At 33.4% G+C, this 115,343-nt stretch carries 93 protein-coding genes, 3 tRNA genes and 1 other RNA gene (1 of these 97 running past the window's edge); 50 read left to right on the top strand and 47 right to left on the bottom strand.

Going from position 1 to position 115,343, the window contains the following annotated elements; genetic code table 11:
* Window positions 1-2,511, bottom strand: the 5' portion of a protein-coding gene (locus tag EJA19_RS11180) for a M16 family metallopeptidase (protein WP_125468458.1). Its footprint begins 324 nt before the window's first position; 2,511 of the gene's 2,835 nt are visible here — the first part of the coding sequence; it begins with the start codon at window positions 2,509-2,511; its stop codon lies off the left edge, out of view.
* A gap of 133 nt (window positions 2,512-2,644) precedes the next feature.
* On the opposite strand from EJA19_RS11180, the gene EJA19_RS11175 reads away from it, so the two are divergent.
* On the top strand, window positions 2,645-2,938 hold the full coding sequence (locus EJA19_RS11175; protein ID WP_125468457.1) for a DUF3817 domain-containing protein: 294 nt from the start codon (window positions 2,645-2,647) through the stop codon (window positions 2,936-2,938).
* Window positions 2,939-4,183 carry a mechanosensitive ion channel family protein gene (locus EJA19_RS11170; protein ID WP_125468456.1) on the top strand — a complete coding sequence of 415 codons (1,245 nt, stop codon included), beginning with the start codon at window positions 2,939-2,941 and terminating at the stop codon, window positions 4,181-4,183.
* A 54-nt stretch (window positions 4,184-4,237) separates the two neighbouring features.
* On the opposite strand, the gene EJA19_RS11165 is transcribed toward EJA19_RS11170, so the two are convergent.
* From EJA19_RS11165 to EJA19_RS11150, 4 genes are all read right to left on the bottom strand, one after another.
* On the bottom strand, window positions 4,238-4,939 hold the full coding sequence (locus EJA19_RS11165; RefSeq protein WP_125468455.1) for an OmpA family protein: 702 nt from the start codon (window positions 4,937-4,939) through the stop codon (window positions 4,238-4,240).
* A 1-nt stretch (window position 4,940) separates the two neighbouring features.
* Window positions 4,941-5,417 (bottom strand): lipocalin family protein, encoded by a 477-nt coding sequence (locus tag EJA19_RS11160; protein WP_125468454.1) that lies wholly within the window; start codon window positions 5,415-5,417, stop codon window positions 4,941-4,943.
* 97 nt (window positions 5,418-5,514) lie between these two features.
* Entirely contained in the window at window positions 5,515-5,901 is a 387-nt protein-coding gene (locus tag EJA19_RS11155) for an acyl-CoA thioesterase (RefSeq protein ID WP_125468453.1), read from the bottom strand.
* Window positions 5,902-5,904: 3 nt separating this feature from the next.
* Window positions 5,905-6,792 carry a DUF72 domain-containing protein gene (locus EJA19_RS11150; protein WP_125468452.1) on the bottom strand — a complete coding sequence of 296 codons (888 nt, stop codon included), beginning with the start codon at window positions 6,790-6,792 and terminating at the stop codon, window positions 5,905-5,907.
* Between the two features lie 176 nt (window positions 6,793-6,968).
* Between EJA19_RS11150 and EJA19_RS11145 the strand changes: the two genes are divergently transcribed.
* Window positions 6,969-7,385 carry a glyoxalase gene (locus EJA19_RS11145; RefSeq protein WP_125468451.1) on the top strand — a complete coding sequence of 139 codons (417 nt, stop codon included), beginning with the start codon at window positions 6,969-6,971 and terminating at the stop codon, window positions 7,383-7,385.
* Here the strand turns inward: EJA19_RS11145 and EJA19_RS11140 are convergent.
* From EJA19_RS11140 to EJA19_RS11120, 5 genes are all read right to left on the bottom strand, one after another.
* A complete protein-coding gene (locus EJA19_RS11140; RefSeq protein ID WP_125468450.1) occupies window positions 7,378-8,055 on the bottom strand; it encodes a DUF2461 domain-containing protein in 678 nt (225 codons plus the stop codon). The genes EJA19_RS11145 and EJA19_RS11140 overlap by 8 nt on opposite strands.
* A 78-nt stretch (window positions 8,056-8,133) precedes the next feature.
* The gene (locus EJA19_RS11135) at window positions 8,134-8,472 is read right to left on the bottom strand and encodes a DUF2853 family protein (RefSeq protein WP_125468449.1); all 339 of its coding nucleotides are present in this window, start codon (window positions 8,470-8,472) and stop codon (window positions 8,134-8,136) included.
* Between the two features lie 87 nt (window positions 8,473-8,559).
* Window positions 8,560-10,320, bottom strand: coding sequence for a 2-succinyl-5-enolpyruvyl-6-hydroxy-3-cyclohexene-1-carboxylate synthase (gene menD / locus EJA19_RS11130; protein WP_125468448.1), 1,761 nt, complete (start codon window positions 10,318-10,320; stop codon window positions 8,560-8,562).
* 133 nt (window positions 10,321-10,453) lie between these two features.
* Entirely contained in the window at window positions 10,454-11,242 is a 789-nt protein-coding gene (locus tag EJA19_RS11125) for a glucose 1-dehydrogenase (RefSeq protein WP_125468447.1), read from the bottom strand.
* A 131-nt stretch (window positions 11,243-11,373) separates the two neighbouring features.
* Window positions 11,374-12,246 carry an SDR family oxidoreductase gene (locus EJA19_RS11120; RefSeq protein WP_125468446.1) on the bottom strand — a complete coding sequence of 291 codons (873 nt, stop codon included), beginning with the start codon at window positions 12,244-12,246 and terminating at the stop codon, window positions 11,374-11,376.
* A gap of 145 nt (window positions 12,247-12,391) precedes the next feature.
* Here EJA19_RS11120 and EJA19_RS11115 point away from each other — a divergent pair, with 145 nt between their 5' ends.
* Window positions 12,392-12,763, top strand: coding sequence for a winged helix-turn-helix transcriptional regulator (locus tag EJA19_RS11115; RefSeq protein ID WP_125468445.1), 372 nt, complete (start codon window positions 12,392-12,394; stop codon window positions 12,761-12,763).
* Here the strand turns inward: EJA19_RS11115 and EJA19_RS11110 are convergent.
* Genes EJA19_RS11110 through EJA19_RS11100 form a run of 3 tightly spaced genes read right to left on the bottom strand, consistent with a single transcriptional unit; the run spans window position 12,758 to window position 14,760 of the window.
* Window positions 12,758-13,876 (bottom strand): chorismate-binding protein, encoded by a 1,119-nt coding sequence (locus EJA19_RS11110; RefSeq protein WP_125468444.1) that lies wholly within the window; start codon window positions 13,874-13,876, stop codon window positions 12,758-12,760. The two genes, EJA19_RS11115 and EJA19_RS11110, sit on opposite strands and share 6 nt — an antisense overlap.
* Window positions 13,876-14,301 (bottom strand): PaaI family thioesterase, encoded by a 426-nt coding sequence (locus tag EJA19_RS11105; RefSeq protein ID WP_125468443.1) that lies wholly within the window; start codon window positions 14,299-14,301, stop codon window positions 13,876-13,878. The genes EJA19_RS11110 and EJA19_RS11105 overlap by 1 nt, the downstream gene beginning before the upstream one ends.
* A 12-nt stretch (window positions 14,302-14,313) precedes the next feature.
* Window positions 14,314-14,760, bottom strand: coding sequence for an SRPBCC family protein (locus EJA19_RS11100; protein ID WP_125468442.1), 447 nt, complete (start codon window positions 14,758-14,760; stop codon window positions 14,314-14,316).
* A gap of 87 nt (window positions 14,761-14,847) precedes the next feature.
* Here EJA19_RS11100 and EJA19_RS11095 point away from each other — a divergent pair, with 87 nt between their 5' ends.
* The 3 genes from EJA19_RS11095 (at window position 14,848) to hutI (ending at window position 18,303) form a co-directional block, all read left to right on the top strand.
* On the top strand, window positions 14,848-15,489 hold the full coding sequence (locus EJA19_RS11095; protein ID WP_125468441.1) for an alpha/beta hydrolase: 642 nt from the start codon (window positions 14,848-14,850) through the stop codon (window positions 15,487-15,489).
* An 88-nt stretch (window positions 15,490-15,577) separates the two neighbouring features.
* Window positions 15,578-16,975, top strand: a complete 1,398-nt coding sequence (gene fumC, locus EJA19_RS11090; RefSeq protein WP_125468440.1) for a class II fumarate hydratase — start codon at window positions 15,578-15,580, stop codon at window positions 16,973-16,975.
* 92 nt (window positions 16,976-17,067) lie between these two features.
* Window positions 17,068-18,303 carry an imidazolonepropionase gene (hutI, locus tag EJA19_RS11085; protein WP_125468439.1) on the top strand — a complete coding sequence of 412 codons (1,236 nt, stop codon included), beginning with the start codon at window positions 17,068-17,070 and terminating at the stop codon, window positions 18,301-18,303.
* 90 nt (window positions 18,304-18,393) lie between these two features.
* On the opposite strand, the gene EJA19_RS11080 is transcribed toward hutI, so the two are convergent.
* Window positions 18,394-19,278, bottom strand: coding sequence for a coiled-coil domain-containing protein (locus EJA19_RS11080; RefSeq protein WP_125468438.1), 885 nt, complete (start codon window positions 19,276-19,278; stop codon window positions 18,394-18,396).
* A 105-nt stretch (window positions 19,279-19,383) separates the two neighbouring features.
* Between EJA19_RS11080 and EJA19_RS11075 the strand changes: the two genes are divergently transcribed.
* Together EJA19_RS11075 and EJA19_RS11070 are read left to right on the top strand one after the other, a co-directional pair.
* Window positions 19,384-20,403 carry a formimidoylglutamase gene (locus EJA19_RS11075; RefSeq protein WP_125468437.1) on the top strand — a complete coding sequence of 340 codons (1,020 nt, stop codon included), beginning with the start codon at window positions 19,384-19,386 and terminating at the stop codon, window positions 20,401-20,403.
* 25 nt (window positions 20,404-20,428) lie between these two features.
* Window positions 20,429-21,184, top strand: a complete 756-nt coding sequence (locus tag EJA19_RS11070) for an MBL fold metallo-hydrolase (protein ID WP_125468436.1) — start codon at window positions 20,429-20,431, stop codon at window positions 21,182-21,184.
* Between the two features lie 381 nt (window positions 21,185-21,565).
* Here EJA19_RS11070 and EJA19_RS11060 read toward each other — a convergent pair whose 3' ends face one another.
* A complete protein-coding gene (locus EJA19_RS11060) occupies window positions 21,566-22,045 on the bottom strand; it encodes an Lrp/AsnC family transcriptional regulator (protein WP_125468434.1) in 480 nt (159 codons plus the stop codon).
* A gap of 64 nt (window positions 22,046-22,109) precedes the next feature.
* Window positions 22,110-23,264 carry a M14 family metallopeptidase gene (locus EJA19_RS11055; protein WP_125468433.1) on the bottom strand — a complete coding sequence of 385 codons (1,155 nt, stop codon included), beginning with the start codon at window positions 23,262-23,264 and terminating at the stop codon, window positions 22,110-22,112.
* 296 nt (window positions 23,265-23,560) lie between these two features.
* Between EJA19_RS11055 and EJA19_RS11050 the strand changes: the two genes are divergently transcribed.
* Window positions 23,561-23,959, top strand: a complete 399-nt coding sequence (locus EJA19_RS11050; protein WP_125468432.1) for a helix-turn-helix domain-containing protein — start codon at window positions 23,561-23,563, stop codon at window positions 23,957-23,959.
* 3 nt (window positions 23,960-23,962) lie between these two features.
* On the opposite strand, the gene EJA19_RS11045 is transcribed toward EJA19_RS11050, so the two are convergent.
* From EJA19_RS11045 to EJA19_RS11020, 6 genes are all read right to left on the bottom strand, one after another.
* On the bottom strand, window positions 23,963-24,448 hold the full coding sequence (locus tag EJA19_RS11045; RefSeq protein WP_125468431.1) for an ABC transporter ATPase: 486 nt from the start codon (window positions 24,446-24,448) through the stop codon (window positions 23,963-23,965).
* 209 nt (window positions 24,449-24,657) lie between these two features.
* The gene (locus EJA19_RS11040) at window positions 24,658-25,452 is read right to left on the bottom strand and encodes a (Fe-S)-binding protein (protein ID WP_125468430.1); all 795 of its coding nucleotides are present in this window, start codon (window positions 25,450-25,452) and stop codon (window positions 24,658-24,660) included.
* A 54-nt stretch (window positions 25,453-25,506) separates the two neighbouring features.
* Window positions 25,507-25,953 (bottom strand): LNS2 domain-containing protein, encoded by a 447-nt coding sequence (locus tag EJA19_RS11035; protein WP_125468429.1) that lies wholly within the window; start codon window positions 25,951-25,953, stop codon window positions 25,507-25,509.
* 159 nt (window positions 25,954-26,112) lie between these two features.
* Window positions 26,113-27,420: a (Fe-S)-binding protein gene (locus EJA19_RS11030; protein ID WP_125468428.1), complete on the bottom strand. Its 1,308-nt coding sequence runs from the start codon at window positions 27,418-27,420 to the stop codon at window positions 26,113-26,115.
* A 13-nt stretch (window positions 27,421-27,433) separates the two neighbouring features.
* Complete coding sequence (locus EJA19_RS11025) at window positions 27,434-28,384, bottom strand: MlaD family protein (protein WP_125468427.1); 951 nt, start codon at window positions 28,382-28,384, stop codon at window positions 27,434-27,436.
* Between the two features lie 52 nt (window positions 28,385-28,436).
* Window positions 28,437-29,549 (bottom strand): N-acetylmuramoyl-L-alanine amidase family protein, encoded by a 1,113-nt coding sequence (locus EJA19_RS11020; RefSeq protein ID WP_125468426.1) that lies wholly within the window; start codon window positions 29,547-29,549, stop codon window positions 28,437-28,439.
* Window positions 29,550-29,635: 86 nt separating this feature from the next.
* Between EJA19_RS11020 and EJA19_RS11015 the strand changes: the two genes are divergently transcribed.
* The 3 genes from EJA19_RS11015 to EJA19_RS11005 all read left to right on the top strand — a co-directional run bounded on the left by EJA19_RS11015 (window position 29,636) and on the right by EJA19_RS11005 (window position 33,920).
* The gene (locus EJA19_RS11015; protein ID WP_125468425.1) at window positions 29,636-32,395 is read left to right on the top strand and encodes a putative LPS assembly protein LptD; all 2,760 of its coding nucleotides are present in this window, start codon (window positions 29,636-29,638) and stop codon (window positions 32,393-32,395) included.
* 6 nt (window positions 32,396-32,401) lie between these two features.
* A complete protein-coding gene (locus EJA19_RS11010; RefSeq protein WP_125468424.1) occupies window positions 32,402-32,785 on the top strand; it encodes a Rid family detoxifying hydrolase in 384 nt (127 codons plus the stop codon).
* 97 nt (window positions 32,786-32,882) lie between these two features.
* Window positions 32,883-33,920, top strand: a complete 1,038-nt coding sequence (locus EJA19_RS11005) for a GMP reductase (RefSeq protein ID WP_125468423.1) — start codon at window positions 32,883-32,885, stop codon at window positions 33,918-33,920.
* Window positions 33,921-33,927: 7 nt separating this feature from the next.
* On the opposite strand, the gene EJA19_RS11000 is transcribed toward EJA19_RS11005, so the two are convergent.
* The 4 genes from EJA19_RS11000 to EJA19_RS10985 all read right to left on the bottom strand — a co-directional run bounded on the left by EJA19_RS11000 (window position 33,928) and on the right by EJA19_RS10985 (window position 41,396).
* Window positions 33,928-34,788 carry an N-acetylglucosamine kinase gene (locus EJA19_RS11000; RefSeq protein ID WP_125468422.1) on the bottom strand — a complete coding sequence of 287 codons (861 nt, stop codon included), beginning with the start codon at window positions 34,786-34,788 and terminating at the stop codon, window positions 33,928-33,930.
* A 56-nt stretch (window positions 34,789-34,844) separates the two neighbouring features.
* On the bottom strand, window positions 34,845-35,846 hold the full coding sequence (gene gap, locus EJA19_RS10995; protein ID WP_125468421.1) for a type I glyceraldehyde-3-phosphate dehydrogenase: 1,002 nt from the start codon (window positions 35,844-35,846) through the stop codon (window positions 34,845-34,847).
* Between the two features lie 19 nt (window positions 35,847-35,865).
* On the bottom strand, window positions 35,866-36,852 hold the full coding sequence (gene pfkA / locus EJA19_RS10990; RefSeq protein ID WP_125468420.1) for a 6-phosphofructokinase: 987 nt from the start codon (window positions 36,850-36,852) through the stop codon (window positions 35,866-35,868).
* 155 nt (window positions 36,853-37,007) lie between these two features.
* On the bottom strand, window positions 37,008-41,396 hold the full coding sequence (locus EJA19_RS10985; protein WP_240640279.1) for a translocation/assembly module TamB domain-containing protein: 4,389 nt from the start codon (window positions 41,394-41,396) through the stop codon (window positions 37,008-37,010).
* Window positions 41,397-41,501: 105 nt separating this feature from the next.
* Between EJA19_RS10985 and tsaD the strand changes: the two genes are divergently transcribed.
* The 7 genes from tsaD to EJA19_RS10950 are packed head-to-tail and all read left to right on the top strand — an operon-like array spanning window position 41,502 to window position 47,399.
* Window positions 41,502-42,524: a tRNA (adenosine(37)-N6)-threonylcarbamoyltransferase complex transferase subunit TsaD gene (tsaD, locus tag EJA19_RS10980; RefSeq protein WP_125468419.1), complete on the top strand. Its 1,023-nt coding sequence runs from the start codon at window positions 41,502-41,504 to the stop codon at window positions 42,522-42,524.
* Window positions 42,525-42,526: 2 nt separating this feature from the next.
* Entirely contained in the window at window positions 42,527-43,237 is a 711-nt protein-coding gene (locus tag EJA19_RS10975; protein ID WP_125468418.1) for a 16S rRNA (uracil(1498)-N(3))-methyltransferase, read from the top strand.
* Complete coding sequence (locus tag EJA19_RS10970) at window positions 43,234-43,875, top strand: DUF4159 domain-containing protein (protein WP_125468417.1); 642 nt, start codon at window positions 43,234-43,236, stop codon at window positions 43,873-43,875. Before EJA19_RS10975 ends, EJA19_RS10970 begins: the two co-directional genes overlap by 4 nt.
* Window positions 43,872-44,378, top strand: a complete 507-nt coding sequence (locus EJA19_RS10965; protein WP_125468416.1) for a TrmH family RNA methyltransferase — start codon at window positions 43,872-43,874, stop codon at window positions 44,376-44,378. Before EJA19_RS10970 ends, EJA19_RS10965 begins: the two co-directional genes overlap by 4 nt.
* A 21-nt stretch (window positions 44,379-44,399) precedes the next feature.
* Window positions 44,400-45,488: an AI-2E family transporter gene (locus tag EJA19_RS10960; RefSeq protein ID WP_125468415.1), complete on the top strand. Its 1,089-nt coding sequence runs from the start codon at window positions 44,400-44,402 to the stop codon at window positions 45,486-45,488.
* 8 nt (window positions 45,489-45,496) lie between these two features.
* Complete coding sequence (locus tag EJA19_RS10955) at window positions 45,497-46,690, top strand: class I SAM-dependent methyltransferase (RefSeq protein ID WP_125468414.1); 1,194 nt, start codon at window positions 45,497-45,499, stop codon at window positions 46,688-46,690.
* Between the two features lie 43 nt (window positions 46,691-46,733).
* Window positions 46,734-47,399 (top strand): HAD family hydrolase, encoded by a 666-nt coding sequence (locus tag EJA19_RS10950; RefSeq protein ID WP_125468413.1) that lies wholly within the window; start codon window positions 46,734-46,736, stop codon window positions 47,397-47,399.
* 51 nt (window positions 47,400-47,450) lie between these two features.
* On the opposite strand, the gene EJA19_RS10945 is transcribed toward EJA19_RS10950, so the two are convergent.
* From EJA19_RS10945 to EJA19_RS10930, 4 genes are all read right to left on the bottom strand, one after another.
* A tRNA-Arg gene (locus tag EJA19_RS10945) sits at window positions 47,451-47,524 on the bottom strand.
* A 23-nt stretch (window positions 47,525-47,547) separates the two neighbouring features.
* Window positions 47,548-47,622 (bottom strand) — tRNA-Pro (locus EJA19_RS10940).
* Window positions 47,623-47,627: 5 nt separating this feature from the next.
* Window positions 47,628-47,714: transfer RNA gene (locus EJA19_RS10935), tRNA-Ser, on the bottom strand.
* Between the two features lie 95 nt (window positions 47,715-47,809).
* Window positions 47,810-49,858 carry an HD family phosphohydrolase gene (locus tag EJA19_RS10930; protein ID WP_125468412.1) on the bottom strand — a complete coding sequence of 683 codons (2,049 nt, stop codon included), beginning with the start codon at window positions 49,856-49,858 and terminating at the stop codon, window positions 47,810-47,812.
* Between the two features lie 132 nt (window positions 49,859-49,990).
* Between EJA19_RS10930 and EJA19_RS10925 the strand changes: the two genes are divergently transcribed.
* Window positions 49,991-51,169 carry an acetyl-CoA C-acyltransferase gene (locus EJA19_RS10925; protein ID WP_125468411.1) on the top strand — a complete coding sequence of 393 codons (1,179 nt, stop codon included), beginning with the start codon at window positions 49,991-49,993 and terminating at the stop codon, window positions 51,167-51,169.
* A 24-nt stretch (window positions 51,170-51,193) separates the two neighbouring features.
* Window positions 51,194-51,943: a C40 family peptidase gene (locus EJA19_RS10920; protein WP_125468410.1), complete on the top strand. Its 750-nt coding sequence runs from the start codon at window positions 51,194-51,196 to the stop codon at window positions 51,941-51,943.
* A 57-nt stretch (window positions 51,944-52,000) separates the two neighbouring features.
* On the opposite strand, the gene EJA19_RS10915 is transcribed toward EJA19_RS10920, so the two are convergent.
* Both EJA19_RS10915 and gyrA read right to left on the bottom strand, forming a co-directional pair.
* A complete protein-coding gene (locus tag EJA19_RS10915) occupies window positions 52,001-53,248 on the bottom strand; it encodes a tetratricopeptide repeat protein (protein WP_125468409.1) in 1,248 nt (415 codons plus the stop codon).
* Window positions 53,249-53,260: 12 nt separating this feature from the next.
* Window positions 53,261-55,813 (bottom strand): DNA gyrase subunit A, encoded by a 2,553-nt coding sequence (gene gyrA / locus EJA19_RS10910; protein ID WP_125468408.1) that lies wholly within the window; start codon window positions 55,811-55,813, stop codon window positions 53,261-53,263.
* Window positions 55,814-56,072: 259 nt separating this feature from the next.
* Here gyrA and EJA19_RS10905 point away from each other — a divergent pair, with 259 nt between their 5' ends.
* Window positions 56,073-58,619 (top strand): ATP-dependent Clp protease ATP-binding subunit, encoded by a 2,547-nt coding sequence (locus EJA19_RS10905; protein ID WP_125468407.1) that lies wholly within the window; start codon window positions 56,073-56,075, stop codon window positions 58,617-58,619.
* A gap of 150 nt (window positions 58,620-58,769) precedes the next feature.
* On the opposite strand, the gene EJA19_RS10900 is transcribed toward EJA19_RS10905, so the two are convergent.
* A complete protein-coding gene (locus EJA19_RS10900; protein WP_158611378.1) occupies window positions 58,770-62,183 on the bottom strand; it encodes a T9SS type A sorting domain-containing protein in 3,414 nt (1,137 codons plus the stop codon).
* Window positions 62,184-62,802: 619 nt separating this feature from the next.
* On the opposite strand from EJA19_RS10900, the gene EJA19_RS10895 reads away from it, so the two are divergent.
* Entirely contained in the window at window positions 62,803-63,195 is a 393-nt protein-coding gene (locus EJA19_RS10895) for a hypothetical protein (protein WP_206075174.1), read from the top strand.
* Here the strand turns inward: EJA19_RS10895 and hutH are convergent.
* Window positions 63,188-64,699, bottom strand: a complete 1,512-nt coding sequence (gene hutH, locus EJA19_RS10890; RefSeq protein ID WP_125468405.1) for a histidine ammonia-lyase — start codon at window positions 64,697-64,699, stop codon at window positions 63,188-63,190. The two genes, EJA19_RS10895 and hutH, sit on opposite strands and share 8 nt — an antisense overlap.
* Before the next feature lie 127 nt (window positions 64,700-64,826).
* Here hutH and EJA19_RS10885 point away from each other — a divergent pair, with 127 nt between their 5' ends.
* Window positions 64,827-65,873: a TlpA family protein disulfide reductase gene (locus EJA19_RS10885; RefSeq protein ID WP_125468404.1), complete on the top strand. Its 1,047-nt coding sequence runs from the start codon at window positions 64,827-64,829 to the stop codon at window positions 65,871-65,873.
* Window positions 65,874-65,922: 49 nt separating this feature from the next.
* Here the strand turns inward: EJA19_RS10885 and EJA19_RS10880 are convergent, their stop codons facing one another.
* Complete coding sequence (locus tag EJA19_RS10880; protein ID WP_125468403.1) at window positions 65,923-67,473, bottom strand: NAD(P)H-hydrate dehydratase; 1,551 nt, start codon at window positions 67,471-67,473, stop codon at window positions 65,923-65,925.
* Window positions 67,474-67,757: 284 nt separating this feature from the next.
* Here EJA19_RS10880 and thrA point away from each other — a divergent pair, with 284 nt between their 5' ends.
* Genes thrA through EJA19_RS10850 form a run of 6 tightly spaced genes read left to right on the top strand, consistent with a single transcriptional unit; the run spans window position 67,758 to window position 74,056 of the window.
* The gene (gene thrA / locus EJA19_RS10875; RefSeq protein ID WP_125468402.1) at window positions 67,758-70,202 is read left to right on the top strand and encodes a bifunctional aspartate kinase/homoserine dehydrogenase I; all 2,445 of its coding nucleotides are present in this window, start codon (window positions 67,758-67,760) and stop codon (window positions 70,200-70,202) included.
* Window position 70,203: 1 nt separating this feature from the next.
* A complete protein-coding gene (locus EJA19_RS10870) occupies window positions 70,204-71,127 on the top strand; it encodes a homoserine kinase (protein ID WP_125468401.1) in 924 nt (307 codons plus the stop codon).
* Complete coding sequence (thrC, locus tag EJA19_RS10865) at window positions 71,124-72,416, top strand: threonine synthase (protein WP_125468400.1); 1,293 nt, start codon at window positions 71,124-71,126, stop codon at window positions 72,414-72,416. Before EJA19_RS10870 ends, thrC begins: the two co-directional genes overlap by 4 nt.
* A gap of 10 nt (window positions 72,417-72,426) precedes the next feature.
* On the top strand, window positions 72,427-72,945 hold the full coding sequence (locus EJA19_RS10860) for a GNAT family N-acetyltransferase (RefSeq protein WP_125468399.1): 519 nt from the start codon (window positions 72,427-72,429) through the stop codon (window positions 72,943-72,945).
* 27 nt (window positions 72,946-72,972) lie between these two features.
* Window positions 72,973-73,773 carry a DUF1853 family protein gene (locus EJA19_RS10855; RefSeq protein ID WP_125468398.1) on the top strand — a complete coding sequence of 267 codons (801 nt, stop codon included), beginning with the start codon at window positions 72,973-72,975 and terminating at the stop codon, window positions 73,771-73,773.
* A gap of 16 nt (window positions 73,774-73,789) precedes the next feature.
* Window positions 73,790-74,056, top strand: a complete 267-nt coding sequence (locus EJA19_RS10850; protein ID WP_125468397.1) for a DUF2721 domain-containing protein — start codon at window positions 73,790-73,792, stop codon at window positions 74,054-74,056.
* A 21-nt stretch (window positions 74,057-74,077) separates the two neighbouring features.
* On the opposite strand, the gene EJA19_RS10845 is transcribed toward EJA19_RS10850, so the two are convergent.
* Entirely contained in the window at window positions 74,078-75,796 is a 1,719-nt protein-coding gene (locus tag EJA19_RS10845; RefSeq protein WP_240640278.1) for a cytochrome-c peroxidase, read from the bottom strand.
* Between the two features lie 67 nt (window positions 75,797-75,863).
* Window positions 75,864-77,333: a PhoX family protein gene (locus EJA19_RS10840; protein ID WP_125468395.1), complete on the bottom strand. Its 1,470-nt coding sequence runs from the start codon at window positions 77,331-77,333 to the stop codon at window positions 75,864-75,866.
* A 318-nt stretch (window positions 77,334-77,651) separates the two neighbouring features.
* Between EJA19_RS10840 and gcvT the strand changes: the two genes are divergently transcribed.
* The 6 genes from gcvT (at window position 77,652) to EJA19_RS10810 (ending at window position 82,801) form a co-directional block, all read left to right on the top strand.
* Window positions 77,652-78,722 (top strand): glycine cleavage system aminomethyltransferase GcvT, encoded by a 1,071-nt coding sequence (gene gcvT / locus EJA19_RS10835; protein ID WP_125468394.1) that lies wholly within the window; start codon window positions 77,652-77,654, stop codon window positions 78,720-78,722.
* Between the two features lie 19 nt (window positions 78,723-78,741).
* Entirely contained in the window at window positions 78,742-79,575 is an 834-nt protein-coding gene (locus EJA19_RS10830) for an NAD-dependent epimerase/dehydratase family protein (protein WP_125468393.1), read from the top strand.
* A 55-nt stretch (window positions 79,576-79,630) separates the two neighbouring features.
* Window positions 79,631-79,921: a 4a-hydroxytetrahydrobiopterin dehydratase gene (locus EJA19_RS10825; RefSeq protein WP_125468392.1), complete on the top strand. Its 291-nt coding sequence runs from the start codon at window positions 79,631-79,633 to the stop codon at window positions 79,919-79,921.
* Between the two features lie 64 nt (window positions 79,922-79,985).
* Window positions 79,986-80,732, top strand: coding sequence for a YebC/PmpR family DNA-binding transcriptional regulator (locus EJA19_RS10820; RefSeq protein ID WP_125468391.1), 747 nt, complete (start codon window positions 79,986-79,988; stop codon window positions 80,730-80,732).
* Between the two features lie 74 nt (window positions 80,733-80,806).
* Window positions 80,807-81,268: a nuclear transport factor 2 family protein gene (locus tag EJA19_RS10815; RefSeq protein WP_125468390.1), complete on the top strand. Its 462-nt coding sequence runs from the start codon at window positions 80,807-80,809 to the stop codon at window positions 81,266-81,268.
* A gap of 54 nt (window positions 81,269-81,322) precedes the next feature.
* Window positions 81,323-82,801, top strand: a complete 1,479-nt coding sequence (locus tag EJA19_RS10810; protein ID WP_125468389.1) for a carboxypeptidase-like regulatory domain-containing protein — start codon at window positions 81,323-81,325, stop codon at window positions 82,799-82,801.
* Window positions 82,802-82,939: 138 nt separating this feature from the next.
* On the opposite strand, the gene EJA19_RS10805 is transcribed toward EJA19_RS10810, so the two are convergent.
* The 5 genes from EJA19_RS10805 to EJA19_RS10785 all read right to left on the bottom strand — a co-directional run bounded on the left by EJA19_RS10805 (window position 82,940) and on the right by EJA19_RS10785 (window position 87,591).
* The gene (locus tag EJA19_RS10805) at window positions 82,940-83,488 is read right to left on the bottom strand and encodes a 1-acyl-sn-glycerol-3-phosphate acyltransferase (protein ID WP_125468388.1); all 549 of its coding nucleotides are present in this window, start codon (window positions 83,486-83,488) and stop codon (window positions 82,940-82,942) included.
* A gap of 2 nt (window positions 83,489-83,490) precedes the next feature.
* Window positions 83,491-84,552: an iron-containing alcohol dehydrogenase family protein gene (locus tag EJA19_RS10800; protein WP_125468609.1), complete on the bottom strand. Its 1,062-nt coding sequence runs from the start codon at window positions 84,550-84,552 to the stop codon at window positions 83,491-83,493.
* Between the two features lie 34 nt (window positions 84,553-84,586).
* A complete protein-coding gene (locus tag EJA19_RS10795) occupies window positions 84,587-85,291 on the bottom strand; it encodes an HAD family hydrolase (protein WP_125468387.1) in 705 nt (234 codons plus the stop codon).
* A complete protein-coding gene (gene kdsB, locus EJA19_RS10790; RefSeq protein WP_125468386.1) occupies window positions 85,282-86,010 on the bottom strand; it encodes a 3-deoxy-manno-octulosonate cytidylyltransferase in 729 nt (242 codons plus the stop codon). The genes EJA19_RS10795 and kdsB overlap by 10 nt, the downstream gene beginning before the upstream one ends.
* 156 nt (window positions 86,011-86,166) lie before the next feature.
* A complete protein-coding gene (locus tag EJA19_RS10785; protein ID WP_125468385.1) occupies window positions 86,167-87,591 on the bottom strand; it encodes an ATP-dependent DNA helicase in 1,425 nt (474 codons plus the stop codon).
* A gap of 122 nt (window positions 87,592-87,713) precedes the next feature.
* On the opposite strand from EJA19_RS10785, the gene EJA19_RS10780 reads away from it, so the two are divergent.
* Genes EJA19_RS10780 through EJA19_RS10770 form a run of 3 tightly spaced genes read left to right on the top strand, consistent with a single transcriptional unit; the run spans window position 87,714 to window position 89,804 of the window.
* On the top strand, window positions 87,714-88,454 hold the full coding sequence (locus EJA19_RS10780) for a hypothetical protein (RefSeq protein WP_125468384.1): 741 nt from the start codon (window positions 87,714-87,716) through the stop codon (window positions 88,452-88,454).
* A complete protein-coding gene (locus tag EJA19_RS10775) occupies window positions 88,438-89,259 on the top strand; it encodes a DUF3822 family protein (protein WP_125468383.1) in 822 nt (273 codons plus the stop codon). The genes EJA19_RS10780 and EJA19_RS10775 overlap by 17 nt, the downstream gene beginning before the upstream one ends.
* Entirely contained in the window at window positions 89,256-89,804 is a 549-nt protein-coding gene (locus EJA19_RS10770) for an RsmD family RNA methyltransferase (protein WP_125468382.1), read from the top strand. Before EJA19_RS10775 ends, EJA19_RS10770 begins: the two co-directional genes overlap by 4 nt.
* On the opposite strand, the gene rnpB is transcribed toward EJA19_RS10770, so the two are convergent.
* An RNA gene (gene rnpB / locus EJA19_RS10765) (RNase P RNA component class A) lies at window positions 89,801-90,106 on the bottom strand. The genes EJA19_RS10770 and rnpB overlap by 4 nt on opposite strands.
* Before the next feature lie 103 nt (window positions 90,107-90,209).
* On the opposite strand from rnpB, the gene EJA19_RS10760 reads away from it, so the two are divergent.
* The 3 genes from EJA19_RS10760 to miaE are packed head-to-tail and all read left to right on the top strand — an operon-like array spanning window position 90,210 to window position 93,113.
* On the top strand, window positions 90,210-91,961 hold the full coding sequence (locus tag EJA19_RS10760) for a DNA polymerase III subunit gamma/tau (RefSeq protein WP_125468381.1): 1,752 nt from the start codon (window positions 90,210-90,212) through the stop codon (window positions 91,959-91,961).
* A 4-nt stretch (window positions 91,962-91,965) separates the two neighbouring features.
* Window positions 91,966-92,529, top strand: coding sequence for a hypothetical protein (locus tag EJA19_RS10755; RefSeq protein WP_125468380.1), 564 nt, complete (start codon window positions 91,966-91,968; stop codon window positions 92,527-92,529).
* Between the two features lie 2 nt (window positions 92,530-92,531).
* Window positions 92,532-93,113: a tRNA-(ms[2]io[6]A)-hydroxylase gene (gene miaE, locus EJA19_RS10750; RefSeq protein WP_125468379.1), complete on the top strand. Its 582-nt coding sequence runs from the start codon at window positions 92,532-92,534 to the stop codon at window positions 93,111-93,113.
* 76 nt (window positions 93,114-93,189) lie between these two features.
* Here the strand turns inward: miaE and EJA19_RS10745 are convergent, their stop codons facing one another.
* The 3 genes from EJA19_RS10745 to ppk1 form a co-directional block, all read right to left on the bottom strand.
* Window positions 93,190-93,717 carry a porin family protein gene (locus EJA19_RS10745; RefSeq protein WP_125468378.1) on the bottom strand — a complete coding sequence of 176 codons (528 nt, stop codon included), beginning with the start codon at window positions 93,715-93,717 and terminating at the stop codon, window positions 93,190-93,192.
* A gap of 95 nt (window positions 93,718-93,812) precedes the next feature.
* Window positions 93,813-94,718 (bottom strand): Ppx/GppA phosphatase family protein, encoded by a 906-nt coding sequence (locus EJA19_RS10740; protein WP_125468377.1) that lies wholly within the window; start codon window positions 94,716-94,718, stop codon window positions 93,813-93,815.
* A gap of 3 nt (window positions 94,719-94,721) precedes the next feature.
* Window positions 94,722-96,785, bottom strand: coding sequence for a polyphosphate kinase 1 (gene ppk1 / locus EJA19_RS10735; RefSeq protein WP_125468376.1), 2,064 nt, complete (start codon window positions 96,783-96,785; stop codon window positions 94,722-94,724).
* A 239-nt stretch (window positions 96,786-97,024) separates the two neighbouring features.
* Between ppk1 and EJA19_RS10730 the strand changes: the two genes are divergently transcribed.
* The 6 genes from EJA19_RS10730 to EJA19_RS10705 all read left to right on the top strand — a co-directional run bounded on the left by EJA19_RS10730 (window position 97,025) and on the right by EJA19_RS10705 (window position 112,383).
* Complete coding sequence (locus EJA19_RS10730) at window positions 97,025-97,477, top strand: hypothetical protein (RefSeq protein ID WP_125468375.1); 453 nt, start codon at window positions 97,025-97,027, stop codon at window positions 97,475-97,477.
* A gap of 248 nt (window positions 97,478-97,725) precedes the next feature.
* Window positions 97,726-99,024: a hypothetical protein gene (locus EJA19_RS10725; protein ID WP_125468374.1), complete on the top strand. Its 1,299-nt coding sequence runs from the start codon at window positions 97,726-97,728 to the stop codon at window positions 99,022-99,024.
* A 95-nt stretch (window positions 99,025-99,119) separates the two neighbouring features.
* Window positions 99,120-100,580 (top strand): T9SS type B sorting domain-containing protein, encoded by a 1,461-nt coding sequence (locus EJA19_RS10720; RefSeq protein ID WP_125468373.1) that lies wholly within the window; start codon window positions 99,120-99,122, stop codon window positions 100,578-100,580.
* Window position 100,581: 1 nt separating this feature from the next.
* A complete protein-coding gene (locus EJA19_RS10715; protein ID WP_125468372.1) occupies window positions 100,582-103,074 on the top strand; it encodes a PorP/SprF family type IX secretion system membrane protein in 2,493 nt (830 codons plus the stop codon).
* Window positions 103,075-103,137: 63 nt separating this feature from the next.
* Complete coding sequence (locus EJA19_RS10710) at window positions 103,138-111,366, top strand: T9SS type B sorting domain-containing protein (RefSeq protein WP_125468371.1); 8,229 nt, start codon at window positions 103,138-103,140, stop codon at window positions 111,364-111,366.
* Window positions 111,367-111,408: 42 nt separating this feature from the next.
* Window positions 111,409-112,383 (top strand): PorP/SprF family type IX secretion system membrane protein, encoded by a 975-nt coding sequence (locus EJA19_RS10705; RefSeq protein WP_125468370.1) that lies wholly within the window; start codon window positions 111,409-111,411, stop codon window positions 112,381-112,383.
* Window positions 112,384-112,393: 10 nt separating this feature from the next.
* Here EJA19_RS10705 and EJA19_RS10700 read toward each other — a convergent pair whose 3' ends face one another.
* Window positions 112,394-112,870 carry a SixA phosphatase family protein gene (locus EJA19_RS10700; RefSeq protein ID WP_125468369.1) on the bottom strand — a complete coding sequence of 159 codons (477 nt, stop codon included), beginning with the start codon at window positions 112,868-112,870 and terminating at the stop codon, window positions 112,394-112,396.
* 479 nt (window positions 112,871-113,349) lie between these two features.
* Here EJA19_RS10700 and EJA19_RS10695 point away from each other — a divergent pair.
* Window positions 113,350-115,343 (top strand): HYR-like domain-containing protein (locus tag EJA19_RS10695; protein ID WP_148101711.1); only part of this gene is annotated, 1,994 nt, incomplete at its 3' end.

The following is a 115,343-nucleotide window of genomic DNA, read 5'->3' as shown; positions in this document are numbered from 1 at the left end:
GGCATAGTTTGCCACCATAGTTTTAATAATTTCCAAAGAAGCCAAAGTAGCATTTGCTCTTACACTAGAGTTTATATAAAATGGACCAACCTCTTTACTTTCTCGTATACCGGAATACGCCCCATAAGTATAACCTTTCTCAATACGTAATGTTTGAAATAACCGACCGCTAGAACCACCACCAAGTATCTCGTTAGCATAAGCTAAATTATTGGCTTCAGGATTAGTTTCAGATAAAGCTAATTTACCAATATACAACACCGATTGTTTTGAACCCGGAACATCTACAAAATATACTGTGTTTGTTTTAGGATTTTCTGGTAAAGTATACCGTGGTTGTATTGGTTTAGGTGTGTTCCAATCATTTAACATGTTTGCCACATCCATAACCTGGGATTGGTTTAAATCTCCTACAACATGTAAATTTGCATCTTTAGGTGATAGATTACTATAGAAGGCTTTAAGGTCGTTTATTGTAATACTTTTAGCCGTTTCTAAAGTTCCAGATACTGGAACACCAAAGTTATGATTATCGCCATATAGTAGTTTTGCATAAACGTTATATGCTATTCTTCTTGGGTTGGATTCACTATCTTTTAGACTTGTTTCTAAGGCTTGTTTTAAACGGGCAAACTCTTTAGTGTCCCAACGAGGTTCTAAAATAATTTCTTTAACCAAACTCATGGTTTCATTAAAGTTTTTAGCTAAACAAGACCCTGAAATATGCATGTCTTCTGAAGCCGTATACATATTAATGCTAGCTCCTAAAAGGCCAATAGCTTCTTCTAATTCTGCAGGTGTTTTATTGGCTGTGCCTTCCATCATAAGGTCTGTGAATAAGTTTGAAACTCCAGATTTTCCTTTTGGATCCATTAAATGTCCTCCAGGAATGGTAATATCAAACTGTATTAAAGGCACTTCATTATTCTCAATACCATAAACGGTTAAGCCGTTTTCTAAACTCCCTTGGTAAACTTCTGGCGCTTTAAACAAAGGTAATTCTCCAAAAGATGGTTCACTTCTATCGTATTTAGATGGTGTTTTTTCGTATTCGGCTTCTTCACCTTGGCTTACTTCTTCACTTGCTACATCTTGTTTTACTTCTTCAATCCAAACTTCTGCCTTGTCAGCATTATCTACCGCTAATTCTAATTGTCCTTTAGGAATCACGCTAGTCATAACATAATTCGCATTTTTTATATACTTATTATAAACGCGCATAACATCTTCTGGCGTAACTGCTTGGGTAAGTTTTGCTGTTTGAGTGATATAACTAGGATCGCCATTAAACTCATTATCTTGAGCTAATTGAAAAGCCTTGTTTAGCACAGTACTTACACCACGATACAGACTTGTTTCTAACTCAGCTTTAATACGTTTTAAGTCTTTTGGGCTAACACCATTTTCTTCAAAACGTGTTAATCCTTCATTTATGGCTCGTTTTACGCTATCTAAATTTACACCTGCATTGGCACGCACTCTAAACACAAACTCCCCTGCTAACTCACTACTGCTTTGATAAGTACTAACATTAGGCGTTAGTTTTTCCTCTTCAACTAATACTTGATATAAAGGCGCTTTTTTGCTGCCGCTTAATAAATTACCAAGAATTTGTAAGGCATAAGTGTCTTTATGATATTCTTCTACGGTAGGTATTACGATACGTAGTTCTGGTAGTTTTGCAAAATTATCTTCGAAGTATAATGATTTTGTTTCATTTAATGTCACTGGCATGGGTTGTAATGGTTCTACATCTGGTCCTTTTCTAATTTCACCAAACCATTGTTTAACTTTTTGCTTTGTTTCGGCAACATCGATATCACCAGCTATAACTAATGTTGCATTAGCAGCACCATAATATTGATTGTAGAACTCCTTAACATCGTCTATTGTTGCCGCTTGTAAATCTGGCAACTGCCCAATAACTGTCCAGTTATAGGGATGCCCTTCTGGATATAAGTTTTTGCGAATAATTTCATCGGTATAACCATAAGGAGCATTGTCTACACGTTGACGCTTTTCGTTTTTCACCACTTGCTTTTCTCTCTCCAAAGCTGCTTTGGTAACTGTATTTATCATGTAACCAAAACGATCGGAATCGATCCACATAATTTTATCGAAAGCGTCTTTAGGAACTACTTCATAATATACTGTACCATCACTCCAAGTTCCTCCATTTCTACTTCCGCCCCATTCTGGAATCATTTTTCTATTGGCGCCACGAGGTACATTTTCAGAATCATTAAAACTCATATGTTCAAAAAAATGAGCAAACCCTGTTCTCCCTGGCTTTTCTCTATTAGATCCTACATGCATCATAGTGGCTACGGCTACAATGGGATCGCTATGGTCTTCGTGTATAATAACTTCTAGCCCATTGTCTAGTGTAAACTTTTCATAATCAATTTTAAACTCTGTTGGCTTTACTTCGGTCACTTCTTCTTGTATTTTTTCTTTACATGAAACTAAAAACACAATAAGTAATGCGAGTGATAATTTAATGTATTTCATTTGTGTTAATTTGTTAATCTAGCTAAAAGTACACATAAATGATTAAGCATAACTTTAATGTAACGTTAAAATTGCTACTTGCTGTGCTCTTAAGATTTTTAGATTGTATTTTTGCACCTAAAAACTAATTTGTATGAAATCACTTATCTCTGTGTTTAGAATTATTGCCTTATTGGAAGGTATTTCTTATATTTTACTTCTCTTTATTGCTGTTCCTATTAAGTATCTTGCACATGATCCGCAATATGTAAAGCTATTGGGCATGCCTCACGGCCTTTTATTTGTTGGATACATTGTTTTAGCTATTTTAATAGGCAAAGAGTTAAATTGGAAAACCAAAACGTTTGCCCTTGTTATTTTGGCATCGATAATTCCTTTTGCTACATTTTATGTGGATCAAAAAATATTAAAACAACAAACCTTATAAATGACCGACTACAAACAATTCTTTTTTAATTATTTTACCGAATTAGGTATTGGCGAAAACACAGCAACATATTTAAATATGTTTGCCTTAGCCATTATTTTAGTGTTATTAATACTGGTTTCTGATTTCATAGCTAAAAAAGTACTCGTTAGAGCTTTCCATACGTTTGCTTATAAATCGAAAACACATTTCGATGATATGCTTATCGAGCATAAAGCCCCCCATTACATTGCGCATTTAGCGCCTTTATTAATTACCTTAAAGCTTTTTCCTGTTGTTTTTGAAGATTTCCCTGGGTTTGAATCACCCATAGAAAAACTTATTAAAATTTACGGCATTGTTTTATTTATCTGGATTTTACGTAGTGTTTTAAAAACGTTTGAAAGCTATTTTAAAACGAAGCCTAGATTAAAAGACAAACCTATCGACAGTTATATACAAGTCGTCTTATTATTCTCTTGGGTTGTAGGTGTTGGGTTTGCTTTTGTTGTTATTTCTGATATTTCTATATGGAAGTTTTTTACCACACTAGGTGCCGCTTCTGCTGTAATGCTTCTTATTTTTAAAGACACTATTTTAGGGTTTGTTGCTAGTATTCAAGTTGCTGTAAACGATACGATAAGAATTGGTGACTGGATTACTATGGAGAAATATGGTGCCGATGGCGATGTTATAGAAATAAACCTGTCTACTGTACAAGTGCAAAATTTCGATAAAACCATAACTAATATTCCTACATACGCTTTAATATCGGATGCTTTTAAAAACTGGCGTGGCATGAGCCAGTCTGGTGGTAGACGTATTAAACGTTCTATTATTATAAAGGCTAGCAGTGTACATTATTTAAGTGAAGAAACAATTGATGAGCTAAAAAATATTCAGCTGATAACAGATTATTTAAACACTAGGCAATCTGATATTAATGATTTTAATGAAAAAAACAATATAGACAAATCGTTACTTATTAATGGTAGAAACCTTACCAACTTAGGCGTGTTTAGAAAATATGTACAATCGTATATTGAAAACCATTCGGCTATCAATAAAGACATGACGATTATGATTCGTCAACTTGCCTTAACGCCACAAGGTATCCCGTTAGAGATTTATGCGTTTAGCAGTGATCAGCGTTGGGAAAATTACGAATATATTATTGCCGATATTTTTGATCATTCATTATCTGCTGTCCCTTATTTTAACCTCGAAGTTTTTGAGCTTAGTTTAGACGCCAAACAACCTGAATAAACAAAAAAGGCAACTAAAAATTAGTTGCCTTTTCATTTTTTATAAATTACAGTACTAATTACTATTAGCTTTAGCTTCTTGAATCATATCTTCATTAGGTACAATAGCTACATTAACACGACGGTTTTTGGCGCGACCTTCAACTGTATTATTATCATATTTAGGCTGTGTTTCGCCAAACCAGTTAGTTGTAAACCTTGAAGCACTTAAACCTTGTTGTACAAAATAATCTTTAACTGAATTAGCTCTATTTTTAGACAATGTCATGTTATAGCTTTCATCTCCTCTACTATCTGTATGTCCAACAACTAACACATTAGTATCTGGATAGTCTTTAAGCACAGCTGCGAGTTTATTTAATGTGGTTTGTGATGCGGCATTAATATTATACTTTTCGGTGTCAAAATACACCCCGCTATTTTCATCAAAAGTAACCACAATACCTTGATCTACGCGCTCTACTTCTGCTCCTGGAATTTCCTCTTCAATACGCTTGGCTTGTTCATCCATTTTATGACCAATTAAAACACCTGCGCCACCACCTACAACACCGCCAATAACAGCGCCTAATTCGCCATTTCCGCCTTTACCTACATTATTACCAATAATCGCCCCTATAATAGCTCCGCCAGCCGCTCCAATAGCAGCTCCTTTTTGTTTATTGTTTGCATTTCTAGTCGCTTCACAACTTGTTAATCCAATTGAAAAGATTATAGCTATTGCAATAGCGATATATTTATTACCCATTGTTTTCATATTATTCGTTTATTTTAGAAAAGTTCATATAAATAGTAAACGGTTTTCCTTCTAAAGATACCGTTTGCTGCCATTGCATACTTGTTTCACTTAACTGCGCAAGTTTTACACGAAAGCCATGATTTGTTTCAGATTTGTGTTTTGCGTTTGTTGGTTTTAATAGAAAGTCATACAGTCCTGACTCTTTATCAACTTCATCAATAGTAAATACAAAATGACGATCTTCTGAAGCATTACAATCGCTCCCCGTTAAAGTATAAATTCCTGTGTTATTATTAGGAATAAATCGCCAAGTACTATTTGTAAAACAATCGGTTGAAGCATCATTAAACAGCGTAACATTAAATTTCCCCGATTCACTATAGGTAATGGTATCTAACGTCCAATAGCCCTTCATAACTCTTTTAGAAACAGACTTTGTGGCCCCACAAGAAACCAAGACGAGGAATAATAGCAATAATAAAAAGTTGTTTTTCATATTGTGAAGTTTTAAGTTAATTAAAAGTGTCCTAATTTACACCACTATAATTTACGAATAATACTACAAACTTAGATGTTATTAAGCTGTTAACTTTTTAACTCAACCTATCTTTCACGTATTCTATCTCGGTTTTACCGTGTGGCGTTGGTTTGCCATCCTCGCCAAGATTAACCATTATAATATTATCAACAGTTAAAATGGTTTCTCGTGTCATTTTATTTCTAGCCTCACATTTTAAGGTTAAAGAAGTCTTTCCAAAGTTAACTACTTCTATCCCTAGTTCAACAATATCACCTTGTTTTGCCGAACTTTTAAAATTTATTTCGGACATAAATTTTGTAACAATACCCTTATTCTCTAATTGAATAAGTGTGTATAAGGCTGCTTCTTCGTCAATCCATGCTAAAAGGCGACCTCCAAACAATGTCCCGTTTGGATTTAAATCTTCTGGTTTTACCCATTTACGTGTGTGAAATCTCATATTTTATAGTAATTTACTTTGATTATTGTTATTTGGAATGGTTAAGTTATACCCTAATTCTGTATTTAGTTTTTCTATAAAGTAAGCGGCTAATAATGGCGATTCTTTTTCGATATTTTGATGAATAAAAAAATCTATTTCTTTAATACCTTGCTCGCTCCATTCTTTTATGCGTGCAATCCAATCGTCTAACCTTGAATAATCCGATTTATGATTAGCGCCAACATAACGTATAAAAGCTGTAGGGTTTGTTAAACGCATATGCATTAAGTCGCGTCTTCCCGCTGTATCTACAATGATATTGGAAATGTTATTTTTTTCTAATAAATCGTATAGCTGATTAGCCACAGCTTCATCATTATACCAATTAGTATGACGGAACTCTATAGCCAGCGGTACTTCTTTTGGCCAACTCTCAACAAAATCTACCACACGATTAAAGTCTTTTGGTGTAAAGTTATTATGCATTTGTAAAAAAACAGTTCCTAATTTTTCTTTTAAGTTAGCTGCATTGTACAAATAGTTTTCAACGACTTCTTTTACATGGTTTAACCGTTTCCAGTGACTAATTTCCTGATTTAGTTTTGGAAAAAACTTAAATCCTTTTGGAGTTTTATTGTACCATTTTTCAAATTGCTCGGCAGGAAAAATTCTGTAAAACGTAGCATTAAGTTCTATGCTATTAAACTGTCTTGAGTAATATTCTAACTCATCTTTTGTACCTCGTGGATAAAATCCTTTTAAGTCGGCTCTGTTCCATTTGGCACAGCCTACATAAATTTCGGGCACGTTATCATCTTTTACTTTATTTAAAACTCTGGCCGTATCAATATGGTCTTGAGGTAAGGTAAAATCTATGGTTTCTGGATTATCTACACTTCCAAACTTCATGTTTTATTCTTTTTACGTAAAGATACTCGATATTCTTAAGCCACACCAATAACAAGCATAACAAAGATTTATATGTTCATGCTAAAAAATTATTGTTAATAACCTTGTTAACATCAATTTTTATAATGATTTACTTGAGGCAAGTATCTTTTTAAATTTATTGAAAACTTCTAAAGATGAACAACAGAAACCAAGACCTCTTGCAGTGTCGTCCTCAAATTAGTTCAATAGTTTTTCCAGAGAATATGAGTAACGACGAGCGTTTTCAAAATAAAACGCTAAGACCTATTATTAAACTCCAAAATGATTTGTTTGTTGAAGTATTTAGAAATTATGCCAACAAACATAAAAATGTGTTTTACGATTTATCTAACGAAAAGCAAATAGATTATATTGAAAACGCCATACATAAGGATATGAAGTTTAGAAATTCGCTTAAAGGTATGGTAATTGGTCTGTTTACAGTAGATGAATACAAGTTTTACATTACTAACTCATCGGCTTTAAACAAGCGTATGATGAATTTGGTTAAAGAACGCTTGATAGATAATTTAATGATGCTGCAAAAACATCATGTGTTACAAGCTATATAATAGATTCGCCGTTTAAATTAGTGGTTAACACATCACTCATATAGTCGAAAAATGGCCTAATCGCCTTGAAATCACTATCAACATCATCTATAAATCCTTTTGATGTTACTTGAGCATCGGTATATGCTTTGGTAAAAATGTATTGTTTCTTTTTAATAAGATCGATTGCAGGATGATTTTTATCAAATCCGCGAGGTGCTGTTTTAACTTCATCGCCAACAATAGTACCCCAAACCGATTTAAACGATTTTTGAGTTATAATACTTCTAATTTCATCATCATCTATTTCAAACTCTTTTCTAAGTCGTAATAAATCTTCTTTATTGGGCTGCCAAAACCCTGTTGCGATAAAGGATTGATTATTTGGTGCAATGTGTAAATAATACCCACCGCGAAGTTCTGGTTTGTTTCTATGAAATGATCCTCCAAAATGAGTTTTATATGGTAGTTTATTTTTTGAAAATCGCACATCTCTATAAATTCGAAACATTTTTAGTTTATCTACAGCATCATGTTTATTTAATAACTCTAATAGATTATTATAAACTTGCTTAACATCTTTTTCTATTGTTTTAAATTCCCTTTTATGCTCATTAAACCAATCGCGATTGTTATTCTTTTCTAGTTTTTTAAAAAACGTAAGAGTTTTTTTTTGTATTGCTGTTTCCATAGGATATAATTATACTAAAAAATAAAAAACGCCACTAATTTAGCGGCGTTTATTTAATATATTTTGATAGTTTGTTTACTAATAAACAGACTCTTTATTAAAGTGTTTCGTTAATAAGTAATATACAACCGCTCTGTATTTGTTACGGTTAGACTTACCGTATTGTTCCATAACTTTTGCAATAGCTTCGTCTAGTGCAGGACTGTCGCTTAACCCTAATTTTTTAATTAAAAAGTTGTTCTTAACGGTCGCTAATTCAGAATCATCAGAACCCGATACTGTTTCGGCATCGGCGTTGTAAATTGATGGTCCTAAACCAACAGTTACTTTAGTTAATAAATCCATGTCTGGAGTTTCACCAACTTTATTTTTTAAATCGTCTGCATACTTTGCAATTAATTCGTCTCTTTTACTCATTTTTATCTTTTTTAGTTAAAAATTTAAATCTCTTAAAGGTAACTATTTTGTAAGACACATAAAAATTTAAAAAGTCACATTTAACGTTTATTTAATGAACTTAAAATAGTTAAGAAGTACATCATCATTGATTGTTCTAGGCGTAAAAACTTCTAATAATTTGGGTTGATTTGAGGTATTGAAAAAATTATTTAAACTCTCCTCTAATTCATCTATATTTTTAGCCGTATTATACTCAAAACCATACATTTCACATAAGTATTTTGCAGACAACTCATGTTTAGTTTCAAAAAAATGATCGAAATTAGCGGTGTTTTTATGTCCGGGAAGAATTCTAAAGATTCCACCACCACTATTGTTAACCAATATAATTCTGAAATTTTTAGGAATATAGTTATTCCATAAGGCATTACTATCGTAAAAGAAGCTTAAATCGCCTGTAATAAATGTAGTTTGCTTTGTTGTTGACGACGCAAATCCTACTGCGGTACTCATACTACCATCTATTCCGCTGGTTCCTCTATTACAATGAACTTCGATAGTTTTGTTTAGATCAAATAATTGCGAATAACGAATCGTAGAACTGTTACTTAATTGCATTACCGAATGATCTGGTAACGCCTGAAACACCTTATTATACACAGAAAAATCACTATATGATATTTGTTCTAAATAGCTACTATGTTTTAATTTTCGATGCTTTTTAACACTTTTCCAAGTTGTTTTATAGTTGCTTTTTCTATGATGTGTTAACTGTGGAAGAAAAGCGCTAAAAAAACTGTTTGGTGATACTTTAATATGATTTTCCAAACAGAAAAAGGTGTCGTTTGCATTTACAGCATCTATATGCCAATGGTGTTTAGGTTGATATTTTCTTAAAAACGCTTTGACTTTTTTAGACACAATTAAACCTCCAAATGTTAATAAAATATCGGGCTGTAATTGCTCTAATTCATCATCGTTTAAAGGCCAAATCATTTTATCTATACTCGGGAAAAAGGCTTTATGGTGGATGTTAGACGTTGTTTCGGTAAAAACTAATACGCTATCGTCTTCAGCCAAATCATTCAACCATCTTTCATCAATACTATCTTTTGGATTTACACCAACTAGAACCATCTTTTTTGTAGCATTACTCCAGTCGGTAACAAGGTCTTTTAATATAGTAGCATCTATTTTTTGAGAAATTTCTTTTGGAGGTATATTTTTTGGCATTACTGTTGGCTCTTGAACCATATCGTACAATGGCTCTTCAAAAGGTACATTAATATGTACTGGACCATTCTTTACAATAGCCTTATTAATGGCTAAGTTAATTGCTTCTTCGTTTTCCTTTTGAATTTCTTGTTTAAGCCCTAAAAAGCGTTCTAATCGGTTTTCTATATTTTTTATAATGATAGGTTCATCGTCAGACTTGCGTTTTGGAGTATCTTCTAAATCTAGCTTTAAATTGGCCGAATATAAGATATGATTTTTATAAACCTCTGGCTGATTAATAGTTTGCCCATCTCCTATTCCTATTAAATATTCTGGTCTGTCTGCAGATAACACAACTAATGGAATATGACTATAAAAGGCTTCGGCTATGGCTGGATAGTAATTTAACAATGCACTTCCCGACGAACATACTAACGCCACAGGGTGTTTGATATTTTGTGCAATCCCCATAGCAAAAAAAGCTGCAGAACGCTCATCTACAATACTGTAACAAGTAAAATAATCATCTTCTGTAAAACCAATGGTTAACGGGGCACTTCTACTACCTGGAGAAATTACAATATGTTTTATATTTTTTGCTTTACAAAGCTGAACAACAGTTTGTGCTAGTGGAATTTTTGGGTAATTCATGTATCGTTTAAATAGTTTAACAAAATTAAAGAATCTTAGTGGGTTATTGCGATAATCTGATAATAAACTTATCTACGAAAACAAAAAAGGAGCTGTAAAAACAACTCCTTTTATCCATCAAAATTTAATTTACCTAGGCATTACCATACATATTAGATTCTCCTCCATCTATGGCAATTACCTGACCATTAACATAGTTACAATCATCACTTAACAAATAAGCAACCAAGCTCGCTACTTCTTCTGGCTTACCTAAGCGTCTTGTTGGATTTCTTTTAGAATATTCCGCCTCTGCCGCTTTAGGATCTTCAGGATTTACTTGTTTAAATGCCTCTTCAACCATAGGAGTTAAAATTGCTCCTGGTGCAATAGCGTTTGTAAAAATGTTGTGTTTTCCGTATTCAAGCGCAGCATTTTTTGTCATCCCGGCTACGGCATGTTTAGAAGCAACATAAGGGGTTTGATTTAAAACACCACGAATACCGCCTACAGAGGCTACATTAACAATACGACCACCATGCTCTACCATTTCTGGTAATACATAACGCAATCCGTAATAAACACCCATTAAATTAATATCGATAACTTTTTTAAATACCTCTAAATCGTAATCGACCATATCTGCTTGACGTCCTTCTATTCCTGCATTATTGTAAAACCCATCTATTTTACCAAAGGCTTCTTTAGCTTTAGCTACATATTTCTTAACATTTTCTTCTTTGGATACATCGGCAGCAACAGCTACGATATTAACCGAAGGGTAATCTGTCTTAATTTCTTCAATAGCAGTATCCAATCCTTCCTTATTATAATCAACTAAGGTTAAACTCGCTTGTTTGGCTGCTAAATACTTTGCTGTAGCTAATCCAAGTCCCATTGCAGCTCCAGTTATAATTATTGATTTGTCTTTAAAAGATTTCATATGTTATATTTTAATTTTTTGTTTACTATAAATTTATGGATAAACTCTCTGAAAAGTATAATGACTATAAGATTTAACGTATTTTTAAATCTATGTCTTTATAGATAAAATTTATCCTTTTTTAATGAATACTAATTTCCTACAAATTCTGCTTCTAAGTATGTAGATAAAGATAGTAACTCATGTCCTAGAAGATCTTTTAATGTTGTTGTAGGTTGGTTAAATTCTCCTGCAGCAATACCTAGACTAAATCCTACTGTTACATCAATTGCTGGTTTTGGAACTCCTGCATCACTTAAAGTGGTAATAAAATCATCAGTTTTTGGGCTTATATAAGTTATCTCTTTACCTGATAATTCTGTTAATATTTGAGCTACATCTTCCATAGTAAATGATTTTTCACCTCCAAATTCATACGTTTTACCCAAGTGATCTTTTGTTGATAAAATAATTGCAGCACCTTGAGCCATATCTGCTCTAGAAGCAAATGACACTTTACCTTCATTAGCAGGCAAGTAAATTGTTTGCTTTTCAATAACATCCTCCCCAATAAAAAGTGGCAACACTTCCATATATAAAGCATGTTTTAAAATAGTATAAGGAATACCTGAGTTTTTTATAAGTTCTTCAGTATTTATATGAGATTCAGCAACAAACTGTATAACAGAATCTTTGTTATTGGTTTTACGCTGAAAGCTTGTGTACACAATATGTTTAATACCTACTTCCTTAGCTGCTTTTATTACATTTTCATGCTGTTTCATTCTAGAAACAATATCACTTCCAGATACAAAGTATAGTTTATCAATTCCTGAAAACGCTTTTACTAAAGACTCATAATCGTTATAATCTCCTTGTCTAACTTGCACACCTTTTTTCTTAAATTTATCTACCTTACCTGTATCTCTAGACATAACTGCTATTTGAGACGCTTCTATTCTATATAAAAGCTCATTTGTTACAGCACTTCCTAAGTTTCCGCTTGCTCCTGTAATTAAAATCATAATATTATTTTTTTAAGTTTATTTTATATATTTACTTACTTTTGGTAAGTCAAAGTTAAAAAGTAAGTTTCTTAAAAACAAGTACTTACAAATTATTCAGCAACTAACTTAAATGTTAGTTTTACTGAAAAACAGAACGTTATATATGAAAAAAGCAGACATAAATTTTAGCGAGCCTTTAAATTGCCCTGTAAGAAATATTTTGGATAGAATTGGCGATAAATGGTCTTTATTAATCTTATTGGTATTAGAGCAAGAAGATGTGCTGCGTTTTAATGAAATACACCAATCTATTGGAGATATTTCACAAAAAATGCTTTCAGTATCACTAAAAAACTTAGAAGCCGATGGATTGGTTAACAGGAAGGTTTACCCACAAATACCTCCAAAAGTTGAATATAAATTAACCGATTTGGGAAAAAGTTTAATTCCTTTTGTTAACGCACTATCAGATTGGTCTAAGCAACACATGGATACAATTTTAAGAAACAGAACTGCTTATAAAAAAAAGCTATAGTACCTGTTTCATTGTTCCTGATTTATGGACTGTTTCTTCCCATTCCTGTATTGGGTTTGAAGCTTCTGTAATACCGCCACCTACAAAAATATTGGCTTGGTCTCCTTCTATTTCCATACAGCGAAGGTTAACATAAAAATCACTTATATTCTTAATAGAAGCATACGCATTATTCTCGACATTACGACGGTTTCTATTTCTAGATTTAGCTTCTTTTAAATTAAGTTCTCCTAAAAATCCTGTATAATAGGTTCTTTTATAATATTCATTATTGAGTATAAAGTTTTTAGATGCTTGTTTAGGTAAACCACAAACGGCTGGTGTAGGATGCAACGCTTTTAAAACCGCTTGGAGATTCCCATTAATAGTAGCTGTAATTTTTGTTTGAAGATGTAAAAGTTTACCTGCTTTTACTGTTTGCACATCGCCTAATGTAATAGTATTTGCAAAAGGTTGTAAACTATCTGCAATAAAGTTGGTAACAAACTGCTGCTCTTGGCGTTCTTTTTCTCCCCATGTCACATCTAAATTCCCTGAAAATTTTTGTGTTCCCGCCAAAGCCATTGTAGATAAACGATTGTTCTCAACTTTTAACAAGGTTTCCGGCGTGGCTCCTAACCACATCCCAACTTTTGGGTGATACCAACAATACACAAAAGCCGACGGATAACTTTGTAATAAGTCGGTGAAGATTTGAATAACCGATTTAGAATGCAATATTACCGTTTCTTTTCTTGACAACACCACCTTTTTAAACTCTCCAGACGCTATTGCCTTTACACCTGCTTCAACCAGTTTTATATGATTAGTTTTATCTTCTTCTAATATTTCGGCTGTTTTTTGTGTTTCGGTTTTCTTATTTAGTTGATGTAGATCATTGAACTCAGCTTGAAAATTATCAGAGTCATCAAAAGGGATTAAAATAATGTCTTCTTTATCGTTAAAAGGCGCAAATACAAACCCACTTTCCGAAAAATCTTCAACCTTAAATACCTTATCATCTTTTTGTAGCATTAATTTTACCGTCGATTGATTGGGTTTTCTATACGCTACAAAAGGTAAGCTATTATTATAATGCTCTAATGCTTTTGCTATAAGATCTTGAAAATCCATTATTTTTTTCTAGGTAAACTAATGGTTGATAAACGACATACAGAAACTAAATTATCTTGCTCATCAGTAATACGAATATCTAAAAGTTGTGTTGTTCTACCTTTGTGTAAAAAGGTGGCTTTTGCATAAACGTAACCTTCTGTTACACTTTTTAAATGATTTGCTGTTATCTCAATGCCTCTTACAAATTTCTCTTCTATATTAGTAAAAATATGCGATGCAAAACTTCCTACACTTTCAGCTAATGCTGCTGTTGCTCCGCCATGTAACACACCATCTGGCTGATAAACTCTAGAGTTAACAGGCATTCTTGCTGTTAAAAAATCGTCACCAAAGTCAACCATTTCTATGTCTAATGTTTCCATTAATGTGTTTTTGCTCGCCGCATTGGCTTGTGCTAAAACCGTTTCTTTTGTTAGTGGCATTCTAAATATTTTTTATGAATTATAATTTTCTTCAAGATAAGACACCAAACTATCTTTAATAAAATAGTTCCATCCTTGTTCGCAGCTTTCTAGTTTAAATTCTGGAATGGTATCATCAAAATCCTCAACAATCTCAACCGTCACTGTTAATTTTGTTTTATTATTAAACGCATTTAATTGAAATGTAACAAACGAATCCCCTTCAAACCCTTTATACTTCCAATTATAAACAATTTTTTCTTCCGGAAGAACCTCCTTTATTTCCCATAAATGCATAAAATCACGACTTGGCACCTTAACATTAAAAGCTGTTTTAAACCCAACTTCAGCTTTAAAATCTGGAATATTATGAAAAAACCATTCAACCATATGATTATGATTTGTTATAGCTTTCCAAACTACTGCCTTAGGCAAGTGAAATGTTTGTATAACAATAACATTAGGCTGAGTTGTTTTCATTTAAAGGAATACTAGGTTTTATTGGCGATGGTTTAACAAAAACCGTAATTTTGGATTTTTGGTAAAAATACAAAACCTTACAGAATAATGAATTCATTAGAAAAGGAAATCTCCTATACTACTACAAATACATATGGTACATTAAACACCTTGACAGAGCAAACTAAAAACATTTGGTTTGTATGCCATGGTATGGGTTATTTAAGCCGATATTTTTTACGCTATTTCGATAGTTTAAATGCTGAAGAAAATTATATAATCGCACCACAAGCGCAAAGCAAATACTATCTCGCGCCAAAAATGAGGCATGTTGGTGCTAGTTGGTTAACCAAAGAAAATACCAAGAAAGAAACCGAAAACGTGATGCGTTATTTTGATGCTGTATTAAAGTCTGAAAATATTCCTACCGACAAGAACCTTATTATTTTAGGCTATTCGCAAGGGGTTAGTGTTGCTATGCGCTACATGGCTAAAAGACAGATACAATGCTCGCAATTAATTCTTCACTCAGGTGGAATCCCAAAAGAACTTACTTCAAACGATTTTAGTTATTTAAACCAAAAAACTCAGGTAAAACTTGTTTATGGTACACAAGACGAATACTTAAATAGCGACCGAATTAGTGCAGAAACTACAAAAGCCAAAAACCTATTTGGCTCTAGATTAAGCCTGCATCCTTTTGACGGGAAACATGAGGTTAATTCCAATTTAATCAAGTCTTTCATCTAATAATTCAAGACTTAAAAAACTTAGAAAAGCAAGTTAAAATCCTTAACTTTGTTACCATTATTATTAATATTTATAACACACTATAAAAATGACATACAGAATAGAAAAAGACACCATGGGTGAGGTTAAAGTGCCATCAGACAAACTCTGGGGTGCACAAACCGAACGTTCTAGAAACAACTTTAAAATTGGCGCGCCAGCCTCTATGCCCTTAGAGGTTGTTTATGGCTTTGCTTACTTAAAAAAAGCAGCTGCTTACACTAACCATGAACTAGGTGTTTTAGATATTGAAAAAAGAGATTTAATTGCGACTGTATGCGATGAAATTTTAGAAGGCAAACACGACAACCAATTTCCGCTTGTTATTTGGCAAACAGGTTCTGGTACACAAAGCAATATGAATGTAAACGAAGTTGTAGCTAATCGTGCGCACCAACTTGCTGGAAAAGTTATTGGCGAAGGTGAAAAAACCATTCAACCTAACGACGACGTTAACAAATCGCAATCCTCTAACGATACCTTCCCAACAGGAATGCATATTGCTGCCTATAAAAAGATAATGGAAGTTACCATTCCTGGAATTATTCAACTTCGTAACACATTACATAAAAAGTCTATCGATTTTAAAGATGTCGTGAAAATAGGACGTACCCACCTTATGGATGCAACGCCATTAACATTAGGACAAGAATTTTCAGGTTATGTGTCGCAATTAGACCACGGATTAAAAGCTTTAGAAAACACCTTGCCGCATTTAGCCGAATTAGCCCTTGGAGGAACAGCTGTAGGAACAGGTTTAAACACACCTGATGGTTATGCTAATCTTGTCGCTAAATATATTGCCGACTTTACCAACCTTCCATTTACTTCGGCAGAAAACAAATTTGAAGCCCTAGCAGCTCACGATGCTTTAGTAGAAACACATGGCGCTTTAAAACAATTAGCCGTATCGTTAAATAAAATAGCGAACGACATAAGATTAATGGCCTCTGGACCAAGATCTGGAATTGGTGAATTAATTATTCCTGCCAATGAGCCAGGAAGTTCAATTATGCCTGGAAAAGTAAACCCTACACAATGCGAAGCATTAACTATGGTATGTGCTCAAGTTATGGGTAACGATGTTGCCGTAACTGTTGGTGGTACACAGGGACATTACGAGCTTAATGTCTTTAAACCAATGATGGCTGCCAATGTATTAGAATCAGCTAGGTTAATTGGCGATGCTTGTAAAAGTTTCGAGGAGCATTGTGCCAGCGGTATTGAGCCAAACCACGATACCATTAAGCAATTACTTAATAACTCATTAATGCTTGTAACGGCTCTAAATACAAAAATTGGCTACTATAAAGCTGCTGAAATTGCGAATACAGCCCATAAAAATGGTACAACTTTACGCGAAGAAGCTATTAATTTAGGCTATGTTACAGCCGATGAATATGACGAATGGGTAAAACCTGAAGATATGGTGGGAAGTTTAAAATAAGTATATTTTTAACCCCAGAAAAACGTCAACTCTAAAGTTGACGTTTTTTTATTATCAAAAAAATAACCAACTTTGAAAAAAACCAACCAACATTGTCTATATTAATTAAAAACATTAAAGAACTTCTCCAAACCCGCGAAAACAATGTAACCATTGTAAAAGGAGAAGACATGAAAAAACTTCCAACTTTAAAAAATGCCTATGTTCTTATAGAGCATGACACTATTGTGGAATATGGTAAAATGGAAGATATAGGAGACTTACAAGCAGAAAAAATTATTGATGCAACTGGGCAAATTGTTATGCCTGCGTGGTGCGATTCGCACACACATATTGTTTATGCTGGAAACCGCGAACAAGAGTTTGTTGATCGTATAAATGGTTTAAGCTACGAAGAAATTGCTAATCGCGGAGGTGGCATTTTAAACTCTGCCGAAAAACTTCAAAATACATCTGAAGATGAGCTGTACAACCAATCTGCAAAAAGATTGATGTCTGTTATGAAGATGGGTACTGGAGCCATTGAAATTAAATCTGGTTATGGCCTTACTTTAGATGCTGAATTAAAAATGCTACGCGTTATAAAACGCTTAAAACAACAATTTCCAGCAAAGGTAAAATCAACTTTTCTTGGTGCTCATGCTTTTCCTAAAGAATTTAAAGATACTCCAGATGCGTATGTCGATTTAATAATCAATGAAATGATTCCCATAATAGGCAAAGAGCAATTAGCAAATTATATTGATGTTTTTTGTGAAAAAGGATACTTTAACCTTGAGCAAACAGAACGTATCATTAAAGCAGGTAAAGCTTTTAATCTTGTTGCTAAAATTCACGTAAATCAGTTTAATGCTTTTGGTGGCATTGCTCTAGGTGTAAAACACGATGCCTTATCTGTAGATCATTTAGAAGAAATGAATGATGAGGATATTGAAGCGCTAAAAGGATCTAACACCATTCCTGTTGGGCTTCCCTCCTGCTCTTATTTTTTAAGTATTCCTTACACTCCTGCAAGAAAAATTATTGATGCTGGTTTACCTTTTGCGCTTGCCACCGATTATAATCCAGGCTCAACACCAAGCGGAAACATGAATTTTGTGGTAAGTACAGCATGTATAAAAATGAAAATAACACCTGAAGAAGCTATTAATGCCGCCACAATTAATGGCGCTTACGCCATGGGGATTAGTAATATGTATGGCAGTATTTGTAGAGGTAAAAAAGCAAATATTATCATTACCAAACCTATTTCTAGTTATAATTATATTCCTTATGCTTTTGGTGATAATTTAATAGATAAAGTAATTGTTAACGGCATGATTGTATAATAAAACAAGAACCGCCGAAAATCTATTTCGGCGGTTCTTTGTCATTTAATATGTAAGGATTTTAAATTCGATAAGATTTAAATGACATATTTATCTTAATGTAAATTCTGTAGTAGAAACTAAGTCTTTTTTATTAAATACATTTACCATATAACGTCCTTTTTCAAAACCATCATCGTTACTTGGCTCTACAAATTCACAAATATTTAAATTGGCATTTTCATAATTAAACTTACTTACTAAACTATAGTTTAAAGTTTTCTCATCAAACTGCACTTGTTCGTTAACACCTAGTGTATTGTTGTTGGGATCGATAACTTGAATATAAAGTTCTTGATCTCCAGGTTGTACTAAAGTGTTTTTAGCTACAGTAAAACACACTCTTAATTTATCAGATCGTCTGGCTCTTTCTGTAGGAATTAATTTTCCAGAAGTTCTTTCTATAACACCAAATCCTTTTAAATCTACTGTTTGAAGTACCGATGCATTTTCAACAACTTCAGCTAATTCTGTGTTTTGCACTAACAACGAGTCGGTAAACATACTACGTTCTTCTAACTGTAGTTTAGTACTGTCTAAAGAGGTTGCTAATAATTCATTTTCAATTTTAAGCCTATCGTTTTCTTCTAATAAAACATCCATTTCTTTTTGCAGAGAAAGGTATTTTTGCTTGTATCTCCATAAACTTCTTACATTGGTTTCAGATACTTTTAGAGAATCTATAAGCCCATCTATACGCTCTTTGGCTTCAGCAAGTTTCTCATTTTTAATCTCATTGTCTTGAATGGCAAGGTCATACTGTTTAGACATGTTGTTTAAGTCTTTCATGACCAATTCCTTTTCTTCTGTCAATTGCGCTTCGGTTTCTTTCTTTTCATTAAAAAGGTTAAAAGAAATAAACGTAGCTCCAAGAAATAAAACTAAGGCAATACCTAATCCGACTTTTAATCCTAAATTGCTTTTGTTGTTTTCCATAATCTACTTGTTTTTAAAATTTAATTTTAGAGCGTAATTTTTTTAGCTATAAAAATGGTTTTTATTTAATTAAACGTAATTTTAAACGCGCTAATTTAATTCTTTATGGACAAGCTTGTTTTATTTAACAATTCAATAAAAAAACAATTCCTAAACAAACGTGCTGCCGAAACAAAGTTTGGTGAATCTATCACCACAATTAACGACGTTTGCAATATATACGAAACTCTTAACAATTTAGATGTTTCTTATGTTATTATTGGATTACCCGAAGATGTTGGTGTATTTGCCAACCATGGTAAACCGGGCACTCGTAATGCTTTTCATGCAGCCATTAAAGTTTTGTTAAACATTCAGGATAACGATTACACTTTTGCAAAAAAAGTCTTGATTCTAGGACATTTAGATTTTGATACGGAACTTGAAAAACTTTCTAAACTAAATTCCCAAAAGAAGAAAGATATTGTAAAGGCAAGAAAACTTACAGCCGAAATAGACAAACATGTTACCCAATTAATTTACACTATTGTTAAGGCTAATAAAATTCCTATTATTATTGGTGGCGGGCACAATAATGCCTACGGAAATATTAAAGGAACTTCTCTAGCCCTCAACAAACCTATTAACGTTATTAACTTTGATGCTCATACCGATTTTAGAAAAGAAGAAGGGCGACACAGTGGGAATGGCTTTACTTATGCGTTTAACGAAGGGTTTTTAAACCAATATTTTATTTTTGGTTTACACGAAAATTACACCTCAAAAGATATTTTTAAAGCATTAGATAGCAACAAACGTATAAACTACAATAGCTTTGAAGCCATGCAGGTTAGAAAGGAATTAAAATTTAAAACCGAACTTAAAAAAGCACAAGATTTTATTTGCCAAGATAATTTTGGTATTGAAATAGATTGCGATGCTATTGAAGGAATTTCCAGTAGTGCCATGTCTCCTACTGGTTTTAGTGTTACCAAAGCAAGACGTTTTGTTAACGAATTTGCTAAAAATAAGAATGCTAAATATATCCATATTTGTGAAGCCGCTCCAACACCAAAAAACAGTGGGCAAATAGGAAAACTAATTACATCATTAATAACAGATTTTATAAGAGGACAAGAAATATAACTAGTCTTCAAAAAAAACAATTCATATGAAAAAGTTATCTTCTTTACTTCTTTTAGCGACCTTAGTTTTATATGGCTGTAAAAACAAAGAATCAAACTCTCAAAACAATCATATCACAATAACACCTATTGAACACGCTACATTAATTTTAAGTATAGACTCTACTAATATTTATGTTGATCCTGTTGGAAAGAATGAAACTTTTAAAAATGAACGTAAACCAGATTTAATTCTAGTTACAGATATTCACGGAGATCATTTAAGCATTGAAACTTTAAATCGGGTTACAACTGCCAAAACTAAAATAGTAGCACCAGAAGCAGTTTACAACAAACTACCTCAGGCTTTAAAGTTGCAAACAACAGTTTTAAAAAATTTAGAGCATAAATCATTTTCAATAAACCAGCAGGTATTTAATATTAAGGCTATTCCCATGTATAATTTGCGCGCAGAAGCTTTAAAATTTCATGAAAAAAGTCGTGGTAACGGCTATGTACTTACCATAAAGGATAAACGCATTTATATTTCAGGAGACACAGAAGATATTCCTGAAATGAGACAGCTTAAAAATATTGATATTGCTTTTGTTTGTATGAACCTGCCTTACACCATGCCCGTTGAATCTGCAGCTAGTGCTGTATTAGACTTTACGCCAAAAAAGGTTTATCCTTATCACTTTAAAGGTACAAATGGCTTTAGAGATGTAGCCAAATTTAAATCTATAATTAATAAAGAAAATAAGGATATTGAAGTTGAAATTTTAAATTGGTACTCTAATTAATACTTTCATTTTTAAATGATTAATAAAAAAGTAGTATATTTGACTTGCTATTAAATCAATTCAAGACCTACTATGTTAATCAATTCAGGATGTTGTCTTGTACAACAATTACTCTTTAAGCTTTCTCAATCGCATATTATCACGATTTTATTTATTTCAATCTTTTTTTTCCTTGTTTTATTAATTTTAGGAATTAGGAAATCCTATAAATTAAAAAAGGAAAATGATAAATTAAATAAAATAGAAGGTTTTGATATGGATGAAGCTAATAAAACATATAAAGATTTTAGAGACGGACATTTATACGAATAAAAAAGCCTGCGATTTATGCAGGCCTTTTTATTTTTATTAAAACGTTCTGTTTATAAGAGACTTAAGATGTTACATCTCGTTAAAAATAGAATGCATTAAACGCTTTTTATCGTTAATACTTTCCTCCATAGAAATCATGGTTTCTGTTCTGTAAACACCTTCTATATCGTCTAGCATAAAGATAACATCTTTTGCATGCTCTGTATTTCTTGCTCTAATTTTACAAAACACATTAAACTTACCAGTTGTTATATGAGCTACGGTAACAAAAGGAATTTCGTTTATACGCTCTAAAACGAATTTAGTTTGCGATGTATTTTTAAGAAACACACCAACATAAGCAATAAAAGAATACCCTAGTTTTTTATAATCTAAAGTTAAGGAAGACCCTTTTATAATGCCTGCCTCTTCCATTTTTTTCACTCTAACATGAACAGTTCCAGCAGAAATCACTAATTTTTTTGCAATATCTGTAAAAGGAACTCTGGTATTATCGATTAACATATCTAGAATTTGATGATCGATTTCGTCTAATTTAAATTTCGCCATAAATATATTTTTTTAAACAAATAACAAAAATAACACATTATTGTTGAATATAACGCATCTATTTTTAAGATTTTGTTAATTTTAATGCATATTTTTCATTATTTATGATTACGAAATCGTTTTCGAAACCCACCTTAACTGGTTCATTTTCTTCGGTTAAAACCACGTTATTATTGGCGTTGTATTCTAAATGACCGTAGAAATTATTCAAATTAGATATTTTTTCAATTTTTGGAATAAATTTTATGTTTCCAGACTCTAATCGCTCTTGATATTGAATTGCAATATCACCTTTTTTAGCATCTGCTTTATTTAATGTAGCGTTTCTTATAATAATATCATAAAAAAGCTTTTCATTATTAGGGATATTAAAATAGTCCTTAAAATGGGCACCTGAAATTTCATTCTTTGAAATATGTTTAATCGCTGTTACTAAAGCACGAAATATAAGAGCCCTTGTTACCTCACGTTCATAATCGTTTGTATAGTGACCTGCTTCAAAAAGCACTGTAGGGCAACCTAACGATTGAAACATATCGCCAACACAGTTTATATTAAACGTATCGTCGTAAATACCTACTTGGTTTGGAATTATTTTTTGTAAATCCTTATTCATCGCTACAATAACCTCCATAGCTTTCTTTCTCGTTGTTGTAACAGTTCGCTCTTCATCTTCTGAAGGCGCTAGAAAAGAAACCGTAGCCGATTTATTTGCTTTACCAGCACTAAAAATGGTGCGTTGTCCATGTAAATTAAAACAAAAATCTGGCTTAAAATCATCAAAAAAACTTCTTAAGATTTTACTTTCTGGTTGCGACAAGTTTTTAGCATCTCGATTTAAATCAACATTATTGGCATTTACACGCGTGTATTGTTTAGCACCATCCGGATTTAAAATAGGTATAATAGCAATAGTACAAGTATTCAATAGCTGCTCAACTGTTTTATTTGAAGGCGCGTTAAAGAGGTTTAAAAGGTCGAAAATGGCTTTTGTAGTTGTACTTTCATTACCATGCATTTGCGACCACATAAAAATTCGCTTAGAACCTTGACCTAAAAATATAGCGTTAATGGATTCTCCTAAGACAGAAGCTCCAATTTCCTCAACTTTATATACATTCTTATAATTTGTAATTAAGCTTACTAAATGCTGGTTATTAATATATCTACCAGATAACGTTTTGTCTTTATAGTGTGCTAAATCTAATTCAGGTTTCATGACAGCAATTTTAAATTTTTACAAATGTAAACATATCATTTTTTACAAATGTAAACATACAAATCGATCGGTTTCTGTTACATCTGTAAACCTTAAAGCACTTGTCTAAACTTCATATATTACAATATACGGTCTAAAACAATTATATCTATATAAAAAACATGTTTTCAGTAATTTAAATGTATTTTACTAAAGCTTTAATTTATGTTAATGTAGTGATTTAACACCTATTATTAGGAGTAATCAAAACTATTTTTTACATTTGTAACACTTAAACCTACAACGTGTAGTTTACAATGGTAAACAGTAAAGAATTTTCATCGAGATTAAAAAGAATCATCGATTATTACGAAGAAAGCGCCTCTTCATTTGCCGATAACATTGGTGTGCAGCGCTCCAGTATTTCTCATATCCTTTCTGGAAGAAATAAACCTAGTTTAGATTTTGTTATGAAAATACTTGACTCCTATCCTGAAGTTGGTCTGTATTGGCTACTTAATGGAAAGGGAGATTTTCCAGAAAGCACATCAAGTGCAACTGGAAATATTAAGCAAGAAGAAGAAACCCCAAAAAATAATAACGAGACTCCAGCTCCTGACTTATTTTCTAATATAAAAAATACGCCCAATGATAAAACCATTGAGCGTATTGTAATATTTTTTAATGATGGTAGCTTTAAAAGCTATTCTAATTAAATATTAATTTAAAAACCTGCTGTGCCAACTTTCGGAAGCTGGAACCTCCCAGTTTTCATTAAACTCGGCGATATTCGTAACCAGGTTATTAAATACTATTGTATTTTTTGATACAGCTTTGTCTTTAGCCATTTTTCTAAAATCGGTTAAAGGTTTATAAGCTATAAACTCGCCTTGTTTATAGGATACATTCATTTTATCCATTAAATCTACATTGTATTCTTTCTCTAATTGCTGAATAAAATGCACCGATGCATCAATAGAACATCCGGATGCGCTATTTGTATTTTGATCGACAGCTAGAATAATAAATCGTCTATAAACAATTTTAAATCCTGCTTTTAAATCACTGCCGTGTACCGTCCAGTTCTCTACAAATATGGCTAATTTTTCTTCTATTTTTTTAATTTCGTCTTCTGTAAACGAGCGATTGCATTGGTAAATCCAAACTCTAGATTCCTCTGGCAACGTATTAAAATCTACTAACATTACTTTTCGTCTTTTGTGTATTTGTGTGAAAAAAACAAGGCAGAAACCAATCCGAAACAAATAAAATAAAACAAGAATTGCTTAATATTAAATGGCTTACTGTCAAAATAATCAAAAACTGCCATGCCTAACGCGAATATAAGCCCAGAATAAACGCCATTTTTTATTCGGCTTTTTAAGGGCATTCGTTCTCGTTTCATTAAAAAGGCTTATAAGTTTTCTGCTTGCGCAATCAGTTCGGCAATATCAAACACTTCCACTTCGGCTTCACGCTCTTTGGCTTTTACGCCATCGGTCATCATGGTGTTGCAATATGGGCAACCTGTGGCTATAACATTTGGGTTGGTTTTTAACGCATCTTCGGTACGAAGTACATTAATATCTTGATCGCCTTTTTCTGGTTCTTTAAACATTTGTGCTCCTCCAGCGCCACAACATAAAGCTGTTCTACGATTACGTTTCATTTCAACTAAATCTACTCCAAGACTTTTAAGTAAACTTCTTGGTGCTTCGTAAACCTCATTAGCTCGACCTAAATAACACGGATCGTGAAATGTAATGCGCTTTCCTTTTAGATTGGAATTGTTTTCTATTTTTAATCTACCTGAACTGATTAGTTCTTCGATATATTCTGTATGATGTTTTACATTATAGTTACCACCAAGCTCCGGATATTCATTTTTTAAAGTGTTGTATGAGTGTGGGCATGCTGTTACTATATTTTTTACGTCGTAAGCATTTAAAATTTCTATATTAGTAACCGCTTGCATTTGAAACAAAAATTCGTTTCCTGCTCTTTTGGCCACATCGCCAGTACAACTTTCTTCGGTTCCTAAAACTGCAAAATCGACATTAGCTTTATTTAACAGCTTAACAAAAGCTCTTGTTATTTTTTTTGCTCTGTCGTCATAACTTCCAGCCGAACCTACCCAGAAAAGAATTTCTGGTTGTTTGCCTTCTGCCATATATTCTGCCATTGTTGGCACTTTAAGTGATTGACTCATAACTATATTTTTTTAACACAACTTATTATCGTTGTATTGCTAAGTGTTTAAGGTTTAGTCATGATGACCATCATCAAACACTTCTATTTTTACTTGTTTTTCTACTAAATCTGTAAACATACCTTTGTACCTAGTAGCTTTTACTAAATGGTTGTCTATCCAGTGGTAATTACCACCTCTAGGTTTACCCATAAGTAAACTATGGTATTTAAAACCATGTTTATTTAACCAGTTTTCGGTTACGTCTCTATGTTCTTCTGTTCTGGAAGTAAAGAAACATATCATATGGCCTTTTTCAAACCATTTATTGCAGGTTGCTAAAGCATCTGGGAACGGCAAACATGTTGCCATACGCTCTGGCTCTTCATTAGGAACATCTTCTGTGATTGTTCCATCAATATCTATTAGGTAGTTTTTTATGCCTTTTGGTAAAACAGGACTAATTTTTTCTCCTGCCTCTACTTTATCATGCAATAACTTGTCTGCTTCTTCTCTTTCCATGTTTTTTTTAAGATTTAAAGTTGTTGTTTACACTATAAACCTAATAATATTAAACTATATAGATGACTTTTTGATGATTTACCGCTTTGTTTTTAACAAAATGCTAATAAAATTAAAATAAATTATTGCTTTTGTAATAAAAAGCCATTTCATTAGAAATTATTCATCTTTCCAGTTTAATCTATCCATTTGATTATACGGCCAAGGTGCACCATTATTTTCAATATTCGTCATCATATTATTTAATTCCATTGGTGCAGCACTTTGCTCCATGACTAAATAACGTCTCATTTCTACAATAATTGATAATGGGTCGATACTTACTGGGCAAGCCTCGACACAAGCGTTACATGTAGTACATGCCCAAAGCTCTTCATTTGAAATATAATCCCCTAGCAGCTGTTTTCCATCGTCTTTAAACTCACCATTATTGGCATCTATGTTTTTTCCAACCTCTTCTAAACGATCCCTAGTATCCATCATAATTTTTCTAGGAGATAGTTTTTTACCCGTTTGATTTGCCGGACATTCACTAGTACAACGTCCACACTCTGTACAGGTATATGCATTTAAAAGTTGTACCCAACTTAAATCTGTAACATCGCTAGCACCAAATTTTTCAGGAACATCTTCTGTGTCGTTTTCTGCTGGAGCGGCAAATGGATCGGCGTTGGGATCCATCATCATTTTTACTTCGTTAGTTACCGATTCTAAGTTATTTAACTGCCCTTTTGGTTTAACTTTTCCGTAGTATGTATTAGGGAATGCTAATAAAATATGTAAATGCTTGGAGAAATACAGGTAATTTAAAAATACTAGGATGCCTAAAATATGTAACCACCAAGCCAAACGCTCTATAATGTGTAACGTACTTTCTGAAGCACCATTAAACCATGGTGCTATAAATTGGCTAATTACATTGCCCGATTCCATATTTTGAAAAGGTATATCGGTCGCATTCATTATAAGAAATAACGCCATAAGAACCATTTCAAAATACAAAATGAAATTTCCATCGTTTTTTGGCCAACTAGTCATTTCTGCTTTCCAAAAACGCTGAAGTTTTATAACGTTTCTTCTTATCCAAAAAACAATAACTGCTACAAAAACTAATAGCGCAAGGATTTCGAAAGAACCTATTAAAAACCCATAAAAACTCCCTAAAGATGAAAATACTCGGTGCGTACCAAACAAACCATCAATAATAATTTCGAGAACTTCTATATTTATGATTACAAAGCCAATATACACAATTACATGAAGTATTCCTGCAACTGGACGTCGTACCATTTTACTCTGCCCTAAAGCAATTCTTATCATGTTTTGCCAACGTTGCTTTTTATGATCACTTACATCGACAGCTTTTCCTAATTTAATGTTTCTAATTAGTTTTTTCACATTTTTAGCAAAGTAGCCTATTCCAGCTATTAATGCGATTGCAAAAAGTATATTTGGTAAATATTCCATATTAATGATTGGGTTATTGCCTTTCGTTTTCTGGTTTTACGTAATCTTCTTTATTTTTTCCTCCAAAGACAGAAACGTTAATATAGCGTTTTGGATTTAATTTTACATCCTGTAAAAGGTCTTTTAATTGCATTGAAGCCACTTCAAGGTTATGGTAAAGTTTATCGTCTTTCATTAATTTACCTAAAGTCCCTTCACCATTATCTATAGAGGCCAGTACAGCGTTTAAGCCATTTAATGTTTCATCTAGATTTTGAACGGTTTTAGAAATTTCAACCTCTTTTAAATCGTTTGATAGAACAGCTAAATCTTGACTTACTTTATTAAAGTTACTTATTAAGGCTGTTAAACTGTCGTCGTTCTTTTTTACTAGTGAGTTTACAGAATAAGACAACGACTTAAACGATGTTAATGTTTCGTTTAACTCTTTAATAGCATGCTTTAAGCCTGTTTTGGTATCGTCTTCAACTAGAGTATTTAGGTTATACATTAATGAATCGGCCGATTTTAAGGTATTATCTAAACCAGAGCTTAGTCCTGAAAAGTTACTTGATAAGCTTTTAATTAAACCTTCTTCAACTTCAGATTGCAGTATATCGCCATCTTTAGCAATTGGTGCATTATCTTGAGCAGGAATAATAGCCATACCGTTTTCGCCTAAAAGGCCTAACTCGTATAAACGTATTTTACTGTTTTTAGAAAACTTAAGCTTGTCATCTACAGTAAAAGATACACGGGTTTTGCCTGTTTCAAAATCGTATACTATGTCTTGTATTTTACCAACGGTATTACCTTTAATGGTAACTGGCGAGGACGATGTTAAAGCATTGTAATCGAATTCAGTGTAAAAAGTTTGAGAAGATTCGAATAAATCGTTCCCTTTTAAATAGTTAAACCCGAAAATAAAAAGGGCTATCCCAAGGACAACTAATATGGCGGTTTTAACTTCTCTAGATAGTTTCAAAGTAAATTTGTTTGGTTATTAAACAAAATTAGAAATAAATTTTAACAACTGTCTAATTTGCTTTAGAATTTAAGGCTTCTTCTAGAGTTATTTGCTGACCATCTTTAAAAGCCACTATAAAACTAGAGTTATAACCTTTTGATTTTGCTGTTTTTTGCTGCTGTTTAACTTTTGTGTAATTAGATGTATAGCCGTAATAGTATTTATAAAGTCCGTTTATTTTTTCTCTAGAGACTTCGTTTAATCCTTTAAAATTATACGATTTTGGCTCAATTTGTTTGGAACTTGCCGCTATTTGAACTTTAAAGATGATATTTTTATATATTTCGTCGGGTTCATTGCTTACAATCTCAGTATCATCTTCTATATGAAAATCGCCTGTATTTTGAAAAATAGACTTTTTATAATCCAGAATTGCATTTTTTATAGCAATAGATATATCACTTTTACCTTTTCTTGAATTTAAATAAGCACCTTCACTTTTATTAGTAACAAACCCAGATTCTATCAACACACTAGGCATTATAGTTTGGTGAAGCACTATAAATCCAGCTTGTTTTACCCCACGATCCCTTCTTTTTAATTTATTTGCAAAATTATCCTGTATTAAACTAGCCAATAAAATACTTTGATCTAGATATTCTTCTTGCATTAAAGTTAAACCAATAAATGAATCAGGTGAATTAGGATCAAAACCCTCATAGTTTTTCTCATAATCTTCTTCTAGATAAATCACCTCGTTCTCTGCCTTGGCCACGTTAAAATTTGTTTCATTTCTATGTATACCTAATACATAAGTTTCAGAGCCATAGGCTTGTGTATGATGTGCGTTACAATGTACCGATACAAATAAATCTGCTTTTGCTTCGTTGGCTATTTTACCTCGCTTAAAAAGATCAACAAATACGTCTGTTTTACGTGTATATACAACCTCAATATCAGGATTACTCTCTAGTAGCTTTCCTACTTTTAACACAATATCCAAAGCTATAGTTTTTTCTTTATAACCATATTTTGAATGTTTACCAGGATCTTTCCCACCATGGCCAGCATCTAAAACAACAACAAACTTATCTGTTTTGGTTTGGGCTAAGCTACTGGTGTTGTAAAAAAAAGTTAAGGTTACTACAGTTAATACTAAAAGAAATTTATTATACGTTTTCATAAAGGTTATAACAACTTTAATGGTAGTTTATTTTAATATTCAAAAAAATGTGAATATTAATTTAATCACAAAAAATATATGTAATTTTGGCAATTCAAAAACCGAGCCATACTTTTACAAAAATACATTTAAAAGCGTTGCGTACAAACTACTTTAATATACTTTTTGCCTTAAGTTTTACCGTGTTTATTAACACTTTTTGCTTGGCTCAGGATATCCCAAAGAAAGGCGGGGAAGTTGAGGCAGAAGTAGAACAAGAATCTGATAGCCTTAATTTAAAAATTGGCGACCTTACTGAAATTGAAGCGAGTGAGGCTACTCAAGATACTGTACAAGAAGACTCTACAAAAACTAAAAAAGAATTTCTTACTGGCGAAATAACCTATAAAGCCCAAGATTCTAATTATTTTGATGTTAAAGAACAAAAAGTATATCTATACAATAATGCCGAAGTGTATTATGAAGACATGGAACTAAAAGCTGGTGTTATTGTTATTGATTACGGTAAAAGTGAAGTTTACGCCGGGCGATTAAAAGACTCTTTAGGAGAATATACACAACACCCCGTTTTTAAACAAGGGGAAAATGTTGTAGAACCAGATTCCATAAGGTTTAATACAAAAACTGAAAAAGCTTTAGTTTTTAACTCTAAAACCGAGCAGCAAGGCATGAATATTCATGCACCAATTACAAAAAAAGAGAACGACTCGGTTATTTTCTTGTATAAAGGACGCTTCACCACCTCAAAAAACATTGAAAATCCAGAATACTATTTTCAATCCAACAAAATAAAGTTAGTTCCTAAGAAAAAAATTGTTGTAGGCCCTACAAACATGGTTATTGCCGATGTCCCTACACCAGTTGGACTTCCATTTGGCTTTTTTCCATTGACAGACAAACATACGTCGGGTGTTATTATTCCTAGCTTTGGAGAACAAAACGATCGTGGGTACTTTTTACAAAATGGTGGGTATTATTTTGCTATTAACGATTATGTGGATTTAGCCGTTTTAGGAGATTATTATACCAATGGAAGTTACGGTTTACGTATGGAAAGTAATTATGCTAAACGTTACAGGTTTTCAGGGAATTTAGGGTTTCGTTACGAAAATTTAATAACCAGTGAGCGTGGTTTTCCCGATTACGCTAAAAATACCATTTATAACATTAGGTGGTCGCATTCTCAAGACTCAAAAGCAAGTCCAAACTCAAGGTTTTCGGCTTCGGTAAACTTAGGTAGTAGCAGGTATTACAGGTCGTCCTTAAACCAAGTAAACTCCCCTAGTTTCTTAAATAATAACATGTCGTCTTCGGTATCATACTCTAAAACGTTCCCAGGAGAACCTCAAGTTAATGCCAGTATTACTGCTACACACTCGCAAAATACCAATACCGAATCGGTTAACATGACGCTACCAACGTTACAAGCCAGCGTAAGTAGAATTTTTCCGTTTGCCCCAAAAAACGGCACCAAAAAAGGCATCATTCAAAATATTAATTTTCAATATAATTTAAGAGCAGAAAATCGTATTCAAACAACCGATTCGCTTTTCTTTAAAAAAGAAATGTGGGACGATGCTAGAAACGGGATTAAACACAGCATTCCTTTAAGCACCAATTTTAAGATATTTAAATATTTAAGCTTAAGCGCTAGTACGAATTTTGAAGAAAATTGGGTATTTAGAACGGTGAGAAAATATTACGACACTACTTTAGAAGAAGATGTTGAAGTAGAAGAAAACGGATTTGATTCTTTTAGAACCTATAATTTTAGCACTAGTTTAGGAACGACACTTTATGGAATGTTCAACTTTGAAAAAGAAGGTGAAGACAAGAAAATTAAAGCCATAAGACATGTTATGCGACCTTCTATAAGTTATAGCATAAACCCATCTTTTAATCAATATTACGACACTTACGAAGTTATAGATGCCGATGGCCTAACAACAACAGAAGAGTACTCCCGCTTTGAAAACAGTATTTTTGGAAGCCCAAACAACCGCTATTCAAGCTCGGTGGGTATTGCTTTATCTAATAATATTGAAGCTAAAGTTCGCGATAGAGATTCTACAGCAACCGAAGCTAAAAAAATAAAACTACTAGATAACCTTAATTTTTCTACAAGTTACAATCTTGCTGCCGATTCTATTAAATGGCAGCCAGTACGTGTAAGTGGTAGTACTCAAATTTTAGATAATAAAATGAGTATTAACTTTGGTGCTACTTTAGATCCTTATGCGCTAGACAATAACAACAGAAAAATAGACACCTGGAATGTTAATAATGGTGGTAGTCTTTTTAGATTAACTAGCGCCAATATTACCATGAACTATTCTTTGTCTAACACCATGTTTGATGGCAGTCAAAACGAGCGCTCTAAACAGGAAAACTTACGTAGTGGAGGTCGTGCCGATGATCTTTTTGGTCGTGCACAAGACTTTGCAGACCAAACCTATTACGATGAAGATGATGAAGACGAGGAAGATGAAGAACCATCAGAGCTTTACAGTTATAAAATTCCGTGGAACTTACGTTTAGCCTATGCTGTAAATTATAATAACTCAGCAAGACAAAATGAAATATCCTCTCACTCCTTAATGTTTTCTGGAGATGTCGAACTTTCCCCAAGATGGTCGGTTGGAGCCTCATCAGGTTACGATTTTAAAAATAAAGGATTCACATATACACAACTTAGGTTTGAACGCGATTTATTAAGTTGGCGCATGAGTTTTAACTGGGTGCCTTTTAGCGCCAGAAGTTCTTGGTATTTCTTTATAGGAATAAAAGCCAATATGCTTAAAGATATTAAATACGATAAACGCCGTCAGCCAGACCAACAATTATAATACATCATGAAACGCATCATTACAACGCAGGACGCACCTGCTCCAATTGGACCATATAATCAAGCTACTTTAGTAAATAACATTCTTTATACTTCTGGACAAATTGCTATAAATCCTAAAAATGGTGAGTTAATTACTGAAGATATAGAAGCCGAAACACACCAAGTCATGCAAAACCTAAAAGCTGTATTAGCCGCAGCAGATATGACTTTCGAAGATGTTTTTAAAGCAACTATATTTGTTAGCGATATGCATAATTTTAGTAAAATTAATGCTGTTTATGGGCGTTACTTTAACGAATCTACTGCACCAGCTAGAGAAACTGTAGAAGTAGCTAACCTTCCAAAATTTGTGAATGTAGAAATTAGTGTGATGGCCACTAAAGGCTAACCATTTTCTGTTGGTTAGTTGTTAATAACTCGATCTTAATTTTTTGTGTGCTTTTTAGGTGAAGTTTGTACATTTAAACGTTACCAAAAAAAGCACCATGCGTATAGAACAAGACATAAAACTTGGGTTTAAAGATGTAATGATTAGACCCAAACGATCTACTTTAAAAAGTCGGTCACAAGTAAGCTTAGAAAGAGAATTCACCTTTCTAAATAGCAATATCACTTGGAAAGGTATTCCTATAATAGCTGCTAATATGGATACGGTTGGTACTTTTAACATGGCAAAAGCACTACACAACAAATCTTTATTTACAGCAATACACAAACACTATACACTTAATGATTGGGAGGCATTCTCTAAAGAAGCTCCTGAAAATATAGCAAAATCTCTAGCTATAAGTACAGGAACAGGCCCTAAAGATGCCGAAAAGCTCAAAACTTTATTAAATAAGCTCCCACAATATCAATTCATCTGTATTGATGTTGCCAATGGATATTCCGAGCATTTTGTTGAATTTGTAAAACAAACCAGAGAAACCTATCCTAATAAAGTCATTATTGCTGGAAATGTAGTTACAGGTGAAATGGTTGAAGAACTCTTATTAGCTGGTGCCGATATTATAAAAGTTGGAATTGGTCCAGGAAGTGTTTGCACCACACGTGTTAAAACGGGTGTAGGCTACCCGCAATTATCTGCTATTATAGAATGTGCCGATGCTGCTCATGGATTAGGCGGACAAATTATAAGCGATGGCGGCTGTACTACACCAGGCGATATTGCCAAAGCGTTTGGTGCTGGAGCCGATTTTGTTATGTTAGGCGGAATGCTTGCTGGTCATGATGAAAGCGGTGGTAATCTTATAGAACGAAATGGCGAATATTACAAACAATTTTACGGCATGAGTAGCACAACAGCTATGGAGAAACACGTTGGTGGTGTTGCAAATTACCGCGCTAGTGAAGGTAAAACTGTTGAAGTCCCTTATCGTGGTCCTGTTGAGGATACATTACAAGATATTTTAGGTGGATTACGTAGTACCTGTACATACGTTGGTGCTCAACGCTTAAAAGAATTGACAAAACGTACCACTTTTATACGTGTTGCCGAACAAGAAAATCAAGTATATTCTTAAAAAAAGATTATAATTTAGCTGTATGAAATTTAACTAAACCTTCTATTGGGCGACGCTCAAAGTTTCCTACTTTAAACCCCATTTCGTTAGCAATTTCTTTAATTTCATCTTGGGTAAAAAACGCTATAGAACCTGCAAAATGAACAGGAACAGTTTTTACTTCTTCTTTAAATTGAAGAATCATGTTTTTTGCAAATAACCTAAGCCCTCTTTTAATTAACTCCTTCATATATTTAGATTCTTTATTAAGAATCATAAACTCTGCAAAACCAGCTAAAAAGGCATTTGGGTTTGGTTGTTTATATAAATTATACTTAATGTAATCAGCTTCTAGGTTATACTTATGCTCAAAAGCTATTTTAATATCTTCTGGCATGTGGTTAAAATAATAATCGCGTATTAACTCTTTACCAAAATAGTTACCACTAGCATCATCCATTAAAGAATAACCTAACGATTTTACGCGTTGATGCAAGGTTACCCCATCATAATAACTACAATTAGATCCTGTTCCCATTATACAAACTACTGCAGCTTCTGCTGGTGTATTAATTGTTGCTCTTACAGCTGCCATGGTATCCTCTTCTACTTCTATATGTGCAGATGTGAAAATTTCGGAAAGCACGTCTTTTAAGGCTTGTTTAGGTTGCTCTGTTCCGCAACCTGCTCCATAAAAATAAAGATGCGTAACATCATTTTTATAGTTTATAAGTTCTTTACTTTCAAGAATTCTTATTCTAAGCTCTGTTTGTTCTAAAATGGCTGGATTTAATCCTTTTGTTCTAATTTTTTCAGAGAGTTGCTTGCCATTTTCATTAACAGGCATCCAATCGCACTTTGTCGAACCGCTATCAACAATTAAAATCATAGGTAATAAATAAAAAAACACCTGCAATAGATTATAATTGCAGGTGCTATATAATGTTATAAGTTATTTACGTGTAGCGCTAGGTCTACTAGTTTGTTTGAATATCCAAACTCGTTATCGTACCAAGATACAATCTTATAAAATTTTGAGCTTAACTCGATACCTGCTTCAGCATCAAAAATACTTGTACGTGCATCGCTAACAAAGTCTTGAGATACTACGGCTTCGTCTGTATATCCTAACACACCATTTAATTCGTTTTCTGAGGCTTTTTTGAAGGCTTCTTTTATCTTATCGTAAGAGGTTTCTTTTTCTAACCTTACTGTAAGATCTACAACTGAAACATCTGCCGTTGGTACACGAAATGCCATTCCTGTAAGTTTACCGTTTAATTTAGGTATTACTTTACCTACAGCTTTTGCTGCTCCTGTGGATGTAGGAATAATGTTAGTTAATGCCGAACGTCCTAAACGATAATTCTTTTTTGAAGGAGAATCTACAGTATATTGTGTAGATGTTGTGGCATGAATGGTTGTCATTAAAGCTTCTTCAATGCCAAAATTGTCATCTAAAACTTTAGCTACAGGAGCCAAACAATTTGTCGTACATGATGCGTTAGACACGATAGTATCTGTTGATTTTACCTCATCATGATTTACACCCATAACAAACATTGGTGCATCTTTACTTGGTGCAGATATTACTACTTTTTTAGCGCCTGCATCAATATGATATTGCGCTGTTTCTAAAGTTGTAAATATACCTGTACATTCGGCTACAATATCTACTCCAGCTTCATTCCATTTAAGGTCTTTTGGGTCTCTTTCTGCTGTAACGCGAATCGATTTTCCATTCACAATTAAGTTTCCATCCTTAACTTCAATAGTTCCATCGAACTTTCCGTGTACAGAATCATATTCTAATAAATATGCTAAGTGATTTACGTCTAATAAATCGTTGATAGCTACCACATCGACATCTGGTCTGTTAACTGTAGCTCTAAATACTATTCTTCCTATTCTTCCGAATCCGTTAATTCCTAATTTAAGTGTTGACATAATTATATTTAATGTTTGTTTATGTGGTCATGATATCTGACACACGAAGTAATTCTAAATTAATTTTTGATTGCCCTTTTATGGCATTTTCAAGTGGTGTTAAAGCCATTGTATCGTTAAGTAAACCTACCATAAAATTGCTTTTACCCTCTAATAGACTTTCTACGGCTTTCACACCCATTCTACTAGCTAAAACTCTATCGAAACAAGATGGTGAACCACCGCGTTGCATATGACCTAATACTGAAACTCGCACTTCATATTCAGCTAAATTTTCATCGACATAGTCTTTAAGTTCGAATACATTTTTACCTATTTTGTCTCCTTCGGCAACAACAACAATACTAGAAGATTTACCAGATTGCTTACTTCGTCTTAAAGATTCTAATAATCTATCTAATCCTAAGTCTTCTTCTGGGATTAAAATTTCTTCTGCTCCTGCTCCTACTCCTGTATTTAAAGCAATATGCCCAACATCGCGCCCCATAACTTCTACGAAAAATAATCGGTTATGTGAACTTGCTGTATCTCTAATTTTATCAATCGCTTCAACAACAGTATTTAATGCTGTGTCGTAGCCTAAAGTATGTGAGGTTCCGTAAATATCGTTATCTATTGTTCCTGGAATTCCCATAACAGGAAAATCGTACTCGCTATTAAATACCATAGCTCCAGTAAAAGTACCATCACCACCTATAGCGACTAAAGCATCTACTTGTTCTTTTTTTAATTGATTGAAAGCTTTTTTGCGTCCTTCAGGGGTTCTAAATTCATCGGACCGAGCCGATTTTAAAACGGTACCACCTTTGTTAATAATACCTTTTACACTGCGGGCATCCATTTCTTTAAAATCGCCTTCTATCATTCCTTGATAGCCACGATATATACCAACGCATTCTATTTTATGATAAGCGCAAGTTCTAACCACCGATCTAATGGCAGCGTTCATTCCTGGGGCGTCACCACCAGATGTAAGAACTGCTATTTTATTTATAGTTTTTGACATTTATTGGAATTTATATGGTAAAGCTATAAAAGAAAATGGATAATCTATATGGTATTTTGATTATTTTAAGAGGGTAGTAAAAATTCAAACGTTTTCGTTAATAAAAAAGCTAAAATAGTGTGTTTTTTTACTGTTTTAAACGAAAAAAATAAGGATTAATCAGAATTTGATTTTTTAAAACCAACATAAGAAGGCAACATGTTGTCATCGTTTTTTGTGGTGTCCTCTTCTGATTTTTCTTTAGGAGTTTCTATGTTACCTTTAAAGATTTTTTGTAGCAATTCTTTAAAGGTATCAAAATCTACTGAATAAGAAATTCCGACACCTTGTGTATAGCCTATTTCTTCACCTAAATTTCTTATACTATTTTCTCTATTAAACACTTTTGCGGTTAATGTTCCTTCTTTATTTAATAGAAAATCGACTTGTACATCGCCTGCAATAACTGTTTCGCTAACACCGCCAACAGGAACTCCTACTTTACTGTTAAGCATAATCCTATCGCTTATGTTAGTTTGAAGCGTTACCCCTAACCTATCATCGGTTTGATATTCTGGGGTGTTTTCGCCCGCTTCGTAATTAAGGCCAACATTAACTTTATTGTCGCTGCTAGTAAGTAAGCCGTTTACAATGCCGTTAAGACGCTCTGTTATAGTACCTGTAAAGTTAATATTAAAACGGTTAGAGAATGCACCAGTAGCTAAAAGGTATAGTGCTTGGTTATCTCTATCTTCTTTTGAGTCTAACCTATAATTAAGCTCTGATTTTACGGTAGAGTTTACATTAGGAAACACAAAATCGAAATTAATTTCTGGTTTTTCTAATTGGCCAGTTAACGTGGTTTCTAGATTTACAGGGATACTTCTATTTATAGGGTTATCGAGCAATGGCGATGGATTGGCACGTGTTTTATATTCAGCTTTAATATCTATACGTGCTTTTAAAGGGTCGCCATCCCAAGCAAGATTTCCTTCTAATACATTAAACTTTTTCTGCACAAAACCTCCGTATAAAAAGTTATACACACCTTCAAACACCACAAAGTCGCCATACATATTAAACTTACCATTTGTATTAATATCGATAAGTAAACCACCTTCTCCGCGTCCACGAATAGTACTCCCTGAGTTTTTGTCTATCACTATTTCTATTTCGGCGTCTTGGGTAATTTCGAGGTCAAAATCGAGTTCTAATCCAGACACATCTTTAATTACGATGTCTTCGCCTTTAAGTTTAGCGGCTTTTTCTTCAGGTGTTAAAAAATGAATGTATGAGTTGTCTCCAAAAGACTCAGTATCATTAAGGGGTATTACAAATACAGTTCCTGGGTTTGTTTCGGCAATGACATCGATAACTAATTGATCTGTTGGACCAATTATGGTGGCGCTTCCATTTATAAATGCTGTTCCGTAGTATAACGATTCTTCCTCTTCCTTTGTGTTTAATACAAGTAGGTTATCTGATGCAACTTCTAAATTTAAAGTCCAAGTGGCAAAATTATCATGAGAGATACTACCGCTTAATATGCCTTTGGTATTGTGTGCCGTATCCTCTATATTCAAGTTATTAAATATAAAACTTTGATTCTCTAATTGAACAGTACTATTGTCTTTAAAATTAAAATCGGTGTTTAGTTCATTAACTCTTAAACCAGAATTATTCATGGTTAACATACCATCTATCCTAGGCTGATTCAATCTACCGGATACATTGGCTTCGCCAGTTACTAAACCGCGAATATCACTTAACACGTCGTCTAGAAATGGGTTTAGTGGTTGAAGGTTAAACTTATCAAAATTTAAATCTACATCTAAAACGGCATGTTCGCCTTCTGCATTTATATTACCAATAGCTCTAAACGATTCTGATATATCGTCTTTTATTTTTACATCGACATTATAATTTGTAAGGGTTTCGTTTCCTATTATATCGGCATCAAAATCGCCCAAATTTAATTCGTTTACGACAAAATTATCTATAGTAACACTAGCGTTGGGCAGGTATTTTCCTTCTGCTTGAAACACATCTAGTTCGCCGTTTACATTACCTTGTAAAGAGAGGCTTTCTACATCTGGAATAACATTTTCTAGATGAACATCTTTAAAATCTAATTTAATATTTTTATACGTGGAGTCTCGAAGCGTTGCAGAAAGCTGTATTTGCTCCTGTTTATGGCTCATGACTATTTGGTTAACATCAAAGTTCTGTAATGTTTTATCGAACTCAATTTTGTGTAAATTGTTTCTTCTGCTATTAATAATCCACGTGTTTCCTTTAAAAGTAACATCAGATCGTTTTATACCAACTACAGATTTTTCTTCTTCGTTTATTGTATGATAAAAGTTTAAGTTGTAAAAATCTAAGTTGTTTTTTCCGCCATTAAACTCGGAGCGCACAAACAAGGTATCGTTAAGGGTTTTATTAATTAGCTTGAATTTTGACAAGTTGTAGTATCCTGTGTTTATACTATCTACCTCTACATAGGTATTAAATAATGGATTTTTGTTATCTAATTGAAGTTCAATTTTTTCGGCAAAATAATCGAACAACCTGATTTCTGGCGATTTAAATGTAAACCTAAAGGCTTCTTGGTTACTCTCTACTCTACCACGTATATAGGTGTTTGATCCCAATTTTATATCAGGTACAAACACTTCTACAATTTTATTATAAATATTAAAGTTAAAGTCGATATACTGATCTTTTCTAACTTTATAGGGTGAATAATTGGTGTAAATACTTCCAACAGCATTTAAAAATAGTTTACCGATATCTTCAAATAAAAATTCGCCTTTTAGTTCGCCCTCGATTATATCGGGTGAATTTACTGTAATATGACGCTCTTTATTTGTTATACTTGAGGTTATTTTAAAATCCTTAAAATGGTATTTACCGTGTTCGTTTAAATAATAGGTATCTGTAAAATTAATGTCTCCAACGGCATTGTTAATTGTTGTACCACTCATTTTCATGTCTACTTTACCATTAAAAATAGATAGCTCATCATTGGTTACAAAGTTCATGGCACGTAAATTGGCATGCTGAACATTTGCTACAAAATCAAACGTATTAATGTCTTGAGAGAAATTTGCTAAACCATTAAACTGAAACTTTAAGTTTTTATCGTTGGAAATAATTTGCCCATTAAAAATACGGTCTTTTAAAACACCTGAAACCTCAATGTTTTGGTAAGTGTAATTATTATAGGTAATATCAAAAATATCACCTATCATTTCTGTATGAATATTCTTTTTAGTAAACCCTGAGCCGTCAACATCTAAATTTAGCGAGGTAGTTTTAAGTGTTGGGTCGTTTAAAAACTTACCTAAATCAAACTCATCAAAAATAATATTTCCTTTATATGATGCTTTATCAATATTATTGATGTCGGTCATCTTTAAATTAGAGTCTATAAATCCTAAATCGGTATTAATTTCAATATCAGCCAATATTGTGGAAGGCGTTATATGAGACGTTCCTACAATAGTGAAATCGCCTAACTTATCGAAAGATGACGGTATTGTTTCGCCTAAAACATTTGGCAATAACGCTTTTAAATCGCGGTAGTTTGATGAAAGGTTGGTAAAATCACCTTCCATAGTAAAGTTATTTTCGGCACTATTAAACAAGTTTTCAAATTTAATATCGCCGTAAATTGTACTCTTAGTACTAGTATTAAGTTTTAAATTTTCTACAAATAAATCATTTAAAGTCCCAGATATATTTGCCGATAATTTTGCGCGCTGATTTATACCAAATTCGTCGTAAAAGGTATTAATTTCATTTAATGCGACATCTGCATTATTAAATGTGGCTTCTACATTAACTTTATCTGTAAAATCTTTTAAATCTTCACGTTTATATAAAAATTTAATTTCCCCTTCTAAAAAGGATTCTTTGGTTTCTATTTCTAAATCCTCTAAGTAAATATGGCTTGGAGTATAAATAAAATTAGAGACTAATTTTTGCATTTGTAAACCCCTACTATCTATAAAAGAAAGCGCATTAATACGTGTTGACACATCACTTCCTTTTATTAATAAGTCTGTAGTATTGGTATTAATATTTTTAAATTCCAGTATGGTAGGCGTTTCTTTATTTTCATCAATTAGTCTAAAGGTGCCATTTTCTATAGTTACATCGCTAGAGGACAACAAAAAATCACTTTTTTTATCATCTGGGTTATCTTCATCAAACCTGGCTACAAAAACATCTAGGTTTGTTTCTGTGTCGTCTTTGTAAGTTTTAATATTAAAGATAAGCCCTTCAATATCAATATCACCAAAAGCTAATTTGCTGTTATATAAGTTTCTAAAATTTAGGATTGAGGTATTAAGCTCTACAATGCTGATTAACGTATTATCTTTATAATCTTTAATTAAAATTTCTTTAATTTCTACATCGCCATTAAACTGTAAACCGATTTTCCCAATATTAAAATCGGTATTAAATTCTTCATTTAAATAATTGGTGGCATATTTCCCCAGATAAGTTTGTACTGAGGGAATAGAAAAAATAAGCACCAAAATGATGAAAAGCAGCAAAATAATGGCTGCTAACTTAGATGCTATTTTTAAAAATTTTTTGATACGTATTAAAGTTATAACTTTGACTTCAAAATTAACAATTATTGTGCCTAATTTTTCATAATGGCTTCACAAAATATATATATCTTAGGAATTGAGTCTTCATGCGACGACACAGCAGCTTCTGTAATACATAATGGTAACATTTTAAGTAATGTTATTGCGAGTCAAAAAATACACGAAGAATATGGTGGTGTTGTTCCAGAATTAGCTTCTAGAGCCCACCAACAAAACATTGTTCCTGTAGTTGATCAAGCTTTAAAAAAAGCAGGTATTACAAAATCGCAATTACACGCTATTGCTTTTACAAGAGGCCCTGGATTAATGGGGTCGTTACTTGTAGGAACCTCTTTTGCAAAATCTCTAGCTTTTGGATTGAACATTCCTTTAATTGATGTTAACCATATGCAAGCGCATATACTAGCACATTTTATAAACGAAGCGGGTTATAAAAAGCCACCGTTTCCGTTTTTAGCAATGACTATTTCTGGAGGACATACACAAATTGTTAAAGTAAGTGATTACTTTGACATGGAAGTTATTGGAGAAACTATAGACGATGCTGTTGGTGAAGCTTACGATAAGAGTGGTAAAATTCTAGGGTTAGGCTATCCAGCTGGGCCGGAAATAGATAAACGCGCTCAATTAGGCAATCCAAAAGCCTTTAAATTTACAAAACCTAAAGTAGACGGCTTAAATTTTAGTTTCTCTGGCTTAAAAACTGCTATTCTGTACTTTATTCAAAAAGAGACTAAAGCTAATCCTAATTTTATAGAAGAAAATATAAACGATATTTGTGCCTCTATACAATACACGATTATAGGTATTTTAATAGATAAATTAAAACTTGCTAGTAAGCAAACAGGCATTAAACACATTGCTATTGGTGGAGGTGTTTCGGCTAATTCGGGCATTAGAGATGCCTTAAAAAAAGGCGAACAAAAATTTGGTTGGACTACTTATGTGCCAAAGTTTGAATTTACAACAGATAATGCTGCTATGATTGCCATTGTAGGCTATTTAAAATATCTCGAAAGCGATTATGCTTCATTTAATGTTACGGCATCGGCGCGATTAAAAATTTAAACATGCAATTATTTTACAATCCCGAAATAACCGAAAACGATTCTCAGATTTTCTTCCCTAAAGGCGAAAGTCGTCATATTGTAAAAGTCTTACGTAAATCTGTTGGCGATACATTAAACATTACCAACGGAAAAGGTTGGCTGTTTAAAGCACAAATTAAGGTTGCCGATTTTAAAAATTGCTTAGCGACAATTACAGAAAAAACGTATCATGAAAAACATCAATACTATCTTCATCTTGCTGTTGCCCCAACAAAAATGAATGATAGATACGAATGGTTTTTAGAAAAAGCTACCGAAATAGGAATTGATGAAATTACTCCAATAATCTGTGACCATAGCGAGCGTAAAACAATAAAACCCGAACGTTTTGAACGTATCTTACAATCGGCTATGAAGCAATCGCTACAGTATTATCTTCCTAAATTAAATAACGTTTGTACGTTTTCAGAATTTATAACTCAAGAGTTTAAAAATAATATCTTTATAGCTCACTGCGAAGACAGTAAAAAAAGTACTTTAAAACAACACCTAAAGCCAAAACAGCATCTTACCATTTTAATTGGTCCCGAAGGCGATTTTAGTGTTAAAGAAATAGAAACAGCATTAAAAAAACAATTTATTCCAGTAACTTTGGGTGACACACGATTACGTACAGAAACTGCAGCTATTGTAGCAACGCATTCTGTTGCTTTTGTAAATGAAATTATATGAAATTAGGTAGTTTACTCACTTTTATCTTTATTACTAGTTTTACGTTTAGTCAAGAAATAGCCGTTTTAAAATACAAAGGTGGTGGCGATTGGTACAGTAACCCAACGGCGCTACAAAACCTTATTACCTTTTGTAATAATAATATTAATACAGCTATAACATCACAACCAGAAACCGTAGAAACAGGAAGTGTCGATATTTTTCAGTATCCTTTGTTACATATGACTGGGCACGGTCATGTTTTTTTTAGCGATGAAGATGCCGATAACTTAAGAAATTACTTAATATCAGGAGGCTTTCTTCATATTGATGATAATTACGGGATGAAACCTTATATAACCGAAGAATTAAAGAAAGTATTCCCCAATAAGAATTTAATAGAACTCCCTAAAAATCATCCTATTTTTAATATTGTCTTTCCCTTTCCCGATGGTTTACCAAAAATTCATGAACATGATGGTAAACGTCCACAAGCCTTTGGTGTTTTTCATGAAGGTAGACTTGTACTCTTGTTTACTTTTGAAAGTGATTTAGGAGATGGCTGGGAAGATGAAGTAGTTCATAACGACCCTAAGGAAGTTAGAGAAAAAGCTTTAAAAATGGGAGCTAACATTGTAAAATATGCGTTCGAACATTGAAACAACTTACCCATTACAATACCACGTTTAAAAAACGAACATTTCCTATAATTTTAGTCTGCGATAATATTACAAATGCACCTAATGTAGGAAGCCTTTTTAGAACAGCCGATGCTTTTGGAGTTGAAAAAATTATTTTCTGTGGTAGTGAAATCCCAACTGGAAGAAAAATGACAAAAACAGCACGTTCAACAGAAAAAGTGGTACCGTATTCAGTTTCAAAAAATATTTCACAAACGCTTAATCTTTTAAAACAAGAAGGTTATCAACTTATTGCCTTAGAAATAACCAAGACAAGTCAACCTATTGAAAACTTAAAACTAGACAACAAAAAGATCGCTTTAGTTATTGGCGATGAAAACTTTGGTGTTTCTGAATTGGCTTTAAACTACTGTAATACGCAATATCATATTAACATGTTTGGACAAAATAGTAGCATGAATGTTGTACAAGCTACAAGCATTGCTCTATACGAAATTACGCAACAACTGTTAAAGACATAATTTTTAGGCTATATTTACCATATGAATTCTAAAATAATATCCAACGGCATTTTACGATCTGTTGCCATTATACTTGGCATTGCATTGCTATTATTCCTGCTATACAAGATACAATCTGTCATCATTTATATAGCTATCGCTGCAGTTATCTCGTTAATAGGCAGACCTATAGTCTTATTTTTAAGAAAAAAATTAAAATTTAAAAACACCCTTGCCGTAGTAACTACAATGGTACTTATTCTTGGACTATTAGTAGGGTTAACAGGACTTTTTATTCCGCTACTAATTAAGCAAGGGCATAATCTATCGCTTTTAAATATTGAGCAATTAAAAGGTAATATTCAAGATTTATATATTGAAGTAGTTAACTATTTTGAAATTAACCACATTAATGTTGAAAAAACACTTCAGGAATCTAATTTATTAGATAATATAGACTACTCTATTATTCCTAATTTTTTAAACAACTTAATTAGTGGATTTGGAAATTTTGGAATTGGATTATTTTCGGTGTTGTTTATTTCTTTCTTCTTTTTAAAAGATAGTAAACTGTTTGAAAGTAGTGTGTTAACCTTAATCCCTGATGAAAAGGAAAACCGTTGGAAAAAATCTTCTGAAAAAATTAAAAATTTGCTCTCACGATACTTTGTTGGACTTATTTTTCAAATTTTAATTCTCTTTATCATTTATACCATTGGATTACTTATAATAGGTGTAGAAAATGCCATTGTTATTGCTTTTTTATGTGCGCTATTAAATTTAATACCCTACATTGGCCCACTTATTGGCGGTGCCTTAATGGTGGTTTTAACCATGACAAGTAACCTAGATAGTAGTTTTAGTGAAGTTATATTACCAAATGCTTTTTATGTGTTAATTGTAGTACTAATTGGACAATTGGTAGACAACTTTTTTAGTCAACCATTTATCTTTTCAAAAAGTGTAAAATCGCATCCCTTAGAAATCTTCTTAGTTATTTTAATTGCTGGTATTTTATTTGGTGTTGTAGGATTAATTGTGGCTATACCAGCTTATACAGCGATAAAAGTGATTTTAAAAGAGTTTCTAGCAGAGAATAAACTAGTTAAAAAATTAACAAAAGGCCTTTAACTTACTTTTTGAATAAAGCTATTTTAAATACAAGCGTTCAAGAGTTTATAAACACCCATTTAAATACTAATATTACCGATTTAGTATTAAAAGGCTCACCATTTAATAATCTCGATACCAAGGAGCTTATCGAACAAATTGAAGCTAAAAAACGATGCAAAAACAAGCTTCCTACTTGGTTCCATACAGAAAATATTATTTACCCAAACAAGTTAAACATAGAGCAAACTTCTTCAGAAGTTACAGCAAAGTATAAAGCTGAACTTATTTCTGGAGAATCGCTTATTGATATAACAGGTGGATTTGGTGTTGATGATTATTACTTTTCAAAACATGTTAATCACGTGACACATTGTGAAATTAACGATACCCTATCAAAGATTGTTTCACATAATTTTAATATACTTAAAGCTAACCATATTAAAACCGTTACAGGAGATGGATTGGCGTATTTGAAAAGTTCACAAAACACTTACGATTGGATTTACATAGACCCTTCCAGACGCCACCACACCAAAGGAAAGGTATTCTTTTTAAACGATTGTTTGCCTAATGTGCCTAAACATTTAAACTTCTTATTTAATCATACCAATCAAATTATAATTAAAACCTCGCCACTTTTAGATTTATCTGTTGGAGTAAGTGAGTTAAACCATATTAAATCCATTCACATAATAGCCGTAAATAATGAGGTAAAAGAACTCCTATGGTTTCTAGAAAAAGAGTACAACCAAGGAATTTCAATAAAAACCATTAATTTAACAAATACAAAACACGAATTATTCAATTTTAAATGGCAAGATGAATCTTCGGCTCAACCAAGCTACAGCAAACCTTTAAACTATATATACGAACCAAACTCCTCCATTCTAAAATCTGGTGCTTTTAAGTTAGTTTCGCAAAAACTAAATATTTTTAAATTACAACAACACGCCCATTTATATACATCTAATTCGTTAATAAATTTTCCTGGAAGGTGTTTTAAAATTCGCTATACACTACCGTACAATAAAAAAGCTTTAAAAAAGGAAAACATCACGAAAGCTAATATAACAACAAGAAACTTTCCTGAGAGCGTACAACAGATTAGAAAAAAATTTAATATTAAAGACGGCGGCGAATTATACCTATTTTTTACAACAAATATAAACGATGAACGTATAGTAGTTATTTGTGAAAAAACAGAAATAACTAAACATTAATATTAAACCATAATAAGCTTCTTATCTTAGCAAAAAATTAGTTATGCTAAAAGCCGTTTTATTTGATATGGATGGTGTTATTGTAAACACCGAACCGTTACACCACAAAGCTTATTATAGTATGTTTAATCAGGTAAACATTCATGTTTCCGATACATACTACAGATCACATACTGGAAGCTCTACTATAAATATTTGTAGACAAATAAAAAATGATTTTAACTTACCACATGCCCCGGAAGAGCTTGTTCAATTAAAACGACAAAGTTTTAAAGAGTTATTTAAAAACGATCCTGATTTACAATTAATCGATGGCGTTTTAGACTTAATTAAAGATTATTATAACAACGGACTTAAGCTTGTTTTAGCTTCATCTGCACACATGAACACCATAAATAGTGTGTTTGACAGGTTTGAGTTAGATAAATATTTTGACGCAAAATTTAGCGGTGCCGATTTAAAAGCCTCTAAACCACATCCTGAAATTTTTATTAAAGCAGCTTATTCTACAGGATTTAATAAAGAGAACTGTATGGTTATCGAAGATTCTACAAACGGTATAAAAGCCGCGAAAGCAGCAGGGATTTTTTGTGTTGGTTACGACAGTAAAAACTCTAAGGCTCAAGATTATTCGCTAGCTGATACAGTTATAGACGATTTCAGACACATTAGTTTTGATAAAATCTCGCAAATTCTACAAAAGCAATAGTTCGATTTAGATAAAACAAAAAAGCCACGTCATTACTGACATGGCTTAATGTGATCGCGACAGGATTCGAACCTGTGACCGTCTGCTTAGAAGGCAGATGCTCTATCCAGCTGAGCTACGCGACCCTTCAAGAATTATAATTCTGAAGTCGGGGTGGCAGGATTCGAACCTGCGACCTCCGCGTCCCAAACGCGGCGCGATAACCGGGCTACGCTACACCCCGAAAAATGGCGGAGAGACGGGGATTCGAACCCCGGCAACACTTACGCGTTGACAGATTAGCAATCTGCTCCATTACCACTCTGGCACCTCTCCAATTCTAATACATAAAAGAACATTTCTTAAATGCGGATGCAAATGTAACGTATCATCTTTAAGATAGCAACTATTTCAATTATTTTTTTACCAAATTATTCAGGATATTCAATTCTTAAATGGTAAATGTTTGCTAATTTGTGTTTTAGCACTTTTTTTATGGCTTGAATTTCTTTAAACGTAATATTGGCGTTTAAAAATTGCTCTTCGGCCATTTGTTTATTAATGATATTTTCAACAAAATTATCGATTTTTGTTGATGTAGGTTCCTTTAAACTTTTTGATGCGGCTTCAACGCTATCACACATCATTAATATGGCTGTTTCTTTACTAAATGGTTTTGGGCCTGGATACGAAAAATCTAATTTATCAACTTGTTCGTTTATTTTTTTCTCTTTTGAATAAAAATAATACACCACACTTGTCCCGTGATGTGTTCTTATAAAATCGATAACTCGATCTGGTAAATTGTTCTTTTTGGCTATTTCTATCCCATTTATAACATGATCTATAATAATCCCAGCACTTTCTTTTGAAGATAACTCATCGTGGGGGTTTATTCCTGTAGATTGGTTTTCGGTAAAATAAGTTGGGTTTTTCATTTTACCAATATCATGATAAAGTGCTCCTACCCTAACCAACATGGCATTGGCGCCTATTTCATTTGCCGAAGCTTCGGCCAAATTAGCTACATTTAACGAATGATGAAATGTTCCCGGGGCTTTGTTAGAAAGCTCTTTTAACAATTTTGAATTAGTGTCAGACAGTTCCAATAAAGATACATCAGACACCAAACCAAATATTTTTTCATAGACATAAATTAATGGTTGTACAAATAAAGTTGCCAAACCACACAGCACAAACAACCCAAAGGTTTCCCATTTTAAGTTTTCAACACTACCCTCATGAATAACAAAAAAGGCAAAATAGGCTACAATATAAATCATGGTTATTTGTCCTACCGAAATAAATAAATTGGCTCTTTTATATAACTCAGATACGGTTAAAATAGTTACTATTCCTGCTATTATTTGCAAAAACATGTATTCGTAACTATTTGATACAATGGACCCCAACAACAATACGGTTATAACATGAGAAAACAACCCTAATCTAGCATCGAAAAAGGCTTTAAGGACCAATGGTAAAATACAAATGGGAACAACGTAAATATATTGTGCATCAAAGTTAACAACCAAAGTAGTTAACAAGACCATTAAAAAGATATTAAAAAAGATAAAGGTTACTTTGGTATTATTATCAAAAACATCTTGCCTATACTTACGTAAAAATAACAATAACATAAGCAAAGCTAGGGCAACCAATAGCGTATAAGCAAAAACAATCCAGTTATAATTAGAGTCGCTCCAAACTTGAGATTCATATTCGGCTTCAAGCGATTTTAATTTTTGATATTTATCGCCCTCAACAACTTCACCTTTTGAAATTATTAATGTTTCACGTTCTACACTTCCTCGTGTGTATGAAATTTTGCTTAATTCATTTTTAAGTGCTTTTTCTGTAAACGCTTTGTTATAAGTTAAGTTAGGCTCAACAATATCAAAAAATAATGACGTGAATTGATTAAAATATTCTTCTAAATTTTTTTTAACTAATTCACTATTTATTATTGTTCTTAAATCACTTTGTTTCGTTAAATCACTATATATTCCAGAACTTCTCTCAATTCTGTTTTCTAGAATAACTACTTTCTTATTTAAAGAAAAGTCGTAATCTTGATCTAAAACCCCTTTTTTATATAATTTATCAATAACATCTCCCCCAACTTCTTTAAGGTTACTTTTTGTTGTATTGCTTAAGGAATCTGGAACAACACTTTTATACTGTTCTAAAAAAGAAGCTGTTACCTGTTGCTTAACATCTGGATCTAAATTAAAGTATAATATCGCCTGATTTCTTGCTTCATTTTTCTCGGCATTTACTTCAGACGAAGTTTTCTTAATCGCAAAATCAAAAGGCGCATAAAGATTTTCGGATTGCCAGGGTTTTCCGCGTTCAAAATTATATTTAAACTTTCCACTTTTAGGAAATAAATAAACAATTAAAAACGTGGCGCTTATATAAAGTAGAATCTTGTAAACAAGCGAATGATTACGGTAAAGCGAATTAATAAAATCTTTCATCAATGAAGGTTCAGTAATTCAAATGTAGTAAAATATCGTCGATATATAAACCGTTTATAATCGCTGTTACATTATCTATTGTGGTAAAAAATGATTAATTTTGTGCTTCAACAAAAAAACTAAAAAATACTTATGAGTAAAGAAGTCGTTATCGTATCAGCAGCTAGAACTCCTATAGGAAGCTTTTTAGGAGGTTTATCAACTATTCCAGCCCCAAAATTAGGTGCTGTTGCCATAAAAGGTGCTTTAGAAAAAATAAATCTAGATCCAAGTCAGGTTCAAGAGGTTATTATGGGAAATGTTGTTCAAGCTGGTACAGGTCAAGCTCCTGCTAGACAAGCGGCTATTTACGCTGGTATTTCTGAAAACGTGCCTTGCACTACAGTTAATAAAGTATGTGCTTCAGGAATGAAAAGTGTTATGCAAGCAGCTCAAGCCATTGCTTTAGGGGATGCTGATATTGTTGTAGCTGGCGGTATGGAAAATATGAGTTTAATACCTCACTATTATCATGCTAGAAGTAGCAAAAAATTTGGTCCAGCCGTTATGGAAGATGGTATGCAAAAAGATGGCCTTGTGGATGCTTACGATAATAATGCTATGGGGGTTTGTGCCGATGCATGCGCTGTAGAATATGACTTTTCTAGAGAAGATCAAGATGCTTTTGCTATAGAATCTTATAAAAGATCGGCTGCGGCTTGGGATGCAGGGAAATTTGATAACGAAGTGGTTCCTGTTGAAGTGCCTCAACGTCGCGGTGAACCTATAATTGTTTCAAAAGACGAAGAGTTTACTAACGTAAAACTAGATAAAATTCCAGCGTTACGTCCAGCATTTACAAAAGAAGGAACCGTAACAGCTGCCAATGCTTCTACTATAAACGATGGTGCCGGTGCTATGGTGCTTATGAGTAAAGATAAAGCTGAAGAGTTAGGACTTAAACCTTTAGCTACTATAAAAAGTTATGCCGATGCCGCTCAAGAACCTAAATGGTTTACTACAGCTCCTGCCAAAGCACTACCAATTGCTTTAAACAAAGCAAACATTACTTTAAATGATGTTGACTACTTTGAGTTTAACGAAGCATTCTCTGTTGTTGGTTTAGCTAATATGAAAATCTTAGGTTTAAACGATAGTAATGTTAACGTTAATGGTGGCGCAGTCTCTTTAGGACATCCATTAGGATGCTCAGGTGTTCGAATTCTTATTACATTATTAAATGTTTTAGAACAAAATAATGCCAAAATAGGTGCTGCCGCAATATGTAATGGTGGCGGTGGTGCATCTGCAATGGTAATAGAACGTGCATAACTCCAAAATCTATTTTCTTTTTTAATGCTTTACGGAATTTGTAATTTAAGTATCGTACCATTACGATTTGAACCTACCGATACAAGTGAACTAGTATCGCAGGTGTTGTATGGTGATTATTTTAAGGTGCTTGAAAAACGAAAATCGTGGAGCAGAATTAGATTAGGATTCGATAATTATGAAGGTTGGGTAGATAACAAACAATTTGTCGAAATTTCTGAAGAGCAATACAAGCAACTTCATAACGAAGCTCCAATAATTGCTACAGATTTAGTAGAATTTATTGAAGATGAAAACCAACAGTTATTTCCTATTCCGCTTGGGGCTACTTTAAACGGTTTAGAACTTCTTAAGCATAATCACGATGGTACTACCGAAAGTAAAAAGCAACCCAAAAGTCATTTTTTAAATACAGCCTTTCTATACTTAAATACTCCATACCTTTGGGGAGGAAAAACACCTTTTGGCATAGATTGCTCTGGATTTACACAAATGGTTTATAAGCTTAATGGTCATAAATTACTTAGAGATGCGTCGCAACAAGCAACACAAGGCGAATCGTTAAGTTTTATTGAAGAAAGTGAGCCTGGAGATTTAGCCTTTTTTGACAATAATGAAGGCGACATAATTCATGTAGGGATAATCATGGAAGATAATTATATTATTCACGCTCATGGTAAAGTAAGAATTGACAGACTTGATCATTCAGGAATTTACAACAATGATAAACGTATACATACTCATAAACTTCGAGTCATCAAAAAAATAGTGTAATAAAAAAAGCCGCTATAATTTAGCGGCTTTTTTTATTAACACTTTGAGAGGTATAGATTAATTACCCATAGATTCCACTTTAGCTTTCATGGCTTTATACTTAGCAGTATCTCCTATAGCACTGTAAATATTCATTAATGTTTGTGCCGCTCCTATATTATCTGGATCGTTATTTAATACGGTCTCTAAATATGGAATAGCACTTTTAAATAATTGTATTCTTTCTTCTTGCAACTCATCATAACGCTTGTTATCAGCAGCCGAACTTCCAAGACCGTTCATTTCTTCAATAATACTTTCCTCTCTACTTAATAATAATGCAGCCATATTAATTTGCGCGTTATTAAAATTTGGATCTAACTCAATGGCTTTTTGGTAATATTTCTTGGCTGACTCTACATCTCCAGATTCTTGAGCGATAACACCCAAATTAAATTGTAATTCTGCATTATTAGGGTCTCTTTTTGTTGCTTCTTGTAATAAAGCTTGAAACTCTTTTTTATTGTCTAATTGAAGATGTAAATTAGCCTCAGATAATAGTAGGTTTAAATCGTCTGGATTTGATGCTCTTGCATCTCTCATAGCTTCTAAAGCTTTTTCCTTTTCACCCTTTTCAATATAAATTAAAGCAATATTTTTAACAATTTCAGCATTTTTTGGTTCTGTTTGCTTTTCTGTTGGTTTAATGTGGCTCCCTGTTTTTACAGATACATCTCTAACATCTTTACTTGCAAACATTTCTTCTTCTCCAGTTTCTTTGTTTACTGCAAAATATTGATATTGAACACCAACATAACCTATATCTCTTAGTTCACCGTATAAATCAAGAGCTCTGTCATAATCTTGAACTGTTACTGCCATAATTGCAGAATTGTATAAGTATAATGTATCTTGTGAAGACACTCTGTAGGCATTTTCAAAATATTTGGAAGCTTCTCCATAAGCTTTACCTTCGTAAGCTTTGTTTCCTTTAGTTAGAAAGCTCTGTAGCATGTTGCTTCTAAGCTCTAAAGATTCTTTTTCATAATCGCCTTCTACATTAGATAGGCTAGAAAGTGCCGATTTTATATCAGAATCATTTGCGGTACCATTAGCATAAAGTGCTGCTGCCATAAGATAATGGTATTTAGCCTTTAAATCTTGATCCATTGATGGCAACATACCACTTACTTGTTTTAACAAAGTTTTGGCTTCAGCATAATTATTTCCATCAACAGCTTTTTCTGCTTTTCTTAACTCTTTTTTCTGAGAAAAAGAAAAGCTTGTTATTGCAAGTGCTAAAGCAACTACAATTTGTTTTTTCATTTTTTTAAAGTTTTAGTTTTCGTTATTGTTTTCTTTTTGATTACTATCAATAGCTGTGCCATCCTCTATAGTGTCATCTATTTCTTCCCCTTCAATAGAATCTTCATCGTAAACAACTTTAGCAACGGCAGCAATTGAGTCATCATTCTTTAAGTTTATTAATTTAACTCCTTGTGTAGCTCTACCCATGGTACGTAAATCGGCTATATCCATTCTAATGGCTATACCAGATTTGTTAATAATCATTAAGCCATCTTTATCAGATACACTTTTAATGGCTACCAAACTTCCTGTTTTATCAGTCACCGAAATAGTTTTAACACCTTTTCCTCCACGGTTTGTTACACGGTAAATTTCTTCACCTGTTTCAGGATCATCTATAAAGGTACGTTTTCCGTAACCATTTTCAGAAACTACTAAAACGGTTTCTTCTTGCGGGTTATTTATAGTAATCATGCCAACCACTTCATCTTTATCGTTTGCTAAAGTAATTCCTCTAACCCCTGAGGCATTTCTACCCATTGGTCTGGTTTTACTTTCTTCAAAACGAATAGCTTTTCCTGATTTTACCGCTAACATAACTTGGCTATCTCCTGTGGTTAATTTAGCTTCTAATAACTCATCACCTTCTTTAATAGTAATGGCGTTAATACCATTAGTTCTAGGACGAGAGTATTGTTCTAGAGATGTTTTCTTAACCTGACCTTTTTTTGTGGCCATAATTACAAAATGGTTATTTATATACTCCTCATCTTTAAGATCTTGCGTACAGATAAAGGCTTTTACTTTATCATCTTGCTCAATATTGATTAGGTTTTGAATCGCTCTACCTTTAGATGTTTTAGTACCTTCAGGAATTTCGTATACACGCATCCAAAAGCATTTTCCTTTTTGTGTAAAGAAAATCATATATTGATGATTTGTTCCTACAAAAATATCTTCAAGGAAATCTTCATTTCTGGTAGTTGATGCCTTTTGGCCAACGCCTCCTCTATTTTGTGTTTTATATTCCGATAATGGGGTTCTTTTTATATAACCTGCATGAGAAATTGTAATAACTACTTTCTCATTAGGAATCATGTCTTCTATGCTTAAATCACCTCCGGCATATTCGATAGTAGAACGACGCTCATCACCATATTTATCTCTAACTTCTAAAAGCTCATTTTTAATGATTTCCATACGTCTATCCTTTTTGTCTAGGATATCTTTAAGGTCTTCTATAGTTTTTAAAAGTTCATCATATTCTGAACGCAGTTTATCTTGCTCTAGTCCTGTTAATTGACGTAAGCGCATTTCTACAATGGCTCTTGCCTGAATTTCGGTTAATTTAAAGCGCTCTATTAATTTTTCTCTAGCTTCTTCGGCATTTGATGATGCTCGTATTAGCGCAATTACTTCATCAATATTATCCGAAGCTATAATTAATCCTTCAAGAATATGAGCGCGTTCTTCGGCTTTACGTAATTCATACTTTGTACGACGCACAACAACTTCGTGTCTGTGTTCAACAAAATGGTGAATTAAATCTTTAAGGTTAAGTAATTGTGGCCTTCCATTAACTAAAGCAATGTTATTAACACTAAAAGAAGACTGTAAAGCTGTGTATTTGTATAGTTTATTTAATACAATGTTTGGTATTGCATCGCGTTTTAAAACATAAACAATACGCATACCATTTCTATCAGATTCATCACGAATAGTCGCAATACCATCTAGTTTTTTATCGTTTACTAAGTCGGCAGTTTTTTTAATCATATCTGCCTTATTGACTTGATAAGGAATTTCGTTAACAATAATACATTCCCTACCGTTAACTTCTTCTATATTAGCACGACCACGCATAACTATTTTTCCACGGCCTGTTTCAAAAGCTTCTTTAACACCATCGTAACCATAAATAATCCCTCCTGTTGGGAAATCTGGTGCTTTAACATGAGTTATAAGCTCTTCTATTTCAATATCATTATTTTCAATATAGGCAACAGTTCCATCTACTACTTCTGTTAAGTTGTGCGGAGGCATATTTGTAGCCATACCAACTGCAATACCTGAAGCACCATTAACTAATAAACCTGGTATACGCGTTGGTAAAACGGTTGGTTCTTCTAGAGTATCATCAAAGTTTAGTCTATGATCAACTGTTTCTTTATCAATATCGGCAAGCATATCTTCCGATATTTTTCGCATTCTAGCTTCGGTATAACGCATTGCCGCAGGGCTATCGCCATCTATCGAACCAAAATTACCTTGACCATCAACAAGCATATATCGTAAACTCCATTCTTGAGCCATACGCACCATAGTATCGTATACCGAAGTATCACCATGCGGGTGATATTTACCTAATACTTCACCAACAATTCTTGCTGATTTTTTATAAGAACTGTTAGATTTTACACCCAATTCGTGCATACCAAAAAGCACTCTCCTATGAACAGGTTTTAATCCATCACGCACATCTGGTAAGGCACGTGACACAATGACCGACATTGAGTAATCAATGTAGGCTGATTTCATTTCATCTTCAATGTTAATAGGGATTAGTTTTTCTCCTTCTGCCATATATAAATCAATTAGTTTTTTTCATTTTTTCACATCGTGCTAATATAACCAATTCATCAGTAACAGCAGGATGTACAATAATGTTTTTTAGTTTTTTTTATTAACAATATTCACATATTATATTTAATAAGTAAGATGTTAAAAATTTTGAAATAATAAGGTTTTTTTTGTCCTTTATCAATTATTGGTTTAAATTAAGGTATAGTATTTGCTTATGCTACTTTAATTATGTTACATTTAATGTTGAAAGGAGATTTTTATGGATGATAATTTTTCACCACGAGTAAAAGATGTTATTGCTTTTAGTAAAGAAGAAGCATTAAGATTAGGTCATGATTTTATTGGCACAGAACACTTAATGCTTGGATTATTACGAGATGGCAGTGGCAAAGCTATAAATATATTAAATGCGCTGGAAATAGATTTAAACCATTTAAGAAGAAAGGTTGAAATACTAAGCCCTGCCAACCCTAATGTTACCGTTACTTCTAACGAGAAGAAAAACCTGCATTTAACAAGACAGGCAGAACGCGCTCTAAAAACAACATTTTTAGAAGCTAAGTTATTTCAAAGTAACTCTATCAATACCGCTCATTTGCTGTTGTGCATTTTAAGAAACGAAAATGACCCAACAACAAAACTGCTTAATAAATTAAAGGTAGATTACGATAACGTTAAAGAACAGTTTAAACTTATGATAACAAACGACGACGAATATATAGAACCAAGAGCCGAAACTTTTGGCGATGAAGACGCATCTACCAACGACGACTCTAAAGACAATTTATTTAACTCACCGTCTTCAAAACCAAATAAAAAGTCTAAAACACCTGTTCTAGATAATTTTGGAAGAGATTTAACCGCTTTAGCAGAAGAAGGCAAACTAGATCCTGTTGTTGGGCGTGAAAAGGAAATAGAACGCGTATCGCAAGTATTAAGCAGAAGAAAGAAAAACAACCCGCTTTTAATTGGTGAACCTGGCGTTGGTAAAAGTGCCATTGCCGAAGGCTTAGCCAATAGAATTGTAAAACGTAAAGTCTCTAGAATTCTATTTGGAAAACGTGTTGTTACTCTAGATTTAGCCAGTTTAGTTGCAGGAACAAAGTATCGCGGGCAATTTGAAGAACGTATGAAAGCTGTTATGAATGAACTAGAAAAGAATGACGACATTATTCTTTTTATAGATGAAATTCATACTATTGTTGGTGCTGGTGGTGCTACTGGAAGCTTAGACGCCTCTAACATGTTTAAACCCGCCTTAGCAAGAGGTGAAATTCAATGTATTGGAGCCACTACCCTAGATGAATACAGACAATATATTGAAAAAGATGGTGCTCTAGAACGTCGTTTCCAAAAAGTCATTGTGGAGCCAACTTCTGTGGACGAAACCATAGAAATACTCAATAATATTAAAGAAAAATACGAAGAACATCATAATGTTGATTATACACCAGAAGCCATTGAAGCTTGTGTAAAATTAACCAATAGATACATGACCGACCGTTTCTTACCAGACAAAGCTATCGATGCTTTAGACGAAGCTGGATCGCGCGTACATATTAAAAATATAGATGTTCCTAAGCAAGTACTTGACCTTGAAAAACAACTAGAAGAAGTTAAAGAAACAAAAACATCGGTTGTTAAAAAGCAAAAGTATGAAGAAGCGGCTAAGTTGCGTGATGACGAAAAGCGTCTAGAGAAAGAATTAGCTATTGCACAAGAAAAATGGGAAGAAGAAACCAAATTACATCGCGAAATTGTAACCGAAGACAATGTTGCAGACGTTGTGTCTATGATGACAGGTATTCCTGTAAACAGAATTGCACAAACAGAAAGTAATAAACTTGCCAAACTTCCTGAACTTATAAAAGGAAGAGTTATTGGTCAAGACGAAGCCGTCTCTAAAGTGGTTAAAGCCATACAGCGTAATCGTGCTGGGCTTAAAGATCCTAATAAACCTATCGGGTCGTTTATATTTTTAGGACAAACAGGCGTTGGGAAAACGCAGTTAGCCAAAGTACTTTCTAAACAATTATTTGATAGTGAAGATTCACTCATTAGAATAGATATGAGTGAGTACATGGAAAAATTTGCTATTTCTAGATTAGTTGGTGCGCCTCCAGGGTACGTTGGGTATGAAGAAGGTGGTCAGCTTACCGAAAAAGTAAGACGCAAACCATACTCTGTTGTACTTCTAGATGAAATTGAAAAAGCGCATCCAGATGTTTTTAATATGCTTTTACAAGTGCTTGATGATGGTTATTTAACCGATAGTCTTGGAAGAAAAATAGATTTTAGAAATACTATTATCATTATGACGTCCAATATTGGAGCACGAAAACTTAAAGATTTTGGTACAGGAGTTGGCTTTGGTACATCAGCACAAAAGGCTCAAGCCGATGCTAATGCTAGAAGCGTGATAGAAAATGCCCTAAAAAAAGCATTTGCCCCAGAATTTTTAAATAGAATTGATGATGTTGTTGTGTTTAATGCTCTTGAAAAAGAAGACATTATCAAGATTATCGATATTGAACTTGAAAAGCTATTTGTTAGAATTAAAAGCTTAGGCTATAACTTAAGTCTAACTAAAAAAGCAAAAGATTATATTGCAGAAAAAGGGTTTGATAAACAATATGGAGCAAGACCTTTAAAAAGAGCTATTCAAAAGTATATTGAAGATCGTTTGGCTGAAGAAATTATTAACTCCAACATTCAAGAAGGCGATAAAATTAGCATGGATTTAGACAAAAAATCTCAAGAATTGACTGTTACTATTGATAAACCTGAAGAAAAAACCGAATCTTAATAACTTATAGTACAGTTTTAATACGATATAAAAAGCCTGAGGAAATCCTCAGGCTTTTTTATTTTAGATTATTGAATCTACATTCTCTATAAAAAAAGAAGAGCGATTGTTATAACAATCGCTCTTCATCTATTTAAACAATACTAATTATTATCGTCTTTCTGGACTAGAGGATACTATCTTCTTAGTAAAGACTCCTTTATTAGTTGTTAATCTCACAAAGTACATTTGATCATCTGCTCTGCTAAGATCAATCTTAGTTATACCAGATGTATTAGCCATATAGTTTTTATTACTAATGCTCTTAACTAAAGCACCCTTAATATCATAAACTTCAATAGTTACATCAGTATTGTAATCAAACTTGTAAGAAATATTCACTACTTCATCAAATGGTACAGGATAAGCGGTAAAGTTAATATCATTTGATAAAGATAAATCTCTAACACTATCATCACCACTCTCATCAGGAGCACAATCTATTGCCTCATAGCTACCTGCATCCGGAATAAACTCTCCAGTAGTCCATGGTGAACAATGACAAACTACCTCACAAGTTACGGCATGTACAATAACATTTATTGGTCCCGAAGCTGCAATAGGTCCTACTGTATATTCTGTAACATGATTTAAATTATCAGCCACTACAGTATATTGACCAGGAGCAACAGTATCTTCTCCATTTAATTGAGGATATTCTCCGCAACCTACATATACATGAGCTTCATTCATAACAAAGTTATACCAGTTATCTCCAGAACTATTCATTGTATATGTTACAGTAACTTCTCCATTTAAGTATGCTATTTCAGCAGTACCTACATGAGTACCATTAGCAGTATCACAATGTGCTGCACCAGCAAATAAATCTACAACATAAACACCTTCTTCCTCGTAGTGATTATACCATCCCCAACGTGAGAATCCATCGTTTATAAAGCAATTACTATTTCCATTTGGATCGGCTCCAAAAGCTGTTTCACATTGATCATACTTATCATAATATCTTTCTATAGTAATAGTTTCTGTTACAGAGTTACCACAATTATCAGTTGCTGTTAACACATAATCTTGATATTGAACGCAATCTCCTTGAATGAAGTTGCTTCCAGACACTACTAATGTTCCACCAGCAGCACAGTTATCTGTCCAAGTTGCCGATAATGTTTCTGGGAAATCATCATTACATAATGTTGTTTCTATTTCAGGAAGAACAATTTCAGGATCTGTTTGATCACTACCATTATGGATTAACTCCTCACCTTCTAAGGCGTTACCACAGTTGTCTACAACTTCGTATGTGTAAGTTAATGTCCACTCGCAATCTGTTCCTGTTACTGTTGTATCTGTTAGATTTACGGTAACATCGTTACAGTCATCTGTGTAGTTTAACGCGACAGCATCAGCATCGAATGGTAATTCACTCTCGGCATCAGCCATACATCCGTTATGATTAGCTTCTCCTTCTGGCGCTGTGCCTGTTGGTGCGTCTTGATCGCTTCCGTTATGGATTAACTCCTCACCTTCTAAGGCATTACCACAGTTGTCTACAACTTCGTATGTGTAAGTTAATGTCCATGCACAGTCTGTTCCTGTTACTGTTGTATCTGTTAGATTTACGGTAACATCGTTACAGTCATCTGTGTAGTTTAACGCGACAGCATCAGCATCGAATGGTAATTCACTCTCGGCATCGGCCATACATCCGTTATGATTAGCTTCACCTTCTGGCGCTGTACCTGTTGGTGCAACATCATCAGGAAGAACAATGAATGTAGATGTACAAGTTTCTTCTTGATCGCAACGATCTATTACAGTTAAGCTAATTTCAACACTTCCACCAGTACATGAATCAAATTCAGGTAACACATAAGTTTCTGGGTCTATTTCTTCGCCATCTGCTGTCCAAATTTCTGTTTGGTAAGGTAATTCACCACCTTCTACTGAAAATGTTTCAAACCATGTTGATAAAGCATTATCAATAACATCTTGTGTTGCACAAACATTTATATTTTCTGGTTCAGGACAATTTACATAAAGTGGTTCTGGTATTTCTACGCCTACTTCATAGACATCATACGTTAGACATCCTGTTCCAGGACCACCTAAACCAGGAGCTGCAAGTTGTACCCCATAAACTCCAGGAGTTGTAACTTCTAAAGTTGAGTTAGTTGCACCTTCTATTTCAGTTCCGCCATTTTCAGGATCACCTATATACCATTGATACTCACATAAATCACATGCAAATAAAGGATTAGCTTCTAGTGTAACTGGATCTGGTTCTGCTCCACAAGGAATATCTTCGCCAGCAATAGTAACATCTATTGATGGAGTATCTCCAAAATCGAATGGGCCAGCAATATCTTTTAATTCAGACGTAAAAGATGCAGACGAACGTGTTTTTACAACAACACGACCAAATAAATTATCGCAATCTGCTCCTAAAACGGTTGATTGATCTAACCCTATTTCTGTAAGGTTCAAGCCAAACTCTACAAAAGAATTTTGAGAATACACATTTTCTGTGTTTGCTTGAGGCCCAAATAACGTATTCCATGGTCCAGTAGGTGTATCTCCAGATATGTTTGGATTTACAGTTTCATTTTCTCCATTAATTGAAGCAAAAGCTACTGTGGTTCCTTCTGTTTTTAACTCAATCTCTGCATAACCATAACCATTTGCTCCGTCTCCAGATTCAAAAACAGCCTGTCCATTGCCTCCTTCAACAAAACGAAATTTAATATATGGATTGCTATCAAGAGCTGCATTAGCTGCAAGTATACTTCCGTTAGGCAAATCACTAGGATGTACCCATAGATAAATATGACCATCTATGTTAATTCCCCCATTTTCGAAATTTAAGGAAATAATGACATCGCCTAATGCCGTAATATTACCGTTGGCATCGAATTGCCATGATGTATGTCCGCCATCAGGCCCAACACCTGTTAAGCCAGTTGCTACACTATATTGCAAATCTGTACGGTATAATTCAAAATCAAGGTAAGATGATCCATCATCAGATCTTGTTGATGCACCAATAAACGTCCAAAGAGGTGTATTAAAATCGGCTCCTTCTCTTCTTAAGTGAGCCATAACATCGATAATATCATTTTTAGCTGGATTAGAGCCTTCAATAACATTCCATGTTGAAGGATTATCGGCATTTTTATTTGAACCCGTTTTAAAGATGTTTAAATCATCTTCACTTTGTGCCCAATGTGTATCACGAAAGAATACACCGTCTAGCCAACGTCTTCCATTTGGATCGACATAGAATATATCTTGGGACATACCTACTCTAGGTTCCCACTCTACATTACCAGAAGGGGGTGAATAAGTTTGATCTATTACACCAAGTCCAGAGCCACCAGAAAACAACGGGTCATTTTGAAACCAGTCGTCTGATGAACCAGAATTAGGGTCTAATAAATTTCCATTTTCATAAATGCGCCATGTGCCATCTGTTTGCACATCGGCATCAACACCAAATCCGGCAGAAATTGTTCCAGATTCAACAATGATTTGAGAAAATGCATGATTTCCTATAAGGAAAAAGCTCATAATAACAGCTAAAGTAACCAGCTGTTTAATTGGCTTAAATAAGTTATTAAACCAACAATGTTTAAGCAATACAAAAACTGAATTGCTATTCTTCGAAAGAAGAAAGGTAGAATTGTTCAATGACATAACATTAAAAATTAATTAATAATCGCTTAATACACATAACACCTGCAAATGCAAGAGATGAGTAAATTTGGGGATGCTGCTATTAATCAATTAAAAAGGTTAACAAAAGAAATTGTTAAGGGAGTAGATGTTGGGAGTTAATTAAGTGTATTCGCACAAAATTAATAGTAACAAAAATATATAACTGTACTCTCAAACCAAGTTTTTTTATGTTTTTTGGTCAAATCGTTCGATTGAACCGATAAAGTGTTAAAAGTCAAACAAATTATATCGATGAAATACATTCTTAAGAAAAACAGCCTTTCTTATTTACCATAGAATTAATTAATCTATGATTAACATTTTTACAGAATTTAAGCCTTGTATTGCTATAAAGTGTATGATTTGACGAATAACCAAAAGTTAACCATAGCTTAAATGTCTTTTATTACTGCAAAGTCTCTCGATAATAACGAGAGTTTTATTTTTGCAAAAAATTGCATAACTTTAATTGGTGTCAAATAAAAAAATCATACATGCTTACGGGACTGTAATCATTCAAGAATCTTGTATGATCTCCATTCTTAATGAAGGTATTAATGTCTCTACAGAATCTTATCAAATTCTTACAACAATAGCACAAAAACAATTTAAAGAAAAAAACTTTGTTTACATTTCTTTAAGAAAAAAGGCGTATTCGGTTAACCCTCTTATTTATCCTAATATGTCTAATATTAAAAACCTAGTTGGTTTTGCTGTTGTATACAGCAACACTACAATTATTGATAATACCGAAGTTGAAAAACTGTTTATCGACTTACCTTTTCAGGTATTTAACAACTTAAATAGCGCTATAAAATGGGGCAATAAAACGGCGTATCTTCCTAAAATAAAAGGTATTAATTAAACACTTCGTCTGTATCGATTGTTAAATGCTCTAAAAAGTCTACACTTAATTTTATATCTTTATAAAGCTCTCTATCGTTAGACACAAAATCAACCGTTTCCCTATAAACTTGTAATAACGATTCTATTAAAGAAGATGATTTTTTTGGTGCTCTAAATTGTATGGCTTGAGAAGCGTTAAACAATTCAATAGCTAAAATTTGTTTTAAATTATTAAGTAATTCTAAAGCTTGAACAGCAGCATTAGCTCCCATACTTACATGATCCTCTTGACCGTTACTAGACACTATACTATCTATCGATGCTGGTGTAGCCAATTGTTTGTTAGCACTTACAATACTAGCAGCTGTATATTGTGGTATCATAAATCCTGAATTTAACCCAGGATTGTCTACCAAAAACACAGGTAAGTCGCGTAACCCAGAAACCAACTGAAACGTTCTTCGCTCTGAAATATTTCCAAGCTCGGCCATAGCTACTTTTAAATAATCGAAAGCTAGTGCTAAAGGTTGCCCATGGAAATTTCCGCCAGAAATGATTTCATCTTCATTTACAAAAATATTGGGGTTATCTGTCACCGAATTTATTTCTGTTATAAATGTTTTTTCTACAAAATTTAACGCATCTTTTGTTGCGCCATGTACTTGTGGCATACATCTAAAAGAATAAGGGTCTTGTACATGCTGCTTTTCTTGAGTGATTAACTCGCTATCACTTAAAAATTCCCGAATTCTTTCGGCTGTTTTCAATTGTCCATTATGTGGTCTTACCAAATGTACTAATTCGTTAAATGGCTCTATTCTACCATCAAAAGCATCTAAAGACATACTTCCTATTAAATCGGCAAAGTAAGATAACCTGTAGGCTTCTATTAAAGATTTTATTCCATAGGCACTCATAAATTGCGTCCCATTTAATAAGGCTAAACCTTCTTTAGACTGTAATTTTATAGGTTCCCAATTAAACGTCTTTAAAACATCTGAGGCATTATACTCCTTACCTTCAAACATAACTTCTCCTCTACCTATTAATGGTAATGCTAAATGTGCTAAAGGTGCTAAATCGCCAGAAGCCCCCAAAGATCCTTTTGTATAAACAATGGGAAGCACATCGTTGTTGTAAAAATCTACCAAGCGTTTTACAGTATCTAACTGCACACCACTATGGCCGTAACTTAATGACTGTATTTTTAGCAACAGCATTAATTTAACAACCTCACTTGGAACACGTTCTCCCGTACCACAAGCGTGAGACATCATAAGATTTTCTTGAAGTTCGGTTAATTTATCTTCTGAAATTTTTACATTGTATAACGACCCAAATCCTGTGTTAATACCATAAATAGGTGTTTTTTGAGATTTCAACTTGTTATTTAGATAGGCTCTACAAGTAGAAATTTTATTTACAGATTCCTCTGAAAGCTCTATTAATTTATGCTCAGAAACGATTTCAAAAATTGTTTTTAAATCGATTGGATTGGACGATATATAGTGTATATTATTCATGATTTTTTAAAATAGAGTGCAAAATTCAACAATCACATCAAGAAATCCAAGAAATAATAATTATTCCTTAAAAATCTCTAATTATATCAATTTCTGATTATTTTTGGTGAAACCTAAATTTTTATTCATGAAAAGATTACCACTTCTATTGTTAGCTTTAGCTGCAGTTTCTTGCAATAAAGTTGAAGAAAAACCAAAAGACTATGTATCATTCTCTGGTACAATAACTAATAAAAATTCCGACTCACTTGTTGTAAGAAGTCGTACATATTCTAAAACCATTGCTGTTAACGAAGATGGCACATTTAGCGACACCCTTAAACTGGACACCGGTATTTATAATCTTTTTGATGGTGCAGAAAGTACAGATATCTTCCTAAAAAATGGCTTTGATATTAGCATGACCATCGACACTAAAATGTTTGATGAAACGGTAAAATATACTGGCGAAGGTGCCGAACACAGTAACTTTTTAGCACAAAAAAGCCTAAAAGAAGAAGACCTATTAAATATCGATGAGTTAAGTAAACTAGAAGACTCTACAGCGCTTGTTAATGAACTAAACACTATTAAAAGTGAATTAACCACTTTTTATAAATCTAACACTAAAATAGATTCTACAATTACAGAAAATGCATTAAAAAATGTAGAACCTATGTTAAAATCGTATCAAGGCTATTTACTTAGTAAAATAACCTTAAAAAAAGAACTTCCTAAAGGTAGCCCTTCTCCTGTTTTTGAAAATTATGAAAATCATGCTGGTGGCACCACATCGTTAAGTGATTTAAAAGGAAAATATGTTTACATTGATGTTTGGGCAACTTGGTGTGGCCCTTGTAAAGCAGAAATCCCATATTTAAAAGAGGTTGAGAAAAAATACCACGATAAAAATATTGAATTTGTAAGCATTTCTATTGATGATGCTAAACGTTCTGGTGGCGGAAGTATGGAAAAAGCTAAAGAAAAGTGGTCTAATATGGTTGAAGAAAAAGAATTAGGCGGAATACAATTAATTTCCGACAAAAACTGGCAATCAGAGTTTGTTCAAAATTACAAGATTAACGGTATTCCTAGATTTATTTTAATCGATCCTGATGGAAATATTGTATCGCCAGATGCACCAAGACCTTCTAGCGATGCTTTAATTAAGTTATTTAACGAATTAAACATCTAGAAAAACCGACATAAAACTTGAAAAGCCACTTTCTAAAAAGTGGCTTTTTTTATTGTTGTTGCTCTTGGGCTTCTTGCTCTGGTTCTTCGGGTTGCTTAAATAAATCTAAATACGCTAATCCTAAACCATCAATAATATGTCTTGCAAGCATGCTTTGATACGCATAATTTTCAACTTGCAAATCGGCAGACTTCCCATGCAAATACACGCCAAAAATTGCCGCAATAAGCGCATCGTAGCCTTGTGCCCTTAATCCTGTTATAACACCTATTAAAACATCTCCTGTTCCAGCTGTTGCTAAACCTGGGTTTCCTGTTGAATTTACGTAGTAGTTTTCATGATAAACCGTAATCGTATTAGCACCTTTAATTACAATAATAATATCGTGTTTTTTTGAGAGTACGGATACTTTTTTAAGCTTATCAAAATCATCGTTCCAACTACCTATTAAACGTTCCAATTCTTTCGGATGTGGTGTTAAAATAGTTTGTTTTGGTAATAAATCTAGTAAATCATTATTTTTTGAAAGTAAGTTAATACCATCGGCATCAATAACTAAAGGGGTTTTATTACTGTTTAAAAAACTTTCAAATGCTTTTAATGACGTTTCGTGAGTTCCCATACCCATTCCCAAACCTATAACTGTTGGGGTAATATTAAACTCAATATTAGAAATATAGTGTTCACTATCGTCTGTTAACACCATAACTTCTGGCACTGCTGTTTGCAATGGCAAATAACCACATTTTGGCACATAAGTGGTAACTAATCCAGCTCCACAAGATAAAGTAGAATGACTAGCTAAATTAACCGCACCTATTTTACCGTAGCTTCCACCAATAATTAAAGCATGACCAAAACTACCTTTATGCGAAAATTTCTCTCTAGGTTTATACCACGTTAATACTTCGTGTTTCCCTATTAAATTGGCTTGTGTATTAATTTGATAAAGGTATTGCACATCAATACCAATATCTAAAACCTCCCATTGGGTAGTATATTTTGCTGTATCTGGTAAAAAGAAAACCAGTTTTGGCGATTGAAAACTTAATGTATGACCTGCCCAAACTACCCCATGCTCGTCTTCTGGAACTTTATCGGTATATAATCCTGATGGAATATCTACAGCCAACGTAAACGCTTTAGATTTTCTAAAATGTTGAAAAAGTGTTTTAACCCAGTTAGCTGCTGGTCTGTTTAATCCTATTCCAAAAACAGCATCTACTATAATATCTTCCGAAGCGATAGTTGGTATTTCGCTCTCTTCATCTAATAAAACAGGCCAATCTTTTGTACGTTGTTTTATTCTATCGTAATTAATTAAAAAGTCCTTGGAGCGCTTATCGCTATAATTAACAATATAGGTTTTTACATGATAGCCATGCGTTACAAGGTGTCTTGCTATAACTAAACCATCGCCGCCATTATTACCAATACCACAAAAAACGTGTATAGGCACTTGTGCCCCTTGCATTCTTACATGTAACCAATTAAAAATTTGCGTTCCTGCCCGTTCCATTAAATCGGTAGAAGCTATGTTTTGGCGTTCGGCTGTTAGTTTATCGCCTTCATAAACCTGTTCTTTTGATAAAATTTTCATTTTTATTAAAAACTTGTTGTGTTTTTTGTTAAATCTATAAAAATATACAAACAGTTTTTTTATTAAACTTAAAACAATACATTTGATTTGTATATGCTCACGAAGGTAACAAATAACAACGTAACAACGGCTACTATTTTTAGTAACCTAATGGGCTATACAACAATTATTTCTACAGCTATTATTACAACCCGTTAGGGTTGTGTACTATTATTTCTCTCCCGTTATATAGTGTTTTTAAAACACGTTTTTTCATAAAAAATAACCTTTTAAGTCATTTAAAAATGAACGTATTAAAATTTGGTGGAACATCTGTAGGTTCTGCAAAAAACATCAATAAAGTTATTGATATTATAGAGCAATATTCTAAAAAACAAAACGTAATTGCTGTGGTTTCTGCCATAGGAGGTATTACTGATAAATTATTGGCGTGCGGATACAGTGCCCAGTTGAAAAACGATGCCTATATCTCTAATTTCAATGATATTAAAGACATTCATTTTGATATCTTATCTGAGCTTATTCCAAATACACCACAAGATATTTTAGATAAATTACAAACAAAGCTAAACAACCTTAAAAGCTTGTTAGATGGCATTTATTTAATAAACGAGCTATCGCCTAAAACATCTGACAAACTGGTTAGTTTTGGTGAACTTTTATCGTCTTTTATTATTACCGAAGCTTTAAAATCACGCCATTTAAAAGCAAAACGAAAAAACAGTCAAGATTTAATTGTTACCAATTCAAACTTTACTAAAGCCGAAGTCAATTATGATATTACCTATAATAGCATACAATTGTACTTTAAAGATGCTAAAGAAACCATTACTGTTTTACCAGGTTTTATTTCTAAATCAACTTTAGGCGACATTACAACACTTGGTCGTGGCGGATCGGATTTTACAGCAGCTATTGTTGCGGCTGCATTACATGTTAAACAACTTGAAATTTGGACCGATGTAAGCGGTATGTACACTGCTAATCCTAAACTTGTTAAACAAGCCTACCCAATTGCACTTTTATCATATCAAGAAGCTATGGAGTTGTCTCATTTTGGCGCCAAAGTACTATATCCACCAACCATACAACCTATATTAGATAAGGGCATTCCTTTGGTTATTAAAAACACCTTAAAACCGGAAGCAAAAGGCACTCAAATTACTACATCATATACAAGTAATAAATTATCTGTTCGTGGCATTAGTAATGTAGATAATATATCGTTATTAACCTTAGAAGGTAGTGGCATGATTGGTATTCCGGGATTTTCTAAACGTCTTTTTGAAACGCTTGCAAACCATAAAATTAATGTTGTTTTTATTACACAAGCCTCATCAGAACATTCTATTTGTTTTGGTGTTAATTCCGAGGAAGCTGAATTAGCCAAAACCATTATCGATTCAAACTTTACATACGAAATCTCACAACATAAAATTAACCCTATTTTAATTGAAAATGATTTAGCTATTATAGCTCTTATTGGTGACAACATGAAAAACCACCAAGGTATTAGCGGAAAAATGTTTAGTGCATTAGGAAAGAATAATATTAATGTAAGAGCCATTGCACAAGGAGCTTCAGAAAAAAATATTTCTGCTGTAATTACAAAACACGATGTTAAAAAAGCTTTAAATACCTTACACGAAGCCTTTTTTGAGGTAAAAACAAAACAACTTAATGTTTTTATAACTGGTGTAGGAAACGTGGGAGAACGCCTTGTTGAACAAATAAAACAACAACAAAAATACTTAAAAGATACCTTAAAAATTAATTTGCGTGTGATTGGCTTATCAAACTCTAGAACCATGGTTTTTGATGCTGAAGGTATTCCTCTTAAAAAATGGAAAGCGTTTCTAAAACAAGGAAAACCTGCTTCATTAAACGGTTTTTTTAACCAAACAAAGGCCTTAAATAAACGCAATAGCATTTTTGTTGATATTACAGCCAATGGAGATGTAGCCAATCTGTATTCAAAATATTTAAAAGAAAGCATTGCCGTTGTGGCGTGTAATAAAATTGCGTGTTCAGACACCTTTAACACCTATAAAGAGCTAAAATATTTATCTAGAAAATATAACGCGCCGTTTTTATTTGAAACTAATGTAGGCGCTGGACTACCTGTTATAGATACGCTAAATAATCTTATTGCATCTGGCGACAAAATTATCTCAGTTCAAGCGGTTTTATCTGGAAGCTTAAATTTTGTGTTTAATCATTTTAACGATACAACAAAGTTTCATGATGTTGTTAAGCAAGCCCAAAAAGAAGGATACACAGAACCGGATCCAAGGATTGATTTAAGTGGTGTTGACGTAGCGAGAAAAATATTGATTTTAGCCAGAGAAAGTGGCTCTACTATGGAATTGGAAGATATTACAAACACATCATTTCTTACAAAAAAGAATCTGGAAAGCAACACTGTTGAAGACTTTTACAATACCTTAATCGATGATGAAGCACACTTTCAAAAATTATTTGCTTCAGCTAAAAAAAATGGTTGTAAATTGAAATATGTCGCCGAATTTAATAATGGAAAAGCAAGCGTAGGACTTAAAGAAATACCGCAAGGTCATCCTTTTTACAACTTAGAAGGTAAAGATAACATTGTGATGTTTTACACGAAACGCTATGTAGAGCAACCTATGATTATTAAAGGGGCTGGGGCTGGTGCAGATGTTACAGCTTCTGGGTTATTTGCTGATATTATACGAATTGGAAACGACTAATATGGATACTATAAAAATATTTTCGCCAGCAACAGTAGCCAATGTTTCTTGTGGCTTTGATGTTCTTGGGTTTTGCCTAGACTCTGTAGGTGATGACATGATTATTAGGAAAACAAAATCAAAAGGCATTACAATTAGTAAAATTGAAGGCTACAAACTTCCTTTAAATCCAGAAAAAAACGTTGCTGGTGTTGCTGGATTGGCCATTTTAAAAGCGGCACAAGTTACTTTTGGGTTCGATATTGAAATCTGTAAACGTATTAAACCAGGAAGTGGTATCGGTAGTAGTTCGGCAAGTGCTTCAGGAACCGTTTTTGCCATTAACGAACTGCTTGGAAATCCCTTTAACAAAAAACAACTAACCGCTTTTGCCATGAAAGGAGAAGCTGTTGCAAGTGGCAACGAACATGCCGATAATATTGCTCCTGGACTTTTTGGTGGTTTCACCTTAGTTAAAAGCTTAAATCCTCTGGAAATTTTAGAATTACCAACACCTAAAGAACTTTATGCAACAATTGTGCATCCACAAATTGAAGTAAAAACTTCGGAAGCAAGAGCTTTATTGCCAAAAACCATTCCTCTTAAAAAAGGGATTGCCCAATGGGCAAATGTTGGTAGTTTAGTTCATGGATTACATACGTTGGATTATAATTTAATTAGCCGTTCGTTGGAAGACAATATTGTAGAGCCACACAGAAAGCAACTTATTCCGTATTTTGATGAAGCTAAAAGCTTGGCGATACAATCTGGTGCTTTAGGAGTAGGGATTTCGGGTTCTGGCCCATCTATTTTTGCACTTTCTCAAGGAGAAATCAAAGCCAAACAAGTGGCCAAAGCTTTTCAAAACGTTTATAAAAACACAACTATAGATTTTAAAATCTATGTGTCAAAAATTAACTCTCAAGGTATAAAAACAATATCATGACATATTATTCTTTAAATAATCAAGCTCCAAAAACGAGCTTTAAAGATGCCGTAATAAAAGGACTTGCACCAGATAAAGGTTTATATTTTCCGGAACATATTACACCACTCCCCGATTCTTTTTTTAAGGATATTGATACCATGTCGTATCCTGAAATTGCTTTTGAAACCATAAAACAATTTACATCACCTGATATTCCTGAAGATGTCTTAAAAAATATTACAGAGGACACATTATCATTTAATTTTCCTATTGAAGAAATAACCGATAACATTGCTACATTAGAGCTTTTTCATGGTCCAACTATGGCATTTAAAGATGTTGGTGCAAGATTTATGGCAAGATGCTTAGGCTATTTTAATCAAGGAAACAATCATGAAGTTACTGTTTTAGTAGCCACTTCGGGCGATACTGGCGGTGCGGTTGCTAATGGTTTTTTAGGTGTAGAAGGCGTTAATGTGGTTATTTTATACCCTAGCGGAAAAGTAAGCGATATTCAAGAAAAGCAATTAACAACACTTAAAAAAAATATTAAAGCATTAGAAGTTGATGGTACATTTGATGATTGTCAAGCTATGGTAAAACGGGCTTTTTTAGATCAGTCTATCACCAACAAAATACAACTTACCTCGGCAAACTCCATAAATGTAGCTCGTTGGTTACCACAAATGTTTTACTTTATGTTTGCTTACCAACAGTTACACAAAACACATAATAACCTTGTGTTTTCGGTACCCAGTGGAAATTTTGGAAATATTTGCGCAGGTATGATGGCACAACGTTTAGGCTTGCCTATAAAACATTTTATAGCCGCCAATAATGCTAATAATATTGTTACGCAATATTTACATACTCAGGATTACACTCCAAAACCATCAATCCAAACAATTAGTAATGCTATGGATGTTGGCGATCCAAGTAATTTTGTGCGTATTCAAGAATTACATCATAACAATTTTAAAACATTGTCTAAAAACATGAGTGGTTATAGTTATTCTGATGCAGAAACTATACGTGCTATAAAAGAACTTTACCATGACTACAATTATATTGCAGACCCACATGGTGCCGTTGGTTTTTTAGCTTGTAAAGACTATTTAAAGCAACATCCTAATGATTATTGTGTGTTTTTAGAGACCGCTCACCCAACTAAATTTTTAGATATTGTAGAAAATATTATTAAAGAAAATATAGAACTTCCTAAACAAATTTTAAATGTTATGGATAAAGAAAAACTAGCCGTTAAAATTTCAACTTACGAGCAATTAAAAACTTTTCTTTTGGATTAACTTTGCTACTATGGTAACCATAGAAAAAGCAACAATAAAAGAAGCCCAATTGCTATCAAAATTGGGTACTAAAACATTTTTACAATCACATGGGCACAGTGCTTCAAAACAAGATATTGCACATTATGTGTCCTCTCATTTAAATATTGATGTTTTTCTTTCAGAAGTAAAAGATAACACAAACCACTTTTGGATTTTATACTACAACAAGCAGCCTATTGGATATTACAAAATTGTTCCCAATGCTACGCAAAATAATATTTCACATAGTCATGTAACTAAATTAGAGCGCTTATATTTATTAGAAGAGTTTCAGCATTTAAAATTAGGGCTAAAGCTCTTTAATCATGCTGTTAAAGAAACCAAACGTTTAAACCAAAATGGTCTCTGGTTATTTACTTGGGTTGAAAACCATAGAGCCATTGCCTTTTACAAAAAAGCTGGCTTTAAAATTGTTGGTGAATATAACTTTAAGATTTCCAATTCGCATAGCAACCCTAACCATCAAATGTTATTATTATTTGATTAATTTCATACACAACGTATATTTTAAAGCATGACAAAACAGCAACGCTATTTTATTGGTTTTGTAAATACACCTTTACTTTGGTTAGATAATCCTATAAATGGGTTACAACAATTTAGTATTGCTAAAACACAAATCCCTTTTCAAGAAAAAATAGATAAAAACATCCGACTTGGAAAATGGGTTGAGCGTTTGGTCTCGCACCAATTACAGCAAGATGATTCGATAAAAATTATTGAGGAAAATATTATTATCTATCAAGAGAAACGCACCATAGGCGAACTTGATTGTTTACTATTAAAACATAACACACCTTATCATGTAGAGATTGTGTATAAGTTTTATTTGTATGATCCTACTGTTGGAACTTCTGAAATTGATTGTTGGATTGGTCCAAACCGGAAAGATAGCCTTACAGAAAAAATTGATAAACTAACAACAAAACAACTTCCACTACTCTATAAAAATGAAACACAAAGCGTCCTAAAACAAATAGGTCTAAATGTTAACCACATACTACAACGTGTCCATTTTAAAGCACAGTTATTTATTCCATACCATTTAAACAATCATAACTTTAAACTTATAAACCCTAATTGTATTGTAGGGTATTACTACACCTTCGAGGAAATAAAAACACTACAAAACTGTAAGTTTTTCATTCCTGAAAAACTAAATTGGCTTTCTGAAGTTGATGTTCAAATTAATTGGTTAACGTTTTCAGAATTTAAACCACAACTAAAACTATTATTGGAACAAAAACGCTCACCTATGGTTTGGATAAAAGATTCTAAAGGACATACTCAAAAATGTTTTGTAGTTTGGTGGTAACTTTACAAAAAAAATCATGCAACAATTAACATTAACAACTCCTGCCCTATTATTTTCAGCTATTTCTTTAATTATGTTGGCTTATACAAATAGGTTTTTGGCCTATGCAGCAGTTGTTAGGAATTTACACTCAAAATATATAGAACAGCATGATTTTGCTGTTTGGATTTTTGGTATTGCGTTAGTGCTATTAATTATTTCGCTTTTACTTCTTATAATTGAAATTCAAATTTCTGTAAAAGCCTTAGAATATCACATAAGTGATATAGAGGAGAACTCGTAATGCTCTCCTCTTTTGTTTCTATTAAGATTCATCTTCTAGTGTATGCATAAATGCAATAATATCCTCTATTTCAGTATTGGATAAATTTAATGCATCTGTTGGAAGTGTTTGGTTTTCTATATCTATTCCTAGTCCTGCTGCTCCACCATCGTTATAAAATGTCATTACTTGTTGTAGTGTTGTATAAATACCATTATGCATGTACGGTGCTGTTTTAGAAATATTACGCACCGTTGGGGTTTTAAAAAAGTGTTTTCGTTCTTCTGTTTTAAACACGTTATACCGTCCAAAATCAGTATCAACCACATTAGTAATGGTGTCTTTTGGTACTCCTAACAACTCAAATTCACTTTCAGTAAAATTAGGAGGTACGGTTCCATTAAATACCGGTGCAAAATGACACGTAGCACATTGTGCTTTACCCATAAAAAGATTAAAGCCGTTTATTTCACTTTGGGTAAGTGTTTGCTCTAATCTGTTTATATTCTTATCAAATTTTGAACTAAAATCGCCTAAACTACGAACATATACAGCAATCGCATTTCGTACATTACGCTGGGTAACTCCCTTTTTATATATGTCATTAAATTTAGCCACATAGGTCGAATCTTCCGATACAATTTTTTCCATACTCTTTAAAGTAGAATGAAATTCGTTATTGTTATTAACAACATCTACAACTTGGCCTTCTAAATTTCCTGTTCTACCATCGTAGAAAAAGCTTTGCTGAAATGCCGCATAAGTTAATGTTGGTGTGTTTCTAAGTTGTTTTGGAAATACTCTTAAGCCATCGGTAAAAGCTTTATCTTTATTATGACACGTTGCGCAACTCATACTATTATCACTCGATAAACGAACATCGTTAAAAAGCGTTTTTCCGAGACTTCTTTTAGCAGTTATTAAGCTATCTACCTCAACATAATCAGCATAAAAATCCATATTAAAAGTTTCCTTAGAAAATAAGGAGGTCATGTTATTATTAAAAGCTAATTCTAAAGGAAACTCAATGGTCCAATCTGCTTTAATATCTTGTAATAATGCTAACTGCTTATGTGTATGCTCTTTTATAAAAAGATATCTGTTAAAGGAGTTAAACTCTCCTGATTGAAGCATTTTCTTTGAATTCTGAAATTCGGAAATAACGGTTTTAAATAAGTCTTCTGATTTAAAGTTTGCTTTATACGTTTTTATAATATGCTCAAGAGCATTGTAATTTATAACAGCTTCTTCCAATGATTGTCCTAATGCAGGAGAATCGAACCCCGTAATTCCTGTTAATGCAATACGTGCAATTTCATCACGTATAATCCAAAGTACATGATAATCTTTTAACCGAAGTACCGTATTTGATTTTATTAGTTTAAGACGATTAGCGGTTTTAGACGCAGTGCTATGTAGTTTATTTAAAGGTATTGAATCTTCAAAAATAAGCTCTTCAATCACCTGGTAACCAAAGGGGTTCTTTATTTTTATATCGGTAGCATCTTCCTCTTCAACTTTTAAAATATTAGGACCATTTAATGTTTTATAATTTTCTTTATCTGTAAATGCTAAAATAGGTTCAGCTAGCTTAAACTGTTTCCTTGATTTTTTATAAAATTTAAGTAATTCTAATTTAGTTGATGACTTTTTTAAGCTATCCAAATAAACAATACTGCTATCTAAATTGGCGAGATATGTTTTTTCTAGTTCATTTACAGGCGATTTAGAAACTGGCTCTACGCTTTTTTTACAACTCATTAAAACGAGTAAAAGACACACTAAATAGTGTGCCTTTTTTATTTTAACCTGGAAAGTGTGCATTTTATTATCTTTCAAGTCCTTCTACAATATATAGCATACTTCCTTCTTTTCTGCTATCGGCTGCAGGATTAGCATTAGGATCTGTAAATGCTGATCCGTCGGCTGGTTCCCAGCCATGGTTTTGTGTCATTACTAAAAACGTATTGTCTTTACCAATTATATCAGATACATCTATCATACCTGTAATTTCCCATGTTGAAGCCGAAGTACCATACCCCTGAGCTTCTGCAGCTACTTGGTCACACTCTAATACAGTTTTTAACTCACCTGTATTTAAATTGTATTGATACAGTCTTGCATAATGTGTTTTATCAGCCGTGTCAAAATAACCGTTAGGATCCTCTTGAATATAAGCATAGTTTTCGGTAACTACTATATTATCTGGACTATGAAAATCTTTTGCTATACCAGTTAGGTTATCACCATCTAAAACACAAGTAATTGTTCCTGCAGCAGTAGGGTCGTTAGGATTTAATGTTACTTTATACACACGTCCATAAAACGATCCTTTTCCAGCTAAGTCTGGTTTACTACGTCCTGTTACACAAAAGTAAATTTCTCTATTATTTTCAGCAGAACCTCTTCTCCAGTCAATATCCTCTAATCTAGAGAACCCCATAACGCCTTTATCTTTACACTCGGCATCTAAAAGATCTATTTGTGTTTCGTCTAACTGCACAAATTCCATTGGGTAAGATTGCCCTTCATTCATATCCATTTCAAACTCAACAGAAGGATCTGTTACTCTTAAACCGTATAATTGGCCTCCATTTAAGTCGCCTTTGGCTCCAACATACATACCTAATTGTCCAGAAGGTACAGTATTATCAGAATGGTCATCACCTATAAAAACTACAGTTTGGTTTGGGTAAGCATCTTTACCTATAGCTACGGCGTTTTCGGTAGACCATTGCCCTAAAGCAGGTAATAAAGATGCAACAGAAGCAGATCCAGCACCTTTAAAAGGATCTGTAGCAAAAACACCTTTTGAAGCGCCTCCCCATTCTCCTCCTGAAAGGTATATAGGGCCAAAACCATGTTCCTCTGGTGTAATTAAAGAACCTGAACATTGTGCTGTTGATGCTGATGCACTAGCATTTAAAATATATTCTCCTGCAACTGGTTTAAATGTTTTGTCTAATGTAATTCTAGCTATAGAATAATCTGCTTCAATATTATTGATTAAAGTAAATGTATCATCTCCATTTCTCATAAGTCCAGCACCATCAGCCATTGAGCCATAAACAAATTCTGGTGTATCTACTAATTGATCCTCAGAAGTTAATAGATTATAAATATTTACATCTGAAAAGTCAGACGTTAATTCTAAGAATACAGGCGTCTGTGAATGAGATTCTAATTTTACTTGATCCTGTTTTTGATTGTTAGCGTTGTTGTTGTCATCATCATTATTACATGATACCACTGACAGAAGACCAAAAAGTCCTAAAGATAATTTGTAAATGTTGTTCATTGTGTTATTTATTTTTTGTTTCCCCAAAATAACAACACGAATGTAAAGACACTTTAACCTTAAAATTACCATAAATACATTAAACTGTTAATTACATTAATTTACAGTTAAAAATATAACCTGTATAAAATAACTCATTTACTTTAGGTAAATTAATTGCCCTTTCAGCAGATTCTTGCATCAATTTATTTTTCCCCATATTATATTAACGTCTCTCAAGAACATTTATATTAACATATATTTATAGTGGTTCTTGGCTATACTCTAAAATTTTCCATATTATTTTAATTACTTTTGCGAAACTAACATAACAATACAATGAAAAACACAGCACTTACCGAAACACATATAGAATTAGGCGCTAAAATGGTACCATTTGCAGGGTATAATATGCCTGTACAATACGAAGGTGTCAATATAGAACACGAAACCGTAAGACAATCGGTTGGCGTTTTTGATGTTTCCCATATGGGAGAATTCTTAATTGAAGGACCAAACGCATTAGCCTTAATTCAAAAAACATGTAGTAACGATGCCTCAAAACTTACCATAGGCAAAGCACAATATAGTTGCATGCCTAATGATGACGGTGGTATTGTAGACGATTTAATTATTTATCGCATAAAAGAAGAAACATACCTTTTAGTTGTAAACGCCAGTAATATTGAAAAAGATTGGAATTGGTTGCAATCTAAAAACGATGTCAATGCCGAAATGAGAGATATTAGCGAAGACTATTCCTTACTTGCCATTCAAGGGCCTAAAGCTGTAGAAGCTATGCAAAGTTTAAGCTCACACGATTTATCCGATATAAAATTCTACAACTTTGTTGTTGGCGATTTTGCAGGAATAGAACACGTGATTATCTCTGCTACTGGATATACTGGAAGTGGTGGTTTCGAAATTTACTGTAAAAACAGCGAAGTAAAGCAAATTTGGGATAAAGTTATCGAAGCAGGTGCCAAACCAATTGGTTTAGCTGCACGCGACACGCTACGTTTAGAAATGGGCTTTTGCCTTTACGGAAATGATATTAACGATACCACATCGCCTATAGAAGCTAAATTAGGATGGATTACAAAATTCACCAAAGAATTCACTAATTCTAAAGCACTAGAGGAAGAAAAAAACCGTGGGTCAGAACGCAAGTTAATTGCTTTCGAACTTGATGAACGTGGTATCCCACGACAAGGCTACAATATTGTTAATGATGAAGGAGAAACTATAGGACAAGTAACCTCTGGAACCATGTCGCCAAGTTTAGGAAAAGGCATTGGGTTAGGCTATGTACCAACAGCATTATCTAAAGTTGGCACCAACATAAATATACAAGTACGTAAAAAAGCTATTCCTGCAACCATTGTCAAGTTGCCTTTTTATAAAGGATAATAGCTTTGTAGAATGATTAATGAAGGAGAGTAATAGCAAACATAGAATCTTAATATTAGGAGCAAGCGGTTTTTTAGGTCAAGCTATTTATAAAGAACTCTGCTCCTATTTTAATACGTTTGGCACTTACAGAGTTTCCAATAAAGATTTTGAAAAAAATCAACATTACTTTCAATATAATGTCGAAGAAGACGATGTTATAGAAATTATAGAAGCTACCCAACCAACTATTATTATTTCTGCTTTGCGTGGTGATTTTTCGGCTCAAGTTATAGCACATCGCCATGTATTCGAGTATTTAAAATCGCACAAAACCATCAAGGTTATATTTCTATCATCGGCTAATGTCTTCGATGCTTACAGTCAATTCCCTAGCTACGAAAACGACAAAACGTTAAGCCATAGTGTTTATGGACACTTCAAAATAAAAATTGAAGATATGTTTATGCGTTTACCCAAAAAACAGTATGCTATTGTAAGATTACCTATGGTTTTTGGTGCACAGTCTCCTAGAATTCTAGAAATAAAACAACAGTTGACTGATAATGAGTCTATCGAAATTTTTCCAAATCTAGTCATTAATGTTACTAGCGATAAAAAAGTTACGCAACAAATACATTACATTATAAACCGAAATAAAACTGGAATCTATCATTTAGGCAGCGATGATTTAGTACACCATAACGATTTTATAAAAGATGTTGTTAAGTCTCTTGGCAACTATCACCCTACATACAAACAAGTGTACACAACAAACGACGATAGGTTTTTAGCCGTATTACCAAAAGACAATAAACTCCCTAAACACCTCGCTACCGAAAGCAAGGATGTTTTAAAAGAATTACACCTATAATTGGCATAAATTGTTTAAATGGTTACCTTTATTAACCACAAACAAACCCATTATTATGTTAAAACTTTCCGAACAAGATATAGAAAAACACCTGTTACGCTTTCCAGACTGGACATACAGCAATAATGCCATTCATGTAGAATTTGAATTCGATAATTTTAAAGATTGCTTTAGTGCCATGAGCCGCATAGCTTTCGAATGCGAAGCCCTAAACCATCATCCTAATTGGACCAATATTTACAACACATTAAGCATCTCATTATCAACACACAGTGCTGGTGGCGTAACTAAAAAAGACTTTAAATTAGCCGAAGCCATAGAAACCATTGTAGAAGTACAAGAATAACAATTTTTTCTACACGGCATTTTTAGTAAATTTGGCAAAACTTAAAACATAATTAAAATAACATATGGGAAGAGCGTTTGAATTTCGCAAAGCAAGAAAAATGAAGCGTTGGGCAGCAATGAGCAAAGCCTTTACACGCATTGGTAAAGATATTGTAATGGCTGTAAAAGAAGGCGGTCCAGACCCAGACACCAATGCTCGCTTAAGAGCCGTTATTCAAAATGCCAAGTCGGTTAACATGCCAAAAGACAATATCGAACGCGCCATAAAACGCGCTAGCGATAAAAGTCAAGGCGACTATAAAGAAGTCCTTTTTGAAGGTTACGCTCCACACGGCATTGCTATTTTAGTAGAAACAGCTACCGATAATAATACAAGAACTGTTGCTAATATAAGAAGCTACTTTAATAAATGTGATGGTAGTTTAGGCACCTCAGGATCTGTATCGTTTATGTTTGACCATACTTGCAACTTTAAAGTTAAAGGCGAAAACTTAGATTTAGAAGAACTTGAACTTGAATTGATTGATTTTGGTGTTGAAGAAATTTTTGAAGATACCGATGAAGATGAAGATGGCAACGAAATAAACAGCGTAATGATTTACGCTCCTTTTGAAAGCTTTGGTAAAATACAAGCATATTTAGAAGAAAATAATATTGAAATATTATCTTCTGGTTTTGAGCGTATTCCGCAGGTTACTAAAAAATTAACTACTGAACAGGCAGAAGATGTAGAAAAACTTTTAGAAAAGATTGAAGAAGATGACGATGTACAAAACGTTTACCATACCATGGAAGAAACCACAGACTAACATTTCGTTAAAACTGTGATAAAAATATAGAGGCTACAATTTTTTGTAGCCTTTTTTTATTTACTTTTAGAGATATGGAAAACACTATTAACGCATTTTATAAAGCTTTCAATAACCTAGATGCCGAAACCATGGTAAGTTATTATCATGACGATATTGTTTTTAAAGATCCCGCTTTTGGTACCTTAAAAGGACATCATGCAAAAAATATGTGGCGTATGTTATGCCAATCACAAAAAAATAAAGACTTTAAGGTAACTGCTTACAACATTACAAATAGCTCTGCTACTTGGGAAGCTTTTTATACATTCAGCAAAACAAAACGTAAAATACACAATACCGTTAATGCTAAATTCATGTTTCAAGACGGTAAAATAATTTCACATACCGATACATTCAACCTTTATAAATGGTCAAAACAAGCGCTAGGTTTAAAAGGCACTTTAATAGGTTGGACACCTTTTTTTAAAACCCAGTTCCAACAACAAACTAATAAGCTATTACATCAGTTTGAACAAAAACATAGGTCAAACTAATTAACAACTTTGTAACAAAATCTACTGTAAATCGTCTTAAATAAAAACCATCATATGACATTCTTAAAACACGCCTTTCCTCTTTTAGCCTTCTTATGTTCTATCTTTAGTTTTGCCCAAGAAATATCTGGAAAAGTTTTAAGCGACTCCAAAGAACCTATCCCTTTTGCAACAGTTCAAATTGGCGATGGTTATGGTGTTATTACTAATGAAGAAGGTAATTTTTCCATTAATACAACTAATTTTAAAGAGACAGATTCTGTAAAAATTTCTTGCTTAGGTTATGAAAAATTAGGCCTGTTAGTGAAAGACTTCTCATCTTCAAATTACACTCTTAAAGAACAAGTTAACGAATTAAGCGAAGTGTATTTAACAAACCGCAACTTGAGTGTCGATTCTATTATGTACTATGTTAACCAAAACATCTCTAAAAACTACAACACAAGTCAGGTAGATTATAATATTTTTAGCCGTAGAACCGAGTTTATACAAGGTAAAAATATTGATTTCGAGATAGACAAATCCACAGGGTTTTCAAGAAAACAACTAAAAAATATTAATAAAGATATTAATACCTTAGAAACCACCTTACTTAATAACCGCTCTAAACAATATACCGATCTGATTGCAAATTTAAAGATTAAAGACAATAACAACTCTAAACTTAAAATTGATAAAGCGGTTAGGTTTTTAGATGAAAGAAACGACCAGTCTCTTGAAAAACTAGCTGAAAGGGGGAAAGATCTCGTCTCTAATCATTTAGATAAAAATAAAATTTATACCGTAAAATCTGGTTGGTTTAAACTCTCCGACTCAGTATCTTTAAAAGAACAAGAGCAAGGCAACAAAATGGAAGACACCATTAATTCTGTTGGCATAATAAAAACCCTTATGCTAGATAAAATAAACAATCATGCCATTTCTAAATCTAGTATGTTAGACTTTGTTTATGAAACCAGAAAATATGAATACGAACTAGCCGACATAACCTTTTTAGATAGCGAAATGGTTTATATAATTACATTTAAACCTAAAAGAAGCTCTGTAGATTACGAAGGAACCATGTATATTTCTAACGAAAGTTTTGCTGTTTTAAGAGCCGATTACAAGTTTTATAAAGGACGCGTTGGTGAGAAGTTTAATTTAAGACTTCTGTTAGGTATTAAATATGTTGAAAATGGTAAAAACGGAGCTGTCATGTTTAAAAAAGCAGAAGATGGCTATTATTACCCAAGATATATTAGCGAACATATAGACCGCTACTTTTATGTAAACCGTCCATTTAAGTTTATAGAAAACGACGACAGAGGTAATAAATTTGCTTTCGATTTTAATGTTGAAGGTACTTTTAAAGAAAAAACCGAGTTGTTATTTATTTCGCAAAAAACGCTATCAAATACTGAGTATGAAAACTTAAAAGAAGCGAAAAAAGTAGATTACAAAACAGAAAAACGGTATAGCTCGGAAATATGGAAAGATTACGATGTTATAGAGCCATTACAAGAAATGAAAAGTTTTGATGTAGAAGAATAAAAGAAACTATCTTAAATATAAATAGCTTCTTTTATTATTTTAAGTTAGTAAATGTTTCTTTTTAGGGACAAATCTTTTTGTTTACTTTATGTTTCATTCACCTGTCTACTAAATAATTAGCAAATTTTATGCCAAATATTAGGAGTATTTAGCGCATTTACCTTTTACGCCTTCAAAAAACTGGTGCATAAAAGCAAAATCGGCATCAATATCGTTTGTTGGGTAAAATGGTTCTGAAATGTGATTTTGTTTTTGTTTAAAGTCTAAAGTAAACATTATAATAGGCACATTGGCCGATTTAGCAATGTAATAAAACCCTGTTTTCCACTTAGCCACTTTTTTTCTTGTGCCTTCTGGTGCTAAGGCTAACCTAAATTCGTCTTTTTCGTTAAAAAGTTTAGCAATGGCTTCAACTTTATTTTGCCCTGAAGTCCTATCTAACGGGCTACCACCTACACGTTTTAAATACCAACCTAAAGGTCCAATAAATAATTCGCGCTTAGCTATAAAACTAACTTTTATATCGACAATTTTTCTTAAAAGAATTCCAATATAAAAGTCGTGCCAACTAGTATGTGGAACCGCTATTAAAACGGCTTTTTTAACTGTATCCTTAGAAAAATTAGTGTTTCCAGTAATTTTCCAACCTAAGAGTTTAAAATAAATAAATTTAGCTAACCAACGCATCTTTACATTTTTTCGTAAAGTGCTCTAAGCTTTTCACGTGTAATTGTTTTTTCCCAATTTTTTCCAATGGCATTCTCCCAAAGCGGTGCCATACCTAAAGACACATCTATCATGGTATTAAACTCTTTATCTGAAAGATTTTTACAAAGGCCTTGAGGTAATTCAATATTGTGAGCTTTTTTCATATCCTTAAACATTGTAACACCTTCAGGGTAAAACTCTTCAAGATGATCAAACACAATACAGTTTCCAACGCCATGTTTTGTGCCTAGCAAATACCCCAATCCATAACTCATAGCATGTGCTACGCCTACTTGAGAATAGGCAATACTCATACCGCCATGCCAAGAAGCCATCATTAATTTATCTTGAGATTCTTTTTCAGACAATTTATTATCTAAAAATATTTCTTTACATAGCTCGAAAGCTTTTTCACCATAACTTTGGCTAAAAGCATTTAGATAAGTCCCTGTAAGCGACTCTATACAGTGAATATAGCAATCCATTCCTGTATAAAACCATTGTTGCTTAGGAACATCTTTTGTTAATTCTGGATCTAATAAAACTTGATCGAAAGGTGTATAATCTGAATTAATACCTAATTTTTTATCCGGTCCTGTTAAAACTGTTGTTCTAGAAACTTCGGCTCCTGTACCAGATATTGTTGGCACGCCTACATGATAAACTGCTGGGTTTTTAACTAAATCCCAACCTTGATAATCTTTGGCCGATCCAGGATTGGTAAGCATAATTGCAACCGCTTTAGCTAAATCCAAAATGGTTCCGCCACCTATACCAATTATACCAGAAGGCTTTTCTTTATATTTTAAAATAATTTGTTCAACTAGAGCATCAACTTGAGATGTTTTGGGTTCTTCGTCTGCAGAAATATATAGAATTTCATCGTCGTAGGATAAAGGAATTCTCGATGTTACCCAGGCATTCCCTTTAAAAACATCATCTACTATATAAATAAACGGTGCTCTAACATTTAGTCGTTTTGGTTGTAAAACATCATGTAATTGACTAAAACTTCCGCGTCCAAAAACGACTCGAGATATCATGGGAAAATTCTTGTAACTCATCAATTTTGTTTAGTTAGTTAAAAAACGACAACATCTCATGCAATGTTGTAATCGTTTGATATTGTTTTCCATTTTTGTCTTTCTCTTGAACTGTTTCGTGAGCCCAAGTAGTATGAAATGGAACATGAATAGCTTTTGCCCCTATATTAACTAAAGGTAACACATCTGATTTTAATGAGTTGCCTACCATTAAAAATTCTGATGGGTTTATATCCAAATGGTTTAAAAGCTTTTTATAATTAGATTCCTGCTTATCACTTAAAACTTCAATATGATGGAAATATTTTAATAAACCTGATTTTTCTAATTTTCTCTCTTGATCTAATAAATCGCCTTTTGTGGCTAAAATTAATCGGTAATTTTTAGAAAGTTTTTCTAGTACGTGCTCTACATCATTTAAAAGTTCTACTGGTTTATTGATCATGTCTTTACCCAAATTGAGAATTTTCTCAATAATATCACTAGACACGTCTCCATTTGATAATTCAATAGCCATTTCTACCATAGATAACACAAACCCTTTTACACCATACCCATATACTGGCAGGTTTTTCATTTCCATTTTAAATAGTTCTTGGTCTATTTTATTAATGGTTTCGTAAGATGATAACATTTGAGCAAATTGCATTTCGGCATCACGAAAATAGGTTTCGTTTACCCAAAGGGTATCATCGGCATCAAAGCCTATTACTTTTATGTTGCTATAATCTACTTCCATAGTTTTCTGGCTCGTTCCAAATCTTCTGGTGTATCAACTTCTACGCCTTGTATAGTTGTTTCTACCATTTTTATGCGTTTGCCGTACTCTAAATATCTTATGCACTCTATTTTTTCGGTGGCTTCTATAAACTGCATTGGCAAGTTATAAAAGTCTAACAAAGCTTGCTTTCTAAAGGCATATATACCTTTATGTTTAAAATACCTGGCTCCTGCCTCTTTATCGCGTGGATATGGAATTGGGCTTCGTGAAAAATATAGTGCAAAATTTTCTTGGTCTACAATTACCTTAACGGTATTAGGATTGGTTATTTCATCCCAATCTGTAATTTCTACCATTAACGATGCTAAATCAATCTCTTTATTAGGGTCGTCTTTAAAAACTTCAATTACTTTTTTTAAACTTTCTTGTTCTGTAAAAGGCTCATCACCTTGAACGTTAACCACAATATCCACATCTAGGTTTTCTACAGCTTCGGCAATTCTATCACTACCCGATTGATGCTCTTTTTGGCTCATGATGGCTTTTCCACCATGATTTACGATTTCATTAAAAATAATATCGCTATCGGTAACAACATATACATCATCAAACAAATTGGTTGCTACAGTAGCTTCGTAGGTTCTTAAAATAACCGACTTACCTGCTAAATCTTGCATAAGTTTTGCTGGAAAACGCGACGCGCTGTACCTAGCCGGAATCATGGATATTATCTTCATAAGATAGTTTTATACTTTTTCAAAAATATAATTTTTAAAGTGATTTTAAGGTCTTGAAAGTTTAATCTTTCTATAAAATTTGAAAATTAAATACAGAACTATTATTGAGAAAACAAATGCTTATTATTGTTTCTGTATTCATTGCTTTGTTTATTTTTAAGTTTCAAAGAACTCGTCTTTAAAACCAATAAGATACAATTTTTCTTTGGCTCTTGTTACAGCTGTATAAAGCCAACGTAAATAATCTTTTGTAATGCCATCTGGCAAATAAGGTTGCTCCACAAAAATAGTATTCCATTGTCCCCCTTGCGACTTATGGCAAGTCATGGCGTAAGAAAACTTAACTTGTAAGGCGTTGAAATACTTATTGTTTTTTACTTTTAAGAATTTACGGTAATTACTACTCTCGTTTTCATAATCTTTCATCACTTCTTGATAGAGTCTGTTAGAATCTTCATATGGTAAAGATGGGGTTTGCGCCTCTATAGTATCTAAAAGTAATACTGTTTCAAACGGTCGCATTCTTGGGTAATCGACCATTTTAACTTTTACTTCGGCAAACCTGAATCCGTAAAGTTCTTTTATATGAAAAATTTCTAAAATTTCAATAATGTCGCCATTGGCTATAAAACCGGCTTCGGTGGTTGGTTTTATCCAAAAATAATTGTTTTTAACCACCATTAAAAAATCACCTGTACTTAACTCGTTTTCTCGAAATAGAATACGACTTCTTATTTGCTGATTGTATAAGTTAGCACGTTTGTTACTACGCACTATAATAGCCGTCTCCTCATGACCATTTTCGCTGTAAGACGCATCGATAGCTCCCATTATTTCATGACCATCAACTAGCCTAACAATATCTTTAAAACCATTTAAGTGAAACTTAAAGCTTTCAAAAAAGTCGTCTTGTAGTTCTTCTCTTAAATTAGTTGCATTTTGAAGTATCCCAGAATCTTGTTCTTGACGCACCACTTCATTTAATTCAATTTTTTTAACGTCTTTATTGTAATTCAAGCCTAGGGTATGCTCATTTAATGCGGGACTTAAATCTAATTTAACGGGTGGTAACTGTGCCACATCGCCGATAAGTAATAATTTACAGCGATGCCCAGAATACACATATTGCATTAAATCGTCTAAAAGAGAGCCATTTTCAAACAATTTAGATTCTCCTGGTGTATCTGGAATCATAGAAGCTTCGTCTACAATAAAAATAGTGTCTTTATGTTTATTAGGCTGCAAAACAAACTTTACGCCACCGCCTTTATCTTTTCTAGGGAAATATATTTTTTTGTGTATAGTAAACGCTTCTTTTTTAGAGTAATTAGAAATTACTTTTGCCGCTCTTCCTGTTGGTGCCATTAACACAGCACTTTTTTTAGCTTTCCATAAATTGGTTACAATAGTACCAATAATGGTTGTTTTTCCCGTTCCTGCATACCCTTTTAATAAATAAAGTGATTTTGGGTCGCTACTAAAAATAAATTCCGATAACTGCAAAAGTGCGACATCTTGAGTTTGGGTTGGCTTAAATGGAAACTGCTGTTTTATAAGTGTATAGAATTCAGATGCGGTCATAGAATAATTCTAGGGTTTTAATTTTCTCAAATATAGGAATGATTTTTAGGGCTATTGGTTTTTACGATTAAAAAAAAATTGTAGATTTGCCTAATACCTATTTAATATTAATAACACAAATCATGTTAAAATTCATCTTAATAGCTGTTGCTGTAATTTTACTTACTATTGGTTTAGTATGGGTAATCGATAAATTTGTGCCTTCTAAAGCAAAACCAGTTGTACAAATTTTACTTTGGGTCTTAATTATCTTTTTAGGATACCAAACGTATATGTCGATTTATGAGCCTTTACAATTTAACAAAGTTAAAGACAAGCGCTATGCTAAAGTTATTGAAAAATTAGTTGATATTAGAAATTCTCAACTAGCCCATAAAGAAGTAACCGGTACTTTTGCTAATGATTTTGAAAGTCTTGTAAAGTTTATTGATACAGCAAAATATACTATAACACAACGTAGAGACTCTACCGTTATAGATGAAGAATTAACCAAACGTTATGGTGGTGTTGAAATGACAAAAGATATTTTAATTATAGATACTCTAGGCTTTGTACCTGTTAGAGACTCATTATTTAAGTCTTCTACAAGATATAAAACCATGATGAATGTACCTGAAGCCGAAGAAGGCGCTACATTTAAAATGGAAGCTGGACTACTTGAAGAAAACGATGTTAAAATTCCTGTTTTTGAAGCAAGTGTTAAAAAATCTGTTATCTTACACGACCAAAATAAAGACTTATTAGCACAAGAAAACGAAGTCGTTTCTGTAGATGGTGTTAATGGCGATGAACTTAAAGTAGGATCGATGACCGAAGTAAAAACAAACGGGAACTGGCCTAAAACTTATGGCGATAGCGAATAATACAACTAACTTAACTAACCAAGATTTGTCCATTCAAATTAATTTGAATGGACTTTCTTTTTGTATACTAAACAAAAGCACACAAACCATTACTTTTTTAAAGCATATTACTTTAGAAAAGAAAACCACTCCCATTCAAATTTTAGATAAGTTAAAACATTGTTTTAATACTATAGATGAATTAAATAACACCTTTAATAAGGTAACAGTTATCTATATAAACGATTTAGCCACATTAGTCCCAAAGGAATTTTTTAATAAAGAACTCCTCGCCGATTATTTAAAGTTTAATTCAAAAATTTTAAAATCCGATTTTATTGCTTACGATACCATTAATGCCAACAATAGCGTTAATGTGTATGTGCCTTACGTTAACATTAACAATTACATTTACGATAGGTTTGGTAGTTTTTCCTATAAACATTATGCAACCATACTTTTAGAACAGGTTTTAAAAAACGACACGCTATCTCAAGAAGATAATATGTATGTAAATGTTGGTGAAACACATTTTGAAATTATTGTAGTCAACGCTGGAAAACTTCAATTTTATAATACTTTTGAATACCACACTCAAGAAGATTTTATTTATTACATCTTGTTTACTGTAGAACAACTTGCTCTTAACCCAGAAAACATAAACCTTATTCTTTTAGGTAACATTGCAAAAGATGATGACCTTTATACTATCGTCTATAAATACATAAGGCATGTTTCTTTTGGGCATAGAAAGGATAATTATAATTACATTAAAAAACCTAAATCTAATCATTCCCACTTTACCTTAATCCATAGTTTTTCATGAGAATTATTTCCGGACAATTTAAAGGCAGGAAGTTACAAGCTCCAAAACAATTACCCGTTCGCCCAACAACCGATATGGCTAAAGAAGCCTTTTTTAACATCTTAAATAACAACTATTATTTTGATGAATTATCGGTTTTAGATCTTTTTGCCGGAACAGGAAATATAAGTTATGAATTTGCCTCAAGAGGCACCACACAAATTACGGCTGTAGATGGCCATTACGGATGTATAAAATACATTAATCAAACAGCATTGCAGTTTGATATGCCTATTCAAACCATAAAAAGTGATGTGTTTAAGTTTTTAGAACACTACAAAACCAAACACACTATTATTTTTGCCGACCCACCTTACGATTTTGATTTAGAAGCCTTTTCTAAAATCCCTGAATTAGTTTTTAAAAATAATATATTAGAACCACACGGATATCTTATTATAGAACACTCCAAACACACCAACTTATCACATTTAGACTATTTTAACCAATCAAAGAGCTATGGTGGTAGTGTTTTTAGCTTTTTTGAACACCCCGAAGAAAAATAAAAAGCAGATCTATAAGCCGAATTCTGTACTGTTCAAAAAACAGCCCTTATCATTTATCTTAATGCATTGTTGCCAATACACTCTAGCTGCCTACCCTCCAACAATCGTACGTGCCGCACTCAAACGTTGGTATACATGGCATTGCACCGCATAGAGTTTACCTGATTTCACTACAGCATTACCTGTACATACTTTCTGTTGCACTTTTCCTAACCTCACGGTTGATGGCTGTTAACCACTATGCTGCACTATGGTGTTCGGACTTTCCTCTGTGTAAACACAGCGATAAGGCGATCTGCTTAGGTGCAAAAGTACACAAATTGTTAATAACTACTTTTAATTTTTAGCAGCATAATTCCAAAATTTAAAGCAAAGTTTTAACTTTGTTATGCTTAACAATTTTCAATGGAACATTTTGTAGTATCGGCTAGAAAGTACAGACCACAAACATTTAAAGATGTTGTTGGTCAACAAGCCATTACCAATACATTAAAAAATGCTATTGAAAACAACCATCTAGCTCAAGCCCTATTATTTACGGGGCCCAGAGGTGTTGGTAAAACCTCTTGTGCGCGTATTTTAGCAAAAATGATAAATAGCGATGGACAAGATCAAGGCGATGAAGATTTTGCTTTCAATATTTTTGAATTGGACGCCGCTTCCAACAACTCTGTAGACGATATTCGTAACCTAACCGATCAAGTCAGGATTCCACCTCAAGTAGGAAAATATAAAGTTTATATTATTGATGAGGTTCACATGTTATCCCAAGCCGCTTTTAACGCGTTTTTAAAAACCTTAGAAGAGCCTCCAAAACACTGCATTTTTATTTTAGCAACAACTGAAAAGCATAAGATTATTCCAACTATTTTGTCACGTTGCCAAATATTCGACTTTAAACGAATAACTGTTAAAGATGCTAAAGAGTATTTAAAATATATTGCCGAAGAACAAGGAATTGAAGCCGAAGACGATGCGCTACATATTATTGCTCAAAAAGCAGATGGCGCCATGCGTGATGCATTATCTATTTTCGATCGTGTAGTTAGTTTTTCTGGAAAACATTTAACCAGACAAGCCGTTACAGAAAACCTTAATGTTCTTGATTACGAAACGTATTTTAAAAGTACCGATTTTATTTTAGAAAATAACATTCCAGATGTATTAGTGCAATTTAATACCATTTTAGCGCAAGGATTTGATGGTCATCATTATATCGCTGGCCTAGCCTCGCATTTTAGAGACTTATTAGTTTGTAAAAACCCTAAAACAGTTGATTTACTTGAAGTTGGTGAAGAAACTACCGAGAAGTATAAAATTCAATCGCAAAAAAGTTCTCAAGCATTTTTATTAAAAGCTATCGAGTTAGCCAACGAGTGTGATTTAAAGTATAAATCCAGTAAAAATCAACGACTCCTTGTTGAACTTTGTTTAATGCAACTTTCCTCTATCACTTTTGATGGAGAAAAAAAAAATAGCCAACGTTACATAATTCCACCAAGCTATTTTAAAGCAAAAGGTATTACACCTATTCCTGTTAGTAAGCCTTCTACTAAGCAAAAAGAGGACAGCAAAGAAGAGTCTAAACAAGTAACAACCGAACCTAAGACGGCTTATGTTAACACCCAAAACCTTACTAAGGTAAAACAGCAAAAGCAACAAGCTTCAAAACCTAAAATAGATATCTCAGCTCCTAAAAAGTCAACCTCTGGTTTATCGTTAAAAAGCATAAAAGCAAAAAAGGAGCATGAAATTAGGCAAATGGATGTTGTTGTTAATGAAGAGGAACTTCCTAAAGAACCTTTCACGGAAGAACAATTGCGACAAACTTGGAAAGACTTTGTAACGATTATAGAGAAAAAAGGGCAATTTAATCTTGCCTCTATTCTATCTATAGACGAGCCTAAACTAGACGGTACAACAATTCATTTAGAGTTTCCTAACAATACCAACAAAGTTGAAGTAGAACGCCAACAATACGATTTACTTAACTATCTTAGAAAAACACTTCAAAATTACGATATATCGCTTTCTATAACGGTTAACGAGGTTATTGAAAAAAAATACGCCTACACAACCCAAGAAAAATACGAAAAGCTTAAAGAAAAAAACCCTAATATAGATGTGTTACGAAAAACGTTTGGTTTAGATATTTAACTTTATGAAATCAACTATCACTTTCTTTATTGCACTAATCGTCGCTATTTGTTTTTTTAATTGTGATGGTAGACATCGAGCACAAAAATCTTACACAGAAAATCTGATCAAAGAAAACCTTCCTAGTTCATTTTCTGAGCAGGTAACATTTTATCCCGAAAACTATGCTGAACACGTTAATGACACCACGTTAACAAACGGATACCGTGCGCATATTAAGTCGTATTCAGATATGGTTAATCATGTTGTTATTACTGAGAAAAAAAACAAAACAATCCTTAAGACACATTATAGAAAAGCCATTGGAGAAATAACGGTTTATAAAGATAATTCTGAAGTGTTTATGACTGTTATTAACGACCAATTATTTAGTAAACATATTGATAACTTACCCAAAGATTTTAATCAATATATTTTAAAAAGTCTCTGGGTAAACCAATATAAATCATTAAAAAACAATCAATTAATTGTTGACGTTTTGTTACAAAAACCTAAATCTAAACATCAAATTAATTGTCAACTTATCATTGATTCTAAAGGAAAATTTAACATTATAAAAAACGTGTAATTATGTTAGGATTAAAACTTCCAACAGACCCAAGATGGGTAAATATTGTAGAAAAAAATATTGAGGAAATCCTTACAGACCATGCCTATTGCGAACAAAAAGCAACTAGTACAGCTATTTCTCTTATTGTTTCTTTTCCAGAATATACCGAATTAGTTACAGAAATGACAGCTTTAGTAAAAGAAGAGATTAGTCATTTTAAAATGGTTCATGATAAAATAATTGAACGTGGCTGGGTTTTAGGACGAGATAGAAAAGACGAATATGTTGTTGCTTTACATAAATTTTTTCCTAAAGGTGGCAGCAGAACTACACAATTAGTTCACCGCTTGCTTTATGCTGCTTTAATTGAAGCTAGAAGCTGCGAGCGTTTTAGACTACTATCGGAAGAATTAGAAGATAAGGAATTGGCCGAGTTTTACCGTAAACTTATGGTAAGCGAAGCCAACCATTATACCATGTTTTTAGGTTTTGCAAGACAATACGGAAATCGCGAAGATGTAGATGAAAAATGGCAAAATCTTCTTGATTACGAAGCTGATATTATGAAAGATTTAGGAAAAAAAGAAACCATTCATGGCTAGTCTAAATGCTCTTATAATATAAAAACCTCCAATACAAATTGGAGGTTTTATTTTTATATATCTTTTCTTAGAAAACTTAAATTTTTATACCAATACCTAATTGAATATTAGTGTTTTTAGCTTCAATATCATTCTCATCGTCTATAATATTAGTTAAACCATAGTGGTATCTGGCATCGATAAAAATTTCATCAGTAATCATAAACTCTAAACCGCCAATTCCAGAAAAGGCAAAGTTTTTGTAACCATCTTCATATTCATGAATTTTCACACCAACTAATGGTCCAGCACCTATAGAAAACCTGTCTCCTAGACGAAACTTTAACAAAATAGGTGTTTGAATATAATCTATTCTAAGGTCTCTATCTTTAGCACCTTCAGCAGAAAATTGAATTTCTGGTGCAATAGACATAGAGGTCGTTAATGCATACTCGCCAAAAAAACCAATAGCGAACCCATTTCTATGTTGGTTTGAAAAATTAGCATCTGGATCAAAGTCTAAATTAGAAATGTTATATCCCACTCTAACTCCGTATAAGTCTTTTTGAGAAAACGAAACTGTAGTACAAGCTATAACAAACACTAAGAATATTATTTTTTTCATTGTTTTAAAGTAGTTTGGTTAATAATCTGAATTTTAACGGCTAAGATATATTTTTATCTTAAAATGAGGATAATATAAAGACAAACTGCTTCTTTTTACTGTGTATTGCTTGAAATGGTATTATGATACATACTTTTAATAATTCCGTCGGATAACCCTATTTTAGGAACATATATATCTTTAGCACCACTCCATTTCATGGCAGATAAATAAATTCTTGTTGCTGGAATAATAACATCTGCCCTATCTTGATTTAAGTCTAATTCTGTTATTCTTTCTTCGTAAGAGTAAGTTTGTAACGTTTTATAATATGATGATAAATAAAAATAGGTTAATGGTTTTCCTAATTTCTTTCCAGATATTTTAAAAATTTTATTAATATTTCCTCCAGAACCTATCAGATCTATTTTTTCGTATTCTGCGGTATGTTTAATCACCCATGCTTCGGCTTCTGCCCAAGTTTCGTTCTTAACAATATCGTTTAACAACCTTACGGTTCCTATTTTAAAAGAACGCGAGGTTATTTTTTTTCCATTATGGATTATAGAAAACTCAGTGCTACCACCACCTACATCAACATAAAGATAGGTTTTAGAATCGTCTATAAAGGCATGTAAATCGGTGGCAGCAATAATAGCTGCTTCTTCTTCGCCATCAATAATATCAATTTTTATGTTTGAATGCTTTAAAATTGCCTCTGATACTTGCTGTCCGTTATCGGCTTCACGCATAGCAGAAGTTGCACAAGCTTTGTATTTAACAACTTTATGAGATTTCATGAGAAGTTTAAAGGCCTTCATGGTATCTAACATGCGTTGTTGGTTATATTTAGAAATATTTTGCTCTAAAAACACATCGGCTCCCAGACGAATTGGCACCCTTACTAACGAACTTTTTTTAAATCTAACTTCTTTACCTTTTTCTTCTATTATGTTTGCAATAAGTAATCTAACAGCATTAGACCCTATATCGATAGCGGCATATTTTTTTATTGAAAGCATAAATTAATTGTCAAGTTTTTTTTGGTAGTAATCGTAAAGTGCAAACTGCGACCTTACTTTAGGCTTATTATTTCGTTTATAGTCGTTTTGTTGCGAATTGTTTAAAAGTCTTGCTTTTACGTTATCGCTCCAACATATATTAAAGGTGTCTATAAGTTCGCTTTTAATACTCTCGTCGTAAATGGGGCAACTTACTTCTACTCTATTTTCAATGTTTCTTGTCATCCAATCTGCTGAAGAAATATAAATTTTAGGATCGTTATTGTTACAAAATATGTATAATCTTGTATGTTCCAAAAATTTATCAACAATACTTATTACTTCAATATTTTCACTCATGCCTTTAATACCTGGGATTAAGCAACATATCCCTCTAACAATCATTTGAATTTTCACGCCTGCTCTACTGGCTTCGTATAATTTATCAACCATTTTAAAGCTAGATATACTATTCATTTTTAAGCGAATGTAAGCTGGCTTCCCTGCTTTTACATTACTTATTTCTTGATCTATAAGTTTAAATAAGGCTTTTTTGGTGTAATGCGGCGATGTGATAATGTGTTTATACCTATAAATTCTATAGTTAACCTCGAAGAAACTAAATACTTTGTTTACATCTTTTAGTATTTTTTGGTCTGCAGTAAATAGTGTATAATCGGTATATATTTTTGCTGTCGATTCATTAAAATTCCCTGTACTTATAAACCCATAGCGCTTAATTTTGTTGTTTTCTTCACGCTCTATAACACACATTTTACTGTGTACTTTTAACCCTTGAACCCCAAAAATTAAGTTTACCCCTTCGTTTTTCATTTGTTCGGCATACTCGATATTTGCTTGTTCATCAAAACGTGCTTGAATTTCTATAGAAACCGTTACCTTTTTACCATTTTTTGCAGCATTTATTAAAGAACTTGCTACATGCGAAATTTGTGCTAAACGGTAAATGGTAATTTTAATTGTTTGCACTTTGGGATCTAAGGCGGCTTCACGAAGAAACTTTACAACATAGGAAAATGTATGATATGGTGTGTGCAATAAATAATCTTTGTTTTCTATGCTTTTAAAAATACTCTCCTGTAAGCTTAACCCTTTTACTGGTAAAGCTTCTATTTTTTCGTAAAGCAAATCTGCTCTTCCTAAACTTGGAAAACTCATATAATCACGACGGTTATGGTATCTTCCACCTGGAATAATACTATCATGCGAATCGATGCCCATTTTTGTCATTAAATAATTTAATGTCTCAGGATCTATGGTTTTATCATACACAAACCTAACGGGTTCGCCAACTTGTCTGTGCTTAACACTTTCCGAGATTTTTTCCATAAAACTCTTACTTAAATCGCTATCTAAGTCTAACTCGCCATCTCGTGTTATTTTAATCATATGTGCTGTAGCTTCGGTATAATCGAAAATGTTAAAAATATCGTCTAAACAAAATCGTAACAAATCATCTACCATGATAATGTAGCTTTTCCCATTTTTTTCTGGTAGCACTACAAACCGATCCATAGATTTAGATATTTCGACAAGTGCGTATTGTTTTTCACCTGATTTAAGCACCATTTTTACTGCTAAATAAGCGGCGCTATCTTTTAAGTTAGGTAGTTTAACAATATCACTTAAAATTATGGTAACTAAAGCTGGACTTACATTTCTTAAAAAGTAATCCTTTATAAAAAGTTGTTGTGTTTTATCTAATTGGTTTTCTGTAACTAAAAAAATGTTCTCTTTTTCAAGCGATTTCTTAATCTTACTTAAAACTTCTAAACTGTGACTTTGTTGTTTAATAACTATTTGCGTTATTTCCTCCAACAATTGTGCAGCTTTAATACCACCAAGTTCGCTTTTCCCGCCTTTACCAGCCTCTACAATACGTTTAACCGTTGCATAACGCACTTTAAAAAACTCATCTAAGTTATTAGAGAAAATTCCTAAAAACCTTAATCTATCAATTAAAGGTACTGTTTCATCTTCTGCTTCTTGTAGCACTCTTGCATTAAATTGCAACCAACTAATTTCTCTATTTATATAACTGTTTTGTACTGTACTTGCGTTTGGCATTTAATGTTCTTTTTTTACAAATATATTCTATAAAAGATTAATTAAACATTAAATAAGTTAGGATATAAAAAAGGAAAAGTCAATAAACTTAAAAAAACAATTATTTTTAAGTTTTTTCTTACAAATAACGTTTTTTATCGTAGTTTTTGTACAGTTTATTGATTAAAAACCCAAAAAAGGATTGTATTTTTTAATTATTTGTATAGATTTGTCTTCTATGGAATAATAAAACCCTGGATATGAAAACTAAACTTACTCTACTTATTACTATTTTGTTTTTAACAACTGGCACCATCATTGCCCAAAACAATGGTGCTTCGCAAAGTATTATCGATAATAACGTTTCTATTGGAAAATATCATGATAGAGACGAATTACAACGAATGAATAAAGGAAAGCTATTAGACTTATATATTGAACGTATTGAAGTTATTGTTAAAGTACTCCCCAATATTGCTTTTACAAATAAACCTGGTGTTACTATTGCTTCATTAGGAATACCAGATACAAAAGATCATAGGAAAGCTCTTGAAGATAATATTGATGCAGCAGATGAATATTTTGAAAACACCATAGAATTTCAAAGAAAGATTTTACCATATTCGGATAAATCTAATTTAATTGCTGCTGTATTGTTTTATGAGCAAACATTAAAATCATTACATACGTATAACGAATTTAATCAATATTAATTTTACAATTACTTAATATAACAACCTTACAAATGCCACTATTAAAGTGGCATTTTTTTTATATTTTTATTAATAATCTCCTATTAGACTTTCATAAAAAGAAAATTTTTCTCAAAAAAATAAGATTTATCTTACAAAACACAAACATTTTGTGTTTTTCGTCGATATTTTTTGTATTTCATAGGATAAGTTTATATGTTTGGTATATATATTATAATACCCAAAACTAAAAATTAAACATATAACTTATGAAAAACTTTACTCAAATGTTATGTCTATTTCTGCTTACCTTGAGTAGTGTATTTGCTCAACAAGAAAAGGGCATATTTGGTCGTAACAACTGGCTAAATCCATGGGCCGAATTTCAACCTAACACAATTGAATATGGCGAACCTACCGAAATACTAAGTGGCGATATTACCGAAGACACCAAACTCAACAAGAAAAATATATACCTACTTCTTGGAAATGTTTTTGTTACAGATAGTACAACATTAACAATAGAGCCAGGAACTGTAATTATAGGTGACTTTAAAACAAATGGTTCTTTAACCATTAGTAAGGGCTCTAAAATTATTGCTGAAGGTACAGAAACCGATCCTATTGTGTTTACATCTAATAAGGGTGTAAAAAAACAAGGTGACTGGGGTGGTGTTTTTATACTTGGCGATGCTCCAATTAACAAGTTTGGTAATGAGTCCTTAATTGACTTTGGTTTAAAACCATCTTCTTCAAAAAATATAAGTTACGGTGGCAATAATACAGAAAGTTATTCTGGTATTTTTAAATACGTTAGAATTGAGTATGCTGGTAGAAGAACCATAAATCATGGTTATTTTAGTGCTTTAACGCTTGCGGGGGTTGGACATAACACCATTGTAGAGAATGTTATGGTAAGCCATAGCAACGGAAATTCATTTAATGTAATTGGTGGTGAAGTTATTCTAGACAAACTTGTTTCTTACAAATCTCATGGTAATGATTATGAGTTTAATTATGGTGCACAAACCATTATAACAAATTCATTAGCCATACGTTCGCCTTACGTTTCCAACTCAAATAGACCAAAAGCCATGTATGTTGCATCTTATAATAAAAGAGATGAAATTGACTTTTCTAAAAAAGAAACTTTTGTTAGCGCAGAAAACTTAACCTTAGTTAATGTAAGTAACGACTTAGCAGGCGATATAAAAATAGGGCTTGTTAAAGAAGCCATTTATATAGCTCCCGATGCAGCTTTTTCAATGAATAAAAGTGTTATTTCAGGATTTAATCCAGCAGTCGTTTTTGATGAAAACATCAAAATCAACAACGAAAGCCTAAATAAGTTAAAATTTACAAACATGCTTTTTAATAACTGTAATGGCAACTTATTTACTAGGTACAATCCTAACAACGACGATTTAGAAGACTGGTATGGTAATAGTAGTTTCTTTAATGTATACGCTAAAAGCCCTGACGAAGAAACGTTTATCGATTTAAAAAATAATAAACGACCTGACTTTAGATTACGAATTAATAAAATCGTAGCATCAAATATGGATTAACAACAATCCAAAAAAACAACATTAAATCTTGTCTTTTATTCTAGTATCAAAAATAAAAGACAAGATTTTTCCCAAACTATACCAACTTAAACTACATGCAAAAAATTACCCTACTAAAACACGTAACGATACTTCTTTGTTCTTTTGTTTTTTTAGTTAGCAAAAACACAAAAGCTCAAATAGTTATTGGTACACCAAATTTAGGGTTTAGTCAAGCATGTGCAAATAGTTCATTTAACACCTACAACACTACATTTGTATTTTCACCAGAAGCAGGATTAGATAGTAGTAATCAATTTATTATTGAATTATCTGATGCCGATGGCAACTTTACATCGCCTACAGTATTACACACAACAACCCCTGGAGAAATTACAACATCGCCAGTAACCTTAAGTTTTTCGATACCAACAACGGCCTATGGCGAAAATTATAGAATAAGAATTAAAAGCACAGCTCCTGTAGCGACTAGTTCTCGTTCTGTACCATTTGCAGCATATTACAAACATCAAGACAGCCCTTTTACAATTAACAATTTAGTGTCAACAGGAGCTTTTTGTAGTGGCGGAAGTTACCTTTTAACAATTGATAATCCAGGAACAGGATCTAACGATTCTCCTTTAAACTATCCTACTCTAACCTTTAATTGGTTTCGAGAAACAAGTGCTACAACATCTGTTTTTATTGCTGAAGGAGAAACCCTAGAAGTAACTGATGCTGGAACTTATTTTGTTGAAACCAATTACGGAAGTTGTACTTCTAATTCATATTCAAATAGAGTTACTATAAGCGAGGTAACTTCTGGTGAAGCCACCGCAACTATTGTATCTAGTTTAGGAAACCCTTTTTGTCCTGAACAAAATGCAACTGTACTAAGTACTATTAATGGTAATAGCTACCAATGGTATAAAGATGGTGCGCCAATTATTAATGCTACCAATCAAACTTACGAAACTAATCTGTCAGGAACTTATAGCGTTCAAGTAGATTTAGGAAGTTGTCAAGCTTCGGGAAGTATCGATTTAGTGAGCGAACTTTTTTCTGCTTCGATTAATGTTTCAGAAGAAAATACATTAGAAGAAGGTGAAACTTTAACAGCAACTGTTACAACGTCAGCTAATGCCCCAGAATATCAATGGTATTTAAATAATACGATCATTTCTGGAGCTACTCAAAACACTTATGAAATTACTGAGATTGGAGAATATAGTGTTGTCATTACAGAAACATCTGGGTGTAATGCTTCCCGAACATTTGATTTTTCTGTTATTGAAGCCTATAACCCTTTTCCAGATATAGATAAAATACCAAATATTGTAAGCCCTAACGGCGATGGCGTTAACGATACTTGGATTATCCCAACAAAATACACTAGCGGATCAAACTCTGAAATAACGATTATGAGTAACCGAGGTGAAATTGTATTAAAAACAGATAATTACTTAAATAATTGGCCAGAAAATAATTTAGATCTTAATAGTATAAACAAAGTATACTACTATATCATTAAAAGTGAACAAGACACCAAAAAAGGAACTATAACACTCATTAAATAGCATGAAAACATTACTTTTTGCTATAATATCTCTTTTCTGCATTATGCAGATTGCCTATTCTCAAGATGATGGTGTGGTTGCTCTTGCGTTACCTTTAAGAAACTCATTAACTTACAATCAACATATAAACACTCCAACATTTAGTTTTGTTAGACAACAATACAAGTACATTAGTATAACGAATAAAAGAGAATGGATGCAATTTGAAAATGCACCTGTATCTTATTTAGTAAGCTATTCTGGTAGATTTAGGGAAAATATTGGTATTGGTATTAGTGCATTTCAACAAAACTACGGGGTTTTAACAACTTTTGGTGGAATTTTAAACTTTGCCTATAATGCAAGATTACAACGCGATAATAATTTAACTTTTGGTATTAATGTAGGTGCTTACCAAAGTGGTATTAATGATGGTAATGTAGTTACCAACACCCCAGACCCCTCACTAGAAAATATACCCTCTAATTTTTTATTAAGTGTAAGTCCTGGAATTAATTACGGAACGGTGTTTTTAGATTTTGGTGTAACAGTCAACAATCTTGTGCTTTACAATTTTACATCTTCTGAATTACTTAAAGACAATCCAGAACAAAGTATTCAACTCCACGCTATGTATACTGGGTATATGAACAGTCGCGGCTTTTTTGATGAAACAAAATTCACTGGATTAATAAAATCTGAATTTAAAAACGATAAAACCATTCTTTCTGGCGGCATTATGCTAACAGTTCCAAAAGGTATTTGGGCTCAAGCTGGTTATAATACTTTATATGGTGCATACGGCGGTTTAGGATTACATCTTACCGAACAAATATCCATAGAATACAATTACGAAAAAGCTGTAGGTGACTTATCTACATTAGGATCTGCTCACGAAATAACTCTAGCATACAAATTAAAGAATAGAGAACGATACGATTATAGTCGTGAGGATCGAGTAAGCGCTTTAATTTCTTCTAAGCCTAAAAAGAAACAATACTCTCAAGCAGATAAAGCCAAAGCGGAAGCTAACCGTAAAGCCGCTGCTGAAGCAAAAGAAGAAGCACGTTTAGCAGCTGAAGCAAAAGCTAAAGCAGAAGCTGAAGAACAGGCACGTCTTGCTGCTGAAGCAAAAGCTAAAACAGAAGCTGAAGAACAGGCACGTTTAGCGGCTGAAGCAAAAGCCAAAGCAGAAGCTGAAGAACAAGCACGTCTTGCTGCGGAAGCAAAAGCCAAAGCAGAAGCTGCAGAACAGGCACGTCTTGCTGCGGAAGCAAAAGCTAAAGCAGAAGCTGAAGAACAAGCACGTCTTGCTGCTGAAGCAAAAGCCAAAGCAGAAGCTGAAGAACAAGCACGTTTAGCGGCTGAAGCAAAAGCCAAAGCAGAAGCTGAAGAACAAGCACGTCTTGCTGCTGAAGCAAAAGCCAAAGCAGAAGCTGAAGAACAAGCACGTCTTGCTGCTGAAGCAAAAGCCAAAGCAGAAGCTGAAGAACAAGCACGTCTTGCTGCTGAAGCAAAAGCCAAAGTAGAAGCTGAAGAACAGGCTAAAGCAGAAGCTGAAGAACAGGCACGTCTTGCTGCTGATGCAAAAGCCAAAGCAGAAGCTGAAGAAGAAGCTAAAATAGATAGTATTCCTGTTGCTAATGATGACCTTTCAAAGTCTATGAATGAAATGGCTGAGTCTGTTGAAACTGCAAGAAAAGCTCAAATAGAGCTATTAAACAAGCTTGAAAAAGCTGTTGACGTAAAAGACCAAGACTTAAAAGACTTAAAACGTGAAAACGATTTAAGTGAACAAGGTATTTATCTAGACCCAAAACCGTTTAAAAGTACCACTGCTGAAAACAGACGCATAGAAGCTTTAAAAACAGAATTAGAACAAACAATAGCAGCAAGAAGTCAAGCTATAAAAGAACTTGAGTTATTACAAAACCAAAGAGAAGAAGACATTGATGTTATTCAGCTAGATGAAGTGTACTTATTCTATCAAAAGAAGTTAAAAACACTAAAAGAAGAACAAGCACAAGCCTTACAAGCAAAAGCAGCATTAGAGGCTAGATTAGAAAAAATTAACATAGCTACAGAATACGAAAGAAAACGTCGTATTAAACGCGCCCTATATAAAAACGAAGAAGATCGATATGCTCAAGATAGTTTAAAACTTGAAGCCATAAGAAAGAATACGGCATTAAGCACAAAACCATTACATGAAGATGATTTTGATTTTGGCGAAGAACGCTCAAGCGGTATTCAAATATTAAAGAACGTTACCAACACAGAAAATGGATATTATGCAGTATTAGCTGTACATACTGATGTTGAGAAAAGAGATGATTTCCTTAGAAAAGCAGTTTCAGCAGGCGAAAAGAATATTAACTTTTTCTACGATGTTAATACTAGTAAATATTACATCTATAATAAAAAGTATAATGATATAAGGTCTGCCAATGCAGCACTTAAAGAAAAAGGAAATCAACCATACAACAGCAAAATTTCAATAGTGAAAATTGAATAAATATAAAAAAGAGTCATTCTCACAACGCCCCAAAGTGAAAATGAAACTAAAATGTAGTACACCATGAAAACATCTACTTATTTAAAATCGGTACTTTTAATATTATTCATGTTTACTCAATACCTGAATAGTATAGCGCAAACATTCGAACCTTTTTCAATAAGAGAAAATATTGAAACTAAAGGTAGTATGTTAGTTATTGGAAACAATATTTTAGGTATTGATAACCAACCTCTTTACGATAACTCTATAGATAATCAAGATGTATCAATGCAATATATAGATATTGATAGTGATGCATCAACATTTAGTTCTAGTAGCGCAGACCTAGTGTTATCGCCGCATGAAGATGGAAGTGCCACAACATGTTACAGAGTAGCTTATGCTGCATTATATTGGGGAGCCTTTTTACAGGATGGAAGTAGATCCGATATCAACCAAGTAAAATTTAAAACACCCGAAAGTAGTACCTATACAGATATTACTGGTGAGGTTATATACGATGCTATTGTAAACCCTATTCTCTCTGAAGAAGGAGAACCAGGAAACACTCCTTATGCTTGCTACGCCGATGTTACCGATATATTAAACGGGTTAAACGACATTGAGGGGACTTATACTATGGCTAATGTAACTTCTAGTGAAGGTACTAACTTTTCTACAGGATTAGCTGCTGGATGGACACTTTTTGTTATTTATGAAGACCCTGAACTTCACACAAAATCATTTACTACATTTGATGGTTTTAGTCATATTTACGATGATCATTATGAAGAAATTCCGGTAACAGGATTTACAACACCACCTGCAGGACACATCGATTTACAATTTGCCTATGCAGCTCTTGATGGTGACAAAAACAATCGTGCTACAAAATTAGAAATAAACGGAAAAGAAGTTACAACACCATTAAGACCAGCTAATAGCTTTTTTGGCGCTGTTATAGAAAACACCAATGGTGTAACCCACCCAAGAGATCCTTTTGGTACAAATACACTTGGTTACGATACTGGTTTTTTAGAAATATTTAATTCAGAGCCTGAATATATAGGCAACAACGAAACTTCTGCTTCTTTTACTTTACAAGTTGCCCGTGGGCAAGCAGATCCTATTTTTTCATTCTTTAGTGCTTTTGCCGTAGATGTTATTTCTCCTGAAGTACCTCTAACCAAAATTGTAACAGATGAAAATGGCGTGGAGATAAATGGCGATGATGTTTATCTTGGGCAAAATTTATTTTATGAAATAAGCTACCAAAACACAGGAAATGAAGATGTTACAAATTTCACAATTACCGATGTTTTACCTGATAATATTGTATTCGATCCAGCCACAGATATAGATTTAAGTAACTCTGGAGGGGCCACACTTTTATCTTACGACCCCATAACAAGAACGTTAGTTTTCTCAATACCAGACGAATCAGTAGAAGTTGATGATCCAGAATTTGTTATTCGTTTAGCTGTTCAAGTTGTTCCTAATTGCTACGACTTAAGTCAAGCGTGCTCTAATGAAATTATTAACCAAGCATTTGGTTCTTATACAGGGGTTAATAGTGGTATTGTTATTGACGAACAAGCTAGTTATAACTCCGATGAATGTTTTATCGATCCACAACCAACCAACTTTTTAGTGGACATTTCAGACTGTAATTTCGAACGTGAAGAAGTCCTTTGTGGTGATAGTGTTATACTAACTGCTTCCGATGGATATGACTCCTACTCTTGGTCTACAAGCCCAACCGGAACACCTGTTATAGGAACAGGACAAACTTTTACAGCCACAGAACTTGGCACTTATTATGTAACTAATACAGCACCAGCAACCTGTTTATCTATACAAGAAGTTATAACCGTTGTATTATATGGTGAAACACAAACTAACCCTGTAATCCCTTATGCCGACGAAGTAGTAACCTGTCCAAACGACGGTAAACTTTTACCTAATATCTTTTTATGTGGCGCCAACGATACTCGAGATATTTTAACAGGTATTAGCGATGCCGTTTCAATTATTTGGGAACAACTAGACGAAAGTAGCTGCCCTGCAGTTAGCGACCCTGATTGTGCCAACGAAAACGATGCTTGTACTTGGAATCAAGTTGGTTCTGGGCCAGATTATACTGCAAACACAGCAGGACAATTTAGGTTAATTATAAATTATCCTGGTGGCTGCTATAGCATTTTTTACTTTAATGTTTATCAAAACTTACTAGACCCAACAGCAGTTGCTCAAGATATTATTTGTGACACACCAGGACAAATCACTGTTAATAATGTACCTAGTGGTTATGAATATAGTATTGATGGAGTAAACTACCAAGCTAGTAATATTTTTACAGTAACTTCTCCTGGATACTATATTATTTACATAAGACAAATTGGTGTAGACACTAACCCATGTATTTTCGAAACGCCAAGTGTTTATGTAAGAGCAAGAGATTTTTCAGTAACCACAAGTATAACTCAACCAGAATGTTATGGCGATATGGGTGGAGTCCATATGGCAGTTAACGATGCTTTACCACAATACTACTTTAGTGTTTACCAAAATGGGACATTAGTAGACAGCGTAGGACCAACTATGAGTAGTGATTATGATTTTAATTCATTAAATGCAGGGACTTATACAATAACCGCAAGTACAGATGATGGTTGTTTATATACTGAAGACATAGAAATTATAGAACCTCCATTGCTAACTGTAACAGCTGCCTTAACAACGCCTTTAACCTGTACAGATGGTGAAATTACAGTTTATCCTGAAGGAGGAACACCGCCATATGTTTACGAAATAAATGGCACGGACTTTCAAACTACCCCAGTTATTACAGTAGAGACTCCTGGTGTATATAATATTATTGTTCAAGACAGTAACAATTGTACTGCTGAAACGACTATAACAGTAGAAATAGTACCAGAACCAGATTTTACAGTAGCGCAAACCAATATTGCTTGTGCTGGTAATGATAATGGCTCAATTACTATTAATGTTACCAATGCTAATGGTAATACTTTAGAATATAGTATTGACGGTGGGGCAACTTTTACAAACTCACCAGTATTTACAAACTTACCTGAAGGCACTTATCAAGTAGTTGTACAATACAGTATAGGAACCTCTGTTTGCGAGACCACACCACAACCTATAACTATTACTGCAGCTCCACCTTTAAATGGTACAGCAGAGCTTTCCGCGCCTTATACATGTACTAACACAGGAACTATTTCTGTTACCGGCGTAACAGGAGGCACACCACCTTATTCTTATAGTATTGATGGTGTTAACTTCCAAACCGGCAATACATTTACAGGTTTATCTGCAGGCACATACACTATTACCATTCAAGATGCTAGTGGATGTACATTTATCGCAAATACTATTGTTATTGATGCATTAGATCCGCCTTCAGACCTAACATTTAATCATACACCACTATCTTGTCCTTCTAATGTATCTACTATTACAATTACAGGAGTAACTGGTGGAACAGGTGTTATTGAATATCAAATTATTGCACCAGCTTCAGCTGCTACACCTTATCAAACATCAAATACATTTAGTAATTTACCTCCTGGAACATATACATTTCAAGTTCGTGATGAAAACGACTGTACGTATAGTGAAACCTATACTATAGATCCTTTACCAGAACTTAACCTGAATACCATTCTTGATTCTGATTTAGATTGTACAGCAACTTCTGAAGCGGTTATTTCTGGTACAATTTCAGGTGGTACTGCACCTTACTCTTATGCTGTTTCCATTAATGGTGGTGCATACACAACCTTAGGTGCTACAGGAAATACGTTTACGTATACCACTTCAACTGCAGGAACCTATCAGTTCCAAATTACAGATGCTAATAATTGTACTATTGACTCTATTATACATACAGTAGAACCTATCACACCTCCAGCTTTAAGTTTAGTTACACAAGGTGAACCTATTCTATGTCATGGTGACAGTAATGCATCTATTGATATTACTATAGATACTAGTGTTGGTACACCGCCATTTACCATTAATGTTTACAATGATACAACGGGTACCGACTATGGTACACAAACTTCTGGTTTACCAGCTGGCAATTATACCGTAACAGTTACTGATGCTAAATCTTGTACTGCTACTGATACGATTACGATTACAGAACCGGACGATATTAATGTTAACTACCATACTGTAGATATTACTTGTACAGCAAGTGGTGTATCGCAAGGATCTATTATTATTGATAACGTTACTGGAGGTACAGCACCTTATAATTATTATGTTACAGGAACAAATGGCTATTCTAATTCAGAATTTAATGCTTCTGGAACAACATCGGTAAGTTTTGATGTGGTTGATTTCGGCCTTTATGAAATTAATGTTGTTGATGCCAACGGTTGTTCGGTACTTATACAAAATGTTCTTGTGGCCTCTCCTCCTACCGATTTAGATATTTATATTGAAACATCTGTAGATTGTACCACCGGTGGAGAAGCTGTTGTAAGTATAGGGTCTTCCTTAAGTAGTTCTGGTCCGTTTTATTTTAGTATTTATCAAGGACCTATCTCTGTTTACCCTGATCCTGCTGGTTCTTGGATTCCAGAAGACTCTCCTGGTAGTGAGTCGGCTACGTTTACAGGATTAACACCAGGTGTTAGTTACACTTTTATCGTTTACGATACCTCTACTAATTGTAGTTACTACGAGCCTGCTACAGCTCCAATACCAACAAACTCCACATTAACCGCTACAGCTGTAAGCGAAAGTAATATTACATGTACAGGTAGTGCCGATGGGTCTGTATCATTCAACATAAACAGTATCTATGGATCTTCTGTTGATGTTCATTATGAAATCTTTGATTCTTTAAGTCAAAACTCAACAGGAATTTCTGATAATGGTACGGTACCTGCTAACGGAACACTTACGGTTACCGATTTAGGTCCTTTACCTTTTGGAAATTACTATGTGTTAATTGAAGAAACTAGCGGTCCTAATGCAGGATGTAGTATTGCTACAATTCCTTTTAATATTACAGAATCGGCTAATCCATTAAGTTTAACGGTTTCAATAGACCAAAATGCAAATTGTAATCCTAATTCAGGAATTATTAGTGCAATTGGACATGATGGAACAGCACCATATCAATATCAAATAACAACAACAGCTGCTGCTCCTTCTGAAACAGATCCAGCTTGGGCATCAACAAATGTCTTTAATGTAGATGGTGGAGATTATTATGTACATGTTATGGATGCTTATGGGTGTATTGTAAGTAGTCCAGTAACAACTGTACCTACAGATCCTAGCCCAATTATTGATGCGATTGTAAACAATCAATGTACCGTTAATGAAGGAGAATTTGTAATTGATGTTAGTATGCCTACAGCAGGAATGCCTCCTTATAGTTTTAGTATTAATGGTGGTGCCTTCCAAACGCAAACAGTACCATTCTCTATCACTAATTTATCGTCTGGTACACATACTATAGAAGTTAACGACGTTAATGGTTGTGGTAATTTAGTTACTGTAACTATTGAACCGCCTTTAGATATCACACCTGAATTAACAACAGAACCATCGTGTAATAATGATGATGGAGAAATAACAATTACTGGAATAGGTGGCTCTGGAAATTATAGTTATTCCATTAGTCCTAATCCAACGTCTATCAGTCTAACAGGTAATGTATTTTCTGGTGTTCCTTCTGGAATTTATACCGTAACAATTACAGATGTTAATACATCATGTACTGCAGAAGCTACGATTTCTTTACCTGAAGCCACACAGCCAACAATAACAACAACACCAACCGCAGTAACTTGTTTTGGTGATAATTCAGGAACTTTTGAACTCCTTGTTAATGGCTATTCTGGCGCCTATACGTATGAAGTCTTTGATGATATAGGAATCTCTGTTTTAGGTCCTATCGCCACCAATACTTCAACAAACCCAGAAACTGTTTCTGGCTTAGCTTCTGGAAACTATACTGTGACTATTACAGAAACAGAAGTACCGTTTTGTAGTGCGACTTCAAATGTTATTATAAACTCCCCTACCCAAGCTTTAACATTAACTGTTTTAGAAACCTCTAATGTAACTTGTAATAACGATAGCGGAACCATTACGGCTACAGCTACTGGTGGGTGGGGTAATTACGAATATGAACTTACTGGAGATACTACTGTTGCATATTCTCCTAATGGAACATTTACAGGATTATCAGCTGGTAATTATACTGTTAATGTTAGAGATGATTCAAATTGTATCGCTTCAGAAAGCATTACGTTAGTAGAACCAACACCAATTAATGCTACTTTTACTCCAAGCACTAATATGTTAGCTTGTTTTGGAGATCAAAATGCTTCTATAACAATAACTAATGTTACTGGCGGACAAGGTAGCAACTATACATATACCTTAAATACTATTTTACCAACACCTAGCACATCTGGTCCACAAACATCTAACGTATTTGATAATTTAGGAGCTGGCACATATACTATAACTATTGAAGATGGTTACAGTTGTGAAATGACGTCTGCAAACATTGTTATAGATCAACCAACACCTGTTGATGTTAATCTTGTTACGCAATCCACACAAACATGTTTAAATGATGCAACACTTACTTTGAGTGCTTCAGGGGGAACAGCACCATACACGTATAGTAACGATGCCAGTTTTACTAATGTTTTAGGAAGTTTCAATAGTTCAGTTACATTTACTGTAAGTGAAGGCACACATAGTTTTTATGTACAAGATGCTAATGGTTGTGCAACTAATGTTTCCAACGAAATCACGGTTGATCCTTTACAACCTTTAGTTATAAATTTAGATTCAACAAATCCAACTATAAATTGTGCAGGAGATAATACAGGTAGCATTATAGCTTCGGCCGAAGGTGGTCTTGGAAATTATGTGTATGAATTACAAGATAGCTCTGGAAATACTATTAATGCAACTCAAAACACACCTGGTGTATTTACTAATCTAATTGCTGGTACTTACATGGTGTATGTAGAAAGTGACGATTGTACAGAAACAACTGCACTTATTACAATTACAGAACCAGATACATCTCTAGATGCCACGTTTACTGTTAGCGATGTAACTTGTTACGGTTCGAATAATGGTATGTTAGAGATTAATGCTACAGGTGGTACAGGTACTATTATGTATGCTATTTCACCACAAATGGATCAATTTTTTGAGACCAATGTATTTGAAAATTTAGCACCAGGAACTTACGATGTTATTGTACAAGATGAACTAGGTTGCTATATCATGCACAGCTTTACGGTTAACGAACCAACACCAGTAATGCTTAGTATTGTACCTAATTCTATCTTCCCAGAAGTATGCGAAGGAGATCTAGATGGTGAGTTTAGTATTACTATTTCTGGAGGATCTTTACCATATAGCGTTAGTTTAGATAGCTACGATGGTCCTTATTCTACAGGTGATGCTACACAAACACAATTCGATTTCACAGGTTTAAGCGGTGGCGATCATATTGTTTTTGTTCGTGATGCTGAAGGTTGCGAATCTGAATGGAATATCACTATGCCAGAATCCGTAACTATTAATCCAACTGTTATTGTTGAATATGGTTGTGTTGATAACATTTCAGGTAATACCGTTACAGTAATGGTTGATGAAAGTATTGATACATCACTTGTGGATTATTCACTAAATGGTGGACCATACCAAACTAGTAACATTTTCACCAATTTACCTGCTGGTCAAAATCACTATGTTGATGTAAGACACACCAATGGCTGTATCCAATCTACAGAATTCTTTAGTATTGAAACATACGACCCGTTAACCTTAACATTAACCGAAGGAGAATTGAATGAAATTATCGCTACAGCTAACGGTGGTACTGGCGATTATGAGTTCACTTTTAACGGTGATAATTACGGTAGTACTAACACATTTATAATCACCTATTCTGGTACACATACTGTAACAGTAACCGATACTAATGGTTGTACTGCTGTTGCAACTATTGATATGGAGTTTGTAGATGTTTGTGTTCCTAATTACTTTACGCCTAATGGCGATGGTGTTTTAGACCAATGGGGACCTGGGTGTGCCCTAGCCTACCCTAACTTAGAATTCTCCATTTTTGATAGATATGGTAGAAAAGTTGCCACTTTAAGAATAGGTGAAAAATGGGATGGTAGATACAAAGGTAACGAACTCCCTACTGGAGATTATTGGTATGTTGTAAACTTAAATAGTTCTGATGTTGACAAAAATATTGTCGGTCATTTTACACTATATAGATAACTAAAAAAACTAGGCCCCAATTACCTAATAAAACTTATAGATATGAAAAAAATTATCATATATATCCTACTTGTAATGGCTAGTAAAGGCTATACACAGGAGTTAAATTTACCTGTTTGGACACAATATTTGGCCGATAACGACTTTGTTGTTTCACCAACCTATGCTGGTATTGGCGATAATGTAAGAATTAGAGTTAATGGTTTAACACAGTGGGTAGGAATTAAAAACGCCCCAGATAATCAAGCGCTTTATGCCGATTTTAGAATTGCTAATCGCGATGGTGTTGGTATTTCTTTATATAATGACAAAAATGGTAACACCAGACAAAAAGGGGTTAAACTCTCTTATGCGCATCATTTAATTTTAGATTATACCTCTAGACAGTTTTTATCATTAGGCCTATCATATAACCTTAATAGCTTTAGAGTAGATATTGAAAATTTTGAAACCGATTACGAAAACCCTGTTCTAGATCCATATGTTACAGATGATCGTTCAACATCTAACAACAACTTCGATGTTGGTGCTTTATACCGTTATGGAGGCTTTTATTTTAGTTTTAACTTAAATAATCTGTTAGATAAAGATATTGATGATTATACTGGCGTAGAACCTAGTTTGCTTAGAAATTATCAAATTTACTCAGGCTATGTTATACAAAGTAAAACCAATAAACGTGTAGAGTTTGAACCTTCAGTCTTTTATCAATTGTTTAGTAGTGATAATCGTTCTAGTACCGATATTAATTTTAAATACAGAAAGTATAACCGAAAAGAAGATTATTATTGGGTAGGTGTTTCTTACCGCTTTCTTAACGACCAATTTTTTAACCCGCTAAATATTGGTCCAATGGCTGGAATTATGAAATCTGGATTCTATTTTGCATATTCCTATCAAATTACAACTAACGATCTAGCAGGTTATAACTCCGGAACCCACATGATAACTTTAGGATTTGATTTCTTACAAGGTTTAAGTAATTGCTCGTGTACCGATGGTAGAATTTTATTTTAATTTGTTTGATTTACCTAAAGTTTTTGGGAAATAAAGTTAAAACAGTATGGCCATTTTGTATGCTTTTCCAGTTGTCTGTCTCGAAAGACATAACAACCAAACCACTTGTTGGTAAATTGTCTATATATTTATTTCCTAGAGTGTTAATTATTGACGTCAATCCATAATTATGGCCAAAAACCATTAACGTCCCAATACTGTTATCGCAGGAGTGAACAACCTCCAAGACTTGTCTTCCTGAAAAATCATATAAACTATGATTAAGCTTAAAATCGAAGTTTAAAACACTAGAAAATATCTTAGCCGTAGTTTTTGCTCTAACAGCATCACTAGATAAAACCAAATCTGGACTGTAACCTCTCTTCTCTAGTTCTTGAGCAATTATTTGAGCATCATTTTCGCCCCTTTGCTTTAATGGGCGGTAAAAATCATCAACATCATACTTCCATGATGATTTTCCATGCCTAACAATTATAAGATTTTTCATAAAAACACGATTAAATACATTTTTTTTCGATTAAATGTTGATTATTTAAGATAAAAGGTATATTTTAGTCCAATAAATTTATTAAAAGCTATTAATCAACATTAAACTAAAGGAACGCTATGATAACACAATCATTCCCAAAGCTACAATAAACTAAAAATTTATCACTCGTTTATCAATATAAAATAACCGATAAAGTGTTTACAACACTCCCTTTATCGAAAATTTGAGTGATTAATCATTTTTATTTGATTGAATTCTAAAATCGCTCTTAATTTGTAGTGTAAGCTATTAATTAATTATGATTTTTTATCGAAAACAACACTTAATCCATTTTAGTACTCTCTAGAAAGAGTACTGCTCCCCCTCACATTTTAATTTGCATATAAGTACCATTAATAGGTAACTAATTGTAATCGATTATAGCTATTAAAAGTTAATATTAAAGTTTTTTTACTATCAGTAAAACATACCAGCTTATGAAAACAAGTGCTTTTAAGAATAAACTGCTAAAAATAGCAACCTGCCTGATGCTTCTGGTAGGTAGCAATATTTACGGGCAAATAGCAAATGTACTGGAAATTAGCAATGTTAATTGTGTTCCAGATCCTAATGCAAACTGTACCTCTAGTAGTGTGAAAATTTTAGGTGCATTCATTGGAGATGAAAACGGCGTGCCTTTAACTAGTGATAATGTAGCTAATTATGATGCCAACGATGATTTTTATGTGTATGCTCAAGTTGATGCTACAGGTAATAAATTTGATTTATTTATTCAATTTACATTAATTAAATATCTAAATGATGGTACAAGAACAGAAACATTAGTAGAAGCTCATGCATCAGGTTCTACTGTTGATGGAAATTATCAAGTAAATTATCCTATCCCTGGTTATGTTTTAGCAGGGGAAATAAACTCATTATATGGTCTTGAAGATATTCTCCTTACTTGGGATAATACAGATGATAACACTCCAACTTGTCCAAACGGAAATTATTCGGCTTGTAATGGTACCATACCAGATCAAATAGCCGTTGGCCCTTTTCTAGTGGTTCCACAATTTGATCCAATTAGTTGTTTTGGTGATACCACAGATGTTACATTAATAGCAGGTGGCGGTAATTCACCGTACACATTTACTTATCTAAATAACAACACAAACGCAACTGCAACAAATAGTACTGGAATATTCAGTAATTTACCTGCAGGTAATTATACATTTACATCTACAGATTCTAGTAACCCGCAAAGAGAGGTTATTCAAAATATTACTATAAATCAGCCAACCCAGGTTGAAAACACAGTTAATGCTCCAACACTTTCTTGTTCAACAGGAACAACAACTGTTACTTTTACAGCTAGTGGTGGTACGCCACCTTATACTTATGTAGACAATGGAAATACTACTGGAGGTACATCTTCTTGGAATAGTTCAACAAATGAACTAATTTATACAGGAGTTTCAGAAGGCTCTATATTTGTTTCATTCTTCGATGCGAACGGTTGTGTTGCTTCAAACAACATCACAATAGAAGCGGTTGATCAAACTCCTCCTTCTATAACCGCTCCTGATGATTATGATTTACAAGGATGTGATGTTTCAGTTATTACAGATTTACCATATAATGATGTAGGAACTTCAATAACTCTTGCTGAACTACAATCTGCTTTAGGAGGGAACGGAAACGCGTCAGATGATAATAACATTGATTCAATAACCTATATAGATACACAAACAGGAACATGTCCTATTATAGTTGAGAGAACGTTTACTGTTTCTGATGGGTGTAGTAGTTCCGAAGCAGTACAATACATAGAAATTAACCAACCTATGTTTACCGTACCAGCTAGTGAAACGGAAACAGTGGATTGTTTAGCTGATGCTGTACAACCTACCGCGCCTGTCGTAGCTGATGCTTGTGGTAATGATATCACACCGGTAATCACTGAAAATGCTGATCCAGCTTGTGAAGGGGCGAAAGTCTATACCTTTACCTATACCGATTGTGCTAATAACGAAGCCGTATATACCTATACGTATAATATCGAATTACCGGCATTTACTGTACCAGCTAGTGAAACGGAAACAGTGGATTGTTTAGCTGATGCTGTACAACCTACCGCGCCTGTCGTAGCTGATGCTTGTGGTAATGATATCACACCGGTAATCACTGAAAATGCTGATCCAGCTTGTGAAGGGGCGAAAGTCTATACCTTTACCTATACCGATTGTGCTAATAACGAAGCGGTATACACCTATACGTATAATATCGAATTACCGGCATTTACTGTACCAGCTAGTGAAACGGAAACAGTGGATTGTTTAGCTGATGCTGTACAACCTACCGCGCCTGTCGTAGCCGATGCTTGTGGTAATGATATCACACCGGTAATTACTGAAAATGCTGATCCAGCTTGTGAAGGGGCGAAAGTCTATACCTTTACCTATACCGATTGTGCTAATAACGAAGC

The sequence above is a fragment of the Mangrovimonas spongiae genome (assembly GCF_003944795.1).
GTDB classification, from domain to species: Bacteria; Bacteroidota; Bacteroidia; order Flavobacteriales; family Flavobacteriaceae; genus Mangrovimonas; species Mangrovimonas spongiae.
Note: the sequence above shows the minus strand (reverse complement) of the source record. Positions and strands in the feature narration are given on the sequence as shown.

Excerpts from the sequence above, each read along its gene's own strand:
- EJA19_RS11075 (WP_125468437.1), top strand. The coding sequence starts at position 19,384 with ATGGACAAGCTTGTTTTATTTAACAATTCAATAAAAAAACAATTCCTA.
- EJA19_RS10740 (WP_125468377.1), bottom strand. The coding sequence starts at position 94,718 with ATGCTTTCAATAAAAAAATATGCCGCTATCGATATAGGGTCTAATGCT.
- EJA19_RS11125 (WP_125468447.1), bottom strand. The coding sequence starts at position 11,242 with ATGAAATCTTTTAAAGACAAATCAATAATTATAACTGGAGCTGCAATG.
- EJA19_RS11110 (WP_125468444.1), bottom strand. The coding sequence starts at position 13,876 with ATGGATTTTCAAGATCTTATAGCAAAAGCATTAGAGCATTATAATAAT.
- EJA19_RS10840 (WP_125468395.1), bottom strand. The coding sequence starts at position 77,333 with ATGAACAACATTTACAAATTATCTTTAGGACTTTTTGGTCTTCTGTCA.
- EJA19_RS10915 (WP_125468409.1), bottom strand. The coding sequence starts at position 53,248 with ATGAAAAAACAAATTGTAGTTGCTTTAGCACTTGCAATAACAAGCTTT.
- EJA19_RS10870 (WP_125468401.1), top strand. The coding sequence starts at position 70,204 with ATGGATACTATAAAAATATTTTCGCCAGCAACAGTAGCCAATGTTTCT.
- tsaD (WP_125468419.1), top strand. The coding sequence starts at position 41,502 with ATGGCTTCACAAAATATATATATCTTAGGAATTGAGTCTTCATGCGAC.
- EJA19_RS10705 (WP_125468370.1), top strand. The coding sequence starts at position 111,409 with ATGAAAAAAATTATCATATATATCCTACTTGTAATGGCTAGTAAAGGC.
- EJA19_RS10700 (WP_125468369.1), bottom strand. The coding sequence starts at position 112,870 with ATGAAAAATCTTATAATTGTTAGGCATGGAAAATCATCATGGAAGTAT.
- EJA19_RS10900 (WP_158611378.1), bottom strand. The coding sequence starts at position 62,183 with ATGAGCTTTTTCCTTATAGGAAATCATGCATTTTCTCAAATCATTGTT.
- thrC (WP_125468400.1), top strand. The coding sequence starts at position 71,124 with ATGACATATTATTCTTTAAATAATCAAGCTCCAAAAACGAGCTTTAAA.
- EJA19_RS11115 (WP_125468445.1), top strand. The coding sequence starts at position 12,392 with ATGAAAAAAGCAGACATAAATTTTAGCGAGCCTTTAAATTGCCCTGTA.
- EJA19_RS11120 (WP_125468446.1), bottom strand. The coding sequence starts at position 12,246 with ATGATTTTAATTACAGGAGCAAGCGGAAACTTAGGAAGTGCTGTAACA.
- EJA19_RS11050 (WP_125468432.1), top strand. The coding sequence starts at position 23,561 with ATGGTAAACAGTAAAGAATTTTCATCGAGATTAAAAAGAATCATCGAT.
- EJA19_RS10830 (WP_125468393.1), top strand. The coding sequence starts at position 78,742 with ATGAAGGAGAGTAATAGCAAACATAGAATCTTAATATTAGGAGCAAGC.
- gyrA (WP_125468408.1), bottom strand. The coding sequence starts at position 55,813 with ATGGCAGAAGGAGAAAAACTAATCCCTATTAACATTGAAGATGAAATG.
- EJA19_RS10800 (WP_125468609.1), bottom strand. The coding sequence starts at position 84,552 with ATGATATCTCGAGTCGTTTTTGGACGCGGAAGTTTTAGTCAATTACAT.
- menD (WP_125468448.1), bottom strand. The coding sequence starts at position 10,320 with ATGAATTACCCAAAAATTCCACTAGCACAAACTGTTGTTCAGCTTTGT.
- ppk1 (WP_125468376.1), bottom strand. The coding sequence starts at position 96,785 with ATGCCAAACGCAAGTACAGTACAAAACAGTTATATAAATAGAGAAATT.
- EJA19_RS11040 (WP_125468430.1), bottom strand. The coding sequence starts at position 25,452 with ATGAGTCAATCACTTAAAGTGCCAACAATGGCAGAATATATGGCAGAA.
- EJA19_RS11000 (WP_125468422.1), bottom strand. The coding sequence starts at position 34,788 with ATGATTTTAATTGTTGATAGCGGTTCGACAAAGTGCGATTGGATGCCT.
- EJA19_RS10850 (WP_125468397.1), top strand. The coding sequence starts at position 73,790 with ATGCAACAATTAACATTAACAACTCCTGCCCTATTATTTTCAGCTATT.
- EJA19_RS11100 (WP_125468442.1), bottom strand. The coding sequence starts at position 14,760 with ATGAAAACAACTCAGCCTAATGTTATTGTTATACAAACATTTCACTTG.
- EJA19_RS11095 (WP_125468441.1), top strand. The coding sequence starts at position 14,848 with ATGAATTCATTAGAAAAGGAAATCTCCTATACTACTACAAATACATAT.
- EJA19_RS10760 (WP_125468381.1), top strand. The coding sequence starts at position 90,210 with ATGGAACATTTTGTAGTATCGGCTAGAAAGTACAGACCACAAACATTT.
- EJA19_RS11080 (WP_125468438.1), bottom strand. The coding sequence starts at position 19,278 with ATGGAAAACAACAAAAGCAATTTAGGATTAAAAGTCGGATTAGGTATT.
- EJA19_RS11105 (WP_125468443.1), bottom strand. The coding sequence starts at position 14,301 with ATGCCACTAACAAAAGAAACGGTTTTAGCACAAGCCAATGCGGCGAGC.
- EJA19_RS10745 (WP_125468378.1), bottom strand. The coding sequence starts at position 93,717 with ATGAAAAAAATAATATTCTTAGTGTTTGTTATAGCTTGTACTACAGTT.
- EJA19_RS11145 (WP_125468451.1), top strand. The coding sequence starts at position 6,969 with ATGAACAACAGAAACCAAGACCTCTTGCAGTGTCGTCCTCAAATTAGT.
- EJA19_RS10880 (WP_125468403.1), bottom strand. The coding sequence starts at position 67,473 with ATGAAAATTTTATCAAAAGAACAGGTTTATGAAGGCGATAAACTAACA.
- gcvT (WP_125468394.1), top strand. The coding sequence starts at position 77,652 with ATGAAAAACACAGCACTTACCGAAACACATATAGAATTAGGCGCTAAA.
- EJA19_RS11055 (WP_125468433.1), bottom strand. The coding sequence starts at position 23,264 with ATGAAACCTGAATTAGATTTAGCACACTATAAAGACAAAACGTTATCT.
- EJA19_RS11060 (WP_125468434.1), bottom strand. The coding sequence starts at position 22,045 with ATGGCGAAATTTAAATTAGACGAAATCGATCATCAAATTCTAGATATG.
- kdsB (WP_125468386.1), bottom strand. The coding sequence starts at position 86,010 with ATGAAGATAATATCCATGATTCCGGCTAGGTACAGCGCGTCGCGTTTT.
- EJA19_RS10805 (WP_125468388.1), bottom strand. The coding sequence starts at position 83,488 with ATGCGTTGGTTAGCTAAATTTATTTATTTTAAACTCTTAGGTTGGAAA.
- EJA19_RS11010 (WP_125468424.1), top strand. The coding sequence starts at position 32,402 with ATGAAACGCATCATTACAACGCAGGACGCACCTGCTCCAATTGGACCA.
- EJA19_RS10780 (WP_125468384.1), top strand. The coding sequence starts at position 87,714 with ATGTTAAAATTCATCTTAATAGCTGTTGCTGTAATTTTACTTACTATT.
- EJA19_RS10960 (WP_125468415.1), top strand. The coding sequence starts at position 44,400 with ATGAATTCTAAAATAATATCCAACGGCATTTTACGATCTGTTGCCATT.
- gap (WP_125468421.1), bottom strand. The coding sequence starts at position 35,846 with ATGTCAACACTTAAATTAGGAATTAACGGATTCGGAAGAATAGGAAGA.
- EJA19_RS10855 (WP_125468398.1), top strand. The coding sequence starts at position 72,973 with ATGACAAAACAGCAACGCTATTTTATTGGTTTTGTAAATACACCTTTA.
- thrA (WP_125468402.1), top strand. The coding sequence starts at position 67,758 with ATGAACGTATTAAAATTTGGTGGAACATCTGTAGGTTCTGCAAAAAAC.
- EJA19_RS10820 (WP_125468391.1), top strand. The coding sequence starts at position 79,986 with ATGGGAAGAGCGTTTGAATTTCGCAAAGCAAGAAAAATGAAGCGTTGG.
- EJA19_RS10720 (WP_125468373.1), top strand. The coding sequence starts at position 99,120 with ATGCAAAAAATTACCCTACTAAAACACGTAACGATACTTCTTTGTTCT.
- EJA19_RS11175 (WP_125468457.1), top strand. The coding sequence starts at position 2,645 with ATGAAATCACTTATCTCTGTGTTTAGAATTATTGCCTTATTGGAAGGT.
- pfkA (WP_125468420.1), bottom strand. The coding sequence starts at position 36,852 with ATGTCAAAAACTATAAATAAAATAGCAGTTCTTACATCTGGTGGTGAC.
- EJA19_RS10905 (WP_125468407.1), top strand. The coding sequence starts at position 56,073 with ATGGATGATAATTTTTCACCACGAGTAAAAGATGTTATTGCTTTTAGT.
- EJA19_RS10730 (WP_125468375.1), top strand. The coding sequence starts at position 97,025 with ATGAAAACTAAACTTACTCTACTTATTACTATTTTGTTTTTAACAACT.
- EJA19_RS11150 (WP_125468452.1), bottom strand. The coding sequence starts at position 6,792 with ATGAAGTTTGGAAGTGTAGATAATCCAGAAACCATAGATTTTACCTTA.
- EJA19_RS11020 (WP_125468426.1), bottom strand. The coding sequence starts at position 29,549 with ATGAAAACGTATAATAAATTTCTTTTAGTATTAACTGTAGTAACCTTA.
- EJA19_RS10770 (WP_125468382.1), top strand. The coding sequence starts at position 89,256 with ATGAGAATTATTTCCGGACAATTTAAAGGCAGGAAGTTACAAGCTCCA.
- EJA19_RS10795 (WP_125468387.1), bottom strand. The coding sequence starts at position 85,291 with ATGGAAGTAGATTATAGCAACATAAAAGTAATAGGCTTTGATGCCGAT.
- EJA19_RS10785 (WP_125468385.1), bottom strand. The coding sequence starts at position 87,591 with ATGACCGCATCTGAATTCTATACACTTATAAAACAGCAGTTTCCATTT.
- EJA19_RS10845 (WP_240640278.1), bottom strand. The coding sequence starts at position 75,796 with ATGAGTTGTAAAAAAAGCGTAGAGCCAGTTTCTAAATCGCCTGTAAAT.
- EJA19_RS10975 (WP_125468418.1), top strand. The coding sequence starts at position 42,527 with ATGCAATTATTTTACAATCCCGAAATAACCGAAAACGATTCTCAGATT.
- EJA19_RS11160 (WP_125468454.1), bottom strand. The coding sequence starts at position 5,417 with ATGAAAAACAACTTTTTATTATTGCTATTATTCCTCGTCTTGGTTTCT.
- EJA19_RS10930 (WP_125468412.1), bottom strand. The coding sequence starts at position 49,858 with ATGAAAGATTTTATTAATTCGCTTTACCGTAATCATTCGCTTGTTTAC.
- EJA19_RS11070 (WP_125468436.1), top strand. The coding sequence starts at position 20,429 with ATGAAAAAGTTATCTTCTTTACTTCTTTTAGCGACCTTAGTTTTATAT.
- EJA19_RS10825 (WP_125468392.1), top strand. The coding sequence starts at position 79,631 with ATGTTAAAACTTTCCGAACAAGATATAGAAAAACACCTGTTACGCTTT.
- EJA19_RS10725 (WP_125468374.1), top strand. The coding sequence starts at position 97,726 with ATGAAAAACTTTACTCAAATGTTATGTCTATTTCTGCTTACCTTGAGT.
- EJA19_RS10775 (WP_125468383.1), top strand. The coding sequence starts at position 88,438 with ATGGCGATAGCGAATAATACAACTAACTTAACTAACCAAGATTTGTCC.
- EJA19_RS10715 (WP_125468372.1), top strand. The coding sequence starts at position 100,582 with ATGAAAACATTACTTTTTGCTATAATATCTCTTTTCTGCATTATGCAG.
- EJA19_RS10885 (WP_125468404.1), top strand. The coding sequence starts at position 64,827 with ATGAAAAGATTACCACTTCTATTGTTAGCTTTAGCTGCAGTTTCTTGC.
- EJA19_RS11005 (WP_125468423.1), top strand. The coding sequence starts at position 32,883 with ATGCGTATAGAACAAGACATAAAACTTGGGTTTAAAGATGTAATGATT.
- EJA19_RS10815 (WP_125468390.1), top strand. The coding sequence starts at position 80,807 with ATGGAAAACACTATTAACGCATTTTATAAAGCTTTCAATAACCTAGAT.
- EJA19_RS10950 (WP_125468413.1), top strand. The coding sequence starts at position 46,734 with ATGCTAAAAGCCGTTTTATTTGATATGGATGGTGTTATTGTAAACACC.
- EJA19_RS11155 (WP_125468453.1), bottom strand. The coding sequence starts at position 5,901 with ATGAGATTTCACACACGTAAATGGGTAAAACCAGAAGATTTAAATCCA.
- EJA19_RS10710 (WP_125468371.1), top strand. The coding sequence starts at position 103,138 with ATGAAAACATCTACTTATTTAAAATCGGTACTTTTAATATTATTCATG.
- EJA19_RS11170 (WP_125468456.1), top strand. The coding sequence starts at position 2,939 with ATGACCGACTACAAACAATTCTTTTTTAATTATTTTACCGAATTAGGT.
- EJA19_RS11135 (WP_125468449.1), bottom strand. The coding sequence starts at position 8,472 with ATGAGTAAAAGAGACGAATTAATTGCAAAGTATGCAGACGATTTAAAA.
- EJA19_RS10860 (WP_125468399.1), top strand. The coding sequence starts at position 72,427 with ATGGTAACCATAGAAAAAGCAACAATAAAAGAAGCCCAATTGCTATCA.
- EJA19_RS11165 (WP_125468455.1), bottom strand. The coding sequence starts at position 4,939 with ATGAAAACAATGGGTAATAAATATATCGCTATTGCAATAGCTATAATC.
- EJA19_RS10755 (WP_125468380.1), top strand. The coding sequence starts at position 91,966 with ATGAAATCAACTATCACTTTCTTTATTGCACTAATCGTCGCTATTTGT.
- EJA19_RS11030 (WP_125468428.1), bottom strand. The coding sequence starts at position 27,420 with ATGGAATATTTACCAAATATACTTTTTGCAATCGCATTAATAGCTGGA.
- EJA19_RS11045 (WP_125468431.1), bottom strand. The coding sequence starts at position 24,448 with ATGTTAGTAGATTTTAATACGTTGCCAGAGGAATCTAGAGTTTGGATT.
- EJA19_RS10970 (WP_125468417.1), top strand. The coding sequence starts at position 43,234 with ATGAAATTAGGTAGTTTACTCACTTTTATCTTTATTACTAGTTTTACG.
- fumC (WP_125468440.1), top strand. The coding sequence starts at position 15,578 with ATGACATACAGAATAGAAAAAGACACCATGGGTGAGGTTAAAGTGCCA.
- hutH (WP_125468405.1), bottom strand. The coding sequence starts at position 64,699 with ATGAATAATATACACTATATATCGTCCAATCCAATCGATTTAAAAACA.
- EJA19_RS11140 (WP_125468450.1), bottom strand. The coding sequence starts at position 8,055 with ATGGAAACAGCAATACAAAAAAAAACTCTTACGTTTTTTAAAAAACTA.
- EJA19_RS10920 (WP_125468410.1), top strand. The coding sequence starts at position 51,194 with ATGCTTTACGGAATTTGTAATTTAAGTATCGTACCATTACGATTTGAA.
- EJA19_RS10925 (WP_125468411.1), top strand. The coding sequence starts at position 49,991 with ATGAGTAAAGAAGTCGTTATCGTATCAGCAGCTAGAACTCCTATAGGA.
- EJA19_RS11035 (WP_125468429.1), bottom strand. The coding sequence starts at position 25,953 with ATGGAAAGAGAAGAAGCAGACAAGTTATTGCATGATAAAGTAGAGGCA.
- EJA19_RS10810 (WP_125468389.1), top strand. The coding sequence starts at position 81,323 with ATGACATTCTTAAAACACGCCTTTCCTCTTTTAGCCTTCTTATGTTCT.
- miaE (WP_125468379.1), top strand. The coding sequence starts at position 92,532 with ATGTTAGGATTAAAACTTCCAACAGACCCAAGATGGGTAAATATTGTA.